Raw genomic sequence first — 103,407 nt, forward strand, 5'->3', positions numbered from 1 at the left:
GTGCTAAATGCATACCATTTGCTGCACCTGATGCAGCTGCATCAATTACATTAACTGGTTTATCATCATCATTTAAATCTAGATCTGCTAAGTTATCTTTAGGCGTTTCAGTTTCTGGCACAATCATTTTTGCCATTAAAAAACCACCAGGAGCAGCCATAAAGCTCGCTGCTATTAAATACTTAAGATCTACGCCAATAATAACGTAACCGGCCATTACAGAGCCTGCCACAGTGGCTAAGCCACCTACCATCACTGCAAACAATTCCGATTTAGTCATTGTTGCTATAAATGGCTTAACTATCAGCGGTGCTTCAGTTTGACCAACAAAAATATTTGCCGTTGCTGAAAGCGATTCTGTGCGAGAGGTTTTCAATAATTTTTGTAAACCGCCGCCTAAAATCCTAATTATCCAATCCATAATGCCAAGGTGATATAACACAGCAACAAGTGCTGAGAAAAACACGATAACAGGCAAAACTTGAATCGCAAAAATAAAACCTAATGTGTCTTGTGAGGCAAGTGGGCCAAACAAAAACCCAATACCGTCGTTTGCATAACCAATAACCGACGATACGGCTGCTGACATGCTCGTTAACACATTTTTTCCTGCTTCAAAAAACAGGACAAAACCGCCGATAACTACTTGCATCGCAAATGCTATACCAACGGTTCTTAAATTAATTGCCTTGCGATTAGTTGATGCCGCAAAGGCAATGCTTAGTAGCACACACATGCCTACTAAGCTCATAAATGTTGTCATACAAATGTTTCCCGTTGTTATTCTTGTAGTAAATATTTTATCTTACTTTTTATTATATCAATCGCAACGCGGTTCATACCGCCTCGAGTCACAACTAAATCTGCATTATGCTTAGAAGGCTCAATAAATTGATAAAACATCGGTCTAACAGTTGCTTGATATTGCTCAACAACAGATTGTAATGTTCTGCCTCGTTGCTCCATATCACGTTGCATACGACGCATTAAGCAAATATCTAAAGGCGTATCTATAAACACCTTAATATCAAATTCTTTATTAAGCGCTTTGTCACTCAATAATAAAATACCTTCAACAATGAGTATTTTAGCAGCAGGCACTCGGCGAGTTTTCTCGCTACGTGTATGCTGTGCATAATCATACGTTGGTACTTCAACTGAATTCCCACTACGAAGCTGTGTTAAATGCTCAAGCATTAACGCATGTTCAAATGCATCAGGATGGTCGTAATTCGTTTGCGTACGATGCGCCATCGGTAAATGCGACTGATCCTTGTAGTAAGCATCTTCTTCAATAATGGCGATAGCGCCTGGTTCAAGCTCATTAACCAATTCATTGTATATAGTTTGGCTAAAAAGAGATTTGCCCGACGCAGACGCGCCTGCAATAGCTATAATAGTAGTTCGTGTCACTAAAGTTCTCACCCACACAGAAGGATATATTGTTGGTAGATCACAATAGCAAAAAAGACACGATTAATCTCTTTTGCTTCGCTTAAGAATGCAAATTTATAATGTTTAGGTTTTATGAAACAGGACTTTTGTCCTGTACGGAAAAATCGATCAGCGGATAAAGTAACCACCTAGAATCAAAGTGAGGTCAAAATGGCAAGAGCAATTATCTTAATGGCAGATAGCCTAGGAATCGGTGCAGCACCAGATGCAGATAAATTCGGCGATCTTGGGGCTAATACATTCGCTCACTTACTAAAAGCATATTACGACGAAACAGGCGCTGCATTATCGCTTCCTAACCTATCAAAACTTGGGTTAGTGGATGCATGTGAAGCTGCCGGTGGAGAACCGTGTTTAATTTCAGACCGCCAAGCTTCTCAAGGAGCATGGGGTTACGCTAAAGAATTATCTAGCGGAAAAGACACGCCATCAGGTCATTGGGAAATGGCAGGAGTACCTGTGTTATTTGATTGGGGATATTTCCCAAAAACACAGCCAAGTTTCCCACAAGAATTTATAGACGAGTTTATAGCTCGTACTGGTATTCCTGGCATTTTAGGCAACTGCCATGCATCGGGAACAACCATTTTAGAACAGCTAGGTGAAGAGCACGTAAAAACAGGTAAACCAATCTGTTACACCTCAGCTGATAGCGTGTTTCAAATAGCCGCGCATGAAGAGTCATTCGGCCTAGAGAAGCTTTATCAAGTTTGCGAAATCGCACGGGCGCTACTTGATGAAATGAATATAGGACGAGTGATTGCGCGGCCATTTTTGGGTTCAAATAGCCAAGACTTTGCTCGAACGGGTAATCGTCGCGACTATTCAGTGCTTCCGCCAGCACCAACATTGCTAGATGTGTTAGCAAAAGACGGCGGCGAAGTAATTAGTATTGGTAAAATTTCAGATATTTACGCGCATCAGGGCATAACCCAAAAGCATAAAGCACCTGGGCTTATGAACTTGCTAGAAAAAACCAGCGAAGTAATGAAAAGCGCACCAGAACACAGCTTAATCTTTACTAACCTAGTTGATTTTGATGAAAAATTTGGTCATCGCCGTAACCCAGTAGGTTATGCAAAAGCATTAAAAGAATTTGATGACTATTTACCAACTATACTAAAACAGTTAAACGCAGATGATATATTAATGATCACTGCAGATCACGGTTGTGACCCAACCTTTCCAGGTTCTGAGCACACTCGCGAATACGTACCGGTTATTGCATATAAACCAGGTATGAGTAACACACCTCTAGGTGAACGCAACAGCTTTGCAGATATCGGTCAAACACTGGCACAGTGGTTTAACTTATCTGCGCTTGATTACGGCGACAGTTTTTTAAATGAGCTAACAACGCCAAATAAAAAGGAAAACAATTAATGAGTACTCCGCATATCAGTGCAAACGTTGGTGATTTCGCCGAAACAGTATTAATGCCAGGCGATCCGCTACGTGCGCAATATATTGCTGAAAACTTTTTAGATGATGCAGTACAAGTTACAGGTGTTCGTAACATGTACGGTTTCACTGGTACTTACAAAGGTAAGCCAGTAAGCATCATGGGTTCAGGCATGGGCATTCCATCAATGTCTATTTATGCACGTGAGCTAATTGTAAGCTTTGGCGTTAAAAATATTATACGTATTGGTACGTGTGGCGGTATTGGCACAGATATCAAAATCCGTGACGTAATTTTTGCACAAGGTGCAAGCACAGATTCAAACGTAAACCGTGCACGTGTTCGTGGCTACGATTTTGCTGCTATTGCTAACTTTGACTTACTTTTAAACGGTGTAAACGCCGCTAAAGAGCTAGGAATTGAAGCAAAAGTAGGTAACGTATTTACAACCGACACTTTCTACCAAGCAGACGACTCGTTCTATAAAGACTTAGACAAGTTAGGCATGCTAGCAGTAGATATGGAAACAGCAGGTTTATATGGCGTTGCAGCTGAATACGGCGCAAACGCAATGGCATTATTTACAGTAAGTGACCACGTAATCACCGGTGAAGCAACACCTGCTGATGAGCGTCAAAGCACGTTTAACGAAATGGTTAAAATTGCATTAGAGTCAATAGCTTAAATAATATATAACAGTTCCTTGGTAACGTATTCACTAAGTTTTGGAGACACGCCCAAAGTGAAGTGAGACTAACCTCCAAAGCCGCATTTTATGCGGCTTTTTTTATGCCTGAAGAAAATGGGTAGCAGCTTCTAATTACTTAATCACCCATCCTAAAAACTATGTTTTTAAACGCCTGCAAGCAGCGCGTCTACAGGTAAATTAAACTGCTGAGTGTAAGTTTTCCACGTAGGCGCTAAGCTTGCTCGCGCGAGAAGCGCAGCTTCTAATTACTTAATCACCCATCCTAAAAACTACGTTTTTAAAGGCCCGCAAGCAGCGCGTCTATAAGTGAGTTTTAACCACCGCGTTAAGTTTTCCACGTAGGCGCTAAGCTTGCTCGCGCGAGAAGCGCAGCTTCTAATTACTTAATCAACCATCTAAAAACTGCGTTTTTAAACGCCTGCAAGCAGCGCGTCTACAGGTAAATTAAACTGCTGAGTGTAAGTTTTCCACGTAGGCGCTAAGCTTGCTCGCGCGAGAAGCGTAGCTTCTAATTACTTAATTACACAACAAACTTTACCTTTAAAAACATAAAAAAGGGCCAAAGCCCTTTTTTATGGTGTTGCGCCTAATCATACAGGCTAAATTCTGAGTGCTTAAACAACTTCACCAGCCACTATCGTATTAAAGCTGTCGTTGTCATGCAGGCTTGCAAATGCGCTCTCGTGTAATAATTCATTACGTAAGTTTGGAGAGTATTCAAGTGCCATTTTAATATCGGCTAATGCATCAGCATGCTTATGTGTTAGTGCATAAGCACAGGCTCGTTGCCAATAGGCATAACCATAGTCACTATCTATATCAATAGCTTGATTACACAGCTCAATGGCTTGTGCTGTTTCATTAATTTCTAGTAGTGCATCGGCTTTATAAGCAATGGCTTCCACATCTTCAGGTTTGCGATTGAGTATTTCATCAAAAATTTCAATTTTATTTGCAAAATCACTTTCTAGGTTTGCGCGCATCCACAGCGAATGAACTTCGTTAGTCACCGATATGCGTTCTTGGTTGCTGAGTATTTCTTCTGAGCGAACGCGTAGTTTTTCTTCAAGAATTTTTAATCGGTCTTCATACTCGTCTGTAATTACACTCACACGCGTATTTACAATATCTTCTACTTTGTTTTTAACATCGCGCAACGAGTTCCAACCCACTAAAACTAAAATCGACGCCGTAGCGGTAATTATAAAAAACACATTATTAATGGTATCTGTAGTGTACGTTAATGCGCGATCGGCAGTATCAAGCTGCGCATGAGTAACCTGCTTAGTTACATCTTCACGAAGCTTTTGCTGATCTTGCCTAACTGCTTTTAGCTCATCTAATATGTAACGCTCCATTAGCGGCTTATACATAGGCTCTTTGAGTTGTTGAAGAGCTTGTTGCTCTTGTTGTGCTGTAGGTGAAGCTGGTTGCTTTTCAGCAGAGTTCACTATGCCTGAAAACAAAGTTAAACAAACAAAAAGTACAGATAGGTAATAACGCATTGGTACGCCTAATTAAATTAATTACTGTAATAACTTTAACATGCAGGGCTTAATGGCACTAGGGCGTGTTGTTCTTTGTGGATTAAAATTGACCTAATTTAGATAGGAGCAATAGTTGTGAGAATTTTTTAGCCTAGTGAGCTTAGCAATAATAGGGTTAAACCTGAGCATATTACCCATGCTCAGGTAATTTGAGTAAAAATAGGCAAAAAAAAACCAGCTCAAGGTGAGCTGGCAAAAACTGCTTAAAACAACAATATGTCGTAGGGATTCACAGGGGAACAACTTCATAATAACTGAATATTTATGAACAAATACTTAATTCAATTCAACTAGTTAAAAATATAAGAATACTCAAAGTATTCGGTTTATAAAGTAAAGGTGCATTGGGCTTAAGTAATGCACCTTTATCATTATAACTATCTAACTACAATTTCATGGTGAAGGGGGGTATTCCAATGTGCGCTTTAGTAAACTAAAGCCACTTTCAAACCCTTCACATACCATTACGCCGAAATTTTTCAATTCGATCACAGGTCTAGTAAAAAGATTAAGGTTAATTCACCGATTTTGAATTTTTATTTTGCGTAATACTTTATATGAGCACCATCTGACTTTTCACTATTATTTTAAACGCCACTTTAAGCTTATTGTTAAATACATCATTAACGTAAGGGCAATCAAAAATATAAATTGGAGCAATCGTTTTAAATAGTATGTTGAGGTTGGCGTAGCATAATTTATACGCCTATATTAAGGATACGTAAGCACTTAGGTAGGCACGCTGAGTAAAAAGTAAGCCTATTAAATAAATATAACCGTTACTTTTTAAAAAGTTATAAACACATAAGCAATAATACTGATTGATTAAGTATTTTACCTTTCTATTATAAGGATTTCACAATGAGCAAGCCAACAGCGGGTAAATGCCCTGTTATGCACGGTAGTAATTCAGTTGTTTCTAAAGTAAACACCGATTGGTGGCCAAACACACTCAACTTAGACATTCTTCATCAACACGATACTAAATCAAATCCATACGGCACTAATTTTAACTACGCAGAAGCATTTAAATCTCTAGATTTAGACGAAGTAAAAGCCGACTTAAAAACCTTTATGACCGACAGCCAAGATTGGTGGCCTGCCGATTGGGGCCATTACGGTGGTTTAATGATTCGTATGGCATGGCACTCAGCGGGTACGTACCGTTTATCTGATGGTCGTGGTGGCGCAAGTACCGGTAACCAACGTTTCTCGCCTTTAAATTCATGGCCAGATAACGCAAGCTTAGATAAAGCACGCAGACTTTTATGGCCACTTAAGAAAAAATACGGTAACAAACTCTCATGGGCCGATTTATTTATTCTTGCTGGTAATATGGCATACGAATCAATGGGTCTTAAAATTTATGGTTTTGCGGGCGGCCGTGAAGACATTTGGCATCCAGAAAAAGATATTTACTGGGGTGCAGAAAAAGAATGGTTAGCACCAAGTGATGAACGCTACGACAATGTAGAAAAACCAGACACCATGGAAAATCCATTAGCCGCAGTACAAATGGGCCTAATTTACGTTAACCCTGAAGGTGTTAATGGTATACCCGATCCACAAAAAACGGCAGATCACGTACGTGAAACATTTGCTCGCATGGCAATGGATGACGAAGAAACCGCAGCGCTAACAGTGGGCGGCCATACAGTAGGTAAAACTCACGGTAATGGTAAAGCAGAGCACTTAGGTCCAGAGCCAGAAGCAGCAGACGTACACGAGCAAGGTTTAGGTTGGAACAGCACCAAAGAAGGCGGCTTTGGTCGTCATACTGTAACTTCTGGCCTTGAAGGTGCATGGACCACACACCCAACTACATGGGATAACGGATACTGCCACTTACTTTTAAATTACGAATGGGAACTTACTAAAAGCCCAGCTGGCGCTCATCAGTGGGAGCCTGTAAATATTAAAGAAGAAGACAAACCAGTAGACGTAGAAGACCCATCAATTCGTTTAAACCCAATGATGACCGATGCCGATATGGCCATGAAAGTGGACCCTGCGTACCGTAAAATTATTGAGCGTTTTTATAACGACTTTGAATACTTCTCTGATGTATTTGCACGCGCATGGTTTAAGCTAACTCACCGCGATTTAGGTCCTAAAGCATGTTACTTAGGTAAAGATGTACCAAGCGAAGACCTAATTTGGCAAGATCCTATTCCAGCAGTTGATTACACATTATCAGACGATGAAATCACAAGCTTAAAAGCACAGCTACTTGATTGCGGTGTAAGCGCGAGTGATTTAATAAATACAGCGTGGGATAGTGCGCGTACGTATCGTGGTTCTGATAAACGCGGTGGCGCAAATGGCGCACGTATTCGTCTAGCACCACAAAAAGATTGGCATGGTAACGAACCTGCGCGTTTAGCAAGTGTACTTAGTGCCCTTGAAAAAGTACAAGCGGGTTTATCTAAGCTAGTAAGCATGGCTGATTTAATCGTATTAGGTGGCACAGCGGCTGTAGAGCAAGCTGCAAAACAAGCCGGTGTTAATGTAACAGTACCATTTGCACCAGGACGAGGGGACGCAACAGACGAAATGACTGATGCAGAATCGTTCGATCCGCTTGAGCCTGTTCATGATGGATTTAGAAACTACCTTAAAAATGACTTTAGCGTATCCTCAGAAGAGCTATTGTTAGAGCGCAGCCAATTAATGGGCTTAACAGCACCAGAAATGACTGCACTTATGGGCGGCATGCGTGTACTAGGCACAAACTACGCAGGCACTAAACATGGTGTATTTACTGATAATGTAGGCACGCTATCTACCGACTTTTTTGTAAACCTAACCGACATGGCTAACAACTGGAAGCCACTAGAGCCAGGTATATATAATATTGTTGAACGCAAAACAGGCACCATTAAATGGACTGCCACACGCGTAGATTTAGTGTTTGGTTCAAACTCTATTTTACGTGCCCTAAGTGAATTTTATGCACAAGACGATAATAAAGAACGTTTTGTACATGACTTTGTAAATGCATGGGTAAAAGTAATGAACGCAGACAGGTTCGATCTTAAATAATCTGTACGCTAAATAAAAACGGGGGAGTATTGAATACTCCCCCGTTTTTTATGCGTTTTAATTTCACGGCTAGATAAGCCCGCTTTTTTTAAAGCAATAAAACTTATAAAAGTGCAAAAAGCTTTTGTAGTTGTGGCATATATTCGCTCACAAGTTCAAGGTTGTTTTCGCTTACTAAAGATTCTGTAGACTCCTCAGCTGCGCTTGATGATTTACCAAACGAACTCATTAATGAGCTAGCGCCTTTATCTTTAGCACTTTTCATACTTTGAAAACCGCCCATTACTTTATTAGCAGTTTCTTGATTATCAGCAGAAAGGCCCGACTTAAGATTTTCGATATAAGCCATTGATACTTCAGAACCTACAGTTACTAGCTGCTCTGGCGTAAAACCGTAACGGTTTGTAACACTCGCAAAGCTTTTGTATAGGTCTTGTTCTTTAATCATGCTTAATGCACTGTTAGCTAAAGAGCTTTGTTCGCCAACACTTTGATCTGCAGAACCACCTAGCATACTTGCTAAATCTAAGTCTTTTAACGACTCTTGGCTGCTTGCCCAGCTAGTCACAGCTGGCAGTGCTTTCATATAGCTTTGAAGTTGACCTTTGTTAATATCCTCTGCAAGGCTTGAGAAACTCATCGCTAATAAGCTAAGTGATACAAGTATTTTTTTCATTGAGCATTTCCTAGTATTAAAGTAGTGCCAATTAGAAACTAATAAGCAACACTTGCCAATACAAAATAAAATATTGGCTGATTTATAGTACAATTTATGAGAATTTATTTAAGTTCTAAGAATTTAGTCGATTCACCACAAGCTAATGTACTGATGATATAATGTATTTTTGACAAATAGAGCTGAACACAATGTTAACAATTTCAAATACTGTCACTATCGATGAATGGGAACTAGAGCTCACAGCTATTCGTTCGCAAGGTGCCGGTGGTCAAAATGTTAATAAAGTAGCAAGTGCAATTCATTTACGTTTTGACATTAACCGCTCTAAATTACCTGACTTCTACAAAGAACGCTTACTTGCCTTAAATGATACAAGAATTACCAAAGACGGCGTTTTAATCATTAAAGCGCAAAGCCACCGTACCCAAGAGCTAAACAGGGAAGATGCCCTTAAGCGTTTAAAGGATTTAATTCTTAGTGCTACGGTAGTTAATAAGGCGCGTCGAGCCACCAAGCCCAGCCGTAATTCACAGCGAAAGCGCATGGACAAAAAAACCAAACATGGGCAAAACAAAGCGCTACGCGGCAGCATAAAGTTTTAGCTTTAAATGGTATTAATAAAGTAGAGAAGGGGCTTGATGTTTACATGCAGGCACTATTTTTACACCGTATTGCTTGTATAAAAATATAAGTGAGGGCTAGCCTCACTTATAATAACTATTAATATTTACTTAGCCATCTCTAAATCAGATTCTGCATCTGCCAACATTGCAAACTCTTCATCAGCGCTTTTAGCAACTAAGTGTTTTGAGCTGTAGCCAAAGTAATATACGGCGCCCACAATAAACAGCATCATAGTGTATAAAAATGCACGAGGGTCGAACGCATACACTCCGGTTAATGCTATAAGCGAAAGCACTAAAGCAATACTTGAAGTTACTACACCACCAGGGGTTTTATAAGGGCGAGGTAAGTCAGGTTGTTTAACGCGTAGTAAAATATGGCTCAGCGCCATTAATGCATACGATACCGTTGCACCTACTACAGCCATTGCAAGTATTAAATCACCCTCGCCACTAAGTGATACTAAAAAACCAAATACGGCAGGTACAATCAACGCACGTGCTGGCACTTTGCGATTAGTTGTAATCGACAACGAACGCGATAAATATCCGGCTCTAGATAAAGCAAACACTAAGCGACTATAACCATAAATAATAGAGAAAAACGAAGCAACTAAACCCGCAAGCCCGAATATATTTACTACAGTTGCTAAGCCCTCACTACCCGATGCATTTAATGCATCAACCAAAGGTACAGCACTTGCGCCCATTGCAGCAGCACCGCCAGCGCCAGGCACTAAAACAACAACTAAAAAAGCAGTAAATAACAAAAAGATCATTGCACCAATAATGCCTTTTGGCACATCTTTAGCGGGATCTTTTGCCTCTTCTGCAGCAAGCGGTACACCTTCCACCGCTAAAAATAACCACATGGCAAACGGTAATGCAGCCCAAACCCCGTACCAACCTAAAGGTAAAAACTCACTGGCTCCCACTGCATCGGTTACGGGGACGTCAAATAAGCGTGATGCATCAAAATTTGTAATTAAAACAAAAGCCGTTGCAATAATAGCTAATACTGCTAAACCACTTATTACCATCATTACTTTAAGTGCTTCTCCTACGCCTGCTAAATGAATTCCCACAAATAGTAAGTAAAATAATGCATATACCCATGGTCCATTAAACCCAGTGAGGGCTTCAACTGCAGAGCCTATAAAAATAACAATAGCAGCGGGTGCTAAGGCGTATTCAATTAATACCGCAAGCCCGGTTAAATAGCCTCCCGCAGGCCCCATAGCTTGGCGCGCAAAACTATAACCACCGCCTGCTGCAGGTATTGCAGCTGACATTTCAGCAAGCGACAATACCAGCGCTAAATACATAACTGCCATTAACACTGCAGCAATGGCAAAGCCACCCCAACCCGCTTCGGCAATACCAAAGTTCCAACCTGCAAAGTCACCCGATATTACATACGACACACCCAAACCTGCGAGTAATAACCACCCCGCAGTACCTCGTTTTAACTGTCTTTTAGCAAGGTACTCTGTATTATTAGTAGACATAACCCTTCTCCGTTGATGTTTAGTTTTTATTGTTTTATTTCATGTGTTTTTAATTAAAATTACTCAGCAATTAAAAAGTTAGTGGTTGAAACCTGATGCTCAATTACATCGTCTTGTGTACGGTCTTTTAAATTAACCCCAGTTAGTTTTAGTTTTTTAGCTTCACGTAATAAGTACAGCGCACGCCTAGCCGCTTCTGTATAAGGTAGGCCTGCTGGGCGAATATTCGATATGCAATTACGACATGCATCGTTAAGTCCTGTTTTAGGCTCCCATGTTAAATACAAGCCAAGGCTATCTGGCGAACTAAGTCCTGGGCGCTCTCCTATTAACACCATAACCACCTGCGCATTTAGCAACTCACCTATATCGTCGCCAATTGCTACTCGACCTTGTTCAACCAAAGTAATGGGGGCAATTTTAAATTGCTTGTCTGTTGTAAGGTGCGCTAATAGCTCTGTTATAAATGGGCATGCATTTTTTTGTACCGCCAACGAGGAGAGTCCATCAACCACTACAATCGCTAAATCGTATTTAGCCTGCGTAGTGTGCTTTTGTTTATTCATATAGCTGAGAAGTATTTGCCTACCATTTTCATCAAGCTTGCGGCCTAAATCGGGTCGCTGAAGGTAAGTAACCCTGTCAACGGCTTGGCTGTGTAAATGCAGGGGAGGGTCAACCTCTTTTAGAGCACTAATACTGCCTATTTGCTCAGTCATTTTGTTAATATCAAGCGGAAAACTCACCGCATCGCGTGCTTGTGCATGAGATAGCTGAAAAGCCAGCATTTCTGAGGTGGGTAAACTTATACCCGCACGCCCAAGCCCAATACGGGCGTCGGTAAAACGGCGTAAATCACTCCAAGGGTTATGCACTACATTACCGTTATTTTTATGCTCGTTTACTGAGTCATCTAAAGGAGTGCTCTGTTTTAAACGTGATTTCATGAGCCACCTCCAGTAATTGCACCCAGAGGTTTAGCAAAAGCGGGAGGCAAGGTATCTGAAAGTGTAATATCGGTAGTGCTTTGCATTATTTTCATTTTGCTTAGCCATGCTTCAAACTCGGGGGCAGGTCTAGAGCCAAGTACACGGCGAACATATAATGCATCATGAAAAGACGTAGTTTGGTAATTAAGCATAATATCGTCAGAGCCAGGTATTCCCATTACAAACGAGCAACCAGCAACACCTAATAGCGTAAGCAAGTTATCCATATCGTTTTGATCAGCCTCTGCATGATTGGTGTAACACACATCGCATCCCATCGGTATGCCTAGTAACTTAGCGCAAAAATGATCCTCAAGTCCTGCTCGGGTAATTTCTTTACCATCAAACAAATATTCAGGGCCAATAAACCCCACCACGGTATTAACCAGTAACGGGTTAAACTTACGAGCAACGGCATAAGCGCGAGCTTCGCACGTTTGCTGATCAAGCTCATGATGCGCATTTGCTGAAAGCGAACTGCCTTGCCCAGTTTCAAAATACATTACATTATTGCCAACAGTGCCACGCTTTAAACTCAAAGCGGCATCTTGCGCTTCAGCCAAGGTATTTAAATTAAAACCAAAACTTGAATTAGTAGCCTCTGTGCCACCAATCGACTGAAATACTAAATCAACTGGTGCGCCAGCTTCTATACATTCAATGGTGTTAGTAACATGGGTGAGCACGCAGCTTTGGGTCGGTATGGCGTACTTTTGAATAACATCATCCATTAACGTCATTAACTTAATGGCTTGGGCAACGTTATCGGTTGCAGGGTTTATACCTATTACTGCATCGCCATTACCGTATAGCAAACCATCAAGCATGCATGCAGCAATACCATTAATATCGTCAGTTGGGTGATTTGGTTGTAAACGTGTAGATAAATGCCCGGGGAGGCCAATAGTATTTCTAAAAGCACTCGTAACATGGCACTTTTTAGCAATTAATATGAGATCTTGATTGCGCATTATTTTGCTAACTGCAGCAGCCATTTCCGGCGTAATACCTTGCCTTATACTTGCAAGTACAGCAGGTGTTGCAAAGTCACTTAAAAGCCAATTACGAAAATCGCCTACGGTTAAATGTGCAATAGCCATAAAGGCATTCGCATCGTGCTCGTCAATAATTAAGCGTGTAATTTCGTCATCTTCGTAGGGAATAAGTACCTCATTTAAAAATGTTTTAAGAGGAATATCCGCCAATGTCATTTGTGCCACAGCACGTTCTTGTGCTGATTGTGCAATTACGCCCGCTAAGCGATCACCCGAACGCTGCGGTGTAGCTTTAGCCATTAACTGGGCTAAGTTCTTGAATTTATAAGTATGTGTACCTAAAGTGTAACTGTACGCTTGCCCCATGATTTACTCCACATAACTAATATGATCAACCTTGGTATAGGTTTAGCCGCATCTTTAGCTATAAATCAATATTGAATAGTTACAAGACAGCTTATTTTGTACCAAGTAACTATCGAATTTCGGCAAAAGATTATTTATTAATCCAATTCAATTGGTTACACACGCAAAGCGGTGTTAACTTAAGCATAATGAAAGTGTAACGAAAAAGAGCATCCCCGATATGGCGCAGCAAAGTAGCTTTAACGCACCACTAAAGAGCAAGGTGCAAACACACGATATAGACGAGCAAGCGCATAGCCTTACTCAATGGCAGCAAAAATACGATCAAATGAGCGACGGCAGCTTTTATGGTTGTATTGAAGAAACGGATTACGCCAATATTCATGTGTTTAAAGAATACACTGAGCGAGCGCTTCGTCAGCAATGTAACATAGCCCCTAATTCGGTTTGGCTTGGTATTCCTTGTCAGTCACAGCAAAGTAAAATTAATGGTTTAAGTGTGGCAAGTAATCAATTTATGTGCCGTACAAGTGATAACGACTTTGAGCTGATAACCCCTGAGCAATTTAATATTTATGGTTTGGTAATCGATTGGAACTCAATTGAATATATGGCGCAGCTACAAGGCGTAACATTGAAAAACCTCGTATCTGCACAATCAGCTCGCTTATCGGTGAGTAACTCATCTTTGCAAACGGCAAGGCAAATAATTAATAGCATGGTTGTAGGCAAGGGCTTTGGACTTAAAACCGAATCGCAACAAGATATGCTAAACATGTTGGCACTACACTTATTACAAGCAGACAATCCGCAGCAAAATATTGCGCCAAGTTATAAACATCGAAAAGCCGTAGTAGATAAAGTAAAAGATTACGTAGCCACAAATCCACAAAACCCAATAACCATAACTGAGCTGTGCGAGCTTGCTTTTGTAAGTAGGCGCACACTTCAATATAGCTTTGAGAGTATTTTAGGAATTAACCCTTTGCGGTTTTTACGTTTAACACGCTTAAATAATGTAAGGCGAGAGCTAAAAAAACCAAACCAAGATAAGCCCATTTCAGTAATAGCAGCCAATTGGGGATTTTGGCACGCGGGACAATTTGCTAAAGATTACACGCAACTATTTGGTGAAAACCCATCACAAACAGTTAAAAATAATAGTTTTAAAGGTTAAAAATGACACTTCTAACTTGAGTATAAGCACCTGTAGACGTGCAGCTTGCTGGCGTTTAAAAGCACCGCTTTTACATTTAGTCGGCTGCATTAGTAACAAGTAACTTAATCATCACCGAAAAGTGAAAGAGAAAACAAGGACCAGTGACTAACATTACTCGTGTTTTCTTTGTGTAGTGCACAGCGCATCGGTAAACTCGGTGGTGAAATACCATATAACTTAAACAAATGGACTTTGTCTGCTCATTTACTCCTCTTTTTCTTCTCTTTGTGCATTCATATTTTAAGGGCTGTTATTCACAAAGAGGTTTGGAGGCGCTGGGCTTTTAGAGGACAGCTTGGAAGTTAAAATAATAAAGAACTAAAAGTAAAAGCGAGGTATAAAACCTCGCTTACTATATTCAAAAGCCCTATTTGATCGGTGCTATTTAAGCCGCGATTAAATAGGACTCTTGTCCTGAATGCTTGTTGTTGCGTTTAAACGAGCCTTTGCCTTTTTTAGCTTTAACCACTTGTGGTTTAAATAATTTAGAGGTGACCATCGCCGCTAGTGCATTGTGGTTTATAACGCCTCGTCCTGTGTCTACCGCGCTGGTGTTTACGGTTTTTGCTTTAGATTTTTTAGTCATATATTTCCTATCAACTAATGGTTATTTTAAGTTAAATAATAAAGAGGCTTTTATATTGGCCTATTTAAAAGATGGCGATTGTAGACTTAATTTTCAACCGCGCAAGTATTTTTAACATCCATTTGGTAGTTTTTTAATAATAAAAAAGCATAAAAAAAGCGCAGTTAATAACTGCGCTTAATATTACTTAGTTTGCTTTACTTTTTTATAAGATAATTAAAAACTAAAGCTTACTTTTGCGTAGTACGTTCTGCCGTCAAAGCCGTATGGCAATGCGCGTACTGGATATTTAAATGCGCCATTAGTGATAAAATTAAGTACTTCGTCATCACCTAATTCATCTGGCGTTTCGTCAAATACGTTATCGGCACCTACCGAAAGCGCAAACATGTCATTTATTTGGTAGCTAACATTTAAATCAACTAACACAGCAGACTCAACCGTACTTGTTGGTTTAAATGAACCCGTAGGCGAAAGCTCACCTGGTAATGAAATATGGTCGTTACCAAAGTATTTTACGTCTGTTTCGCCAAAGTAGTTAAAGCGAATGGTTGATGTGTAGGCATCGCGTTCGTAGTCAAACGTAAGCGTTGCACGTTCGCTCGGTTGTCCGTCGGTAAAAAAGCTACGTTGTAAATCATCAAAAGCAACCGTTTCAGGAATACCGTCTTCTGCATTTACGCTGTCAATTTTAGTATCGTTTAGGTTACCTGCAAAGGTTACTCCTAAATTACCGCCTTCAACTTCAGTGCGGTACGATGCAATAATATCAACACCTTGCGTAGTAGAATCAACCGAGTTTGAGAAGTAGTTAGCTTGCACTGCACCAGTTGTTTGTAGCGCTGCAACCGCTTCAGAGCTAAACGATACGTCGTCAGCCGAAAGTAAGCTGCCAAGTGTAATACGGTCTTCAATTTCTACACGGTAAAAATCAACCGTTAACGAAAGCTCGCTTGTTACATCGTAAACAAAACCAGCACTGTAGTTTGTTGATGTTTCAAGCTCTAAGCTATCTACGCCTAACGCACTTGGGAAGGCTGTACCGGTGTTTGCCGTGAACGACTGCGTTAATGTGCCGTCTGAGCCTAAGTTAGTTGTAAAGGCTGTATAACCACTTTGTTGAAGTGATGGCGCTCTAAAACCAGTAGACAGTGCACCACGTACTGCAAAGTCATCTGAAAATTCATAACGTGTTGCTAATTTACCAATTAAATCATCCCCAGCATCTGAGAAATCTTCATAGCGTAGCGCACCACTTACGTTCCATGCGTCGGTGATCATAGTTTCTACGTCTACATAAACTGCGTAGCTGTTACGGTCGCTATCGTTAGCCGCTTCAGGGCGAAGGCCGTTATAAGCCTGAAAACCACACTGTGCAAATTGATCCGGATCGTTTACTGATGGGTACGAAGTATCCATATTTGCTAACCCACACGCGTATGATGCTTCATCGCCAGGCACTATTTCGTAGTTTTCTTTACGGTATTCGGCGCCTACTGTTACATATAAAGGCTCACTACGGCCAATATCTACAATACCGTTTACATCAAGGTTAACCGTTGTTTGATCGAATCTAAAACCGCCTGAGTAACCGCCAGTAGGGCCTGAGTTTGCTGCAATGTCGGCATCGCTTGCATCTGGGTTATTAAATAAATACTCAGCCGCGTAAGAAGCATTTAATGTATTGCGTGATGTAAAATCGTATTGGTTTTCACCATAAACGGCTGATACATCGTAAGTCCAGTCTGTGTTTATATCGCCTTTAAACCCAAGCGCGACTGAAATATCTTGTGCTTCGTTATATATGCGCGGTAAAAAACCATCGCTGTATACTTGGGTTACGTTTTTAGAGGCTTCGTTAAAGTTACGGTAAAAACCATTACCCAGCGCCGTGCGCTCAGAGTAGCCACCAAACGAGTAAAGCTCGCCGTCGCCCATTGGTAATGCCATGTTGTAAAATAACGACGTAAATTCACTTTCTGAGTTACCTTGGCCCCAGCGTACATCTTCACTTAGTGTACCTGGTTCAACATTAAGCGAACCACCCGTATCGCGCTCTGCACGGTTAGTGCCGTCGGCATCACGGTACTCAAGCGATAGGTTAATGAAGCCGCCTTCGTTACCTAATTCAAAACCACGGTTTAAACCTGCTGAAATAGTGTCGCCGTCACCTTCACTTGTGCCGCCGTATTGTACAAAACCCGTTGTAATACCGGTTGAGTTATTAAGAGATAAGTTAATAACACCTGCAATAGCATCAGAGCCATACTGCGCTGCAGCGCCGTCGCGTAATACTTCAACGCCTTTAAGCGCTGTTAGCGGAATGGCATTCATATCAGTACCCGCAGCGCCTGCGCCTACTGTACCGTTAAGGCCAAAAATTGATTGGTTATGACGACGTTTACCATTTACTAATACAAGGGTTTGATCTGGTTGTAAGCCACGAAGTGTGGCGGGTCTAAATAAATCAGAACCGTCAGATACTTGTGTACGCGAAAAGTTAAATGAAGGCGCTGTCGCTTGAAGGCTTTGGCCTAATTCGGTAAAACCACCTTTAGTTAAATCATCCGCGTCAATTAAGTCAATAGGAGAAGAAGACTCTGTAGAGGTGCGGTTAGATACACGCGATCCTAATACAGATATTTGCTCTATGTTTTTAGCAGCTTGCACTGGTGCTTCTTCAGCGTTAACAATGCTTGGTGCGCTAAACGTGAAAGCAACGGCTACAGCAAGTGTGTTTAAACGGTATGTTGACATAGTGACGACCCTGTTTTTTTGTATTCTTAATAATATGTGTGTGGTTATGATGCTCATAACCTGTTGCAAACATCCTAGCAACATATGCAAACAAAAAGAAATGAAAAAAACTAAATATTTGGTCTAAGTATGCAAATAAACTTCAAGATAAGAAAAAACCACATCAAATTGGTTAAAATACACGCGGCTAAAGGATTAAACGTCATAAAATAGAATATTTAACACTTTATTTACAATGTGATTTTGTTCGTTAGTTTACACTTTTAAAGGTAATAGGCAGCGAATGGTCGTACCTGTGCCTAATGTACTGTTAACTTCTATTTTTCCACCGTGATCGCTCACCATAGCGTATACAAGTGTCATACCCATACCGGTGCCTTTTCCGACTTCTTTTGTTGTGTAAAAAGGGTCAAACATATGCGCTATTGTGTCTTCACTCATTCCACAGCCATTATCTTTTATCTCAATACAGATATTTGTGTCTAGTTCAAAAATATTGACTTCAATAATGCAGCCTTTTTCTAAATCAAGCTCGCATGCTTGCCAAGCATTCATTAATAGATTTACAAAAATTTGATTAATTGACGATAAATTGCACCAAATGAGAGGTAGGGGTTCAAACCGCGTTTTTATTTCGCATAATTTAAGTTTGCTACTCAATAGCCTTAAAGCATTATTAGCACCCGTTGTTACATCGGTTAGTTGCTTATCTTGCGAGGAGGATGGGTGGGCAAAGTTTAATAAGTCATGCACAATTTGTTTTATTCGTTTGAGTCCTTCAACGCTGTCGTTAACTTGTCCCTGCAAATTGTTATAAAGCCACGCATACGGATACTGTAAATTGAGTATGTCTATTTCGTGTTTAAAACGACTCTCTTTAATTTCATTGTTTAAGTATTGCTCGTTAAGTTTTAGCAACGTGATAAGCAAAGGGGTAGAATTTTGTAAGCTTTCTATATTACTCATTGCATAGGCAAGCGGGGTATTTATTTCGTGGGCTACGCCTGCACAAAGCGTTCCTAAGGTTGCCATTTTTTCGGTTTGCACAAACAGCATTTGCTGGTGTTCTAAATCGGCTACTTTTTTTTGAAGTTCATTATTTATGGCAACTAAAACGGTGCTTTTATCTTTGAGTAATTGTTCTGCGGCCAAGCGCAGCTTTTGTTCGTTTAAAAAAGCACGTTCAAAATTACCATCTGATCCATTCATTCCTTTCATCCATATAGATAACTTTATACTTAACGTTTAGTCGTCTGTATGCAAATTTGCAACTTTAGTGCAGCCAAGTCCTAATTTTATGCATGAGTAATTATCCACTTATTGCTAATAACTCCATTATATAAATACCACTTAATATAAAAGGTAGTCACAAACACACCATAGAATATTTTTTAAGCTATTATTTAACCAGAAGTAATTTAAAGGCGACTCAATGACTCAAGTAACACCAAGCACACCAATAAATCAGGTTGATGTACTTTGCATTGATGATGATGAAATAGTACTACGTACGTTAACACGACTACTTGAAGTAAATGGCTTAACGGTTATTGTTTGCGATAATCCGCAAAACGCATTAACACTTTTTAAAAATCATGAGTTTGGTTTAATTATTAGCGATATGCGTATGCCGGTAATGAACGGTGCCGAGTTTTTAGAAAAAGCGCGTGCGCTGGCACCCGACACCCAACGCATTTTATTAACCGGTTACGCCGACATACAAACCACCTTAGCGGCTGTTAATCAGGGCCAAATAAATGGTTATATTCAAAAGCCTTGGCAAAACGATTTATTACTTCGTAGCATTAGAGATAGCCTAGAAAAATTTGCACTAAAAAAACAAAATCAAAAATTAGAGGCACAAGTTAAAGCGCAAAACCAAGAGTTGCTAGAGCTTAATAATTCGCTTGAACAACGGGTAGAAAAACGCACCTTACAAATCAAACAGGTTTTAAAAAAGCTTGAAGACGCCAACGAGCGCGAAAAACAAGAGCATAAATCGACCGTAGAGCTGCTATATAATTTTGTTAACGCAAACCCTTACCTAGATGGCAACAAAGCACAAAATATTGCTAATACCTGCACACAAATAGCACTTTACTTAAACTTGTCGCAAAAAAGCATTGATCTTGCCCCTATGGCTGGTTACTTGGCGCAAATAGGCTTGCTTGCTATGGATCCTGATCTTTATAAAAAACCAGTTAACCGCTTAAACGAGCAACAACGCAAAACCTTTTATACTCACCCAAGTACTGCACAATTAATGTTAATGCCAGCAATACATTTACATGACTTGTCGGATGCTATTTATTATCAGTTTGAGCGCTTTAACGGAAACGGAATGCCCAAAGGCCTTGCCGGAAACGACATACCAATAGGCGCTATGGTGCTAGGTTTAGCGCGCGACTATTGGGATGCGTTTGAGCAGAGCAATGCAAGTGATGAAAAGCAGCGCCACGATGACGCACTCGAAAGTGTAAAACTTTATAGCGGTTCGTTTTACCATCCTAAAATTGTACGTGCACTTGAAGCAAGCCATGCAAAACTACACGAACAAAAAAGTTCAGCAGGATCAGTGCTAATTTGTAACGCCCATGAACTCAAAGATCAAATGGTACTGGGCCATGCTTTACACAGCCATACGGGCATAATGTTGCTGCCCAAAGGTCATGTATTTGGCAGTAAATCGATAGAAAAACTCCAACAGCTAGAATCGAAAAAACCAACTCCGTTCAGAATAATGGTGAAAACTGCTAAATGATTGATCTAAACCGCAGTTTTTTTCGTTACAATGTGCATAAAATAGATTATTGAATTTGCTTGAAGGAGCACTCTGTGTCGCGATTTTCTGCGGTTACTGACAACCCCCATGATGGGCGTTTTAACCAAAAAACGGGAATACTGCTAACTAACCTAGGCAGCCCTGATGCACCAACAGCGGCTGCGCTTCGTACATATTTACGCGAATTTTTATCAGATCCACGCATTGTAGAAATACCACGCTTGGTATGGATGATAATTTTACATGGCATTATTTTACGCGTACGCCCTAAACGTTCGGCTAAATTATACGAGAGTATATGGACCGAAAACGGCTCACCACTGACCCACATTACTCGCCAGCAAAGTGTAAAGTTAAATACCTTATTAAAAGAGCAAGGTTATACCAATACTGAAGTCGTAATGGCAATGCGTTATGGCAACCCTTCAATAGAGGCAGGCCTTGAAGAGCTTCGTGATAAAGGCTTAACGCGTATAATTATTTTACCAATGTACCCGCAATATTCTAGCCCAACTACGGGTTCTACATTTGATGCTGTATCAAGCGTACTGCGTAAATGGCGCTGGGTGCCAGAACTACATTTTATAAATGGCTATCATAAAAACACCCGTTATATTGAGTCGCTTGCTAATAGTATTAGTGAGGATTTAGAAGCGAATGGTATGCCACAAAAAATTGTTTTTTCGTATCACGGTATGCCTAAATTGTTTTTAGATCGCGGCGATCCGTACCATTGCCTATGTTTACAAACCACGCGTTTAGTTGTCGAAAAACTAGGCCTTGATAAAGACAAAGTAATTAGTACTTTTCAAAGTCGATTTGGTAAAGCAGAGTGGTTAAAGCCTTATACCGACGCAACTCTTGCAGCCTTACCTGATGAAGGTATTACCGATGTAGCTATTATAAGTCCTGCTTTTAGCGCCGACTGCCTAGAAACACTTGAAGAGCTAGAAGGTGAAAACCGTGAAATATTCGAAAACGCAGGCGGCGAAAAATACCGTTACATAGCGGCACTAAACGACAGAGACGACCATATAGAAGCTGTGTTTGATGTTATAAAACCTATGTTGTAACCCAAGCTTACTAAAGCTAAATATATTACGCATTAAGCGGTGTTAAAATTAACACCGCTTTTTTGTTTTTAATGCTTTTAAAATATTTAGTTAATTAATTCACAAAGAGGTTAAGAGGCGCTGCGCTTTTAGAGTAAATGATACATATTGGCTGATCTGGTTTTTCTCAGTTATTACTGATTACCTTATCTTTGTGAAAGAAATTATTTATATTTTTAATAGTAATTAAAATAAATAAAAATGTACGTTTGAGGGGAGGTAATACCTAAGCTACAGCAATTAAACGCTATCGCTTAAAGTATAAATCAATCGCTTTTGTGAGGAGCTCGTCGAGTTGTTCTTCAAATTCTTCAATATTAATATCAAAGTGCTTTAAGTAAGCCCGAGCCTGAGCAAGTGATAAATTGCGGCTGTTAACGCTGTATTGTCGCTCGTCTATGGTTTTATCGTAACGTGGTAAAAATACAAACTGGCCATAAAAGGGGGATTTAATATGCTTGTTTGCAAAACGACAAAAATCTTCAATATGCTCAGCACCCTTAGGTCCAAGGCAACCTGGCTCAATGCGATACATTAAGCGAATTTTTTTGTCGTCATTTATTTGCATTTAAAGCCTTTATCTAAAAAACAGTACGCGTACTATTTTCCCATCTTTAATTTGATAACTCGAAATAAGTTCTGAGCGTTTATCAACTACGTTTTCGTCAGTTGAACAAGTTTCTGAAAGTTCGTGATCAATCACTATATCACCGTGCACTATGCGCTTAATTGGTGATGAGTGAATACACTTTAACTTTTTAAACATTAGCCCATAACGTTCTATTAGTTTTTCTTTACCTTTAAATAATAGCTCATTAGGGAAAATATAAAACTCAACATCTTCGGCATATACACGAAGAAACTCTTCAATGTTACGTGCGTTATATGCTTTAACTAGCTGCTCTACCACAGCAAGTGATTCGCGCGATTGTTTAGCTTTAGTTTGCTGCTTAACTGTAAGTGCTTCTTTTGCTTGAGTTACTGCTTTTTCAGCTTCGGCTACAGCCACTGCTTTTTCTATTTTATTTTTAGGCTTTTCAGCAGGTTTAATTTGCTCGTTACCTAATACTTTTGAATCGTCTGGTTTAGTCGCATCAATTGTTGGCTTTTTAAGCTCTGGCGCTTTGTATTCAAGCGTATTTACTTTGTCGTCAGTGTTGGTTTGAGTTACTGATTGCTCATTTTCAACTTTTGGCTTTTCAACGCTTGCTTGAGCTTCAACTTGCGGCTCTTTTTGCTCAGGCTCGCTTTGCTCTGCAGCATAAGTAATTAGCGCAACGGTAGTGACTAATGAGGCTAAAATAATAGATAACGGTTTCATAACTTTCCTAAAATGAACACTAAATACGTGTAATACCAATTACATTAAATAGGCGATCTATTATAGCGTTAAAAAATAGCGCAATAACAACGCGAAAATTGTGACATATAGCTGTTCTATATGAATAATTTTTAACGCAGTTAGTGAGTTATTCAATGCGATAGAATGATCATATTTTTGATAAAATTAGTATAAGGGTGCAACATAGCAAATTTTAACGTTATCGGGTAGTTAATACCACCACTGAAGCCTACCAGTACTGCTCTACCGTAATGTTGCCGGGGTTTTTACGGCGGTTACGCGTAAAGTTTTTATCGAGAAGTAGCGCGGTTGTGTCTTTTACCATTTGTGGATTTCCGCAAATCATAAATTGCGCGTTACTAGGCTCAGGGTTTAATTTTACATATTCAAACAAGCGGTTGCTCTCAATTGCGTTAGTAATTCGTCCACTTAAGCCTTGTAATGGCTCCTCTCTACTTACAACCGGAATATAGTTAAGTTGTGCTGGGTACACTCTTAATAGCTCGTTAATAAGTGCCTGATAGCTTAAGTCGTTATTAAAACGTACGCCATGCACTAAATTTATAGTTTTGTATTTTTTCCATACATCGGGCTGTTGTAATATCGATAAAAAAGGGCCTATGGCAGTGCCAGTCCCTAACATCCAAAGTTGATCACTTTGTGGTATTTCATCAAGGGTAAAAAAGCCGGTTGCGTGTTGTTCTATTAATACGGTGTCGCCAGGTTGTAAGGTAGCTAAACGAGGAGAGAGCAAACCGTCAATTACGTTAATAAGATAAAACTCGAGATCGGGGTTTTCAGGGGCATTCACATATGAATAAGCCCGAGCAATACGTTTGTCGCCATCCATTATTGAAAGCTTTGTAAATTGACCAGCTTTAAACGGCTCTACGTTTGCATTAACGGTTAAGCTAAAGAGTGTTTCGCTCCACCACGTGACATTTTTTACTGTTGCTTCAACCCAATTAGACATAGTTACCTCTTGGTTTAGCTATTAAAGTTTTAAATAATTCACTCCATCAACATTAGCATTAAGTGACAAAGACTTACAGGAGAATATGACTAGATTTAAAGCAGTGAGGTATGCAGAATTTACCAATAAAATAATGTGAATAATTAGCTCTGCGATAAGAGTCATTAATTGCATAAGAGAAAGCGATGCTGCAGTAACTAAGAAAAATTAAGTCAAAAAACAGTGTTTTTTATTTTATCACTTACTTTAAAAGCGCTGCGTCTTATATCACCATTAGTGAACTATTTACTTGAAAAACTATTGCACTAGGAGAAGCCAAAGAGGAGTAAATGAGAAGAGCCAAGCCAGAAAACGAGTATTTTATCACTGACTCTAAAAGCGTAGCGTCTCTTAACCTCTTAGTGAATTATTTATTTAAGCCTTTATTAATTTTATAGTTAAACTCAAATTCCACACATAAAAAACGGCGCTAAATTTAGCACCGTTTTTATAAGCAATAAGAAAAATTTTACGCTTTTTTCTCTTCACAACTTGCTAGGTATTCGTCAAACGTACCTTGGAAGTCGATTACTTTTTTATCTTTAATATCAATGATACGTGTAGCTAATGACGAAACAAACTCACGGTCATGGCTTACAAAAATAAGCGTACCTTGGAAATCTTTTAACGCGTTATTAAGCGCTTCAATGGCTTCCATATCCATGTGGTTAGTTGGTTCGTCCATAACAAGCACGTTAACGTCTTGCATCATTAACTTACCAAATAACAGGCGGTTTTTTTCACCACCAGAACAGTTACGCGCTTTTTTGTTTGAATCGTCAGCTGTAAACAACAAACGGCCTAACATGCCACGAACCATTAAATCGTTGTGCTTAGCTGTACGCCATTGCGACATCCAATCAAACAACGTTAAATCGTTATCAAAATCTTTAGTGCTGTCTTGCGGGCAGTAACCAAAGCTCGCATTTTCAGACCACTTAATTTCGCCTTCATTACTTTTAAGCTCGTCTACTAAACAGCGTAAAAATGTAGTTTTACCCACACCATTTTCGCCAATTACAGCAAGCTTAGCGCCTGCTTCAAGTAAAAAGTCGCCGCCGCTAAATAACGTTTCGCCATCAAAACCATGGCCAAGCTTATTAACTTCAAGCGCCTGACGATACATTTTTTTACCTTCGTCAAACGAAAGCGATGGGCTCATACGGCTTGAAGATTTAACTTCATCAAGCTTAATTTTATCCATTTTTTTAGCGCGCGAACTTGCTTGCTTAGCTTTTGAAGCGTTAGCACCAAAACGGTTAACAAAGTCTTGTAGCTCGTCAATTTCAGCGCTCTTTTTGGCGTTTTCAGCTAAAAGTTGCTCGCGTTGTAAGCCCGCAGCTTCTAAAAATTTCTCATAGTTACCAGGGTAAATACGCAGCTCACCGTAATCAATATCGGCCATGTGTGTACATACCGAGTTTAAAAAGTGACGGTCATGCGAAATAATAATCATCGTACATTTACGTTTGTTAAGCTCGTTAGCAAGCCATGTAATTGTATGAATATCCAAGTTATTGGTAGGCTCGTCAAGTAGCAAAATGTCAGGGTTTGCAAATAACGCTTGTGCTAAAAGCACACGTAGTTTCCAACCTGGAGCAACGTTTGCCATTAAACCGTAATGAAATTCTTTATCGATACCTGCTTCAAGCAAAATTTCTTCAGCGCGGCTTTCTGCCGTGTAACCGTCCATTTCAGCAAATACACTTTCAAGATCGGCAACTTTCATACCGTCTTCTTCGCTCATTTCTGGTAACGAGTAAATTCGTTCGCGTTCTTGCTTTACTTTCCAAAGCTCCACGTCGCCCATAATTACCGCGTCTACAACGCTGTATTGCTCAAAAGCAAACTGGTCTTGGCTTAGGTTACCTACTTTTAACCCTGGAGTAATAGATACATTACCCGCACTTGGAACAAGCGCACCGCTTAAAATTTTCATGAAAGTCGACTTGCCGCAGCCGTTAGCGCCAATTAAACCGTAACGGTTACCGTTACCAAATTTAGCTGAAATGTTTTCAAACAACGGCTCTGCGCCAAACTGCATCGTAATATTTGCGGTGGAGATCAAAAAAGGTAATCCTAGATTAGTACTGACAGGAGTACGCTGCAGCAAAACGCCACAAACAAGAACCAGACAATAGGGTAAATTAGCTGGCGAATTATACAGATCAGCCACAACGAATGAAAGATAAAAGGCAGCTAATTTATAACCAAGTAAAAATAACGGCAATTCTCGGTTTTAAGTCACTATTTTTAGCGTATGTAGTGTTGAATGTGCTTACAGCCACAATGTAAATAATTACTAATGCCAAGCAATATTAAAGAGGGGGCGCCAAATAGCTAAGTTATTAGCCATGCTTTAATGCACAGGTTGATAAATTGACTTTATAGCCACCTCATTTTTGGTAATTAACTGATTAACAGTCGCCACGTCATCGAGTGTTAGCGACTCCTTGCTTAGCATAAAATGCACATTGTTAACGTTAATCGGTGTAATAGTTTTTACCTGCGAAATTGAGGAGTGTTTTTTTACAAAGTACTGCGCAACCACGGAGTCTTCAATAACATAGTCGATTCGTTTTTTATCTAACATGCTAAATCGATTATTTGCTTGAGCAGTAAGCACGACCTGTTTTGAATATTTGGTTTTGAGTTGTTCAAGCTCATCACCAAAAAAGCTTCCTCGGTTAATACCTGCTGTAAAATCTTGACTAAAAAGTTCAGGTAAGCTTGTTACATCAGGCGAGTCTTTATGTTTATAAAGATGCATAACTTCTGCGCGATAAGGCAAACTAAAGTGCGCATATTGAGCACGTTGCTCTGAATAACTTGCCGCGTAGGTTATATCTACTCGACCATTTTTAAGCTCAGCTTGAACACGCGAAAAACTAGGGAAATAAGTCCATTTAATACAAAATTTTGAATCTTTAAAAATAGCCCTAACAGCATCCACTTCTGTGCCTAAAAATGTATCACCTTGTTTTACAAGGTAAGGCGGCCAATTAGTTTCGTTAGTGCCCATTACCAATGTTTTTGAACACGCAAGGGCATTAAAGTGAGTAAATAGCAGTGTAGTAAATGTTAAAAATAAAGTTTTCATTACACTCCTAGTATTTAAACAGCGCATTAAGTGCTGTTTTGTTTTTGTTTATGTGCTCATTAATTATTGCAAGCTCAGTAACCGACACCGTTTGTTTGCTAAACATTAAATAAATATCGTCTTTATTTACATACTCAATGTTGGTTACTAATTTTATATTTGAGCCCTTTTGGCCAAAATAAGCACCCACTAACTCGTCTTCAATAGCAAAATCAATACGTTGTTTGTTAAGCATTTCAAAGCGTTTACTGGTTGCACTGGTGTATTCAATTTGTTTTTTATGCGTTGTTTTATATTGCTCAAACTCCTCGCCGTAATAGCTTCCAAAGTTAGCGCCAACAATAAAGCCTTGTTTAAAAATGTCTTCGAGGTTTTTAACGCTATGCTGATTATTTTTGTTTTCGTATAAACGCATAACTTCAGTTCGGTAGTTATCACTAAAGTGCACATATTTAGCGCGCTCATTTGTATAACTTGCAGCCCACTCTAAATCAATACGGCCGTATTTAAGCTCAATAAAAGCCCGCTTAGAATTTGGTAGTAACTTAACCTCAAAACAAAAAGGGGAGTCAGCAAATATAATGTTAAGTGCATCAACCTCCAAGCCTTGCAGCTTACCGTTAATACCCATTACATAAGGCGGCCAAAAAGCATCGTGCGATGCCACGCTAAAGGTTCTTTCACAAGCAAATACATTAAATGGAGCCGTAAACAGCAAACATAAAAATATGGTAATTAATTTATTCATTACGCCTCATAGTTATTATTTTGCTCATTATTACAACAGTATAAACCAGCTTTTGTATTTTAGCGGCACGGGTTTGTGTGAATATGTAAAAACCATCCGTAATTATGAGAATGCCTAGTATGCAGGTGTTTATAGAAGGGCGCTTGTATTGCACTTTAAATTTTATACTGCGTATGTATCACTCAACATCAGTGCTTAACAACAATGGCGTATTAATTTAAAAATTTCTACTTATTAAGCCTATATTTAATGCGCTTGTTCCTGTAGATTAAACAAATAATGAATGCAGTATTAACAGTGCCTTAGCTGTTAAACGATTAGCCAAGGAGCGGTGAGTCTCGTGTCAAACACCACACTTACTTATTACAACCAAAATGCCAAAGCTTTCAGCGACTCAACACTTAACGTTGATATGTCGGCGCTTTATGCTGAGTTTTTACCGCACGTTGCACAGCACGGGAGTATTTTAGATGCCGGTTGTGGCAGCGCGCGCGATGCCGCATTTTTTAAAGCGCAGGGTTTCACTGTAAGTGCGTTTGATGCAAGCCCATATCTGGCAGAGTTGGCAAGCAGTTACTTACAACAACCTGTAGCGGTTAAAACATTCCAAGAGCTAAATTGTGTAAATCAATACGACGGGATTTGGTGCTGCGCTAGTTTATTACACGTTCCAAAAGCTGAGTTACCGCAGGTGTTTTTAAACCTACAAAATGCGCTTAAACCGAATGGCGTTTTGTATGTGTCGTTCAAATATGGCGATACAGAGCGTGTGCATAATGGTCGTGAATTTACCGATTTAAACGAAAATGCTTTAACGCATTTACTTAGCAATACGCAGTTAAAAGCTATTAAACAATGGCAAAGTGTTGACAAGCGACCAGAGCTCGAAAGCGAAGTATGGCTAAATGCGCTTATAAAAGTAGTGCACGTTTTATGATTGGAGCAATGCAGCAACAGCTCGACTTTATTGCATATATACAACGTATGTTGGTAGAAGGTGAATTCACAGCTACTTATAAATATGCATTGTTACATGCAATTGCTGATGTGTGTGTAGAGCATAAAAATAGTAATCCCGAAGCTCCAATGGAAATTGAAATCGACACTTTGGTTGATAAGTTTATTCAACTGTATTGGAATCATTCAGTGCCATATGCATTGGGCACAACAGATATAATAACCAATGCCGAAGATATGTTACTTAAGCAAAATAGCTTAGGCCAAGCAAAGTTCATTACCGAGATATTTAAGCTGCAAAATGCAGGTATTAAAAGTTATAACGCATTCAAAAATCATCAGCATTACAGCAAAGTAATAAGCTCATTACGGCGTACATTTATTGATGGGCCTCTTTGGCGCTTGCAGTTACTTTCGGGAAAAGAAGAGTGCTTTTTATATCCTCATACACTTTTAGGTAAAGGTAGAGAGCCAAAGCGAATTGTTTTAAATGTAGGTATTGCTCAGTGTTTTAGGCGTTTTTACGATTTAGTTGTGCATCTTAGTGTTACTGAATGGGTAGAAAAAGTACAAACAATAAAAGCGAATCAAACGTTATTGGGATCGCAAAGCCAGCTACAAGAGTTTTTGTTTGGTACTAATAGAACTGCTTTAAAAGTAGTTGCGCCGCTGCTTATTGATATTCAAAAAGGGCTTTGCTTTTATTGCCAAAAGCCAATGAATCTAAAAAACGAAAAAGAAACTAAAAAAACACCAGAGGTCGATCATTTTATTCCGTTTAAGCGTTATCCAAACGACTTAGCACATAACTTTGTTGCTGCGCATGCTGATTGTAATAACAATAAGCGAGACCACCTTGCAGCATTCGCTCACCGCGACCGCTGGCTAGAACAAAACCTCGATACGCATAAAGCCGAAATCGCCAATAAACTCCAACCTTACTTTTATTGTGATTCAGATAAGTCACTTGCAGTCAGTAATTGGGCATATCAGGTTGCGCAGGCTAACAGTGCAAAGTTATGGGTAAAGAAAGGTTATTTTGAAGAAGCGGCTAGTTTTAAATATCAGCAACCAAGTACAGGGCTGGATTTAGTGGCGGAAGAAAAGCCAAGGTATGACGTGTAATGAATAATTTGTAGTTCGTGCCGTAGGCGGGAGTTTATCTCGCGCTTTTGGGTTGTAGGCGCAGAGCTTGCTCGCGCGAAAAAGCGAAGCTTTTAAATTTCGGTGTAATTAATATGTAGGTGCGATTTTATATCGCGCTCATAAGTTGTTTTTTTGCTTGGGATTCAAGGGATTCAAAACCTCTATTCGAGGTTATATCGCGTTGGCGATGGCAACCAAAGGGCGGCTGCCGCCGACCGCCCTTTGGAATCCCACGGCGCACCCGAGGATCACACTTTATCTTCAACTTACGTGAATGATGTGAACGTAACCAGCGTAGATAGGCCATCCATGGCCAAACTACGCTTTGTACAGCATCCATGCTGTAAATTACTCATCATTAACTAAGTTTCAGGTGTGATCACGGGGAATTGACGTGTGCTGGTCGATTGGTGTTTATAAATGCAGGCGGGAGTTTACATCGCGCTTTTGGGTTGTAGGCGCAGAGCTTGCTCGCGCGAAAAGCGAAGCTTTTAAATTTCGGTGTAATTAATGTGTAGGTGCGATTTTATATCGCGCTCATAAATTGGTGTATGAGTTTAGGGATTTTAAAACCTCTATTCGAGGTTTTATCGCGTTGGCGATGGCAACCAAAGGGCGGCATTTGAGAGGTGTTTTGACATTGTACGAGGTAATTCGTCCATGAAGCTGGGTTCCTGTCAGCATCCATGCTTCCACTTCCTCGTGCTGCGAAGCTTCGCTTCGGTCACTCGTCACCCACGGCGCACCGAGGATCACACTGTGTCCTCAAGTTAAAAATTGATGTGAACGTAACCGCCGTGTATTCGCCATCCATGGCGAAGTCACGGCTTAACTTGCCACCCAGCAAGTGATTACTCAGCAATTTATAACTTTCGGGTGTGATCACGGGGAATTGGAGTGTGTTTGGTAGATTGGTCTTTATGGTTGTAGGCGAAGTTTTGCTCTTTTTGGAAACAAGGCATGTTTTGTTTTTGTCGGCAAAGAGCGATATAGCAGATGTTGATAAAAAATATTAACATGCTGGCGTGACCCCATTTACTTTGAGATACATTTTAGTAAACATGGTTTTTTTCATGAGGACTGGTGAAAGGTTTCAAGATGATTTCATGTTAATTTTCAATCTATTAACTGCTTAGACGAAATTAATCTCACACATTGATTTAAACTCTAAATAAACTTTTTCAAAAAAATTGTTACCTAAAAATTTAGTTCTCTGTTTTATAGAATTAATGACATCAGTAACTTTATTTTGATACTCGTTAATTTGCTGCTGTGCCTTGGGTCCAACATTGGATTGATATATCTCTTTTTTCTTATTCGTAATCATAAAATTGCACAACGATACGCAAATGTTCGATAGAAACTTATTTTCTAAATCATGGCCTCTTAGTAAATAGTTAATGTTGTGCTTATTAAAATTTTTATTATCTAGTTCTTCTATGAAATCATCGTAGCTCACATCAAAATGGTGATTTTTTTCAATATCCTCTAACAATAAAGTTATCTCTTTCTTGGTTTTAACTAGAAGGACGTCAAGTTTGATTACGTTAAGTTTACCTGAGTATATGGTTTCCAAAACGTTATTAATTTTTTCGAGATAGATCCTATATTTATCATGTTCACTTATTTTTCTAAGAAATAATATTTTTGTATACAACTCAAAGACAATTTCAGACCAAGACTTGGTATATTTTTCGATACAGAAGGAAAGCGTTAACGTTGAACAACATGCCATTTCACATATATGTTCTAGACCGTTAGTCGTATAATAATGGTTCTCAGCAGAGTGAACATACGTCTGAAAAACATAATCATTTTTATACAATTTTTCTTTAATACTACCTTGGGCACATCCAAATGCATAATCAAAATCACTATCAATACAGATTATCAAGTTTTTACCTGGAACTAAACTCCCGTCATTGAATGATTTTATTAGGCTCGATTTACCATTAGCTTCACTATCTAGAGAAGGTACTTTGTATAGTATTTTGATCTTTTTGTTTATAACTAATTCATTTTGAAGAATATTACTCCAAAGACGTTGATCATCATAGGACTCCACATAAGCAACGATGGTTTCTCGTTTGTCAGAACCGAACTTTGATGTCGCTGCCATGTACTCAGATGTTAATTTCATTTATTGAACCATCTCGAGTTCTTTTGTATTGCCTAACCAACCATTCATTATCAATGCAGGCGAATGGGTTGCAATGAAGTATTGAGCATTAGGTGCAATAGATACTAAATCTGAAATAAGTCGCTCTTGCCATTCAATATGTATAGCAATATCAGGTTCATCAAAAATAAACAGTTCTGTTTTTTCTTTATATAAGAATGTCACCAAAAATAAATAAATAAGAGTTTTTTCACCCCGAGATAGGTTATACCAATGAATCCGGGTTTTTGTTTTTTTGACACTAAGCTCTATACGTTCTGATTCGTCTTTTGTAATTATTTTACCCAACGGCTCGAAATATGAATTAAGGGCATTAAATAATTTTTTGAGGTCATGACGAGATTCTTCATGCCTATTTACAATGTTCATCATTTCTTTTTTAGTCATGTTACTTTTTAGACTAAAAATCTCTTCTGATAAAAGCTTATTTGTTTTCGCTTCGTATACTTGTAATTTATCTAAAACATAAATCAGCTTTTGATCTAGTTCAATTCCATAGTGATTCCAATATTGTCCATCAAAATCTATGTTTGAATTTTTCATATTGTGCATACACTTACGTTCGTCTTGGAATAAGAATGGTTCTACTTCAGTTGTTACCGTACCGCTATCGTTTTCAATAGATATAACACCCAGTTCTTTACTATCATAAAGGTTGTAACGCTGCTCTTCTATTTTCTTTTCATAAGCTAATTCTATGGCCCTCATTCCATCAAAACTAAATATATTATCTTCAGAGTATGAGCTGATATCTTCTGCAATTTGTATTGAATGAGGGGAGTGAGGCAAACAGGCTTTTGACTTATATGAGCCGTCAGTAAAGTTAACTGTACATGCCCAAAAACGGTGTTTAGAGGTTGAGTAATACCCTTGACTTAGTGTGTCAAAGAGTATGTTGAGAACAGTGCTTTTTCCGCTACCGTTGTAGCCCGTTAGAAAAGTAACCTGTTCATATAAATCTATAGAAACCTCTTTTCTGTTCCATAGATTGTAGATTGTAAAAGACTCAATTTTCTTCACTAGCTTCAACGCCTTGCTGTTAGTCGTTTTTAAAAATTCTACACTATTATATAGCTAATTAAACCATAAAATTAAACTGGTTTAATTTTAAGTTGTAAATGTAGGCCCATTGCTTTCGTTAAACACCAATTTTATTTTGGCTCAAGAAACTAATATTACGTTTTTGATCTGTAAAGAGGGCGGGGGTCAAGTATTGCACCGAGCATGATAAATAGCGACCACTACCCGCTCATGGCAATTACCAGCCAGCTATTAAAAATAGTATTGCTGTAAACCTATTAGTAAATTAAGCCCATTACGTTCAAACTATTAAATTTAAACCCATCACCCAACCGCCAATTTCCCAGCCTCATGCCACATTTCACTTGGCATGGGGCTGGTTAATTGCCACGTTATATTCATTGGCTGGCTGCCGTTGTGGCTTTGATATTTAACCTCGCCATAGTTTACGAACCCCATAGTTCGGCCGTTTTCGTCTTTACCTTGTTCGCGCACAAATAACAGGATGGTTTTGCCTGTTTTTTGGTGTTGTATGTAACTTAGGCCGCGTCCGTGTTCTGGGCGGGCGCTGTTTTGTGTTTGCCAATGGAACAGGGTAGGGCTGATTGCGTAATCATGATACAGAGTAGTGGGCGAGTAGGTTTTTTCGCACTTGTTGAGTGTTACAAATAATAGCTCTAGGTTTTGGTTTTTAAATTCTAGAACGCCTTCACGGGCGGTCGATTTTTTATCAAACGAGTGCGCCCCAAACGCGGCGAGTATTTGTTGGCGTGTGTAGCGGCTGTGCAATTTTATGGTGTGATTAGGCAGGCACGCTAAATCACTTTCTTGCTGGTGAATACGGTTTATTAATAGCGTAATTACTTGAGTAAGTTCGTGCTGTAGCTCTTTGTGTTTAAGCGCTTGTAAGCTTTGTTCAAGGGTTTTAAACCCTAAAATTGTGCCAGTGGTATCCCAAAAGTTGTAATGCGCCATAAGCGCGTACTGTTGATTTTGCGCTGTTGGCTTAAATCTAAAGTTGTTATTACATAAATCACGTAAAAAGCATAAATAACTGAGTGAGTCGCAGCCGAGTAATTGGGTGTTTATAGCGCGATAATACGCGGCGTAAATATCGGCTTGTTCTGCTGGTATTTCATCACCTTTTAACCAGTACCAGCCGCCGAGTTTTTTATCTTTTGGTTTGTAGATATCTTCAAGGGTGACTTGTGGGTTTATACGTAAAAAGTTACTTAGCGTTAGCGCGTCGTTAGTGTGTTGCGCATAGCTATTTATCAGCTGTTGTAAACGGCGTTTAGAGTTTATAGCTTGCTGAATATTTTTTAATATTGTTTGTTGTGTGCGTTTTTGTAGCTCTATACGGCAACCTAGCGGTAAATGCGGGAAGTTGTTTTCGATCTCGGTTTTTATTGGCTGATTACTTTTCCCAATGAGTGCGCGGAATTTACTGGCAAAGTCGTATTCTGGGCGGGCGTTGCCTACAAAGTCGAGCACGGTGCAGCACTGCTTTGATCCACCTAAAGAAAAGCTGTTATCGGGCAGGCGCAAACCACGGCCGAGTTGCTGTAAAAACAGCGTTAAGCTTTCAGTTGGACGTAAAAACAGTAAAGTATCGACCTCTGGAATATCGACGCCTTCGTTAAAAATATCAACCACGCAAAGTATTTGTATTTTTCCTTGGCGCAGTGCTTGCTGTTTGGTCGCGCGCTCATTTGTGTTTTTACTGGTCAGCACATCGGCGTTTATGCCTGCTAAGTTAAACTTTTTAGCCATAAATTCTGCGTGTTTTAGACTTACGCAAAACGCGAGTGCTTTAATAGCGTGAACATTGGTTACGATATCAGCAAGGCTGGATATAATTTTGTTAGCGCGGCTGTTCTCGCCTGTATAAAGGTTACTTAGCTCGCTTATATCGTAACGGCCACCACGCCATGTTATTTGGCTTAGGTCAGTGTCGTCATCTAGTCCAAAGTATTGAAACGGGCATAAGTGGCGTTGATTTATTGCCTCTGGTAAGCGAATTTCAGCGGCTATTACTCCGCAAAAATCATCGAGTATATTTGCGCCATCTTGTCGCTCTGGCGTGGCGGTTAAGCCAAGTAATATTGCGGGCGTAAAGTAACTTAAAATAGCGCGATAACTGGCCGCGCTTACGTGATGTACTTCGTCGATTACTATGTAGTCGTAGTAATCGTGGGTTAAATTGAGCGATTCAATTTGGCTGTTCAGCGTTTGGATTGATGCAAATAATTGGTTGTAGCGCTGTGGTTTGTAGTTACCTACCCACAGCTCACCAAAGTCGTTATTTTTAAGCACGCCGCGATAAGCGCTTTGCGCTTGTTTAAGTATTTCTTCTCGGTGGGCTACAAACAAAAAGTGTGTGTTTGGGTTTTTATCGTAAACAGTTTTAAAGTCGAACGCCGATATTATTGTTTTACCTGTGCCGGTTGCGGCAACTACTAAGTTTTTAAAACGATTATGTACGCTGCGTTCAGCACTTAGTTTTTCTAAAATAGCGAGCTGATGCGTTTTTGGTGTTATATCAAAATAAAACTGGCTGCTTGCTTGGCCAACACCGCGTTGCTCGTTAAGTGAATTAATGAGCTTTTCTTTACACTCAGCTTTGCCTGTAAATAGCTCGAAGTCTTTTGATTCCCAGTAGGTTTCAAACGTACTTTTGGTTTTAGCTATTATGTGCGGGATTTCTTGTGCGGTAATTTTTAAGTTCCACTCAAGGCCGCTGGTAAGCGCCGAATGCGATAAGTTAGACGAGCCAATATAGCCTGTATGAAAACCCGTATTGCGCATAAATAAGTATGATTTAGCGTGTAGACGTTCTTGCTGATTATTATAACTTAGCTTTACTTCGGTATTTGGTAGGTTTGCTAAAAACTCAACGGCTTTAGCATCCGTTGCGCCCATGTACGAAGTAGTAATTACTTTGAGTTTATTACCGCTTTTAGTAAACGCTTCAAGTTCATTTTTAAAAATGCGCAGCCCCGTCCATTTTATAAATGAGACTAGCCAGTAAATAGTGTCGGACGATTTAATCTCGCGCTTTAGCTCGGTTTCGAGTGATATACCTGCATTAGCACCGCTAAATAACTCACTTTGCGTAAGGCCTGTGAGTGGGAATATATCGCTTGAGTAATCTTTAAGGTTGGCCGCAATAGGGTTTTGGGTATTAAACAGCGCGGTAAGTATTCGGCCTTGGCTGTCGATAAGATTTTCGTTAATTAGCTCGTCATCGCGAATATGATCTTTAAGCCAAAGTACAAGGCTGTTAGCTAGGCTAATTTGTTCTTGTAGGCGCTCATTCGAGTTAGGAATGGCATCGATTGCATGCGTTACAAGTTTACTTAAAAAGCGTGAAAGCCATGTTGCGGCTTCGGCCGTTTCAAGCTGGCGCTCGCCCACATAAAATTGATCACGATTTAAGTTTTGCTCAATTACTTGCGTAATTAACTGCTCGTAAATACCAATTTGCTGCATTAAAACCACTCCCTGTTTGCGAGTGGTTAGTTTACTTAAATGCGGTACAGCTACAAGTATTAATCGACTAAGTTACTAGTAATTAAGTACAAACGTGTGAGTTAAGTATTAGCCAAGAGAGTAATCAAATGATGATGCTAAGAAATTATCCCCTTCAACTTCACCTGCAAACACATAATTAATGAGTAATTACTTCGCATGGATTCGAGGAAAGCGATGCTTGCACATGGATGTGCGTTCATCGCGTTTACGTTCAAATTAATTTAGTGTTTAAAGATAAGTGAAATTGAGGGGCGCCGAGAGATTCCAAAGAGAAGTCGGCGGTTACTTCTCTTTGGTTGCCATCGCCAACGCGATATAAGTAAATTATTTTAAAAGCTGCGCTTTTCGCGCGAGTAAGCTGAGCGCCTACAGTAAATTTTAAGGCCGCTGCTAAGAAAATTTCATTGTGAGTACCCTCGACATTTAATTAGTTTATTACAATTTTTTAATGTATAAATCATATTCTGCAATAAGGCCTTAATAGGAAAAAAAGGAATAAATATGGATATAGGGATTAAGAAGGAACAGCTGCTAGGCATAGCTACACAACAATTTGGTCATTTATATAACCGCTTTGGTGAGGGGATTTATAGCTCGCATGAAACGCTAAGAGAAGGTGATGTATATCTTTTAGGTTTGAATCCGGGTGGTGAGGGTCATACACTTTTGGGGGACTTTATGAGTAAAACTCTTACCCGGACAGATAACTCATATCTTGATGAGATCTGGGTTAATGGCCAGAGTAGTAAATATAAAAAAGGCTCGGCACCTCTTCAAAAGCGAATTCAAGGTTTACTTGAAGGACTTAATCAAAATGTAGCTGATGTATGTGCTAGCAACTTGATTTTTACAACATCAAAATCTTCGCAAGATAGCAATTTTAATTTTGGTTTCGCTGGTACTTTTTGGCCTTTTCATCAAGCAGTTATAGAGATAGTCAAACCGAAAGTTATTATAACGTTTGGTAATGCGAAGCATTTATCACCTTTTGGTTTTTTAAAGTCAATGTATTTAGATGAGTGTAATCTAGACTCTTTTCAAGCTATTCCAGCAGAGCATGGAACTTGGGAATGTTATGGTTTTAAAACCATGTTTAATGGTAGGGAAACTGCAATAATAGGTTTACCTCACTTGAGTTATTTCAATCCTAACAAAGAAGCTATTCTAGAGTGGATTAAGAAGTTTTCTGGATTGTAAATCATTAAATAATAAGCACTGTCGTTTTCAAGCGGTGCTTCTTCCTGAATAAACCCATAAAGCTTCGCTTTTCGCGCGAGCAAGTTGGGCGCCTACAGGTGTTTAGGTGAGCTTTGTAGCGTTGATTGGAATAATGAGCTAGTTACTAAAGAGAAAGCGCGATGTAAAATCGCACCTACAATGCTAAAGCTTAATAGGCGTACTTATCTCACAATCTTTGCATACTAAAGAGTAATTTTCTTTACGTTTGCTTGTTTTAGTATTGGTGCTTGAGCACTCAGGGCATGGTGATTTCATTGGTGTATTTGCACTGCAATTACCGCATTTCACAAAGTAACCATAGCGTCCAGAAAGAGGCTGTAAGTTAGTCGAGCTATAACATTGCTTACAAGATAATGTTATCTCTTTGATTAGATCAGTTTTAGGTTTTACTTGTTCAGTAATGGTTTGCTTAGTCGCTATTAAAGTATCAACGTAAACAGATTCTGATTCGCTTATCTTTGCAGATACATATGAAGGCTCTTGTAAGTTAGGTGATATGTTTTGCTCTAAAATAAACTGGCAAATTCTATCTAGTGTTTCTTCACTGAACCAAGGTCGAACGTTTGTTGTAAAAAGATGAAGCGCATTAGGTTTATATGCAGGAAGCTTCATTATTTCGAGTAATTTATCAGTTATAAATTCTGATTTAACTAATCGATCTTCAATTGCTTTTGGTGTGTTTTCTCGATTGATAATGGCGTTGCTCGATATGGCACAAATACTATGCCACTCTCTGCCACCAAAACCCTGTTGCAGTTTGCCAAATAATTTAGTGAGTAGGTTTGGTGCATTGTCGCGCATTAGGCTTTTTAATAGCTCTAGTTGTAATTCAACCTGTTTTATTGGCGATGGCATACCTTGCCAGTTGCCGCGATAACTGCGACTCCATTCTTGATGTTCATTAATCGTTACTTCGCCTGTAATGCTTTTAGATTCGATGAGAATAAAGCCATAGGTGTATGCGATTAGGTGGTCTATTTGTGCGGTTTCGCCATTGTGTTTAAATTTCACATCGTTAAACACAAATACCTGACTATGATTTTTAAAGGCGCGGCGTAAATAAAAAGCAACGTCGAGTTCTTGCTTTTGACCTGCTTGTATTTTAGCTGAGTTGCTGTTGATGAGGGTTTTATCTTTTAGAATCATGAGGCGTCCTTTCAATCATGTATTTGCTTAGAATATCATTGAAGTACCGAATAAGAATACTGCTTAAGTTCAAAACACGCGAGATAAACTCCCGCCTACAATTTAAAAGCTTCGCTTTTCGCGCGAGCAAGCTGAGCGCCTACAGGTGTTTAGCTTGGCTATTAAGCTCAAAATGTCATTAACTTCCCATAAGTAACTTATGTTTTACTTATGGTGTTGTGTTTTTATTTTACTTCCTATAAGTAAAGTAATGTTTACTTATAGGAAGTAAATATACGTTCAAACTTAAAAGTAAGTTATATTTGACTTTTGGGTGGGCTACCCTAAAATAAATTGTATAAGTAAACTATAGTTGACCTTTAATGAGTGAATTACCAGCAAAAAAAACACTTGGAAGAGTTGTTAAACGCACTGAAATGCCTGATCTATCAAAGCCGTTTTCGTCGGTGCGACTCGCTAAAGCGATTACTTCAAAGCGAACAGGCATGAAGCTTACATTGGTTGATGTATCGCAAGCACTTAATATTTCAAAGCCTACGCTGATAAAAATAGAAAAAGGTGATGTGAATGTGCAGTTTTTTAATGTACTCAAAGTGATGGAATACTTGGGGTTGTCGTTTAGCCTTGTCAGTGATGACGAGTCGCACCACAACAACAAGGATGAGGTGAGCGATGAGCAATGGTATTAAAAAAAATAGCTTAGATGTATTTATTGGGCATACGCAGAAGATAGGTGCGATAGCCCTTGATATAGGCTCTGAAAATGAAATTACATTTACCTATGAGCCTGAGTGGATTAATAAGGGTTTTGCTATTTCACCACACTTACCGCTCGATGGTGATTTTGACTCACGTGATGTGCGTAATTATTTACAAAACTTATTACCCGAGGGCAAAGGTCTTGATGAGATTATAAGTAGTACTACTATCTCTAAAAATAATACGTTTGGTTTGATTAAAGTCATTGGCGAGGAAACGTCAGGCGCTTTGTCGTTTAGAGCAAGTAACAGTACTTTAAAGCAAACATCTTTTCGTGAAGTGACTAATGATGAACTAAGCCAAAAACTTAAACGCTTTGTACAAGTTGGCGAGTCAATTACTCATTGGGATGGCCGAACTCGGCTCTCTGTTGCTGGCGTTCAAGACAAACTAAACCTACTCGAAATCGATAGTAAATTAGGATTTGGTGAAGGGGAGCTATGTTCTAATAAAATTTTTAAATTTGAAACAGGTACCGCGCCTTTCATTGCAGTAAATGAACTTTTTACCATGCTTTTGGCAAAAGAGTCGGGGCTCAATGTTCCCCATGTTGAGTTGCGCACTTATGCAGATGTAAGAGTATTTGTAATAGATCGCTTTGATAGGCGCGTTACACAAGATCAAAACCGTGTATTACGTCGTCATATTATTGATGGTTGCCAAGCCACTAATTTACCTCCTTCTTATAAATATGAGCGTCAGCATGGTGATGATGGGGATGGTATTTATATTCGAGATGGCGTTTCTTTTGCAAAACTATTTAATGTTAAAACAACGAATGTACAAGCGTATGAGGCTCAGCTTATTCGTTGGATGACATTTAATATTTTAGTACGTAATTACGATGCTCATGGCAAAAACATTAGTTTTTTTGTTGGTAAAAATGGTTTAGAGCTTACGCCGTTTTACGACTTGGTAAATATAGAGGCTATTATTGAGCAGGGAAGCATTGACCGTGATATGGGCTATTTACAGCCCAAAATATCAAGGTGTTATGCTATGTCAGTGGGTGAGCATAATTCGCAAAGTGCAGGCAATTTTACTAATGAGATTACAGCTTATATGTTAGCTGATTTTGCTGATGAATTTGCTATTTCACTACCACGGATGCAACTACTTATGAGTCAAACCGTTGATTCTGTATTAGCCGCAATTGATACGGCTAAAGTTTCTGCTGTTAAAAATAACTTGTCTACTGCTGAATTAGCACACATTGATTTGTGCATAAAAATAATTAATAAAGCTGCAAATAAGCTGAGTGAGCAAATAATACAACTACCAAATATGGATGCATTTATTTAAATATTAGAAAATAAATACATGCATTTTGAGTAAGTAATTCATATTTTGGTTGTCAGCATCAACGCGATATTTGCAAATTAAAATTAAAAGCGAGAGATAAATTCCGGCTTACAATTTAAAAGCTACGCTTTTTGCGCGAGCAAGCTTCGCGCCTACAGGTGTTGAGCTTGGCCTTATTTAAAAGCCAAAGCACGATATGAAATCGCACCTACGCTTTTGTTAAGAGTGGTGTTTACATTAATGTAGGTGAGGTTTTATACCTCGCTTATAAATGGATTGTTTTTACCATTGAAAAATGAATTATTGTTCTGTTTAACGCTTAAAAGTAATGAGGCAATTAACTCTTATATTCGCCTCATTGCATGAGGCAAATAAATAGCATAGACTGAAGCTAATTACCTTTAGGACTAAAGATTATGTGGATATGGCAACAGCAAAACTGGCCAAACTTTACGTGGGATGCTGCAGCGCTTGCTCCTTTACTAAGGGAGCTTTCATATAATCAAGGTTTATTAGTAGGGCGTATGGGCGTGCAAAGTGCTCAACAAAAGCAGCAAGCCCTTGATACCTTACTTGCAAATATTATTCACTCCAGTGCGATTGAGGGTGAAAAGCTTAATGCATTTTCGGTTCGCTCTTCTCTTGCTAAAAAGCTCAATATTAATGAGCAACCTTACCCAACAACAGTGCAAAGCGATAATCTTGCAGAGATTATGCTTGATGCAATAAATAACACAGACTCACCGCTTAATTTAGAGCGAGTGCTTAATTGGCATCGCTTATTGTTTGCAGGTGAGCAAAGCTTATTTACTAAAATTGAGGGCGGGCAATTGCGTGGTGATGAGCCAATGCAAGTGGTATCGGGGCGCTTAGATAAACCGGTATTACATTTTACGGCGCCTCCTAAAGAGCGAGTAAATAAAGAGCTTTCGCTATTTTTTAATTGGTTTAACAAAACGCAAAACGAACCTCAAATAGACCCTTTTATTCGGGCAGCTATTGCACATTTATGGTTTGTAACAATACATCCACTTGAGGATGGTAATGGGCGTATTACACGCCTTATAACCGACCTGGCATTAGCGCAAGAACATGCTGAGTCAATTCGGTTTTACGCTATGTCGGTGGCTATTTTAGAAGACAGAAAAAGCTACTACGAGGTGCTTGAAGCCACTCAACGTGGAGATCTTTGTATTACCCAATGGATTAATTGGTTTTTATGTACGCTTAATAATGCGATACACCATACGCTTAATAATATTGAGCAAACAATTTTTAAAACCAATTACTGGGCAAGTAAAGATCAAACAAAGTTAGGTGAGCAGCAAGTAAAAGTGCTTAATAAGTTACTTGATGGCCAATTTGAACAGGGTATTAGTGCGAGTCAGTATCAAAAAGTGGCTAAGGTTAGCCGTGCAACCGCAACACGCCATTTATCGGACTTGCAAACGCTTGGGTTTTTAACAAAAACCGCCGCAGGTGGGCGTAGTACACGTTACAAAATTGCCTAATGAGGCAATTACACATATTATTCGCCTCATTGTGTGAGGTGAATAGGTGTTGGAATTGTTGTAGGTGAGGTTTTATACCTCGCGGGTGTTTTTATAAGAACAAAGCGCGATGTAAAATCGCACCTACGGTTTTGTTCAGTGCAGTGGTTTAATTATTGTAGGTGAGGTTTTATCTATGAATCTTTGTTTAGCTCTGTAATCGCTTTAATACTAAATGCGTGCATAGTTGTGTAGTGTTGCTTTTTAATGATTGTTTTAACGATACTTTGGTCAATATTTAAGTAATCGTGAACAAGAGCATTTCGTAAGCCTATAATTTTACGCCATGACAGTAGTTCTGCCTCGCTCAAAAAGCCCAAATTAGTAAGTTCGCTAAATGTTTGATAGGCGTTGCTACTGGTACTACTTTTGTGCTGCTTTAGCCAATGCTTTGATAAACCAATACACACCTCGGTCATTAACTGTAGTAATCGCTCTGCAGCTCGGTAGTCTCTACTATTAAGTGAATCGATTTGACTGAGTTCGTCGAGTTCTTGCATATATTCGTCAATATGGCGTGTTACTTCACTTAAATAAAGTGTAATTCCGGTATCAGTCATGTTTACTCGCTATGGTTTCAAATTCGAACTGGCTATATATACGCTGCTGCTCTTTCATCGCTCTAACACTATTATTGCTTATAATTATTTTTCCATATTCAATAACGTTGAAAGCTAAATAACTTGGAATAATATTTATATCAACAATCGAAATAAGTTGTTCGTTAAGATTAAGTGCATTACTTATTTCAAGCTCAAGCTCTTTTGGCCTAAGGCGCTTATCGAACGATTCCAGATCAAAGTTTTTAAATGCTATGGCTAAGTCAATGTCACTATGAGGCTGAGCTGTCCCTTTTGCATGGGAGCCATATAGCCAAACTACATCAATGTCGGTGTTTTGATGTAAATACTCAATTATTTTTTGTATAACTTCATTTGCCACGAAAAAGTAACCATTGATAAAAACAGTAATAATAACCTATCAGTTTTATAGTGAACATTAAAACTGATATTTGTTTTATTTAATTTAAAAGCTTCGCTTTTCGCGCGAGCAAGCAGTGCGCCTACAGGTGTTTAGGCGGGCTTTGTAGCGTTGATTGGGAGTTATGATCCGTTACTAAAGAGCTAAGCGCGATGTAAAATCGCACCTACGGGTTTGTTGAGTGTGGTGTTTGAGTTGTTGTAGGTGAGGTTTTATACCTCGCATGGTGTTTTTATAAAGCCAAAGCGCGATGTAAATTCCAGCCTACAATTTAAAAGCTTCGGTTTCCTCTTATTCCAACCGCGTTACTTTCACTTTTATTTTTCCGGCATTAGCGCCATAAAAGCGGCTTAGGTCGTTTGCGAATGGGCAAAACTCGCCAGATTTATCCATTTTAATGTCGGCGCCGTTGGCTATTTCAAAAAGGTGGTCGTCGTTTTTATTTATAGCACCAATAAGTGAAAACCATTGTGCACGAGGAAATCGTCTAAATGGTTCAAGCACAGCCATGGGGATTTCTTTTACGCCAAGTTGTACGTTATCGCGGTTCCAGCCTAATGGCGTGCACTTTATGCCATCGTCAAACCAGTATTGATTTGGGTATGGGGTAAAGCGGTACGTAGCGCCTTGCTCTAGCATAAGGCCGGTTGCGTTGTATTGCTCACTAGCAAATACCATTACATCTTGGCTTTGGTTAATGCTCAGCACATTCATGTTTTGATTAGCCAGTTCTATATGTTGGCTTAAACCAATAAAGCTAAGTGTGGTGTTGTCGTTGTAGCTAATTTTGTAATGCAGTTTTTTTAGCGATTCTGGGCGGTAACTGGTTAGCTTATTAATGCGTTCGGCTACGCTGAAGTGCACTAAGGGCTCAAGGTTGCTGGCTTCGTCATCAATTAATACATAGCACTGCCTATCTACTAATTTAAAAAATGGGTTAAACCAAAAGTAATTTTGTTGGTGACTTAATGCGAGCGGATCGGGCGTTACGGTTACGTCATCTTGTGCTACTAAGTTGCTATCGGGGAGCAGGGTTTCGTAATCTATATCGTGGCTAGTGAGTAACGATATATTAAGCGGTTGTTCTATTAACCACTCAAGTGCGTAGCGCAAGCAAATATCGGCTAGGCCATCGCGGTAGTAACCGCCGCCAATGTCTGAATGCGCACCTGCAAACCATAGCTCGGTAATATTGCTTTGATGGTTCATGAGTGTGGGTTCAAAGGCGCGGCGTTTTTCATCAAGGGCTACGCAGTGCAGCGCGTGAGTAATGTTGTTGGCAATGGTGTGGTTTTCAAAAATAACGTGCTCTGCGCCGCGTGTAGCTTTACTTACTTTTGATAAGCCAATAGAGGCGACAGTATCAAACACACATACGTAAACATTATCAGCAATTAAAGGCTCTAGGATTTTGGCAAAACGCCTAGCGAGTGCACCGCCTCGGCTAAAACCCGTTAGCAGTATGGTATCACCTATTAGGTAGTGAGCTTTAAAGTCGCTTAATGCTTGATTTAAGATACTGGCTACGTCGTCGCCACGAGGTGCAAGGGTTTGGTTTAAAATGCGTTTAAGGCGGCTGCCTTTAGTACCAATACCTTGATAATAAAAACTGAGTTGGTTAGCAAAAGGAGTAATGGGGGAGTCTTCTAATTTACCGCCAAGCAGTAAATGCAATTTTAGAATGTTGGTAATATTAGAGTCTTCTTTAAAATGCTCTGAGCTAAATTGCTCTGCATCACGGGGCTCGTTTCCTGTGCCGTCAAAGTTAAAAATTAGCGTTTTACCCGTCATAACCCAATTTCCTTAGTTGTTTTAAATACTCTACACAGACAATGTTAAATATTAAAGACAATATTTGGGTTAGTAACAAATACGCCAACTAATTTGTTGGCGTATTAAAAGTGCGGGTTATAGGTTATTAAAAGTATAGTGATTTAGCTGCGTGCCCTCTGCGGGTTTTAATGCGGGGTTTAACTTAATTAATTGCTCGTAAACCTCAGCATAAAACGTTTTTAAACGTGCTGCGCGAGAAAGGTGATTCGGTTCAATTTTTTCAACAAGCTGCAGGGCTAAAGGAATCATTGGGCTTAACTCCCCTTTGGTGTAGCTTTGCTCAAGCGCTAGGTCGAGTATATCTACGCCTAATTTTTCTGAATCAGCGGGTATTTTATTATCAATTAGAAATTGTACTACCTCGACAGAAGACGATGCAGCTTGTACATAAACGTCGCGCCCATACGTATCGGTAATCGAAAAATCAAAACCAGCTTGTTTAAGCTTTTGCCATTGACTAAGAGGAAAACGACTTAATCTTGCTAAATCACTCGGTGGCTTAGGTTCAACTCGGCTTTGCCAGATCGCTATAAAGTCATGAGGCTCTAATAGTAGGAATGAAAAAAGTGTATCGGTTTCTGTTTGAGTTAATGGTGTACTAAGGCTGTACTCATAAGCTTTTTGGTAATCTTTTTTAGACAAATATTCGCTGAACGCGTTATGACTTCTATCGTTTGAAAGCTGATTACTTAGTATACTCCACCAGTAATTAACTAATACGGGGTCTTGTTCTTGTAAAACATATTCGAAGTTATTACCGTGCTCTTTTTTTACCTCTAGCACCGTATTATATGCTCGCATAGTAGAGTGTAATTGTTCAGTAGCGCTTAACTGCTGCTGTAATAGTTCACAGTTTTGTCTTTTATTATCTAGATCTTTCTTTTGTTGCTTCAAATCTACTAAAAAACGTGCAACATCAGAATTATCGGGCTCACTCACTTGGGGCAATGTGGCGTTGTCTATTTTACCAATAGGGTTAAAGTAAGCATATTGCTCAGGGTTTTCCTGGCCATTAATATAGGCGCCTTGCTGGTAAATAAAATCACTTACAAAAGAAACGCCTTTGCCATTTAGGTCGTCATTAGCATTGCCGCTATGAGCTTTATAGCCCTGCTCTGTGAGGTAGTCCAACATTTGAGTATGCTTTGCATCTAAAGGGGCTGGCGTTAAGTTACCACTTCTAGGCAGGTTTACTATTGCAACATCTAAACCAGTAAATAAGCCAGGCCGATTGGTTGGTGTTACGCCTAGTTGTTGTAGTGCTTTTACAAGCGGTAAATTAAACTGGCTTACGGCAATATCAGCCATGTTATATAAAACAGAATTTTCTTCGTACAGCGGCATAGCATCCAGTGCCGGCACCTGCTTCATAAGCGCAAAAATATACTCATTAGGAATGTTGTTTTTAATTGCAGTAGCTAACTCATTAACTGTAAATTGGTTAGTTGAAATTGCCTGCTCAAACTCTTTTGGCGTAAATTTATTTGCATTAAGCACAAACAATGTAGCCGGGGAAATAACCTCACTGCCTTCAAGTTTAATAAACGTTTTAGAGTAAGTGGTAAATGTATCTGTGTTGTTTAATAAAGCATAAAGGGTTTCTTTTTGTACATTTTCATCAAGGGGTACACTCAGAGTAAGTCCTGGAGGGCTATGCTTATTATCTCCAAGCTGTTGAATCATTTCTTTTACTTTATCATTGGTGAAGCCTTTAATTGCCTCAATGCCTTGCCAATTAGCTAATTCGTTTAACGAGCTAGTAATATTAAGCTGCTGTTTTTGCTCAGTAACTATGGCATCTCTTAAAAAGGCAATGTATTGACGCTTATTGATTTCTGATAGGTTTGCATACTTTAGAATCGTAGGGACCGACGTCCCTTTTTTAAGCTCACTCACAAAAAATGAAACAAGCGATTGGTTTAAATTATTTATTTTTATATGTTGTTGCTGTGATTGATCTCTGCAAAGGCGAATATCTTTTTTTAGATCTGTGACTATTCGTAGCGGGGTGCCTTCTGCAGGCTGCTTTTTATTAACTAAGTTAGGCTCAGTGGCATTTGGTGTAGCCACGTTGGGCTGCTCTACAGCGGCTGTGTTAGGCTGGGTTTTAAATAGATATACTGCCAAAGCCGCTATAATTATAAGTCCGAGAAGTAGCTTTTTCATAACCGCCAATCCTTTGATGTTATTAAAATATTCTCACATCGTACTACTTTAGGTACGCAAAGTGCAAAAAAGCTTTAAGAGATAATACTTATTAACTCTTAAAGCTTTTTTGTGGTTTTGTGAGCGTACTTAATTTTTTAGTGCAACTTCATTTTAGGGCGCACTACACGCAGCACTTTTTCGCTTATCCATAATGCAAAGGTTTTTGCGCTACCGTGTATGGCGCGTTGGTGCATACGGTATAAAGATATATACATAAAGCGGGCAATTTTACCTTCAATAAAAAAGGTATTGCTGGTTAGGTTGCCCATTAAGTTACCCACGGTGCTGTAGCTTGATAAGTTAACCAGCGAGCCATGGTCGCTGTATTTAAAGCCGCGTAGTGGTTGCTGCTTTAATGTTGCGATTAGATTTTTTTCGACGCACTGCGCCATTTGATGCGCCGATTGTGCGCGTGGCGGTACTTGCTTGCCATCCGCTTGGGTAAATGCGCAGCAATCGCCTAATACAAAAATGCTTTCGTCTACGGTGCTTTGTAAAAACTCGTTTACTTGAATTTGGTTGCTGCGCGTCAGCTCAAAAATACCTAAGTCTTTAATAAAATCAGGTGCTTTTACGCCTGCTGCCCACACCATAATATCGGCATCAATGTGTTCTTCGTCTTTGGTGATAAAGCCTTGTGCGGTGCCTTCTTTTACTTGTGTTTGCTCGCGCACGTTTACGCCAAGCTTTAATAGCTCGCGTTTGGCACTTACGGCAATACGCTCTGGTAATGCTGGTAAAATACGTGGTCCGGCTTCTATTAAATGAATATGCAAACGCTTAGACGACATATTTGTTAAGCCATACAGCTTTAATAGTTCAGACACATGATAAAGCTCAGCTGAGAGTTCAACACCGGTAGCACCGCCGCCTACAATGGCAATATTAAGTGATTGCTGTTGGTTGTCGTCTTGGTGAAGGCGTGTAAAGCTGTCGAGTAATGAATGCTGAAAGCGCTCTGCTTGTTGGTTTGAGTCTAAAAAGTAGCAGTGATCTTTTATACCTGGGGTATTAAAGTCGTTACTTACGCTGCCAATGGCAATTACTAGGTGGTCGTAGCGCACGGTGCGCTCGGGTAAAATTGTGTGGCCTAGCTCATCTAAAAGTGGTGCAAGGGTAACTGTTTTATTGCTTTGATCTATATTGCAAAAAGTACCAAGTTGAAAGTTATAGTGGTGTTTTGCAGCATGGGCTGAATACACAACGCCATCTAAATCGGGGTCAATAGAGCCTGTCGCTACTTCGTGCAGTAACGGCTTCCATATGTGGGTACGGTTTTTGTCTATTAGTAGAATTTCAGCTTGTTTTTTCTTTCCTAATTTATGACCTAATTGCGTTGCGAGTTCTAATCCGCCAGCACCACCGCCAATAACGACGATTTTAGGTGTAGTAATATTCATAACGTTGCCCTCAAAAATAATATACCCAAGTGATCTGTATTTTTATTAGTTTTTTAAGATGACTTGGGTATCAATAAATTATTTTGGCAACAAGCAGTTACTACTCATTTTATAGTGCTCTAGTTTGCGCTTAAATAAAGGTGATGTCAGCAATAAATAATGTTATTTGTTGTATACTGAGTTGCAAATATTTCATCTACACCGCATTTTTATAAGCATGACTATTGTTTAGCCATCAAAAGGACATTTATGACCACGCCACTAATTCAATCACTTGAGCAGCACTTTGGTTTTAGCCAATTTAGAACAGGGCAACAACAAACTATAGAGCAGCTTTTAAATGGTCAATCGTCGTTGGCTATATTTCCGACCGGTTCGGGTAAATCGTTGTGCTATCAATTAACTGCGTTGCATTTACCAAATTTAACGTTAGTGGTTTCGCCTTTACTAGCATTGATGAAAGATCAAATTAGCTTTTTAAATAGCAAAGGTATTTACGCGGCAAGCCTTGATTCGAGCCAAGATCAAATGCAAAGCAGCACCGTAATGAATGATGTGCGAAATGGTAAAATTAAAGTACTAATGGTGTCGGTTGAGCGCTTTAAAAACGAGCGTTTTAGAGAGTTTATAAGCCAGGTGGCGCTTTCGATGTTAGTGGTAGACGAAGCGCACTGTATATCTGAATGGGGCCATAACTTTAGACCCGACTACCTTAAACTACCGCGTTACCGCGAAGAGCTTAATATTCCTTTAGTATTGCTGCTTACGGCAACGGCGACTAAAAAAGTTAAACGCGATATGGCAGAGCGATTTGCTATATCGCCTGAGTGTATTGTGCAAACGGGCTTTTATCGCGCCAATTTAGATTTAAGTGTGTTGAGCGTTAAAACCGCCGATAAAAATACCGAGCTTACCAACATTGTGCGCGCGCAAAATGGCCCTGGTATTGTGTATGTAACGCTACAGCAAAGCGCCGAGCAAGTTGCTAATGTGCTAAGTGCACAAGGTGTGCACGCGGTGGCGTATCATGCGGGGCTTGAAGATACGCTACGCTGGCAAATTCAAGATGATTTTATGGCTGGTAAAATTAACGTAGTGGTGGCAACCATAGCCTTTGGTATGGGCGTTGATAAGTCGGATATTCGCTTTGTTATACATTACGATTTACCAAAATCGATAGAAAACTACAGCCAAGAAATTGGCCGAGCAGGGCGCGATGGCAATCCATCAAACTGCTACACGCTTGCTAACCTAGACGGCCTAAATACGGTAGAAAACTTTGTATATGGCGACACCCCAGAGCTTAGCGGTATTGAATACGTAATTAACGATATTCGCCAAAGCCACCAGCAATGGGAAATGCAAGAATACAGCTTATCGAGTGAAAGTAATATTAGGCAACTGGCACTTAAAACCTTACTTGTACAGCTTGAAATGCAAGGCGCTATAACGCCGCAATATGCTTACTACGCCGATTTTAAATATAAATTTTTGGTTGATAAAAATGAGCTACTAAGCCAATTTGACGAGCAACGCCAAGCGTTTTTAACGCAAATATTTAGCCATACCGATTTTAAAAAAATATGGGGCACGCTAAATTTTGACTCCCTTACGCAAGCTGCGCAGGTTGATCGCAAACGCGTAGTGGCAGCCCTTGATTACCTAGCCGAAAAAAACCTAATAACGCTCGAAACCAAACGTATTACCCAAGTATACAAAGTGCATAGCGAGGTTATAAATAACCCAGAACTTGCCCAGCAACTACACGACTACTTTAGTGATAAAGAACAAGCCGAAATTAAACGTATTGCTGCACTGGTACGCTTTTTTGAGCTACAAAGTTGCTTAAGCTATAACTTAGCGCGCTATTTTGACGATCAAAATGCACCACAGCAATGTGGGCATTGTAGTGTGTGTAGAGGCCATGCGGTTAAGCTTGAATACTCTATAGAGCCTGCCTATATTGAGGAGCAGCTTATTTATCAAAAGGTAGATGAGTTTTTAGCGCATATGGCAGACAAAGGTAATCATAATGTGGGTATTGAAACCCAATGCCGCTTTTTAGCGGGGATGAGTGTGCCATTATTTGCGCGTAATAAAGTGCGCCAATTGAGTGGTTTTGCACTGTGCGAGCAAATGCGTTACAGCGATATTAAAGCAAAACTACTAGCGCGTTAAATTAGTTACTGTATCCTAGTGGCTTATTCAAAAAAGTAAGCCACTATGCCTCATATTGTTATTCCCGTTGAAAATATTTCTACTACCCCAGAGCCTGTTACGTGTGCTAACTGCCAAGCCTGTTGTTGCCAATTAGAAGTGCGCATAGTAACCGACACCGGCGTGCCTTTTAACTACATTGAATACGATAAATGGGGCAGCGAAGTAATGAAACGCGCTGACGACGGTTGGTGCCAAGCACTCGACCGCAATACACTTATGTGCTCTATTTACGAAAACCGCCCATTAGTTTGCCGCGAGTTTGAAATGGCCTCAGACGAGTGTATTACCGAGCGCGATTTAGCGGGTATATAGTCCGCTATTATTAAAGTACATAAACAACAAAGGGGCTTAAAAGCCCCTTTGTTTATTACTTACTATAAAAATTAAACTTTAAAGTAGCTAATATACTTTTTAAGCGTGTTTGAAAGGTCAGCTAATGCAACAGCTTCTTGTGCGTTACTGTTAAGCGACATGCTGGTTTCTTTAGACATACTGGCAATTTCTTCAACGCCGGTACTAATTTGCGCCACGGTGGCTACTTGGTTTGATGTTGATTCAACAATTTCAAGCACGTTACTTAATGAGTCGTTAGCTTGTTGCTGTATTTGATGCAGTAACTCGTTTGCCTCATGGGTAAGCGTTAGGCCATTTTCTACTTGCGGTACTGTGGTTTCCATAGCTGTTACCGACGCTTGTGTGTTTTCTTGTACTTGCAAAATCATCTTTTCAATGTCGCCTGTTGCATCACCAGTACGCTGGGCAAGTTGCCTTACCTCGTCAGCAACAACAGCAAACCCTCGGCCTGTTTCGCCAGCTCTTGCAGCTTCTATTGCCGCATTTAGTGCAAGCAAGTTTGTTTGATCAGAAATACTGCGGATCACACTTAAAATATCGCCAATGTGTTTTACATGCTCTTGCAGCACGTTTACTTGGGTAACGGTGGCTTTTACGGTTACTGAAATTTGCTCAATTTCCGCCGCTACTTTTTGCACTGCAATACTACCTTGCTGCGATAATTGTGCGGTTATTTTTGAGTTATCTTCTGTTTGTTTAACAGAGCCTGCAACAGCATTAATACTGCGGCTCATTTCTTCTAAGCTGCTTACTGCCGAGTTTGTATAGGTTACTTGTGCGTCAGCGGCACTAAGTGCTTGCTGCGAGCCAGACGCTACGCTTGCAGAGTGAGTAGAAAGCTCTTCAGATGAGTTAATAATGCTATCTACAATGGTTTTTAATTTAGATTGCATAACCCCTACAGAAGCCATCATGCTATTTGGGCAACACGACTGCACATCACCTCTTAAATCGCCTTGGGCAATAAGGGCAATTACTTCGGCGGCTTCTTGTGGTTCGCCACCTACTGACTTTCTGATCAGTTGGCTAATAACATACGCAACGCTTGCACCTATTAAAATTGCAAGCGCGGTGAGCGAAATCATCCAAATTTCAAATGAACTGGCAATATCGAGAGTATCAATAGTAGTGGTTTGATTTGCTTGCTCTTGCAGGTTTATAAATTGGTTTATAACATTTAGCCACTGGGTAAACGCAGGGCGCGCATCGGTTAATAAAATGCGTTTAGCTTCGTTTAGGTTTCCTTCATTTTTAGCGTTTATTACACCTTGAATAAAAGGCTGAGTGCGCTGCTCTATTTGATTTATTTTATTAATTAAAGCGCGCTCTTCACTATTCATATCACCCATTAGCTTAGCCATAGCGCGGCTTGACGTTTGGTAAAATGCGTTTAGCTCTTGTATGTTATTTAACACGGTACTTAAACTGCTTTGCTCGGTAATTAGCACTACGTCGCGCACGGCTATTGCTCTGTCGTGTACGCTGCCTCTGAAGTTAATTGCGTAACGTTGCTTTACCGAATTTACGTCGGTCATGTGGGTAATATTATTATTAATAAGGCTAACGCGCGAAATTCCAATAATGGTTAAAATAATCATCATTGATAAAATTACGCCAAAGCCGGTCGTTAAACGCATGTTTATGGTCATGGTTAATCCCAAGGGTGAGTCAATACGCGCAAGAGCAGCTTGTATTATTAGTGAAAATACTTAAACAATAGCAGCATTATGCCTTATTAATTAAAGTTTTATTAGCAATAAGGTAGGTGATTGTTAATTTAGTTTACAAGCGTAACTTTGCCGGGGCATATTTTACAGGCATTAAAAAAGGGGCTAAATGCCCCTAGTGTTATATAAAATATTATATAAAGGTTTAGTCGTACTTTGCTTCTAGCTCATTAGCTGTATGAAACTTCTCATGACTTTGTAATTGCTCGTCGTATTTAACGAGGTTTTTAAAGTGCGCTAATTGACCTGAGTTTTTAACTATTTCAACAATAAACGACATCATAAAGTCAGCGCCCGTTAGGGTATCGCCCACTAAATAACGTTTACCTTCTAGGCGGTCGTTAAAGTAGCTAATTACTTTAGCTGTTTCAGCGTCGGCATAGCCTTCTAAAAACTGCGTTTTAGCGCCGTCTTTTAGTACAAACATTTTAAGTAAAAGCGGTAAAATTGCTGAGCTTTCTGCAAAGTGCAGCCATTGCTGGTAGTCAACATATTCAGCGGTATCTACTTTTGGAGCAAATTTGCCGTTACCGTATTTAGAAATAAGGTAGTCGGTAATAGCGCCTGATTCAGCAATAATTAAACCGCCATCTTCAATTACCGGTGACTTGCCAAGTTGATGAATATGCTTTAGTTCGTCAGGTGCTAGGAATGTGTCTTTATTACGCTGATAAGCCACAATTTCGTAGTCAACATCTAGCTCTTCTAAAAGCCAAATTATACGTTTAGAGCGGGATTTATTTAAATGGTGTAGTTTAATCATGTCAGTCCTTTTGTGGCTTGTAAGGGCTTTGCCTTACAAGCCGTATAAAATTAAAGTGGGTTATTAATTTTAACCACAGTTTTACCAAAGTTTTTACCGGATATCATATCGTTGAACGCGTCTACTGTATTTTCGATGCCTTCTACCATGTGCTCCCGGTATTGAATTTTTCCGTCTTGTAGCCATTTTTGCATGTCTTGTGCAAACTCGTCGTAACGGTCGCCGTAATCATCAAAAATGATAAAGCCTTGCATTTTAATACGCTTAGTAAGCAATTGACCCATTAGCATACCTAAACGGTCTGGGCCTTCTGGTAAGCTAGTTGCGTTATATTGCGATACTAAACCACACAATGGTACTCTCGCTGCTGTATTTAGTAATGGTAATACGGCGTCGAATACTTTACCGCCCACATTTTCGTAATAAACATCTATGCCGTTATCACACGCTTTTTCTAACTGCTCTGCAAAGTCATCAGCTTTGTGATCAATACAGGCATCAAACCCTAGTTTTTCAACGGCGTGTGCACATTTTTCGCTACCACCAGCAACACCGACTACTTTACAGCCTTTAATTTTAGCTATTTGACCAACCGTTGCACCTACTGGCCCTGTTGCTGCTGCAACAACTACGGTTTCGCCTTCTTTAGGCTGGCCAATATCAAGTAAACCCATGTAAGCAGTAAAGCCAGGCATACCCATAATACCTAATGCGTATGAAGGGTTTGCAGGCTCTTTACCTAACTGCATTAAGCCTTCGCCGTCGGTAATGGCGTAGTCTTGCCAACCTGTGTAGGCAAGTACCCACTCACCTTCGTTAAACTTATCGTTTTTAGACTCTTCTACTTGGCACACAGTTGCGCCAACCATTACATCGCCAATATTAACTGGATCTGCGTACGACTTAGCATCACTCATACGACCACGCATATACGGGTCTAATGATAGGTAAATAGTGCGTAGTAAAACTTCGCCATCTTTTAATGCAGGAAGTTCTACCGTTTTAAGTTCAAAGTTTTTTTCGTTCGGGGCGCCATTAGGGCGTGATGCTAAAGTAAGTTGACGACTAGTTGCAGACATAAAAATCTCCTCTTAAAGTGAATGTACTTAGCGAATGTTTATGCGTTAAATTAATATCTAACCTAAACAATAATGCGCGCTAAGCAGTGTAAATATATATTTTTACCTCAATACATTAGCTTTGGGCGAGGTACTGGTAATTCAAGCTTTGCAGAGTATTTATTCTAAATGGTTTATTTTAGCTTGCTAAAAATATGGCTATTGTAAAATACGCCGTTTTTATAAATAGCCTGTTTAAGTACAGCCTCTTGCTCAAAACCACTTTTAATAAGTGCTTTCATTGAGCCGGTATTACCAGCAAACACGGCACCAAAAATTCTGTTTAAGTGTGAGCTTGCAAACGCTTCATTGCATATAAGTTCAATAGCGCGAGTAATAATACCTTGCCCCCAATAGGCTTTATTAAGCCAATAACCAATTTCGCCACTGTGGCTGTATTCAAATTCGCCGGGAGTTACACCAATACAGCCCGCAAATTGCCCATTTACAACAATGGCCTTAGCCGTTGCATCAATTACGCCGTTTTTTGAGCCTTGGTTTATCCACCAGTTTGCATCGGCTTGCGTATACGGAAACGGAATTTTTGACGATAAATAACGCGTTACCTGTTCATCATTTAAGGTGTTAATAATAAAAGGCGCGTCTTGGGCTTTAAACTCTCTGAGGGTGATCATATTTTTTCATAAATTTTTAGTATGCACACTAACTTAACAATCATTTAAGAGTTAAACAATCAGAACCTAAATTAAACTCTTTACGGCTATTACTTTGTTTTAAAGTCCTCTAATATAAGCAAAATATTACACCTATTTTAGATGCCATTATGCACCCTCACATTAAAGCGCTTTATAACAGCGCCCTAAAACCAAGCCGTTTAATTATTGGTTTAATGAGCGGTACCTCGTTGGACGGGCTTGATGTTGCACTGTGTAAAGTAACGGGCGCGGGCTTAAATACTCACATTGAGGTTTTAAATTTTACCACCGTTGACTACAACGACGATTATAAAACTAAAATAAAGCAGGTATTTGCCAAAAGAGAGTGTGATTTAGAGCTTGTAACTTTACTGCACCCGTGGGTAGGTAAACTCCATGGCGATATGGTTAATCAGTGCTTAGCTAAGTGGAATATAAACCCAGCAAGTATTGATGTAATAGCAAGCCACGGGCAAACCATTTACCACTGCCCGCAGTCGCAGCATAACCACAAAAGCTTTACTAATGGCACCTTACAAATTGGCGATAGCGACCAAATAGCCGTTACTACGGGTATTACTACCATTGGTGATTTTAGGCAAAAACACATAGCCGCAGGAGGCGAGGGCGCACCGCTTGCTGTGTATGGCGATTATTTGTATTTTTCGAGCGCTGCTGAGAGTCGGGTTTTGCTAAATATGGGCGGCATAGCTAACTTAACGTTTTTACCCAAAAATGGTGATGCAAACGGTGTGTTTAGCTCCGACATTGGCCCCGGTAATACCATTATGGATGCCTACGTACAGCAACATTTTAAAGATATGCATTATGACGATGGCGCAAAAATAGCAAAAGCAGGCAAGGTAAATACACCATTATTAAATGCATTATGTAATAACGCATTTTTTAAACTCCCAATGCCTAAAACTACAGGGCCAGAGGTATTTAACTTAGCGTATTTAAACGCCGCACAGCAGCTTACAAATACACACCATTTAAGTCATGAAGATGTAATGGCCACCTTAAATACCTTTACTGCAACAGCTATAGCAAATGCATTAAACGAGTGTGCAGAGCGCGAACAAAATTGTGTGGTGTATGCAAGTGGTGGGGGTATTCATAATCCATTACTAATGGCGCAACTTACAGCGCTTTGCCCACGTATTAAGGCTTTTAAAAATACCGACGATTTAGGTATAAATCCCGATGCAAAAGAGGCTGTGTTATTTGCTATTTTAGCAAACGAATGCCTAGCAGGAGAGCAGCAACACCTAAGTAATACTGCACAAGGTATTGCGGGAGTTACTATGGGTAAAGTAAGTTTTGCAGACTAATAACTTGTCGCATCGCGTAATTTAAGTGCAGTCAGCACTAAAACAGCGATAAAAACGTAGAACCCATACTCGCAAAGTAGCTACGAACGCCTTGAGGCTTAGCATGTTCAGTTTTTATTTGCTCAGGAATATAGCCTTGCTCAAACGCTTTAATGTACACATCGAGTTGCTGGCTTTCTTTTAAGGTCGTATTTTTTCCGTGCAGCATCATTTGCACTATAAAACACTGGCTTTGTGTAATGTTACTTAAAGTTAGGTTTACAGTACCAGATTCAAGGTCTGCATTGCTCAGCGTTTTTTCAGTAAAATACTGCGCCCCACGCGCACTGGGCTGCGTTGCACTTAGTGAAATAACATCGCTCTCATTTGCGCCATCAGGCAACACACATTGCAGCGTGATGTTATGCGCAGCATTGGCTTTTAGCGATAGCTTTTCATATTCCATAGCGTGGCTCATCGCCGCAGACATAGAATCATCAAATGATTGCAGTGCAAATGTTAGTTGCACTAAGGGTGTACTCATCTTACTTAGTCTTCTTGATTATAAAAAATACAGTTCGAGTTTGAATTATCACCTGTTGAGGTTACAGAATTATGACTGATGTAAAAATAAGTATAAAAGGGTAGATGAGTTGAAGGGTATAATTGCAAAAATAAGATTGCTTTTATCTCATTGCTTGGTAATTAAAAACTAAGCAATATACATACGAGTACTAATTAATAACTATAAACAGAATGCTCCGCATTTTTACATATGTATTAATTGTTTTTTTAAATCATTGAAATCTTAGTTGAAGTAATGGATATACAGCTTAATTCGAAGTATGATTTAAATGATCATACAAGTAATATTAATATATAGATGGTTGTACAAAAAAATGTTATCTCATAAAAGGAGTTTGAATTGAGTTCTTCAATAATTTTAAATAATAGAAACGTTAAAAAAAAAATAAGTAAAGGCCATTTAAGAAAAATCTGGAGCAGCCAAAGCGTCTCAGATTTATTATTAGATGAAGTTGCAAGGGAACTAAATGATAGTCTTGTTATTGGGCAAATAAATAGTGAATTAAGGCTTTGTCATTTTTTGGCACAAGCTAGAAAGGAGGTCGGAGCGAAGTTTTCTTTAGAGGAAAATTTAAATTATAGGCCTGCAATATTAAAAGCTACTTTTTCTTATTATCGAAATAATCCAGCAGAAGCTGATAAACATGGCTATGATCCTGCAAATAATCAACGAGCAGATACAAGAGCAATAGCTAACAATGCTTATGCAAATAGAATAGGTAATGGTGATGCAGTATCTGGGGATGGCTGGAATTTTAGAGGGAGAGGCATAATACAACTGACTGGTAAAGCAAACTATACTTCAGTACAGGCATCACATAATTCATATTGGAATGAAACTAAAAACTTCATATCTTCACCTCAATTATTATCCACACCAAAGTACGCTGTTAGATCTGCATTAGCATTTTGGCGAATCAATGAATTGTATAAATTAGCTGATAAAGGCTCATCAAAGAATGTTACGGATTCGATTACAAAAAAGGTTAACAAATATACTAATAGTTACGACAGTCGTCATAAAATATTAGCTGAATTAGTTAGAAATAAGGTATTCAAAGATGTTTTTCAATAAATCAGTGTTTTTAGTTTTTACTTTATTATCAGGCTGTTCTATAGCTGAAAGTGCTGATACTTTTTCTTTAAGCGAAATGAGTGAAACACAATACTTGCTTGAAACAACAACGCAGCCAACTATTAAAGTTATTGCTGATATGCAAGGAGCTGACGAGCTAGAATTAGTAAGGGTTTATGATTTAACGTGTAATAGTGTTAACTACCAAGTGCCTGCCGTTAAGGGAGATATCGAAAACGCGGAATCTATTGCTGAACACATTGAGTATTTTATATTTAAAAACGTAGGCGATAATTTATCAGCGATTAAAACAATCGGATCTATTGAGGTTAAAAGGCGAAGTGACGGTATTGTAGTTAATGAGCACACCATCGACCCATCACTGGCCAATTTTAATAAAAACCTGTGTAATAGTATTAACCGCAGCGGCGATATGGATTACCCAATACAATTTGCTGATGCTGGTAATTAGTATTTATAAACTAACTTATATGTTATTTACTAGGTAACTATAAAGCCCCTGTATTAAACGTAACGTTTAATACAGGGGCTTTATAGTTTTAGGCTAACCGACTAAACACGCAAAGCGCATTAAAATGAATACTGCAGCCTTAATGAGATAGCATTACCCGATGTGATAGTGCCGCCCGCCTCAAAGTAATTGGCTTTAATGTAGTTGGCCATAAATTTTAAGTTTTTGTTTACGATGTAGTTAACGCCGAGGGCGTAGGTTTTTGCGTCTTGTTTTTCTTGCTTGAGCTTAAGTAAGCTATAGCGGCCTGTAATTCCCCAGCCTGGCTCTGAGCTTGCGCTTAGGTGACCATTAAAATAGCAAACATACAGCTGTAGAGTTAATCAAATAGGTCACACGTCACAGGGAAATAGTCGTTAATAAAATTGTAGTATTTAAATAAGTTTGATGAAAATAGTTGTTCAAAACATAAAAGGAATTAAAAATGAAAAACGTAAATCCATGGCTTATATCTGCTCTTATTTTAGCTTTATTAAATAATGTTTTTAGGATCTGGTTTGGCAACACTATGATTGGCTTTTTCATTGCACTAATACTTTCTTTAGCATGTATACCTTTAATAAAAGCAGTGCAGGGGAGAAGCAATATAAAAAGCCCTTGTGCTAAACATAAAAAAGCAGATATCTAACTAGTATCTGCTTTTTAATTTTAAAACCACTGCGTTAAATGCTGCGGTCTTTAATACTTACTTAAGCCTATTTAATTAAGTTTGAGGTTTAATTAAGTACTTTTCGCCTGTTGCTTGTTTAGAATAAGCGGCAATTGACTGTAAATGTAATACCTCAGCTAATGACACTTCGTGCGTGTAGTTGCTCGCAAATGTAGTGGTGATTTCATCAGCAACGCGTTTGCGCATTTTCATTACTGTATCTGTGCCTAATTTACCTAAAGCATTAAATAACAAGAACCCGTTTACAGCCCAAGCAAAGCCAAAGTTACGGTTTAATGTAATAGGCCCGCGGTCTAGTGCGCCATAAATGTACACTTGTTTGAATGTATCAGAGCCATAAATTGTGTGCTCTTTCATATCGCGCGCAGCTGCAACTTCCATACAGTTAAGAATGTCACTTGTTAGTTGGCCGCCACCTATTGGGTCGAACGCTATAGTTGCACCGGTTTCGATTATTGCAGTTGTTAGGTCAGCAAGAAAAGTGTCGCTGCTTGAGTTAACAATATATTTTGCACCCATATCGCGCAGTAATTTTTCTTGTTCTGGTTTACGAACAATATTAATTAAATCAACGCCATCAGCAATACAAATACGGTTTAGCATTTGGCCAAGGTTAGAAGCTGCAGCCGCGTGAATAATAGCTTTATGACCTTCAGCGCGCATGGTTTCTACCATTGCTAGTGCGGTAAGTGGGTTAACAAAAGATGATGCACCTTCTTTGGCGGTAGTCCCTTCTTTTAGCTCTAGGCAACTTTGTACGTTGGCACATATAAATTGACGATACGTACCGCCGCCAATTACTGCAACAGTTTTTCCCATTAATGCTTGTGCGGCTGGTGATGAGCCTGCTACTACGGTGCCTGCGCCTTCATTACCTACTTGTGTTGCTTTACCAACACGTGTTTTAAGTGATGGCATAAATTGAGCTGGAACATCAGCAGTAATTACTGGGTTTTCATCAGTACCCGATTGTTTTGCAGTAGACATATCAGCTGCGCTGAATAAAACGCCTAAGTCTGATGGGTTTAATGGTGCAGCTTCAATACGAATAACTACTTCATCGGCATTTGGCTTTGGCATCTCGATGTTTTTTAAGGCAAGTGTGAGTTTATTGTCTTCGCTGATAGTTGAAGTAAGTTGGATATTTTTATCTGTCATAATACTGTTCCTATAAATTGAGAATGGGTAGCGTATAGCGTAATTATTTGCTTTGAGCTGCCTGTATTTGTGCTGTTACCTTTTGCATAAACTCAGGCATATTTGCTTGGCGATCTGCCTCTATTTGCTGTGCAATAGTCGATTGACTCATTTTTACTTGCCATTCTTTCATACCTGGGATTTCGGCCAGTACATCCCAATTAAGCTCTTTTGGCGTGAATGCGTTAACCACTGTATTTACGTAGTAAACGTAAATATCTGCCATGCTAAATTGTTCGCCTGCTATCCACGGCGAAAAATGCGTTAATTCACAAAGGGCGTTTACACCGCGCGTTAATAGCTTGCGAATGTCGTCTTTTACGTGTTCAGGTGCGGGGGAGCCTGTAAATACATACGGAATTAAGCGTCTGCTTGGCAATTCAAAGTAAAGCTCACTTATTTTCATAATTTGGCGAACAAAAGCACGCTCGGCTGAATCATCAGGGTATAGCATGTTGCTTGGGTAGGTTTCTTCAAGGTAGTCGCAAATAACGCTCGATTCTGCAATATTTAGCCCATCAGCGGTGGTAATAGCCGGTACTTTTCCCATAGGGTTTATAGCTAAAAACTGCTCGTCGTTGTTGTATATAAGGTGCTCATTAAATGGCAGCTCTTTGTGTAAAAGTACATGCTTAACCAAGTTGTAATAGTTACTAGCTGCGAAGCCGTGCAAAGTAATCATAATGTAGCCTTTGGTTTTAAGCTTTAACTATTGGCGTTAAATAAATTAAAGCGTGTAGATAAGTTAAGATTATTATTACTTGTTTTAATTTGCTTATATATAGGGGAAAATGCGAATCACTTTTGCTTTTAAAGCAATAATAAGGCTTATTTAACCCAGAGGTAGCATGGATCAACTAAAAGCCATACGGTATTTTATCAAAGTGGTTGAAACGGGCAGTTTTACCAAAGCCGCAAAAGCTTTTGATGTGCCGCCTTCGTCGTTGTCGAGGCGAGTTGCTGATTTAGAAAAAAGCCTAGGTGCGACGCTTTTAAAGCGCTCGACCCGCATAGTTAAATTGACCGAAGTTGGGCAAATTTACTATAACGATGTTCAGCAAATATTAAATCAGCTAGAGCAAAGCCACGAAACTGTACGCAGTTATCAAACAACACCAATGGGGCGATTATGTATAAGCTCAATGGTAAGTTTTGGTGACAAAATATTACTGCCACTGCTAGATGAATTTAGCGCGCTATACCCCGAAATTATATTAGATGTTAGCTTAAGTGATGAGCTGTCGACACTCGGGCGTGACGACGTTGATATAGCCATTCGTGGAGGGTATGCACCTAACGAGCGCGTGCTAGCAATAAAACTAATGGATAATAGCTTTATACCTGTTGCATCGCCTGGCTATTTGCAAAAATACGGGACGCCTAAAAGTGCTATGAAATTACAGCAGCACCGTGGCCTTTATTTTAAAACGCCAGCGGGGCCAACGCCTTGGTTATGTAAAGTAGATGATCAATGGCACGACGTTTCTGGGCCTGCGGTCGCTATTTCAAATAACGGATCGTGGCTGGCTAAAAAAGCGTGTAATGGCGAGGGCATTTTAATGTCAACTCGATGGGCGCTCGACTCATACCTTGAGTCTGGCCAGTTGCAAGAGCTTAAGTTTGAGCATGAATTAGCTATAAGCCAAAATGCGACTATGGCGGTTTATTTGTTGTATCAAAAGCAGCGCTATTTAGTACCAAAGGTAAAAGCGGCGGTCGACTTTTTAGTAAAAAGAATTAAAGAAACAGATGGAAGTGTTAAGCGAATAGAATAGTGAATTGTCGCATGGCGCTGCGCTTATCCGACCTACGCTTATTCGATTTAGATTTATGCTTATTTAATTTATTAATGGGTTGTTTGTATAAATAATAGGTAAAAAACGTTTCCTTAAGCTAAAGCTTTTAATGCTGTGACCGATAAATTACTTAACAGGGTTTAGCGATTAAGGATAATCATGGTTAATAATGCACTTGGCAGCCAGTCTAATTTAAGCACTTTACTTGCCCAATCAGTTAATAACGCTAATCAAACCTCTGTGAGTCCTTCGCTACTAACCGGTAGCGACCTTCAAGCTATTAATGATTTACAAACTAACGCCCCCAAAATATCCGATGAATTATTAAGCCAGCTAAATAACGAAACTATTGACGAAGCACTAGCCAGTAATCAAAAAGTAGAGGACGTTTTAAAGCAGCAACTTACCTCGTTATTTACAATTTCAAGCACGCCGAGCACGCTTAACTATAAACTCTCCGATGAAGAACTCGCCCTGCGCACCGTAATAAGCTCTCAGCATGAGGGGTTATTAAAAAACGAAAATAGCACCCAATTAATTGAGCGATTAAATACGTCGGTTAAAAATATTCAGGGTGCTTATGCTAATACCAGCGATATTTTATCGAGTTTAGGTCAGCTTGGGCATGAGCAAAAAACGTTTTTAGCCTCAAGCCAGCAACGTGTTGAGCGTTCACTTAATCCATACATGGAAAGCCTTAATCGCACAAAATACGAGGATGACGATAACTACCTGTTTGAGCTCTCGGTAAAAACTAAAGAGGGTGATGTTATAAACATTACCTTTAACTCATCGCAAGGTTATGACGAAAAAACAGGTGAAGCGATAGATGGCTTTGGCATAAGTTACGAAGTTAATGGTAATTTATCTGAGGCTGAACATGGCGCTTTAACGCAGGTTATGGCGGGTGTTGGCGAAATGGCCGATGAATTTTTTAAAGTGAGCGAAAACTCATTTAACCCTCTTATAGTGCCAAATCAAACAGACATGAGCTTAGATTTTTTAGCGGACTTTAATAGTGAACAGTTAGCCGGTTTTAATGTGTCGTTTTCAACAACGCAAAATGATGCGCTTGATACAGGAGAGAACACGCTTGATTTAAGTTATTCCATTGATGAGGCATCAAACCAGCAAGCACTTGTGTTTAAAGCCGTAGGTGGGCAAAACGACATTGATTTTGCACTCGATATGTCAACCATTGGCGCTAAAGACACGCAGCAAATGCAGCAGTATTTAGCGTCGCTCGATCAAAGCCTAGAAGATAGCCGAGTAAACAGTACTGAAGATGATAAAGAGTCGGCATTTGGGCGCAAAGGCGACGAGGCAATGCAGCAAGGTTTTGCATTGTTTAAAGGCGCTTTTGCGAGTATGTCGTCGGCTGCTGAGCGTTATAGCAATTTGGAGTCACTTGCAGAACAGCACTTTAATGACGGGCGCGCCATGGTTGCCGACTTGGTTGATAACATGATTACAAACGATGCCCGTTACCAAGGGCTTGGTAATAAAGCCCCAAATACATTGGGTGCGAGTATTTCTAAGCTCGCTGATTTTGATGCCACTTTTTCATATGCGCTGGATAACGGCGACTATCAGCCTAAAAGTACTATTGAGCTAAGCCAAGTAACTGAACAAAGCCAATTAGGGGATCTTAGCGGTGTAACGCAAAGTAAAAATGTAAGCAGCCACTTTGATTATCAATACAGTCGCCCTGATTACTACAACAAAGAAGAGAGTTATAACGTAAACACCGCCGTTAAAAATAAAGAACTTGTGGGGCTCGATCAGTCTCACGAGGTTGATGTTGATACAAAAATGTTTGAGTTTAATCCGCAAACCAATCAATACGAGCTGCAAATGGCGATGCAAGAACAAACCGTTAGTAAAAGCAACATTCGCTTAATTGACGATATTTGGCTTGAAGAAAACGAAAACAGCTACAACATGAATAAAAAAGAGCGTGTTGAGAGTAACGAAAAGCAAGACGAGTTTAAAAAAACAAGCAGCCATTCTCATAATAAACTAGTTACCCTAATTGGTGATTTAGACAAGCTAGCTGAGAATAAAGACGTAAGGCGAGAATATTTAACTAACTTATCGCAAGTTAACTTTTTTATGGATAAAAAGTAACGGTTTTGAGTTGTTCACTCCACACTCAATATTGGGTATAGTCGTTTAATACCTAAATTAATACCTAAATTAAGAGCAACCTTATGTTTAAACAATTAATTTTACTGTGCGCTTTAAGCATGCCGCTTGTAAGCTATGCTACAGCGCCATTTTCGGGCGAGATAAGTACGCAAGCACTGCTAAGCGACTACGACAAGTTTAACGAGCAATACAAAGCGTATACACCAACAGCACAAGATATAGCCCTAATGCAAAAGCTAGAAGGCAAAGAGCTTATTGTATTATTTGGAACGTGGTGCCACGACAGTGAGCGCGAAGTGCCAAAGCTTATTAAGTTGCTAGATGAATCTAAAGTTACACTGGCCAGTATTGACTACGTGGCCGTAGGTTACAACAAGCAAGACGATGCAGGCATTGCTCAGGCTCACGACTTACAATACACGCCAACGTTTATTGTTAAACAAAATGGCAAAGAGTTGGTACGCGTAATTGAAAAGCCAACGGGTACGTTAGCGCAAGACTTAACGCAGGGTTTGTAAGGTCAGCTTGCTTGTATTTGGTTTACCGATTTAACTAATAGGTTTATGAGGTAGCTGCTGGACTCATATAACTAGTCTCCTGGTACTTTAATGTGTAAGGCCAAAATTTACCCCTACCCCTTTGGCTGAGCCAAAATAGGAATTCAGCTATGGTTTGTATATCAATTAAAACAAATAAAAAACGAATTAATCTACAAGCTCGTTGTGGCATTTCTTAATATGTCTAAAGATCTACGTAAAAATTTGATTGCTGCGATTCTTAGTCCATTAATTGCATTACCAGTCCTTGGTCTTTGTTATTTTTATGCGGGTATCGAAAACTATACTTCTGTGAGTTCATTAATTTCAGGTGTTGGTTTTGGTGTATCAATAGGGGTGGGAAGTTTATTTTATTTTTATCCTTTAATGTTCATTTACGGATTACCTATTAGCTTATTACTCCAAAAGTTAAATTTATTTAAATTACCGGTAGTTTTAATCTTAAGCATACTTCCAGTTTTTTTACTCAGTCTATTTAGTGAATTTAATCGTGAAACATTGGTTCTTCATTTATTAGTACTTTCAATGGGTTCAACTAGTTGGCTTATATATAATAAATTAAGGTAACACCACAATAAGCGATTAATGTTACACAACCGTTTTCTTACTCGGCTTACAGCTCAGATCAAACATTATTCACTAAACAGGCTTTTTTCGAATGCTTGCGCAGCATGTGAAGACGGTCTGTCTTTATAATGCAATTGATAAAGTGGCCGAGAGAGTTGCTCGTTATTTTTTTGGCTCAGGCGTGTTAATTTGCCTAGTTGCACTAAATCCTCAGTAACTACATTTGGCAATAAAGCGACCCCCATACCTTGAGCGACGGCCCTTGCTATGGCTTCGTTGCTGCCTAATTGCATACTTTGCTCTGCTTGTACGCCATGCTCTGCTAATAACTTAACCGACACCTCTAAAGTGCCAGAGCCTGGCTCGCGTAATAACCAAAATTGATTGTTTAACCATGCTTTTAAGTTTTTAGTGGGCTTAAAGTTACTAGGTATAACAACACTCATTAAATCGTTTTGCCAGTGCTTACTTATGATATGCGGCTCGGTGGGGGTGCCCTCAACCAGTGCTAAATCTATAGTGCATTCTAGCAATGCGTGCTCAATTTGCGCGGTATTGGCAACTTGTACTTCTACTTTTATATGCGGATACTGCGCGCAAAAATTAGCTAAATAGGGCGGTAGCCAATAACTGGCAATGGTTGTACTGGTGCCTATAACGAGTGTGCCGCGCTTAAGCCCTGTGCGTGATTTAATATCTTCAATGGCGGCTTTTTCAATGGCAAAAATGCTACGTGCATGATCATACAAGGCTTGGCCGCCCTCGCTTAAGGTAAGTTTTTTGCCTTTAGATGCACGCTCTATAAGTTGAATATTTAATTGGTGCTCAAGCTCTTTTAGCGCTTTAGATACAGCGGGTTGGCTTATAAAAAGCGCCTCGGCTGCGCCTGAAAAACTACCAAGCTTTGCTACCGTATAAAACACCCGAAGTGCATGCAAGTTCATTGTGTCTCTCAAATTACATAACTTTAAGTTATCGAATCATGATTTTAATGTATTGGAGTTATATTTTGCGCTTTCTTAAAATGAAGTCAACAGTTTAACGTTGTTCAATTGAGAGAATATTATGCTTAGCGCTATTAAAAATTTGGGTATTAATACTAAGCAATACGGCGATACGCGCTGGTGGTTAGGTATGCTGCTGGTGGTTGTTTTGGCGGGAGCATCTGTTGCATTAAGTAAGTTACCCATAATGCAAAGTGCGCAATTTAGCTCTTTAACTATTGGTATAGTGCTTGGCATTATTGTGGGTAACAGTGTGTTTTCGCGTATTGCTACGCAAACCGATATAGGTGTTGATTACGCTAAAAGTATATTGCTTAAAGCGGGGGTTGTGTTGTTTGGGTTTAGAATTACCTTTGCGCAAGTAGCGGGTGTAGGCTGGGAAGGCTTATTAATCGATGTTGTAATGCTGTTAGGCACATTTATTTTGGCAGTGCAGCTAGGTAAGCGCGTATTTAAGCTTGATGAACAAACAACCATATTAATTGGCGCAGGTAGCTCTATTTGTGGCGCAGCAGCTGTAATGGCAACCGAGCCTGTAATAAAGGCGCAGGCGCATAAAGTATCGGTAGCTGTAGCAACGGTGGTGGTGTTTGGCACGTTAAGCATGTTTGCCTACCCAATCATGTTTGATTACATGGGACTGAGTGAACACGCTTACGGTATTTTTGTAGGTTCAACCATTCATGAAGTAGCGCAAGTGGTTGCAGCGGGTACTGCGATAAGTGCCAATGCGGCCGACACCGCAGTAATAGAAAAAATGCTAAGAGTGATGATGCTTGCGCCATTTTTATTGGGTTTATCGTTTTGGCAAAGTAAAAAGCATGCAAAAACAAACAACAGCAAGCACAGCAGCGAGCAAAAAGCGGGTATTACAATCCCTTGGTTTGCAGTGCTATTTATAGTGGCAAGTGGCGTACATTCGTTATCGGTTATTCCTCAAGGGGCTACAAGCGCAGTTGTTTGGTTTGATAATATATTGCTCACCATTGCCATGGTCGCACTTGGGCTGCGTACACATGTTGGTGCTATTCGCCAAGCAGGTATTAAACCACTGTTACTGGCGCTGTGTTTATTTTTGTTTTTAACATTGGGTGGTTACGTTATTAATATAGGCATTGCTGAGCTGTTTTAAACGTTACTTGGTAAAAGTTGATTGGTGGCTTAAATAGGCCAATCAACTTCGTTTAAGGTATCCAGCTGCGTGCTGGTATTTTCATTGCCTTGCCATTTATTAGTGTAAACAGCGTGCGGGTCAAACTGTAACGTTTGTTTTTCAATATTAAAGTGCCTACCACCACGCGGATCTACGCCTACACCTGCTATATATTGCCAATTACCCCAATTAGCGGCTACATCGTAATCAATCAGTTGCTGTTCAAAATAAGCTGCGCCGTATCGCCAATCAAGGCCAAGCTCGTTTACTAAGCAGCTTGCTGCAATTTGCCTTGCTCTATTTGATATATAACCCGTAGCATTAAGCTCATTCATAATGGCATTGACTAATGGGTAGGGTGTTGAGCCATTACACCACGTAGCAAAGCGGTTTGGCATAAATGTAGTAAGGGGTTTTGTTTGCTTTTGGCCTTTAAAGCTAAACAGGCTTTTACCTGCCTTAAGTGCATGCCATTTAAAATACTCTCGCCATAGCAATTCAAATTTAATCCAGTAAGTAGACTCGTTTGTTATATAGCTTTGTTCGTACGCCTCAACTGCTTTATAAACTTGCCGCGCACTTACACAACCTAAAGCAAGCCAGGTACTAAATTTTGTGGTGTTATTAAAGCCATCAAGCTCGTTTCGAGTTATTTTATAAGTACTTGGTAGTAAACCTGAAAAGTATTGCTTTAAGTGTGTTTGCGCACTTTTAAACCCGCCATGCATTACACCATTATTTGCTATACGCTCTAAAGGTTTTTGAGCGCACAAGGTTATTGGCTGAGGGAGCAAACCGTTTGGTAATGTTGAAAGTGAAATGGGGCTAGTGGCGGCCTCTACCTCTTTACGAAACGGGGTAAAGTGTTTAGGTAATTCGCTTAAATCAAACGGTAGGTCACTTTGTTTAAAGAGCGTGTCTTGCTGCGCTCCTGTAAATTTAGTATTAGGGCAATGTGCTTTGAGTAAGTTTATTTGGCGTTGCTCGTACAGGCCAAATTGCTCGCTGTATACAACTTCATCAATATTTTGCTCATTAATACGCGCTTTCAAAAGCGATACAGGTTCGCCTTCAAGTACATGCAGTGTTTGCCCACGCTCAATAAGTGCTTGTTGGAGTTCATACAAGCTTTGCATTAAAAACTGCTGTTTATGCACGCCATACGGCTTTTGTTGATAGTTATTATTTTTAAACCAGTGCGGGTTTATAACAAATACAATATCGAGCGCGCATTGCTCAGTAGTAAGTTCGCTTAAAATAGGGTTGTCGTCTATTCGTAAATCGTTTTGTAGCCAATATAAAATGCGTTTGCTCATAGGTTTGCTCAGGTTTTTGTAATCATTAGCTTTACGAAGCAAAAGCGGGTAGGGATTAGTTTTGAGGTGTTTAAGAGGGTTTTAAAAAGAGGCGGCAAATAATACCGCCTCCTTAAATGTTAAATAGCCGATTTTTGTTTTGCTATCCAATCGTTTATTACGTCTTCTAATACTTCCATAGGCAGCGAGCCTTGGCCGATTACGGTGTCGTGAAAGCTGCGAATATCAAATTTAGCGCCTAGTTCTTTTTCGGCTTTTGCACGCAGTTCGCGTATTTTTATTTCGCCCATTTTGTACGAAAGCGCTTGGCCTGGCCATGAAATATAACGATCTATTTGATCCTCCACCGCACTTTGTGGCAAAGCAGTGTGATCTGCCAAGTAGTCAATAGCCTTTTGGCGGCTCCAACCAAAGGCATGAATACCGGTATCAACAACAAGCCTCACTGCACGCCACATTTCGTAGCCTAAACGACCAAAGTCGCTGTACGGGCTTTGATAAAAGCCGGCTTCTTTACCTAAGCGCTCTGTGTATAGTGCCCAACCTTCGCCAAATGCTGAGTGGCTAAGTGTGCGTCTAAATTCGGGTACATTTAACTCCATAGCAATAGCGTTTTGTAAATGATGCCCTGGTATTGCCTCATGTAAGCTAAGTGCTTCTAAATTATACAAAGGCTGTAGTTTAGGTGTTGAGGCTAAAAAATAAGTGCCGGGGGAACGGTTATCAGCAGGTGGCATATAAAACGCGCCGCGACTCGCTGAGCCTTTAATAGTAAAGGTATTACGCGGTAAATGATTAAAGTAGGTTGGTAATTTGCCATACATTTTTTGCGTAATAAAGGCTGTTTTTTCAAGCAGGTCTTGTGCGTCTGTTGCGTAAAATTGCTCATCGGTTGCTAAAAATTCTAAAAACTCAGCATAAGTGCCATCAAAACCTACTTTATCAATAATGTTTTGCATTTGCGTTTTTATACGCGCGACTTCTTTTAAGCCAAGCTCATGAATTTTCTTTGGTGTGGCATTGGTTGTGGTGTAGTAATTAACTGCATATTTGTAATACTCAAGCCCGCCTTTAACGCTTGCAATACCCGGCTGGGCTCTACAGTTAGGCATGTAATCGTTTTCAAAAAAGTCGTAAAAGTGCTGATAAGCAGGGACTACTTTTGAGCTGATTAAGGCCTTTGCTTTATTTTGGTATGTGGCTTTTTGCTCTGCTGTAAACGTGTTTGGTATACGTGTAAAGGGCTCGTAAAGGGCACTGTTTTCAGGTTGCTTAACAATATGCGCGCTAATGCTTTGGCTGTAATTTTCAAAGGTTTTGCAGTAATGAGTAAAGCCTGTTTTTATACCTTCTTTCATTAAATCAATATTTTGCTGATTAAATCGAGGGTAGTCGGCAAGGCTGATTAAAAATGCGTTGTAATCGTCGGGTGTTAAAAATGCCATGTTAGCCGGTGCTTCGGCAAAATAAGTATGCCAGCCACTTAAAAAATTAACCGGAAAATACTTATCTTGATAAAGGTAGCTTTGCTGCTCTGTTTCTCGCTCATATTTAAATAAGCGGTAGTTCATTAGCTGCTCGTTGTTGAGCGTTTTTGGGTCAATGCTGGCTAAGCTTTTTAGTACGCTGTTGTTATAAGCTTGGCGCTTTGCAATGGCTTGCTCGCTCCAATTTGGCAATGTACCGTTTGGCTTCCAGCCATCTGGATCGGTACGAAAAAATATTTTTTCAGCTTTGGCGTTTTGCCAGTGGTTATCAATAATGGTTTTTAAATCAGTGTTAGTGTCGGCTAAGCTTGGTAGCGATGCAACCGCTAAGCATATAGCTAGAATACTTTTTTTAAACATAGTCATCCGTTATTGGCGAGTTAGTTATTATTTATCGCGCTTTTTTATTTTAATTTGTGCTCAATATAGTACCAAGTTAACTTAATCAATGCGCTTACTTTTATAACTAGTACCTTTTGGTTTTACTTTTTGATTGAACAAATTTCACTGCGTAACTGGTAGGCGTACTAGTTTATTGTTTTATCAGCGTTTAGAATGACTAAAACTTATTATAAAAAATGATCGTCATGTTTAATAAAGTAATTACCTTAATTGATGAAGCAAACGACCAAGACCCTAATACTGAGCAGCACAATGGACAAAGCTTTCCAAAAGAAAGTTTATACGCCTTGCGCATGAGCGAAATGTTAACTCGTTTTAAACCAGATGCCGATGAACTCATGCAAATTGCAGTGCGTGCACAACATATTCAGCGTTGGAAGTCGCCACGTAGTGATTTTGAAATGAACAAACAGGGCTATCATCAGTGGCGCAGTGCACTTTATATATTTCATGCTAGCAGCGTGGTTGCGCTCATGAAGCAAGCTGGTTACGGTGAAGCTGAGCAAAACCGAGTGTACGATGCGGTCGCTAAAAAAAATATTAAACGTAACCCAGACAGCCAATTAGTAGAAGATGTAGCAAGCCTTGTATTTATTGAGCATTATATGCTTGGATTTGCCAATGCAAAACCAGATTACAATGAAGAAAAATGGATTGGGATTATTCGCCGTACATGGCAAAAAATGTCAGATGAAGCCCATGAGTTTGTACTTGCAGGTAATATTACATTGCCCGGGCCGCTTGTTGGGCTTATTCATAAAGCACTTGAGTAAAAGAAAATAAATAAAAAGGAATTTTAAATGTATTGTCCTCGTAGTAATACGCCACTTGAACCTTTACTTGTTGGCGGGATTACTGTTTTTACGTCAGCGCAAGGCGGCGTATTTTTTGATAACAGCCAAATTTTTAAGTTTAGCTCGCCACAGTTAAAGCATGGCCAGGTTTTACTTAAGTATTTGAGTAATTATACCGAAGGTGAGGGCGAAGTCTCATCGCGAGTAAATTGCCCTAAATGCCCAAGTATTGTGATGATGCGCCGGTATTTTTCGCCGCTTAAAGTGGTTGAAATAGACGAATGCCCAGGTTGTGCAGGCATATGGCTTGATAGCGGCGAGCTGGCAAAAATACACGAAAACCATTTAACCCCCCGAGAGCGTAAGCTGTTAGCCCACGAAATGGCGACCAATCATGGGTTTATAACTATTAAGCCGCCAAAATCAAAGTATTACCCCAAAGCGCCTAAAAATGTTCAAGACACGACAGTTGAACGGCTGGTGCAATTAGCATTACTTAATTTTCAGTAATAAAAAACGGCGTACTAAAAAGTACGCCGTTTTTTCGTAATAAATTAACTCTAACGAATTTATTTATTACGGTTTTCTTTTGCAAATGCACGTATTTTACGTTTTTGCGAAAGCGTTACTTTATTAGTACGCCCTGCAAATGGGTTATCACCTTCTCTAAATTCAATTTTGATTGGGGTGCCCATAATTTTCAGTGCTTTACGGTAGTAGTTCATCAGGTAGCGTTTGTAGCTATCTGGTAAATCGTGAACTTGGTTACCATGAATTACAATACGTGGCGGGTTATAACCACCGGCATGCGCATATTTAAGCTTAACACGACGACCACGAACAAGTGGCGGCTGGTGATCGGCCTGTGCCATGTCCATAATACGGCGAAGCATTGCGGTGCTAATACGCTTAGTTGCTGACTCGTACGCTTCATCAACCGATTCAAATAAATGACCAACACCTGTACCGTGAAGTGCAGATATAAAGTGTAAGCGTGCAAAGTCAATAAAGCCTAAACGGCGATCAAGCTCTGTTTTAATACGATCTTTAACGTAGTCGTCAAGGCCATCCCATTTATTAACGGCAATAACCAGCGAACGACCTGAGTTAAGCGCAAAACCTAATAAGCTTAAGTCTTGATCAGAAATACCATCGCGCGCATCCACAACAAGTAACACCACGTTACAATCTTCGATTGCTTGTAGTGTTTTAATTACTGAGAACTTTTCAACTACGTCACTTACTTTTTTACGCTTACGAACACCGGCTGTGTCAATTAACACATACTCTTTGTCGTTACGCGTCATTGGAATATAAATAGAATCGCGCGTTGTACCTGGCATATCATATACAATTACACGATCTTCACCCAATATACGGTTTGTAAGTGTTGACTTACCAACGTTAGGGCGACCAATAATAGCAAGCTTTACAGGTTTGTCTGCAAACGCTTGATGATCGGTATCATCACCTTCGCCTTCTTCGTAAAGGTCGATTAATTCTTCGTCATCACCTGTTACTTCTTCATCTTGAGCAGCTAGTTCAGCAATAAGCGGCTGAAGTGTTTGTTCAAGTAATAGGGTAATACCACGGCCATGTGCAGCTGCAATGTGATGTATTTCACCTAATGATAATTGGTAAAATTCAGCACAGTTTGAATCTGCATCAATGCCGTCGGTTTTATTGGCAACAACAAAGCACTTTTTCTCTTGTTTACGTAAGTGATTAGCAATGGCTTGGTCAGCTACGGTCATACCTACACGAGCATCTACTAAAAACAGAACAATGTCGGCTTCTTCAATGGCTAGCAGAGATTGATCTGCCATTTCGATTTCGATGCCTTCTTCTGAGCCATCAATACCGCCCGTGTCTACCACGATAAATTCATAGCCATCGTAACTAGCTTGGCCATATTTTCTATCTCGTGTTAAACCTGGAAAATCGGCTACGAGTGCATCACGAGTACGTGTTAAACGGTTAAATAATGTGGACTTGCCCACATTGGGTCGCCCAACTAGAGCGATCACGGGAAGCATAAACTACCTCTTTAAAAAACAACAAAAGGCTTCGCAGTGCGAAGCCTTACAAAAAACAATTAACTATTAGCAGGTTATACTAATAGCAGTCAGTTAGTTTGGTATTTTTACCATACTAACTTCACCATCACGGGTGTATAAAATTAGCTTATCGTCGGCAACAACTGGCTCAACAAAAAAGCCTGAGCTGTCAAAGTCTTCTCGAGATACTAGCTCGCCAGTTTCTTTATTTAGCCAATGTAGGTTACCTTCTTGGTCACCTAAAGCTAAGTGGCTACCTGCAACTGCAGGGCCCGTTAGGTACCAACCACGTAGAGCGGGTTGGCTCCAACGTTCAATACCTGAATTTTTATCTAATGCGTAAATAACACCATCGCTATCTACTAAATAAATTGTTTGTGCATCCATCGCAATTTCGCGGTAGCTGCTGTACTCACGTTTCCACACTACGTTGCCAGAGCGAATATCTACAGCAGCTAAGTTGCCGTTGTAAGCTATAGCGTAAGCGTATGGACCGCTAATAAGCGGTTGAGTGTCTACATCAACTAGGCGTTCAAATTCTGATGCGCCTTTAGCAACCGCAATTTCTGCGCTCCATGCTGAGTAACCACTGTCTGAAATTAAAACGCTTAGCTTGCCTGTTTCAAGGCCTACTAATACACCACCGTTAGCAACAGTTGGCGAGCTTTGTCCGCGTAATGTTAGTGGTGGAACTTCTTGTTCAAAACTCCAACGCTCTTCGCCCGTATCTGGGTGAAGGGCTAACAATTTACCAGAGCCTAAATTTACAAATATTAAGCCATCGCCTGCTGTCGGTTTAGACAGTGATTCGCCTGGTACATTTTTACGCCAAACTTCTTCACCGGTTTCGCGATCAAGAGCAATAATAAAGCCGTGTTCAGAACCTATATAAATTTTACCATAGGCTTGCAAAATACCACCTGATAATTTTGCATTACCATTGTCAGCCCATGGCCAAAACGATAAATCTTGGCGTACATCGGTTTCCCACTTGGTATCGCCGTTAGTAAGCGAAAGCGCTTCTACTTGGCCTTCGCGGCTAGCAACATATACAGTATCTTTGTAAACAGCTGGTGTTAAACGAGAAAAGTAATGCTCTACGCCATCACCTACAGATTCTTGCCAAACAACGTCAGTTTCAAATTGGTTTACAATTTCAGGAAGTACTAGTTCATCTTCATCATCACTTGATGAACAACCCATCAGTGTTGCCATACATAGGGCAAGGGCTGCTGTTGTAAATTTTTTCATGCCTAAAACCTTATGCCGCTGGGCTAGTTACTGCTAGGTCATCTAACTTAATTTGTAATAGTGGGTTACTTGTTAATCCACCCGCATCTATTGCTGCTTGGTATGCAGTACGTGCTTGATCTTTGTTACCTTGCTGTGTGTAAATGTCGCCTTTAAGCTCGGCAACGTTTGCATTGAATGCTTCAGGTAATGGTGCATTTAATGTAGTTAATGCATCGTCATAGTTAGTTTGTGCAATTTGAATTCGCGCTAAACGTGTAATCGCAATTGCTTTTAATTCTGTATTTTCAGTATTAGACACTATCCAGCTTAACTTTTCGCTTGCTACGTCTAATTTTTTTGCCTCTACAGCGTCTTTTGCAGCAACAAATGCAGCAAGTGTTGCGTAGTTTGTATCTTTATTTTCGCTAATAAACGCATCAGCTGAAGATAATACATCATCACTTTCAACAAGCGCTGTATATGAATCTGATGCTTTTTCAGCGGTAGTAATTTGATTTTGGTTATATGCTTTCCAGCCATATAAGCCACCAAGGCCAACAAGTATGCCTAGTGCAAGTGAAATGCCGTTTTCACGGAAAAAGCGTTTAATGGCTTCTGCTTGTTGTTCTTCTGTTGAATAAATATCCATTCTTACCTCTAATGTTCGCTTAGCCGTTAATAAGCTCAGCTAATAGCGCTTTAGCTTGTTCTAATTCTAATGTGACTTGTTCTTTACGCTCGCGCAAATACTTGATGGTCACAACGCCTTTTTCTAATTCATCTTCACCAATAATCACTGCAACAAGTGCATCGCTTTTATCAGCACGTTTTAATTGTTTTTTAAAGTTGCCGCCGCCCGCATGCACCATAACGCGTAAACCCGGTACGTCTTTACGTAGTTGCGCTGCAATTGCAGGAGCTTGAATGCTTGCTTTGTCGCCCATTGCTGCTAAATATACATCAGCATTACGACGAATGTCACCTACACACTCAAGCGCTTGTAGTAATAACACTAAGCGCTCTAGACCCATTGCAAAACCAACAGCTGGCGTTGCTTTGCCGCCAAGCTGTTCAACTAAGCCGTCGTAACGACCGCCAGCACATACTGTGCCTTGTGCGCCTAAGCTGTCGGTTACCCATTCAAATACGGTACGGTTGTAGTAGTCTAAACCACGTACTAACTTTTCATTAACCGTATATGAGACGCCAGCAGCGTCTAAACGTTCACATAAATTTTCAAAATGTTCTTTTGATTCAGCGTCTAAGTTTTCAGATAGTTTAGGCGCATCAGTTAAAATTGCTTGTACGTCTGGGTTTTTGCTATCAAGTACGCGTAATGGGTTTGAATACATACGACGTTTTGAATCTTCATCAAGCACATTAATGTGTTGCTCAAGGTAGGCTACTAACGCATCACGGTAATCTGCACGCGCTTCGTTAGATCCTAAAGAATTTAGCTCTAAACGAACGTGGTCAGCAATACCAAAGGCTTCCCATAGTTGCGCTGTTAATAAAATAACTTCTGCGTCTATGTCGGCTGTGGCAATACCAAATGTTTCTAACCCAAATTGGTGAAACTGACGGTAACGACCTTTTTGCGGACGCTCGTGACGAAACATTGGACCCATGTACCAAAGGCGTTGTTCTTGGTTATATAGTAAGCCATTTTGGTTGCCAGCACGTACGCATACTGCGGTGCCTTCTGGGCGAAGTGTTAATAAGTCGCCATTGCGATCGGCAAAGGTGTACATTTCTTTTTCTACTATATCGGTAACTTCACCAATAGAGCGTTTAAATAAGTCGGTTGATTCTACAATAGGAAAACGAATTTCTTGATAACCGAACGATGCTACTGTCTCGCGTAAAATGCTTTCTACTTTCTGCCAAACTTGTGTATCGCCCGGCAGACAATCGTTCATACCGCGAACTGCCTGAATTTGTTTTGCCACTGATAAATCCTAAATGCTGTTTATGTGTAATAAAAAATGCTTACACAACAAGAATGCTAAAAATTGACCCGCTATTATAGCGTTCTGGTCATAAAGGTAAACGCCAAACAGCGTGGTTTGGCGCTTTATACGGTATTTATTCGACTATTTTAATATCGATAGGTGTTTGCTGCTCTTTTTGAGCAATAAAGTCGCGCACGTAGCCTTCGAGCTGGTCAACAATGTTGTTGTTGTCAATACGCGCTTTTTGGCGCTCACCATTAATGTATAAACCTGAGCGACGGTTTGCACCGGCAAGGCCTATATCACTAACGAGTGCTTCACCTGGGCCGTTTACAACACAGCCAATTACCGAAACCGATACAGGCTCAATAATATCTTCAAGGCGCTCTTCTAGCTGGTTCATGGTGCTTACTACATCAAATTCTTGACGAGAACAGCTAGGGCAGGCAATAAAGTTAATACCGCGCGAACGTATGCGCAGCGATTTTAAAATATCAAAACCTACTTTAATTTCTTGAACAGGGTCAGCTGCAAGCGACACTCGCAGTGTATCGCCAATACCTTCGGCAAGTAGCATACCTAAACCTACGGCTGATTTAACCGAGCCAGATCGCATGCCGCCCGCTTCGGTAATACCTAAATGCAGTGGTTGGTCTATTTCTTTAGCGAGTAAGCGATAGGCGCCTACCGCTAAAAATACGTCTGATGCTTTTACCGATATTTTAAATTGGTCAAAATCAAGGCGGCGTAATATATCTACATGGCGCATTGCTGATTCTAATAAGGCTTCAGGTGTAGGCTCGCCGTATTTTTCTTGTAAGTCGCGCTCAAGTGAGCCGCCATTTACACCAATACGAATAGGAATGTTATGCTCGCGAGCCGAATCGACCACAGCTCTTATACGCTCTTCGCTACCTATATTACCTGGGTTTATGCGCAGACAATCTACGCCGTACTTTGCCACTTTTAAGGCTATACGGTAATCAAAGTGAATATCGGCTACTAGCGGAATAGTCACTTGTTCTTTAATACTTTTAAACGCTTCAGCTGCGTCCATAGTCGGTACTGATACACGCACTATGTCGGCACCTGCATCTTGTATTGCCTGAATTTGTGCAACGGTTGCATCAACATCCATGGTGTCGGTGTTGGTCATTGATTGCACCGCAATAGGGGCGCCGTCACCAATAGGGACGTTACCTACATTGATACGGGTGGATTTTCTGCGTTTAATTGGGGATTCTGAAAACATAGCGACTACTCTGCTAGTGGTAATGTAAATTTGGCTAAACGGTTTTTAGGAAATGCAGAAACATCTACAGGTTCGCCGTTTAAAGTAATGTCTACAGCGTCATGCTTACCAAGCACAACTGAAAAAGGAGGCGTTCCGCTTACGGTCATAATGTAGCCTGCTTTTTTAACGCCGAATGCTATTTTTTCGCCTTCGCCATCGTAAATTTCAACCCAACTTTCGCCGTTAAAGTTCATAACAATTGTACTGCTAGCATCTTCTTGGCTTTCGTTGTTAGATGTAATAGGAGCCGTTTCTGTAACAGCTTCTGAGCTTGTTGATGTTTCAAGCGTATCTTTTGATTCTAATAGTGATTCGTCGTTAATTTCGGCTTGTTGCTGTTGCTGTAAAATACTGGGTTGAGCTGCTTGTCGTTCACTCATTATTGAGTTGGCAACGTTTATTTTACTGGTTTGCTCTTCAATGGGGGTGGCGTTTTGCCAAAACCATAAAGCAGATGAGCCAATAACAATCGCTAAAATCAAATAACTAAAAAACATTAAACGGCTGTCGCTTGCTTCTTTTTCTGTTCGGCGCGAAAAGCTTTGCATATTAGCGGGCTTGGTCGGCTCTGGTGGAGCCGGCATCATTGCTAATATAGGTGCGCTATCGACTTTTAATTCACGGCAATAATTTTTTATATAGCCTTTAACAAAAGTGATAGGGCCTAGTAACGTAAATTCATCATTTTCAAGGCGTTTAATTTGAAGTTCAGACAGCTTTAACGGTGCAGCGATAGTTGCGATGCTAACGTTTGCTTGCTCTCTATGATTTTTTAGTATTTGGCCTACAGTTGGCTGTTCGCTCTGTGTTTGCGTATTTTCTTCATTCATAATGTGTATGAGTCTGGATCCACTAGTAAAAGTCTGTGCCCTGGTTTTAATGCTATATCAGGACTTAATTTATTCCATCGCATTAATTCATCAATTAATACATGCCGCTGGGTAGCTATATCGTAAAGGGAATCACCAGCTTTAATTTCGTAATAAATATTAGGATCGTTTAGGTATATTTTACTTCCATTCATTACCCGATCCGACTCTTTTAAACCATTCCATTGCAGGAGTTTTTGTAGTTTAACATTGTATCGCACCGAAATGCTAAATAGGTTTTCGCCAACAGCAATTACATGAAATGGCACGCGTAAAGGCGATACTTTAGGATTAAGCATTGGAAGCTCAGTTTTTTGCACTGCTTCGTAGCTTTTAAATTCAATATCAGCATTATTTTGATAGTTGCTGTTTTCAAAAACGGTTGTATTTTTAGTCGCTTCGTAGAATACCACGTCACTACTGTTTTTTTGATTCGTAACTGCAGGTGCAGAATTACTGTAGTTACTAGTTTGCTGCGAATTAAACTGGCCTGTTTTAGGTGCGCCAAACGAGATTATTGTTACCTCGTCATCGGCTTTAGCCGGTTGTTTTGTCGCTATAACTTCTTTTTGAGGTTCTAAAACGGGTTGCGCTTTTTCAGGCGCTGCTACTATAGAATCTGCAGAGTCGTGCTCAGTAGTAAGTGCAAGCATAACAGCCGATGTATCGGTAGGATTACTTGGCGCGACGACTTTAGGAGCTTCTTCTTTTTGGGTCGTTACTTGTTTTGCTATTACGGTTGCTTCGTCGGCTTGCGTAATGAGCGTATTTGGCAATGCTTGAGCTTGCTTTTCTCTTGCTATAACTGGATTTACATCTTGGTTATTTGCTGTTGCGAGCTTTTTATCTGTTTTTTGCTCGTTGTTTGTTACCAAGCTTGTTGACCCGTCCTCTGGCGAACGTTTCTTTCTAATAACTTTTATTTTTGGTTTTGAACTAACGTGCGCGCCGCTTGCGTCATTTTTTAGTTCTTTTAACTGCGCTTTACGGTATTTTTCTCGCAGTATTTCAAACTCATTAAAACGTGTTCTTTTCTCTTTTAACGCATAGGCTTCGTTGCTGGTAGAGTAAGTTTGCAAAATAGTGTTGGAAATTTTTTCAGCTTCTTCAATTCTGCCCATTCGGTTTTTTACAAGATAGTTAAGCATTAATGCGCGAGAAGATACTCGACCCGTACTTTCATAGCGTTTTAAAAGTTCACTGGCTTTGTACAAGTCACTTTTAGCGTAATACAGTGCGGCTAAGCTAATTAATGTAGATGTACGCTGAGAGCTGTGATTAAGTGCCTGTTGAAAGTAGCTTTCTGCATTTTCAAAATCATCAAATTCAATAGCACACAAGGCTAAATTTTCGTAGCTTTCGGCAACACGAATATAACTTGGTACTTCAATAGCTTTTAAAAATTGATCAGTTGCACGATCGTATTCATCAATACCACATAAAAACACACCGTAGTTATTGAGGGTGTTAGGATCGTCTGGCTTGATTTCAAGTGCTTTTTGGTAGGCTTTATCAGCTAGCGGATTTTCGCCCACTTGTTGGTAGTAATAAGCAAGAGAGTAATGTACTTCAGGTAAGTCAGGAGCAAATGCTGCTGCACGTTCTAAATTGTATTTGGCTTGAGAATTATTACCCGTTTTTAAATACTGTAGGGCTAAAGCAATTCGTGTTCGTGCTGCGCCAGTATTATTAACTTTATTTTCGACGACGGGTTTATTACTGCCGTTATAACTACTTTCGCTCACACAGCCACTTAGGGCAAGTGTTGATAGTGTTATAGCAAGTATAGATCGCATTACCTTATCTCTTTATTTTTAGTCCATGTCGCCTATCTTACCTAAAAGCTTTACTCTTGCATCATTTATTTAAAAATAAACAACTTAACAGCCTTATATGGCTTATTCATATAAGGCTGTTACAGATTATGCTTGGTGGATATTAACGGCAATCGCGTTATCGTCACGGATTTTCTTTTTAGCTAAGCGTTTAGTACGGTCAACTACGTCACCGACTAACTGACCGCAAGCTGCGTCAATATCATCGCCGCGAGTACGGCGCACAATACAGGTTACACCTGCAGCTTGTAGTACTTTTGAAAAGCGGTCGATACGGCTATTACTTGAGCGTGTGTACTCGTTACCCGGGAACGGGTTAAACGGAATAAGGTTTACCTTAGACGGTGTGCCTTTTAACGTTTGTACTAATGCATGCGCTTGGTCAGTGCTGTCGTTAATGCCATTAAGCATAACGTATTCAACAGTTACGTCTTTATTAGCTTTTGAACCGTCGATATAACGACGACATGCCGCTAAAAACTCTTCAATAGGGTACTTTTTATTAACAGGCACTAAAATATCACGCAGTGCGTTATCGGGTGCGTGAAGAGATATAGCCAGTGCTACGTCAATTTTTTCTTTTAGTAAATCAAGAGCTGGTACAACGCCTGAAGTACTTAATGTTACGCGGCGCTTAGATAAACCAAAGCCCCAATCGTCCATCATTAGTTCCATTGCTGGCACTACGTTTTTAAGATTAAGTAAAGGCTCGCCCATACCCATCATTACAACATTAGTCACTGGGCGCTTTTCGCTATGACCATCAAGGCCTATATCTTTAGCTACACGCCAAACTTGGCCAATAATTTCAGATACTTTTAAGTTACGGTTAAAGCCTTGTTGAGCAGTAGAACAAAAAGTACATTCAAGTGCACAACCCACTTGTGATGATACACATAACGTAGCGCGCTCTTTTTCAGGGATCCAAACGGCTTCTACTTCTTGGCCGCCTTCAAGAATAAGCGCGTACTTAATAGTGCCGTCGCTTGCTTGTTGGCGAACTGTTATTTCTGGCGCTACAATTTCGCACTCAGCTTTAAGCTTTTCTTTAAGCTTTTTATTTACGTTAGTCATTTCGTCGAAGTTATCTACGCCAAAATGATAAATCCATTTCATCACCTGGTCACTACGAAACGGCTTTTCACCGAACGATGCAAATAGCTCGCGCATTGCATCTCGGTTTAAATCTAATAAGTTAATCTTTTTTTGCTCGGTCATGAAACAACCTCAATCGGTGACGGTGGAGATAAAAATTTACGAGGACGAATTGTACACAATTCACTCACTTTAATCATTAAGTAAAATATCAAAAAATGCACTTATGGATACTTTGCGTAATGACTAAAAAAGGGCCCGAAAGCCCTTTTCATTTTGTTAACGAATTCGAATTAACGAGTACGTGAACAAAGCTCTTCGTCAGCGAAGAAGTACGCGATTTCGCGAGCAGCAGATTCAACAGCATCAGAACCGTGAACAGCGTTTTCGTCGATGCTATCAGCGTAGTCTGCACGTAAAGTGCCAGCTAGTGCTTCAGCAGGGTTAGTAGCACCCATGATTTCACGGTTTTTAAGAACAGCGTTTTCGCCTTCAAGAACTGTAACCATTACTGGACCAGATGTCATGAAAGATACTAAAGCGCCAAAGAAAGGACGTTCGCTATGTTCTGCGTAGAAACCTTCAGCTTTCTCTTGTGAAAGGTGAACCATTTTAGCTGCAACGATTTTAAGGCCAGCAGTTTCGAAACGGTTGTAGATAGCGCCAATGTGGTTTTTAGCAACTGCATCAGGTTTTACGATTGAGAAAGTACGCTCTAAAGCCATCTTTATGCTCCAATAATTTTAAGTAAAAGTGTGAATATTAACGGGCGCGAATTATACGCGTTTTAAGTGAAAAATCCTAATTTTATTAAAAACCAGTTTGATTGCTGTTTTATGATCTCGATCAAATTTAAATTATTAGCCATATTTATACTGCTGCGCTTGTGTTTATGTATTTTTCAATAACACCAATTTCACTGGATTAATGCTTAATTTTTCAATCAAATTGGTAAAACTCATGCAACTGGTTTAAACCCAGTTCGATGTATGGAGCGCACATGTTACCCGTTATTTCTTCAATGCCTTTTATTCCTGAATTATTATGCCCCGCAGGCAGTTTAAAAAACATGCGCTACGCGTTTGCTTATGGCGCAGATGCGGTTTATGCGGGGCAGCCTCGTTATAGTTTGCGTGTGCGTAATAATGAGTTTGACCTAGAGACCCTGCAAATAGGCATTAGTGAGGCGCATGCGCAAAATAAAAAGTTTTATGTGGTGTCTAATATTGCGCCGCATAACGCTAAAGTTAAATCGTATTTACGTGATATAGAGCCAGTTATTGCGATGCAGCCCGATGCGCTGATTATGTCGGACCCTGGTTTAATTATGCTTGTTCGTGAAAAATGGCCAGCCATGCCTATTCACTTATCGGTACAGGCGAATGCGGTAAATTACGCGAGTGTACAATTTTGGGCAAAGCAGGGGATCGAACGGGTTATTTTATCAAGAGAGTTGTCGCTCGAAGAAATAGCCGAAATACGCACACTCTGCCCAGACACCGAACTTGAAGTATTTGTACATGGCGCACTGTGTATGGCGTATTCGGGGCGTTGCTTGCTCTCTGGTTACATAAATAAGCGCGATCCAAATCAAGGCACGTGTACTAATGCATGTCGCTGGGATTACGATGTAAAACCTGGTGTTGAGAACGAAACTGGCGAAATGGTGCATAAAATTGACCCCAAACAGGTGATACCTACTCTGGGGGAAGGCGCGCCAAGCAACGATGTATTTATGCTAGAAGAACAAGGTCGCCCTGGTGAGTATATGCCTGCGTTCGAGGATGAACACGGCACGTATATTATGAATTCCAAAGATTTACGCGCTGTGCAATACGTAGAGCAGTTAACAAAAATGGGTGTACATAGTTTAAAAATAGAAGGGCGTACTAAGTCATTTTATTATGTGGCGCGCACTGCACAAGTTTATCGTAAAGCAATAGATGATGCCGCTGTGGGTAAACCATTTGATACTAGCTTATTTAAAACATTGGAAAACTTGGCGCATCGTGGTTATACCGAAGGCTTTTTAAAACGCCATGCCCACCAAGATTATCAAAACTATGAATACGGTCACTCTGTATCAACTAAGCAGCAATTTGTGGGTGAAGTACTTGGGCGCTGCGAAAATGGATTAGTTGAAATAGACGTTAAAAATAAATTTTGTACTGGTCAATCTTTAGAGCTTATGACACCACAAGGCAACATTACTTTTACGCTTGAATATATGGAAAACAAAAGAGGCAAAAGTATTAGCGATGCTAAAGGTTCTGGTCACATTGTAAAAATCCCGCTAGATAACGGCATTAACTTAGATCACGCTATTTTAATGCGTAATCTAGACGCGCACCAAGATACCCGTAATCCGTTCAAAAAGGTCAGTTAGGATCCACTCTAATAACTGCTCAAAGCTATTTTATTAAATAGAGTGACGCTGAGCAGTTATATCTTCATCTGCTTTTTTTTAGATACCATTTATGGAATTTATCTTATCATTAATGCTTATTTATAAAATTTTAAAAGCGAATATAATGGATATTCGTACTTAACACGTGTTGTTAAATCGCTCCTCACTGTTACCCCATTACTTTTTAAAGGAATCATTTTTGTATGTGGATAATTTTTGCATTACTCGCAACCGTTTTTTTTGGTGCTCGAGGAGTGTTTTATCAATGGACGTCGCAGAAAAAGATTAACCGTAACTTATTATTATTCGGTGTATTTTTTGTAGGGTTTGTTATTAGTGCGCTAGGTACTGTGGTATTTGAGCACACATGGCATGGCTGGGCAGACATTACGGTTGGGCTAGCGTTAGGTTTTGGCTCTTTTGCTGCTAATGGTTTGTTGCATAAGGGGTTTTCGGTTGGTAAAGCGTCTTTAATTAGTATTTTATCGGGATTAACGCCTTTGTTTGTCCTTTTATTTGCTTTTTTATTGTGGCAGGAGACCTTAACAACAATTCAATTAATTGGCTTTTTCATTATTTTTGGTGGCCTTTATATCATTCGTTATTCAAGCGATATTTCGTTGAACAACCTACAAGGTGCGCAATGGGGATTACTCGCTGCACTTGCCTTTGCATTTAATGATTTAATGGGTAAGCAATCAACACTTCTTGAGGCCGATACGTTTGCAACGCTAACGTCTATGTTTGGTTTTGGTAGTTTTCTTTTTGCTGTTAGTTGGTTAGTAAAGCGTAAAAAAATGCTAGCAGAGCAAGGCACTTCTCAAGGGTATTGGTCTGCGAGTAAAACTTTTTCGTGCGGATTACTGATTGGATTAACAAACGTGGCAGGTATGGTGGCAATAATATCGGCTTTTGCAATTGGTAATACAGGGCTCGTTTCGGCAATTTCAGGGATGAACATTTTAATTATTTTATTGTACTCACGCATCATCCTAAAAGAGTCTTTTACACGCCAAGAAGTGATAGGATTAGCAACAGCATTTTTAGGTGTAATTGTACTTAGGCTTAGTTTTTAAACGTTTAAAGCTTTCTTTTTAAAAGCATACATTGCTACTTTTCGTTGAAGTGTTGCAATGTATGCTCTATTAATAGTCGTACCCGATAAGGTACTTGTTTTCTGTCGCGATAAAGCATAGAAAATGGCTGCCCTTCACTTTGCCAGTCAGGAAGAATACGTTTAAGCTCCCCGGCTTCAATAAGAGGCAATGCTATATAATCAGGAATGTAGCTAATACCCACACCAGACTCAACGGCTTGTTTCATCATTTGAATTTCATCAACTTCTAACCGGACATGCGTGTTTGGATTAAAACTGTATTCTTCGCTCGTTTGCGGATTTTTTAACTGCCACGGAACTAACCCAAGGCAAGTAACTTTTGGGTGATCTTTTAATTGCCCAGGATGAGTGATGGATTGATAATCATAATTTGGGTGAGCACACAGCAGGTTATGAGTAAGCTTAAGTTCTCTAATAACCCAATTATCGATGGCTGGGTTTCTTACTCTAAACGCGATATCAATCCCTTCTTTTTCAATATCAATAAGATTATTTGAAAAGCGTAAATCTAATTGAATATCGGGATATTGCAGTAAAAATTCACAAAAAATAGCACTTAAAAAGTGTTTACCCATGTAAATGGGTGCAGAGATCCTAATTTTCCCTTTAGGTTGGTCTTTCTCATCACAAAGTGCTTGCTCAATACACTCTACTTCTTCAAATAACTTGCGGTAGCGGTCGTAATATAATTCGCCAGTATGCGTAAGTGTTACCCGATGAGCATCTCGATTTAGTAACGTTAATTGAAGGGCTTGCTCTAATAAACGTATTCTACGGCTTAAAGTTGATAGTGACATACCAAGGTTTATGGATGCTTTTTTAAAGCTACCTAGTTTTACTATGGTGCAAAAGTAACGTAAATCATCAAGAGAATAACTAGCTGCCATTAGAACTACTTTATTATTTAGGAGGTAGACAATATTAACAGCGGCACTTTAAAATTTCACTAGAGATTAAGGGGTAAGAACTGAAGTTAGGCAATAAAATTTTATATAACTTTGATTTCATAACTCTGCAATAAAGGCACTGGTAAACAACGTAACTCTATCTGTTCAGCTAAATAAATTAAAAGTAGTTTTAAGTCATATTTGCTAAAGCGATTGAAAATAGACTTAAAATAGTGATTTACATCGAGTGCTTTATATAAATTCGCTTAATTAAGTGAATTTATACGTCGTCTTTTTTGATGAATCCCTAAAGAATAATGAGAGGCTCTACACAAAAGTAGAGCCTCATTTTTATAATTTAGAAACGATAACTTGCACCTAAATAAACAGTACGGCCATTAACCGTCGTATTGTACAAACGATCATTGGAGTCTGAATACTGCTCTTCTCGTTCATTAGTCAAATTACTTGCTTCTATAGTGAGCTTTAGCTTTTCATTAACCTGATAAAATGCTGATGCATCTATGTATGTACTGGCATGAAAACCATTTTCGTCTTCATCGCCGTTACCGGCTTGTACCGATGCAATATAGTCACTTCTATAAGCTGCTGCAACGCGTGCGCCCCATGAATCAGAATCGTAATATACTGTAAAGTTACCCGAATGCTCTGACAGGCCAGGGAATGATTTATATTGATCAATACCTGAATTACCTACATTACGGTACAGTGCTTCACCATCAGCAAATGTATAATTAGCAATAACACCTAAGTTATTAAACGGGGCAGGTAAAAAGTCTAGGTCACGTTGAAAAGCGAGTTCCCAGCCACTAATATCACTTTCATCTAAGTTTTGAGGCTGAATAACAGTAAAAACAGTATTTGCTGTTTGCGGATTACCGCTTTCGTCTACGTCGCCTAAAAAGCTAAGAGGATATCCGGTTTGGCTGTATGGGATATCATATGTTTCGGTGATAATGAAGTTATCGATAGATTTATGAAAGTAACTTACGGCCGCATACCCAATGTTTTCAAAATAGTACTCGACTGAAAAGTCGAAGTTAACTGATTCGTAGGGTTTAAGGTTTGGGTTTCCTGAGCTGATACTAAGGCCATTGGTTGATGTGGCATCATTTTGAACAACGCCTGTTGGCACTAATGCACCGAGCGAAGGGCGGGTGAGATTTTCGCCATAGCTTGCACGAAGTACTAAACTGTTATTACTATCCCAAACTAAATTTATAGCAGGCAAAAGTCCTGAGTAGGTGTTTTCAACATCAACTACTTCTCCATTTATTAAACCTACGGCGTTGGTTTTAGTATCGTAATGGCGTACACCAGCATTACCCATTAAATAACCTGAGCCCAATTCCCATTCAGCTTCGTATTGCAAATAAGCCCCAAGGGTTTTTTCTTGTACGTTATCGGTAAAATCAGGATTATCTAAATTAGGATCGATATTCATACTTGCTAGGGTGCCTAGTACATCGACACTTACCCATTGCTGTTTATTGTGCGCGGTATTTGTAAATATCAGGCTTGGATCTACCGTGTCATCCAGTAAGCCATTTTCCCAATCGCTGCGGTTAACGTTATCAGATTTAGTTTCACCGTTTTCACTTTCAAACTTTTTATTAGATACACCGAACTTTATATTTGAAGTATTGTTAAGCGTGTAATTAAAATTTAATTTTATAGAGTCAAATGTATTGGTGATTTCTTCTTCAGATATATCAATTTCGTGATAGCGGAATAAACTACTGTCAGTAGGATCAAACCCGTATGTATTTTCCCCATAATAAGCATCCTTGCGATAATCAATAGTTTCATCGCCAAATGTCTCTAGGTAAACTTTAACACTGCCTGTATTGAACTTGGTTTGTGAACGCCCGACTAAGGCGGTCATATTTAAATCTTCTGTAATTTGCCAATCGCTATTTGATACAAACTGACTAATGTGGGTATCAGCATATTGGCTACGGCTTTCTGAATGAATAGCGGCGTCTTCGTATACCGAATAAATAGCATCGTTATTTTCGTTTATTTCAAGAGCTGTTAGCTTTGAGCATATTTGCTCGTTGTTATAAGCTGGTCCAGTACAACCAATAGCTGTTGAACTAGAACCTCTATTTTGTAAGTGGTATTCACTGCGGTCATTATTCAGTTCACCATATAGAGCGTCAAAACCGAATTCAAGGTTATTACTTGGGCGATACTGCAGGGCAAGTGTTGTCCCTAGGCGCTCCTGTTGGTTTTCAAATAACGAATAACGGCTACCACGTGAAAAGCTCACTTCTTCGTTGTTAATTTTGTCTTGTAACTCATCTGATAGCTCGGATATATCTGAGCCTGAAGCATTTTTTTTGCGCCAGCGATATGTATTGTAACCTTGCTCATTTACATCACGTTTGCTGTATGCAATTGAAAATAATGCGCCAAATTTATCATCCCAAGTATCTGAGATCAGAGCTGCAAAACGTGGACTAACATCATCAGTTTGTGAATTGTCACCAAGTTGACCTGATATTGCAGTATTAAACCCATCAAAATCAAATGGTTTTGCTGTATGAAGTCCAACAGTTCCACCTATACCACCTTCATCCATTTCGGCAGAGAAGGATTTTTTCACATCAACGCGCTGAAATAACTCAGAAGCAAATATGTTAAAATCAAAAGCGCGTGATCTGCTTACTGAGCCTCGGCTATCCATTGCCGAAGAAGACGTACCCAAAGCCTCCATCCCGTTAAGTTGTACTTGTGTAAAGTTCGGTCCTAAACCTCGTAATGAAATTTGTCGGCCTTCGCCACCTTCTCGGGTAATCGCAATGCCAGGAACTCGTTGTAGTGAGTCAGCTAAGTTTAGATCCGGAAAATCAGCAATATCTTCAGCGACAATAGAGTCTTGTGCGCCCACAGCATTTCGTTTTAAATCTTTTGCTTTTAACAAACTGTTGCGATAACCCTGTACAACTATTTCTTCTACTTCTGTTTGAGCAGATTGTTCTGCATACACATAATTAGACGCGCCTAATGAGCTCATTATAGCCGTTGCTAAAAGCGTACGAGATGGTTTGTTCAACATAATGCTTCCTTGGTTTTTAATTTAAAGTTGATTATTAATAAAAGGGTTTGTGCGCACTAAATGACCTTCGTCAAATTGCACCACATAGTTAAAGCGCGCCTGCTGTGGCGAGCTGGGTATAAAATCGGTCGAAATTACTTGTGCGCCGCTATTTTTCGCGGCATTAAATTGGATTGCTCGCTGAGAATTGGTTGCACTTAAGGTTGCATCTGCGCGGGTGCGCACCATGTAACCTTTAAGTACAAGTTGCTGAATTTTATAAAAGTCGCGTGTAGGGTTGTTTACAATCATAAAAGCAGCTTCGGGCTGGTTTTCATCATAATTGGCAAACATGCTTGCCCCTTTTAACGAAGGCCTATTTTGTTTATAAAGTGCCGATTGCTGTGTATTGCCATCAAATAAGAATATGAACTTACCAGCCAAGGCACGTGTACTTGGCCACCCAAACCTAACGACTGTTTGGTTTAAAGATAACGGTATTTTACGTAAGTTATCGGGCGTGAATAATGAGTTAGGTAACGATTTTTGAATTACTTCATCGAGTAAATAATAATCGTTCGGTGTAAATTTAAGTGGATTATTGCCCAGCACTACATCTGATCGCGTTTCTTTTACATTGAGCATTACAACAATAGGAAAGTGCTGCGGGTTTGCCTCTGACCATGTTTTGAGTGTATTCAAACATCCACTGAGCAATACACAATGGCTTTGCACATCAATATCGGGAATGTGCATTACTTTAAATCCAGGAGTAGCTAATTGCTTTTTTTCTAACTCATTAAATAAAGGAGTCGTTGCAAAAGTATTAGCCCAAGGTTTTATGTATAAATCACCATTAGGGTCTTTTAAAACGTCAATTTCTAAATGGCGAACACCGCTATTTAACTGTTTAATAATGGGAGAATGACCGTAATCAATACGGGCCATTAGTTTAGGATTTAGAGTATTTAATTTATTATTAACGCCTACGTTTAATGTTTTTTTATAGCTGTTATGTGAGCCAATCATTTGAAAGGTATTTAATGGCATAGCGTTAATGCTAGTTACATAATCTGCAAAAATAATAAAAATAAAAAGTGGCATACCACGTCTCAATTGTTGAGTTTGCTATCTAAGAGCGGGCATTCATAAATTAGGGGACACAAAAATATGCATTTAATAAAAGTTTCATAATTGAAAAGCATGTTTATAAAATTTTATGTCCCCTTTTATCCATTACCGCGCTCTAAATAATAAGTTGAGTGAAAACTGGATAAAGCCATCATGATTAGGGTCAAAGCACTATGGTTAGCACTATGGATTGGGTTATGTATTACATTTAAAGTGAGTGCTACCTCGTACTACGAGGTTAAAAGTGCAGTGAAGGTGGAGACGGTTAAAGTTGCATTTTTAGCTGATATTCATCTACATGATATTTTTGCTAATTTACATAATACAGACAATATAGAGTTACCAACGGATGTAGGGTCAAAGCAACCATTACTGGTGCGAAGTATGTATGCGCAGCTTCACTCAACGCGACTTTTCAATGAAAATTATTTTGTTTTTTTACATGTATTAGATGAGCTAGTAGAAAAAGAGATTAAGTTAGTCATCCTACCAGGCGATTTTACTGATGATGGCCAACCTATTAATGTTCGGGCACTAGCACGTATTTTAGACCATTATGAAAAAACATATGGGATGCGTTTTTTTGCGATTCCAGGCAATCATGACCCCGTAAAGCCATTTACAACTGAGGCAGGTAAAGCTGACTTCTTAACGGCTCAAGGTAAAGAGTTTGGCGTTTATAGTTATCAACATGAAAAGTGTATGACTAAGTCGTCTGTATGTGATGATGGTTTAAAAAACTGGGGTTACACTGAAATATTAAGCACACTCAGTAACTTTGGATTTAGCAAACATAAAAGTGACGTGCTATATGAAACACCTTATGAAAACCGAGAGTTTATATGGTGTGACCCTAATGATGTTAATCATTGTATAACGATGCCAGATGCGAGCTACTTAGTTGAGCCCATAAAAGGTGTTTGGTTAATGGCAATAGATGCCAATGTGTATGCACCACAATGGCAAAATTCGCCACTCACTTTTAAGGGTTCGTCTAGTGCCGGCTATAATGCTTTAATTGATGCAAAGCCTTTACTGTTAAAGTGGATAAAAACGGTTGTTAAAAGGTCAAAAGAGCAAAACAAAACACTGATCGCATTTAGCCACTTTCCAATGGGAGAGTTTTACGATAATGCGAATGATGAATTACATAAAGTGTTTAGTCGTGGCCATTTTTCCCTACCTAGAGTGCCTACACCCCGTACAACACAAATACTTGCAGATACAGGATTAACACTACATTTTGCAGGACATATGCATCTAAATGATACTGCGCTGGTAACAAGTAATCGAGACTCTCAGTTAGTTAATGTACAAGTGCCAAGTTTAGCTGCTTATAAAGCTGCATATAAGATTGCAGAGCTAAACTTAGTAAAGCACACCGCATTGGTAAGTACTCATACATTAGACGATGTTCCTGGTTTCAATGATTTATTTGGTTTATATGAAAAGGAATGGGTATATCGTGAAAAACATAATCTTAGTAATTTTGACCGTACTATTTTGAGCTCAGAAAGTTATGGTGATTTTACTAAACAGCATTTATTTGGACTTATTAGTCAGCGTTTTTTAAAACGCGATTGGCCAAAAAGTTTAGTGGCATGGCTAAACGATAATCACTATTTAGCAGATTGGTTTACAGATATGCAGTGTTTAAATAAAGTCTCGCCTAATTTGCTAATTCAACTTAAAGCTGTATCTACAAAAGAATGGCTTCGAGATTTTTATTTATTAAGAAATGGTGATGTAACTGCAGATATAACACCTCAAAAGCGTATTACTTATCAACAGCTAAATGAGTTTTTAGCTCAATCGACTTGTAAAACAGATACGCAAACACAGCAGGATTTGGCTTTGTTAATAAAAATAATGGCAAAATTTAGTAAGCATACCCAAGGTGAGAATTTTAGCGTTGATTTGAAAACGGGGGAGATTATCTAATACTGATAACTCAACCCCAAGTAATAAGTGCGACCACTTGTGGTTGAGTTATAGGCTCTTAGTGTTGAGTTACTGTATTGTCGCTCTTGTTCATTGCTGAGATTAAATGCGCTAAATTTAAGTTTCCAATGATTAGAAAAATAATAATTTAGGTTTGCATCCCAATAAACAGTCGGCATAAACCCTGTTTCGTTTTCATCGAGCAAAAGACTGCCTGCCCGAACTAAATATTTATCTCTAAAAATAGCGCCTAGTTTAAAATTGAACTTAGGGTGATCATAAAAGATCATACTTGAGGCGGTTATTTTAGATAAAAAAGGTAGGTTTTTTTTAAATAAAGCTGAGCCATTATTTGAGTCGTAATACGTGACTTTGCCTTTATTGTAAGTTGTTTGTAGGTTGATACCCCAGTCAGAATTATGTATTAAATAATTTAAACTTATTTCCGCTCCCCACTGATAAGCTGATTCTGCATTACTTAGCCAAAGGTTATTAATATCGGGGGTTGTAGACTCTGAAGTTTTTGATAAGGGGACTTGCGTTGTAACTATGTAATCATCCAAATCTTTATAAAAGAGTGATATATTAAACGTACTACGACTACTAAAATCTGCTTCTAAGGAAATATCGGTATTATAAGATAAGTAAGGTTTTAGACTTGAGTTAAATGTATATTTTGTATTATTTGGGGTATCGTTTGAACCATTAAAACTTAGTGAGTTCAGTAATGGTTTTGAATAGTTTTTAGAAAGTCCTACACGTAATCGCCATTTATCGTTTATAAAATATGATCCATTAAAAGTTGGAAGCCAAAGACTATATAAAATAGGAGAGTAAGGGGCTTGAGTGTGAGATGTTATGGATTCTGCTTGATAACGCAAACCTATATGAGCTTCCCATTGTGCCTGCTCTGTGCTTATTAAAGTATAAGCTCCTCTGCTATATTCTTGTATATGCTCAGCTTCAGTGGTAATTGATGAGCTATTGTTTTGTATATTAAATGGGTCGATGCCATAAAGTTTAAGTGCTTCATTGGTGTTTATTTTTAACCATTGTAGGCTTTTATGTGCATGTTGCGATGAAACATACGACGCAGGAAGGTCAGTTAATTGTTGTGGTGCGTTGGTTAATTCATTAAAAAAAATATCGTTTTGCTGTGCGTTATACATTTTATTTTCAAACAGAGTCCAATCAGCTCCAAATTGAAGGGTGATTAAACTATTAATGTCATATTGAAAATCTAATTTTGCGAAGGTGTACTCACTATTTGAATTGTATTGTTCTATATCACCATGATGCATTTGCCACATTGTAGGATTTTTTAAATTTTCACTGTAGTTAATATCTGCATAAAATGGAGTTTTACGATAATCAATCGTAACGTCACTTATGCCTTGGGTATAAATCTTATTGCTGTAAGGAATGTCATACTTTGATTGTTCTTTTCCTAATATGGCGCTTACTTTCCAATTTGTATTCACTTGTTGCGTAAGTGATAGCACACCTTGCTGATATGCCGTATTTATTTCTTGGGTTCTACTTTCGGTTGCGACTCGTGCATTTTCGTAACGTGCATACACTAGCTCATTATTTTCATTCGTTTGAATGTCTGTGATTGTTGTTAGCCCTTTAATTATAGGCGTAGACTGCTCCCCTCTAGGGTATAAATGATATTCATGCCTATCCCCTTTTAAAAACCCTGAGAGCATATCAAAATCAAAATGGGTGGTTTCATTTTTATACTCTACAGATAGATTTGCCCCAAATCGCTGCTGTGTAGCTTGCCATACCGAGTACCGATTACCACGAGGAACTATATAATCGCCTTGAGTCAAATGCAGTGCTTGTGATTGGGTTAAAGCCGATAGGTCAGCCCCATCTATTGCAATATTACGCCAGCGAAATGTATTAGCACCTTGCTCTAACGACTCTCTGGTTGTGTATGCAACGCTTGCAAGTACCCCCCAATTATTCCACGTGTTAGAAATTAAGCTTGAATAGCGTTTTGCGCCTGTACCCACATAGTCGTTGTAGCCAACTTCTGGGGTTATAATAAATTTAAACCCCTCATTATCTAAAGGGTTTATAGTTTGTAATGCCATTGTTCCAGATATTCCACCTGCAATTTTATCGGCGGAATATGCTTTAATTACATGGATTTGTTTAAAAAGTTCGGCAGGTAAAATATTGAAATCGAAAGAACGATCGCGCTGTTTTTGTACTCGACTATCCATAGGTGAATCATTATTTGCTAACACAGGCATACCGTTGAGTGTCACCAAACTAAAATCAGGATAGTTACCTCGTATTGAAACTTGGCGACCTTCGCCTGCTTCGCGAGTAATTGCTACGCCAGGAATATACTGTAAGGCCTCGGCTAAGTTAGTATTGGGAATATCGGTAATATCTTGTGCTGAAATTGCTTCACTAATCGTTTTATTATTGTGTTTTAAATTTCGTGAGCTAGCTAATGAATAGCGAATACCCTTTACTGTTATTTCTTCAAGTATTTCGTTATTGGTTGTTATTTTTTTTTGAAAAATAACAAAACCCTTGTCTTGAATTTTATATGTTAACTCGCTGCCTCTTAATAAAAAATCTAGTGCTTGAGCAAGTGTATGATCGCCCACTAAGGTGGACGTAGTTTTGTCGTTGATAAGTGAAGGGTTACTACTAAAAGAGACTGCATATGCATTTGCTACCTCTCTTAAACTATCACTGAGAGAACTCGCTGGTATATAAATAAAGGTATTTATATTTTTTGCCGCACTAGGCAACGTTGTTAAACAACTAGCACCGATAAAAAAGTACACTAAAATACTTTTATTTAATGTACGTACCTGTTTTAGCATAATCATTTAATCAAAGTAATACAGTCATATTTTTACTCATTTAAGGTAACGTTAAATGAAGTACGTTGTTCTTCTTATCTACTTTCCAGTTATAAGTTGATGCAATGAGCATAAGGCTTTGTTGTGGCGTTTCGAGATTAAATCGTCCGCTAATTAGTGTATTATTTAGTGTGTTATCCACTTTAATTACCATAGGGCTGTAACGCTGCAATTGTTTAATAACACTGGTTAGAGGTTCTTTTTCTGCATCAATCCAACCCATTCGCCAAGCAGGGAGTTGTGCTAACTGCTGGCTATAATCTACAGTTATATGGCCATTTTTTATAACAGCTTGTTGAGAGGGAGTTAATATCACTTTATCTAAAGCCGAGACTTCTACTTTGCCTTCGTACACAGTTACCACTACTTCATCTTTATTGCGCTCTACATCAAAAGAAGTACCCAGTACTTTAATGCTTGCTTGTCCTGAATTTATTATAAATGGCCGTGTTTTATCTTTGGCTACATCAAAAAAAACCTGTCCTTTTTTTAATTCGATTTGCCTTGAGTGTGGTAGCAAGTGCGCAGTTAACTCACTATCTGCATTTAAGTGCAAATATGAACCGTCATCTAATAACTGCGATACACGTTTACCTAAATGTGCTTCTAAAAGCTGAGGCAGGCTAGATTTAACTACGGTTTTTGCAATCGGTGTTGGTGTAAATGTCTGTTGAGATATAGCAAGCCAGTACACTGCAAAAGCAATAGCGCTAAAACTAGCTGCTAAGGCGAGCATAGGGAAAGTTCTAGAGCGTTTAGCATTAGGCGTAATTATTGGAGTCGGTAAACTATATTGTTTAGTGTAAATGTGTAAAGCCTGTTTAACAGCAGGATCGCCAAATACATTAGCTATTTTTTCAAATGCATTCTTATTTTCTGTGCATTTTAACCAAAGCGATAGTTCTTCACGGTCATGATCATTTAAATCATTAATCCGATCTACCCAATCTACTGCCTGTTCTAAGCGTTGTTCGTTCATTAAAAAACCTAACCTGCGTTGATTAAATATAAAGAGCGTAAAAGTGTAATAAAGGGGACATTTTTATTGATTTTTTTCAATGCTAAGCGTTATTTGTATCATTGCGCGCGTAATATGTTTTTTTACAGATTCTTGGCTCATATTTAACTGCAGACTAATTTCTTCGCGACTTAACCCGTCAATGCGTCGAAGCTTAAATACTTTTCTTCTTAAAGGTGGTAACTCTTGCAACGCACTTTTAACAAGCTCGAGCTTTTGCTCTGTAATAGACTGCGCTTCTGGATCGCTATTATCATTTGTAAAAAGCTCAATATCTTCTGCATTATTTGGTTGGCTTTTATTTTTTTGCCAATCACTATACATAACAGACTTTGCGACTTGATTTATGTACGCCTGAAAGTTTTCAATTTCTGACGTGTCATTTCTATTTAATGTTCTTAGCAGAGCTTCTTGCACAAGATCGTCTACGTCATCAGTATTATTGGTTCGACGACTAATGAATTTACGAATATGGGTGATAACGTTTTTTACATCGCTTTGCTCAGAAGAAATATTTAAATTCGATGGCAGGGGGCTTTTAAAAGTCTTCATTACTCAGTCTAGAATTTTATTTTAAATAGATACTAAGTGAATAATATGACCAATTGATTACAGCCAGGTTGATAGCGATTAAGTAAATTGAAGTGATGGTACGAAGAGTAAAGCATCATTTAGATCATCTTAACGCTTTAAATAGGGTTTAATTTTAGGCATAGAGTATTTGCGAAAATAACACTTTGAAAAAGGCTAAATTCTTGGAGGTACTATATTCACTTGTTTTCCTTATTTGAATGTTCTTTTGACGGGATTAGCATATAAGTAGAGGGCCTAAGCGCTTTTTGGCAGGTCAGCTAATTTTATATTAATTTAAATAAATAACTTAGGAAAGTTAAAATAATATCAAACTTAGTAAAAGTGCGGCTATTTCTATTGATTAAGATCAACAAAGCAACAGAGAAAAATAGGCATAATTCGCGGCTGTAATTTACACCCAAAAATAAAAATTTGTGTTACTAATTTGTGTTACGATTTATTGAAAAATAGCGGTTTTTTATTAAACTAGAACTGCACAAAAATTAGCCTTTATACACCTTTATTTTTACTTATCTTTTTGTTTTATAATAATTTTAATTGAAAGGGCTAGGAAATGGCTTTACTCATAAATAGTAAATGCATTAACTGTGATATGTGTGACCCAGAGTGCCCTAATGAGGCTATTTATATGGGCGCTAAAATATACCAAATAGATGCTAGTAAATGTACTGAGTGTGTAGGGCATTATGATAAACCTACTTGCGTAAGTGTTTGCCCTATTGACTGCATAAAGCCCGATCCGAATAAGCGTGAAACCTTGGACGAACTAGCAGAAAAATTTGTGCGGTTAACCTGAAAATAGCTGGTCAGGTATTTTGCTAAGCCGCTTTTAATTTAAGCTAAAAACACTACTCAAATTACTTATTTAGGTTGTAGCTAAGGTCCTCTGCCATCCATTTTTAGTTTCAATCAAATCTTATTACCTTCATTAATTATCAACTATATTGTGTTACCTTAAGGCTTTATAAACTCAAGTATTAATCTAAGTTTTAGATTGCATTCTATAGGAGTCTATTTTGGATATAGGTATTAACGCTATTCAGGCTGTATCTTCAAAACAAGCCATATTTATTAATGATGAGTGCCGAGTATTTGTAATTGGCGATCTTGATGGTGATTTACCGGCCTTAAAAAACGCACTTAATAACGTAAATTTTGACCCTGAAAGAGACACTTTGTTTTGCCTAGGCGATTTTGTTGATCGCGGGGATAAAACATATGACTTATTTACATACTTACAGGCCATTAGGGCATGTATGATATTAGGTAATCATGAGCATTTAATGTTGGAATCATTATTAAGTAATGATAAAGCGGCTTTTAAATTATGGACTGACAATGGTGGCAATTGGCATAAGTCGGTATCAAGTGAAAAGCTCAGTGTCATGTGCGATGAGTTACTAACTAAACCGCTTTCAATAGTACTAGAGTATCGTGGTTATACAATAGGGTTGTCTCATACATTTGCACAATCGTGGGATTGGGAAAATTACCCTGATGATAAATCGCTAATCGTGCAATCTTTATTGTGGGATCGCGAAGTAGTTAAACAAAATAAGGTAGTTAAAAGTCATGGAGTCGACTTTTCAATACATGGACATAACTCAACTAAAGCGCCTTTTTGGGTTGGCAATAGTTATCATATAGATACAAATTATTATGGTGGAAAGCCTACACTCTTAGAGCTTTCAGAGGTTATTGCTACGCTTGATTAACCAAGCGCTATTTAGCAATTGTTACTTCTTTCAAATATCATTCGGCAGTTTTGCTTTCTAAAGTATAAACTGCTGACTACCACATCTAGTTATCCTCTTTGTTTTTTCTATACACCCTATGATTTATGCAGCGTAATTATTTTATTAAGCTATTAAATTCAACAAAGCCTCTATTAGCTTGTTAATTAAGAGTGGTTTTGATGTGTGGGTTGGATTTTAAGTTTCATCCAATAGGTATTAATACAGTTATATGAGACGTTTATTTAGTTTTAATATTGATGATTAACAAACGGTTAAGTTTGGCTGTGTAGAATTGGGAACAATTTTGCCATTTCGTAAATAATTTACGTAAAAGGACTAACTTCTCGCTTTAGGTTTTATATAAGCAGATTTAAATGGAACAGCCTCTCACATGATAGTAGCAAGCATATACCCTTTCCCTTTTTCAACGTTTTGTAAGTCGTCACTTTATGTATCAATTTTTTCTGCTTTGGGTTCTATGTGTGCTTTTGCAGCGCAAGAAAACTCGCAGCACGCAAAGGATATGGAAGTAATAGAAGTACGTGGTATCCGTTCAAGTATGGCCGAAAACTTAGATGTAAAACGTATGTCTGGCTCAGTAGTTGATGCCATTACCGCGGAAGACATTGGAAAGTTCCCTGATAAAAACGTTGCAGACTCACTTCAGCGTGTACCCGGAGTGGTAATTGAGCGTGACGGCGGGGAAGGTTCATCTGTTAGTATTCGTGGTTTATCGTCAGAACTTACCTTTACACAGCTTAATGGTAATTTTATAGCATCTTCTCCGGGGGAGCCTTCGCGTTCGTTTGATTATGCTTTGTTACCGTCTTCAATGATTGAAAGCGTAGAGGTTTATAAATCGCCAGAGGCACGCTTAGATGAAGGTGGGGTTGGTGGCACTGTATTAATGCACAGCCGAAAACCTTTAAATATGGATGCAAACTCGGGTGTCTTTAATATCGAGAGTACTTACGCTGATGTTACAAAAGAGTACGAACCGCAGTTTACGGGTTTATATTCATGGAAAAACGACAACGAAAACTTTGGTGTATTAGTTGGCTATACCTATCAGGAACGGACAAACAGAACGCTTTCGGGCGGTACTAATGCTAATGTATGGCGCTATACTGGCACTGGGCAAGCAACAGATATACATGGTAATACAGTTGATAACAATAACGGTTGGGATACTATTAATGATGCAAACGGCAACAGTTACGATGGCGTTTGGTTTCCGCAAGTTGTTCGAGGTTCTGTTCTTAACGAAAAACGTGAGCGCGAAGGGATTCAATTTAGTTCACAGTGGCGACCAACAAATCGTTTAGAGCTTGGCTTTAATTATTTTGGTTTTACACTTGGGCAAGACAGAACAGAATCTGTGATTGATATACCAGAGTGGTCTTTAAATCCTGATTTTTTGACGGATGTAAATCTTGATGAGTCGGGCACTATTGTTACTGCTATGCAATACGATGCAATGGCAAGTGGTGTCGAAAATGATATGCAATTTCCGTGGATGCGTGGCAGCTACGTACGCGAGGAATCTACCTCCGATACCTTTGATTTTAATTTAACCTATGAAGGTGATAATTTTAAAGCGCGCTTTGTAATTGGTAATACACAATCAGAGGGCGGCCCAGAAGAAAGCTGGGAAGCGGCGTATAAAAGTTCTAACGCGGGCGAAAACGCAGCCACTATTCAAAACGCAGCTCAAACGGCTGGCTGGTCACTCAATCAAAATAATGTGTCACTTAATATCGACCCTAATACATTAGTTAATTTACAAAATGGAGTTGGAGGCGGTCGTGATGCGGGCTCTTCAAACTCAAGCTTTGTACGCAGTGAGCTAGAAGAAGATTACTACCAAGCTGATGTGGAATTTTATGTTGATTGGGGCTTTTTAAAAACAATTAAAACCGGTGCTAAATACCGCAATTCAACTCTTCACCGTGAAACCGGCAACACCTTCTTTTTAGATCCAAATTTTGATATTGCTGCAGGGGAAGCAAGTGAGCAAGGTATTACCCGTTTTGATAGCTACCAGTGGAATGGTGGAATGCCATTAGCTCAAAATGTATTTACTAGTGAGAATAATATTGCAGGTGGTTTTGATATAAACCAAATGCCAAGTATCGACTGGAATAAATACCGCGATATGGTCACTGCTAGTTATGTACCTTATACGCGCATTGAAGATAATTTTGTTTACGATATAGAAGAGAAAATATCGGCTTTTTATATACAAGGTGATTTTGAATTTAGTGAAGTCAGAGGTAATTTGGGTGTGCGTGTTGTGCAAACAAAAACACTTACTTCATCTACTGACTTATATACCTACCAATTAGATCACACAAATGATGAAACAGGTGAGCCAGTAACAGGTGACGCTCGTTTTGTAGAAGACTATCAATTAGTCATTCAGCAAAACAAAGACACTCAAGTTTTGCCAAGCTTTAATATAGCGTGGGATGCAACCGACGATTTAGTTATTCGTGGGGCAATAGCTAAAGTAATATCTCGTCCTGACTATAGTGATTTAGGTGCGCAGCAGCGTATTACATTTGTATCAGATGAATGGGCAGATGATAGAGCTGCATTTAATGAACAGCTAGGTTTTAGCGGCAGTGGCGGTAATAAAAACTTGAAGCCATTTGAATCAATTCAAGCCGATTTATCTATTGAGTATTATTACGGCGAAGGTTCTGCTGTTGGATTGGCGCTTTTTCATAAAAAAGTAGATAACTTTGTCGTGCCACTGGTGATCGACGTAGAGCAAAACTTTGCTGGTAAAAATAATATAGTGGATGCAGGGACTATTAATATAGCCCCTTACAGCACTGTAGGTAATGGCACCGATGCAGTATCAAAAGGCGCGGAAGTATTTATTCAGCATGCCTTTGATAGTGGTTTTGGCTTTTACGCAAATTACACTTATAACAAAACCAATAAAGCAGATGTAACAATTAATGGTGAAGAATTTGGTCAGTCGGCTTTAATAGGTAGTGCAAAGTATCAGTACAACACCTCTGTTTATTATGAAGGAGGTTATTTTAATGTACGTGCTTCTTATAATAAGCGCGGCGAAACAGTACTCGGTTTAAATAGCGGATTAAATATATACCAAGACCCTTACGAACAAATCGATGTAAATGCATCTGTAAATTTATACGACGGGCTTAGCCTTACCGCAGCGGTTATTAATTTAACTAAATCTGAATCAGTAACGCGTTTAGGAAATGACACCGATGCGCGATTACTCAATACTAGCTACTCAGGTCGTCGTTTTTACGCGGGCTTTAACTATAGCTTTTAGATAATTGACTTAATAGCTGGTCTGTAGACAGTATTTTTTGATAGCGCAGGCCATAACAAACACTTTAATAGGCGTTAAATGTTAATAAAGTGCTAGTTATGTTGTGTTTTTAATGCGTTTAGCTCAAATTCTCAGCGAACAGTGCTTTATTTAAAGTTTTGTCAATAAAACGCTTGCGTAAAAATCTGTTCTCCCTATAATGCGACCCCACTGAGACGGGAAACAGCAACGCATAGCGAGGCACGAACAACTCAGGGTGTTAAGTAAAACTTAGATTGAATCTTTTTAGAAAGTTTAAATTTAAGTGTTGACAAA

The 103,407-nt window shown here is 39.3% G+C and carries 83 protein-coding genes (1 of these 83 cut by a window edge); 32 read left to right on the top strand and 51 right to left on the bottom strand.

Annotation, left to right across the window (positions count from 1 at the left end; genetic code table 11):
- Both H5122_RS10660 and udk read right to left on the bottom strand, forming a co-directional pair.
- Nucleotides 1-763 carry the 5' portion of a NupC/NupG family nucleoside CNT transporter gene (locus H5122_RS10660; RefSeq protein WP_182681868.1) on the bottom strand. Its footprint begins 464 nt before the window's first position, so only the first 763 of its 1,227 coding nucleotides appear in the window; its start codon is at nucleotides 761-763; its stop codon lies beyond the left edge, outside the window.
- Between the two features lie 17 nt (nucleotides 764-780).
- On the bottom strand, nucleotides 781-1,413 hold the full coding sequence (gene udk / locus H5122_RS10665) for a uridine kinase (RefSeq protein ID WP_024596281.1): 633 nt from the start codon (nucleotides 1,411-1,413) through the stop codon (nucleotides 781-783).
- Between the two features lie 192 nt (nucleotides 1,414-1,605).
- On the opposite strand from udk, the gene H5122_RS10670 reads away from it, so the two are divergent.
- Nucleotides 1,606-2,838: a phosphopentomutase gene (locus H5122_RS10670; RefSeq protein ID WP_149592761.1), complete on the top strand. Its 1,233-nt coding sequence runs from the start codon at nucleotides 1,606-1,608 to the stop codon at nucleotides 2,836-2,838.
- Nucleotides 2,838-3,542 carry a purine-nucleoside phosphorylase gene (gene deoD / locus H5122_RS10675; protein WP_024596283.1) on the top strand — a complete coding sequence of 235 codons (705 nt, stop codon included), beginning with the start codon at nucleotides 2,838-2,840 and terminating at the stop codon, nucleotides 3,540-3,542. Before H5122_RS10670 ends, deoD begins: the two co-directional genes overlap by 1 nt.
- A 638-nt stretch (nucleotides 3,543-4,180) precedes the next feature.
- On the opposite strand, the gene H5122_RS10680 is transcribed toward deoD, so the two are convergent.
- On the bottom strand, nucleotides 4,181-5,071 hold the full coding sequence (locus H5122_RS10680) for a TPR end-of-group domain-containing protein (RefSeq protein ID WP_002959108.1): 891 nt from the start codon (nucleotides 5,069-5,071) through the stop codon (nucleotides 4,181-4,183).
- A 903-nt stretch (nucleotides 5,072-5,974) separates the two neighbouring features.
- Between H5122_RS10680 and katG the strand changes: the two genes are divergently transcribed.
- Nucleotides 5,975-8,155, top strand: coding sequence for a catalase/peroxidase HPI (gene katG / locus H5122_RS10685; RefSeq protein WP_182681867.1), 2,181 nt, complete (start codon nucleotides 5,975-5,977; stop codon nucleotides 8,153-8,155).
- 103 nt (nucleotides 8,156-8,258) lie between these two features.
- Here the strand turns inward: katG and H5122_RS10690 are convergent, their stop codons facing one another.
- Entirely contained in the window at nucleotides 8,259-8,831 is a 573-nt protein-coding gene (locus tag H5122_RS10690) for a short-chain dehydrogenase (protein ID WP_182681866.1), read from the bottom strand.
- 191 nt (nucleotides 8,832-9,022) lie between these two features.
- Here H5122_RS10690 and arfB point away from each other — a divergent pair, with 191 nt between their 5' ends.
- Complete coding sequence (gene arfB, locus H5122_RS10695; RefSeq protein WP_002959105.1) at nucleotides 9,023-9,436, top strand: alternative ribosome rescue aminoacyl-tRNA hydrolase ArfB; 414 nt, start codon at nucleotides 9,023-9,025, stop codon at nucleotides 9,434-9,436.
- Between the two features lie 125 nt (nucleotides 9,437-9,561).
- Here arfB and eat read toward each other — a convergent pair whose 3' ends face one another.
- From eat to H5122_RS10710, 3 genes are read right to left on the bottom strand one after another with little or no spacing between them, the layout of a single operon-like run.
- Nucleotides 9,562-10,965, bottom strand: coding sequence for an ethanolamine permease (eat, locus tag H5122_RS10700; RefSeq protein WP_182681865.1), 1,404 nt, complete (start codon nucleotides 10,963-10,965; stop codon nucleotides 9,562-9,564).
- A gap of 59 nt (nucleotides 10,966-11,024) precedes the next feature.
- Entirely contained in the window at nucleotides 11,025-11,912 is an 888-nt protein-coding gene (gene eutC / locus H5122_RS10705; protein WP_182681864.1) for an ethanolamine ammonia-lyase subunit EutC, read from the bottom strand.
- Nucleotides 11,909-13,315 carry an ethanolamine ammonia-lyase subunit EutB gene (locus tag H5122_RS10710; protein WP_002959099.1) on the bottom strand — a complete coding sequence of 469 codons (1,407 nt, stop codon included), beginning with the start codon at nucleotides 13,313-13,315 and terminating at the stop codon, nucleotides 11,909-11,911. Before H5122_RS10710 ends, eutC begins: the two co-directional genes overlap by 4 nt.
- Nucleotides 13,316-13,535: 220 nt before the next feature.
- Between H5122_RS10710 and H5122_RS10715 the strand changes: the two genes are divergently transcribed.
- Complete coding sequence (locus H5122_RS10715; RefSeq protein WP_182681863.1) at nucleotides 13,536-14,492, top strand: helix-turn-helix domain-containing protein; 957 nt, start codon at nucleotides 13,536-13,538, stop codon at nucleotides 14,490-14,492.
- A 427-nt stretch (nucleotides 14,493-14,919) separates the two neighbouring features.
- Here H5122_RS10715 and arfA read toward each other — a convergent pair whose 3' ends face one another.
- The 3 genes from arfA to H5122_RS10730 all read right to left on the bottom strand — a co-directional run bounded on the left by arfA (nucleotide 14,920) and on the right by H5122_RS10730 (nucleotide 19,086).
- Nucleotides 14,920-15,120 (bottom strand): ribosome alternative rescue factor ArfA, encoded by a 201-nt coding sequence (gene arfA / locus H5122_RS10720; RefSeq protein ID WP_138490164.1) that lies wholly within the window; start codon nucleotides 15,118-15,120, stop codon nucleotides 14,920-14,922.
- 216 nt (nucleotides 15,121-15,336) lie between these two features.
- Entirely contained in the window at nucleotides 15,337-17,877 is a 2,541-nt protein-coding gene (locus H5122_RS10725; RefSeq protein WP_182681862.1) for a TonB-dependent siderophore receptor, read from the bottom strand.
- Nucleotides 17,878-18,132: 255 nt separating this feature from the next.
- A complete protein-coding gene (locus H5122_RS10730) occupies nucleotides 18,133-19,086 on the bottom strand; it encodes a sensor histidine kinase (RefSeq protein WP_182681861.1) in 954 nt (317 codons plus the stop codon).
- A gap of 223 nt (nucleotides 19,087-19,309) precedes the next feature.
- On the opposite strand from H5122_RS10730, the gene H5122_RS10735 reads away from it, so the two are divergent.
- Both H5122_RS10735 and hemH read left to right on the top strand, forming a co-directional pair.
- Nucleotides 19,310-20,638, top strand: coding sequence for an HD domain-containing phosphohydrolase (locus H5122_RS10735; RefSeq protein WP_024597460.1), 1,329 nt, complete (start codon nucleotides 19,310-19,312; stop codon nucleotides 20,636-20,638).
- A 74-nt stretch (nucleotides 20,639-20,712) separates the two neighbouring features.
- Nucleotides 20,713-21,732 (top strand): ferrochelatase, encoded by a 1,020-nt coding sequence (gene hemH / locus H5122_RS10740; RefSeq protein ID WP_024597461.1) that lies wholly within the window; start codon nucleotides 20,713-20,715, stop codon nucleotides 21,730-21,732.
- Nucleotides 21,733-22,018: 286 nt separating this feature from the next.
- Here hemH and H5122_RS10745 read toward each other — a convergent pair whose 3' ends face one another.
- The 6 genes from H5122_RS10745 to H5122_RS10770 all read right to left on the bottom strand — a co-directional run bounded on the left by H5122_RS10745 (nucleotide 22,019) and on the right by H5122_RS10770 (nucleotide 27,973).
- Complete coding sequence (locus H5122_RS10745; protein ID WP_002962108.1) at nucleotides 22,019-22,339, bottom strand: hypothetical protein; 321 nt, start codon at nucleotides 22,337-22,339, stop codon at nucleotides 22,019-22,021.
- Between the two features lie 9 nt (nucleotides 22,340-22,348).
- Nucleotides 22,349-23,092: a nuclear transport factor 2 family protein gene (locus H5122_RS10750; RefSeq protein WP_149603425.1), complete on the bottom strand. Its 744-nt coding sequence runs from the start codon at nucleotides 23,090-23,092 to the stop codon at nucleotides 22,349-22,351.
- A 250-nt stretch (nucleotides 23,093-23,342) separates the two neighbouring features.
- Nucleotides 23,343-24,086 (bottom strand): ferredoxin--NADP reductase, encoded by a 744-nt coding sequence (locus H5122_RS10755; RefSeq protein ID WP_002962105.1) that lies wholly within the window; start codon nucleotides 24,084-24,086, stop codon nucleotides 23,343-23,345.
- A gap of 508 nt (nucleotides 24,087-24,594) precedes the next feature.
- Nucleotides 24,595-26,193 carry an ABC-F family ATPase gene (locus H5122_RS10760; RefSeq protein WP_076914907.1) on the bottom strand — a complete coding sequence of 533 codons (1,599 nt, stop codon included), beginning with the start codon at nucleotides 26,191-26,193 and terminating at the stop codon, nucleotides 24,595-24,597.
- Between the two features lie 291 nt (nucleotides 26,194-26,484).
- Complete coding sequence (locus tag H5122_RS10765) at nucleotides 26,485-27,225, bottom strand: ABC transporter substrate-binding protein (protein ID WP_182681860.1); 741 nt, start codon at nucleotides 27,223-27,225, stop codon at nucleotides 26,485-26,487.
- A gap of 7 nt (nucleotides 27,226-27,232) precedes the next feature.
- The gene (locus tag H5122_RS10770) at nucleotides 27,233-27,973 is read right to left on the bottom strand and encodes an ABC transporter substrate-binding protein (RefSeq protein ID WP_182681859.1); all 741 of its coding nucleotides are present in this window, start codon (nucleotides 27,971-27,973) and stop codon (nucleotides 27,233-27,235) included.
- Between the two features lie 340 nt (nucleotides 27,974-28,313).
- Here H5122_RS10770 and H5122_RS10775 point away from each other — a divergent pair, with 340 nt between their 5' ends.
- The gene (locus H5122_RS10775; RefSeq protein ID WP_182681858.1) at nucleotides 28,314-28,910 is read left to right on the top strand and encodes a bifunctional 2-polyprenyl-6-hydroxyphenol methylase/3-demethylubiquinol 3-O-methyltransferase UbiG; all 597 of its coding nucleotides are present in this window, start codon (nucleotides 28,314-28,316) and stop codon (nucleotides 28,908-28,910) included.
- Complete coding sequence (locus tag H5122_RS10780) at nucleotides 28,871-30,055, top strand: HNH endonuclease (RefSeq protein WP_259395769.1); 1,185 nt, start codon at nucleotides 28,871-28,873, stop codon at nucleotides 30,053-30,055. Before H5122_RS10775 ends, H5122_RS10780 begins: the two co-directional genes overlap by 40 nt.
- 1,153 nt (nucleotides 30,056-31,208) lie before the next feature.
- Here H5122_RS10780 and H5122_RS10785 read toward each other — a convergent pair.
- From H5122_RS10785 to H5122_RS10795, 3 genes are all read right to left on the bottom strand, one after another.
- A complete protein-coding gene (locus tag H5122_RS10785) occupies nucleotides 31,209-32,216 on the bottom strand; it encodes a DUF4435 domain-containing protein (protein ID WP_182681857.1) in 1,008 nt (335 codons plus the stop codon).
- Nucleotides 32,217-33,275: an AAA family ATPase gene (locus H5122_RS10790; RefSeq protein ID WP_182681856.1), complete on the bottom strand. Its 1,059-nt coding sequence runs from the start codon at nucleotides 33,273-33,275 to the stop codon at nucleotides 32,217-32,219.
- Nucleotides 33,276-33,599: 324 nt separating this feature from the next.
- A complete protein-coding gene (locus H5122_RS10795; protein ID WP_182681855.1) occupies nucleotides 33,600-36,767 on the bottom strand; it encodes a DUF3427 domain-containing protein in 3,168 nt (1,055 codons plus the stop codon).
- Nucleotides 36,768-37,310: 543 nt separating this feature from the next.
- Here H5122_RS10795 and H5122_RS10800 point away from each other — a divergent pair.
- A complete protein-coding gene (locus H5122_RS10800; protein WP_182672698.1) occupies nucleotides 37,311-38,006 on the top strand; it encodes a hypothetical protein in 696 nt (231 codons plus the stop codon).
- A gap of 183 nt (nucleotides 38,007-38,189) precedes the next feature.
- Here H5122_RS10800 and H5122_RS10805 read toward each other — a convergent pair whose 3' ends face one another.
- Complete coding sequence (locus H5122_RS10805; protein ID WP_182681854.1) at nucleotides 38,190-39,194, bottom strand: nuclease-related domain-containing protein; 1,005 nt, start codon at nucleotides 39,192-39,194, stop codon at nucleotides 38,190-38,192.
- A gap of 362 nt (nucleotides 39,195-39,556) precedes the next feature.
- On the opposite strand from H5122_RS10805, the gene H5122_RS10810 reads away from it, so the two are divergent.
- From H5122_RS10810 to H5122_RS10820, 3 genes are all read left to right on the top strand, one after another.
- Complete coding sequence (locus H5122_RS10810) at nucleotides 39,557-39,883, top strand: helix-turn-helix domain-containing protein (RefSeq protein ID WP_029753647.1); 327 nt, start codon at nucleotides 39,557-39,559, stop codon at nucleotides 39,881-39,883.
- On the top strand, nucleotides 39,867-41,255 hold the full coding sequence (locus tag H5122_RS10815; RefSeq protein WP_182681853.1) for a HipA domain-containing protein: 1,389 nt from the start codon (nucleotides 39,867-39,869) through the stop codon (nucleotides 41,253-41,255). The genes H5122_RS10810 and H5122_RS10815 overlap by 17 nt, the downstream gene beginning before the upstream one ends.
- 416 nt (nucleotides 41,256-41,671) lie before the next feature.
- Nucleotides 41,672-42,766, top strand: a complete 1,095-nt coding sequence (locus H5122_RS10820) for a Fic family protein (protein WP_182681852.1) — start codon at nucleotides 41,672-41,674, stop codon at nucleotides 42,764-42,766.
- Nucleotides 42,767-42,939: 173 nt separating this feature from the next.
- Here the strand turns inward: H5122_RS10820 and H5122_RS10825 are convergent, their stop codons facing one another.
- The 5 genes from H5122_RS10825 to H5122_RS10845 all read right to left on the bottom strand — a co-directional run bounded on the left by H5122_RS10825 (nucleotide 42,940) and on the right by H5122_RS10845 (nucleotide 49,227).
- Nucleotides 42,940-43,365, bottom strand: a complete 426-nt coding sequence (locus H5122_RS10825; RefSeq protein ID WP_002962076.1) for a type VII toxin-antitoxin system HepT family RNase toxin — start codon at nucleotides 43,363-43,365, stop codon at nucleotides 42,940-42,942.
- On the bottom strand, nucleotides 43,358-43,747 hold the full coding sequence (locus tag H5122_RS10830; RefSeq protein ID WP_002962075.1) for a type VII toxin-antitoxin system MntA family adenylyltransferase antitoxin: 390 nt from the start codon (nucleotides 43,745-43,747) through the stop codon (nucleotides 43,358-43,360). The genes H5122_RS10825 and H5122_RS10830 overlap by 8 nt, the downstream gene beginning before the upstream one ends.
- A 330-nt stretch (nucleotides 43,748-44,077) precedes the next feature.
- Nucleotides 44,078-45,577: a DUF2235 domain-containing protein gene (locus H5122_RS10835; protein ID WP_039488781.1), complete on the bottom strand. Its 1,500-nt coding sequence runs from the start codon at nucleotides 45,575-45,577 to the stop codon at nucleotides 44,078-44,080.
- Between the two features lie 117 nt (nucleotides 45,578-45,694).
- A complete protein-coding gene (locus tag H5122_RS10840; protein ID WP_182681851.1) occupies nucleotides 45,695-47,785 on the bottom strand; it encodes a cupric reductase in 2,091 nt (696 codons plus the stop codon).
- Nucleotides 47,786-47,922: 137 nt separating this feature from the next.
- Nucleotides 47,923-49,227 (bottom strand): NAD(P)/FAD-dependent oxidoreductase, encoded by a 1,305-nt coding sequence (locus tag H5122_RS10845; protein WP_002962796.1) that lies wholly within the window; start codon nucleotides 49,225-49,227, stop codon nucleotides 47,923-47,925.
- Between the two features lie 249 nt (nucleotides 49,228-49,476).
- On the opposite strand from H5122_RS10845, the gene H5122_RS10850 reads away from it, so the two are divergent.
- Together H5122_RS10850 and H5122_RS10855 are read left to right on the top strand one after the other, a co-directional pair.
- Nucleotides 49,477-51,405, top strand: a complete 1,929-nt coding sequence (locus H5122_RS10850; protein WP_182681850.1) for an ATP-dependent DNA helicase RecQ — start codon at nucleotides 49,477-49,479, stop codon at nucleotides 51,403-51,405.
- 45 nt (nucleotides 51,406-51,450) lie between these two features.
- The gene (locus H5122_RS10855; protein ID WP_002962790.1) at nucleotides 51,451-51,759 is read left to right on the top strand and encodes a YkgJ family cysteine cluster protein; all 309 of its coding nucleotides are present in this window, start codon (nucleotides 51,451-51,453) and stop codon (nucleotides 51,757-51,759) included.
- Nucleotides 51,760-51,830: 71 nt separating this feature from the next.
- Here the strand turns inward: H5122_RS10855 and H5122_RS10860 are convergent, their stop codons facing one another.
- From H5122_RS10860 to H5122_RS10875, 4 genes are all read right to left on the bottom strand, one after another.
- Nucleotides 51,831-53,450, bottom strand: coding sequence for a methyl-accepting chemotaxis protein (locus tag H5122_RS10860; RefSeq protein WP_182681849.1), 1,620 nt, complete (start codon nucleotides 53,448-53,450; stop codon nucleotides 51,831-51,833).
- 223 nt (nucleotides 53,451-53,673) lie between these two features.
- Nucleotides 53,674-54,291, bottom strand: a complete 618-nt coding sequence (locus H5122_RS10865; RefSeq protein WP_002962787.1) for a glutathione S-transferase family protein — start codon at nucleotides 54,289-54,291, stop codon at nucleotides 53,674-53,676.
- A gap of 50 nt (nucleotides 54,292-54,341) precedes the next feature.
- Nucleotides 54,342-55,370, bottom strand: coding sequence for an NADP-dependent oxidoreductase (locus H5122_RS10870; RefSeq protein WP_182681848.1), 1,029 nt, complete (start codon nucleotides 55,368-55,370; stop codon nucleotides 54,342-54,344).
- Between the two features lie 173 nt (nucleotides 55,371-55,543).
- The gene (locus H5122_RS10875) at nucleotides 55,544-56,044 is read right to left on the bottom strand and encodes a GNAT family N-acetyltransferase (RefSeq protein ID WP_182681847.1); all 501 of its coding nucleotides are present in this window, start codon (nucleotides 56,042-56,044) and stop codon (nucleotides 55,544-55,546) included.
- Nucleotides 56,045-56,193: 149 nt separating this feature from the next.
- Between H5122_RS10875 and H5122_RS10880 the strand changes: the two genes are divergently transcribed.
- On the top strand, nucleotides 56,194-57,399 hold the full coding sequence (locus H5122_RS10880) for an anhydro-N-acetylmuramic acid kinase (protein ID WP_182681846.1): 1,206 nt from the start codon (nucleotides 56,194-56,196) through the stop codon (nucleotides 57,397-57,399).
- A gap of 37 nt (nucleotides 57,400-57,436) precedes the next feature.
- Here H5122_RS10880 and H5122_RS10885 read toward each other — a convergent pair whose 3' ends face one another.
- Nucleotides 57,437-57,922 (bottom strand): hypothetical protein, encoded by a 486-nt coding sequence (locus tag H5122_RS10885; protein WP_182681845.1) that lies wholly within the window; start codon nucleotides 57,920-57,922, stop codon nucleotides 57,437-57,439.
- Between the two features lie 381 nt (nucleotides 57,923-58,303).
- On the opposite strand from H5122_RS10885, the gene H5122_RS10890 reads away from it, so the two are divergent.
- Both H5122_RS10890 and H5122_RS10895 read left to right on the top strand, forming a co-directional pair.
- Nucleotides 58,304-59,038 carry a hypothetical protein gene (locus H5122_RS10890; RefSeq protein WP_182674749.1) on the top strand — a complete coding sequence of 245 codons (735 nt, stop codon included), beginning with the start codon at nucleotides 58,304-58,306 and terminating at the stop codon, nucleotides 59,036-59,038.
- A complete protein-coding gene (locus tag H5122_RS10895) occupies nucleotides 59,025-59,510 on the top strand; it encodes a hypothetical protein (protein WP_182674747.1) in 486 nt (161 codons plus the stop codon). The genes H5122_RS10890 and H5122_RS10895 overlap by 14 nt, the downstream gene beginning before the upstream one ends.
- 119 nt (nucleotides 59,511-59,629) lie before the next feature.
- On the opposite strand, the gene H5122_RS10900 is transcribed toward H5122_RS10895, so the two are convergent.
- Nucleotides 59,630-59,881: a porin gene (locus H5122_RS10900; RefSeq protein ID WP_223231677.1), complete on the bottom strand. Its 252-nt coding sequence runs from the start codon at nucleotides 59,879-59,881 to the stop codon at nucleotides 59,630-59,632.
- Nucleotides 59,882-59,994: 113 nt separating this feature from the next.
- Between H5122_RS10900 and H5122_RS10905 the strand changes: the two genes are divergently transcribed.
- Nucleotides 59,995-60,198 (top strand): hypothetical protein, encoded by a 204-nt coding sequence (locus tag H5122_RS10905; protein WP_182681844.1) that lies wholly within the window; start codon nucleotides 59,995-59,997, stop codon nucleotides 60,196-60,198.
- A gap of 75 nt (nucleotides 60,199-60,273) precedes the next feature.
- Here H5122_RS10905 and H5122_RS10910 read toward each other — a convergent pair whose 3' ends face one another.
- The gene (locus H5122_RS10910; RefSeq protein WP_182681843.1) at nucleotides 60,274-61,398 is read right to left on the bottom strand and encodes a zinc-binding dehydrogenase; all 1,125 of its coding nucleotides are present in this window, start codon (nucleotides 61,396-61,398) and stop codon (nucleotides 60,274-60,276) included.
- A 43-nt stretch (nucleotides 61,399-61,441) separates the two neighbouring features.
- Complete coding sequence (locus tag H5122_RS10915; protein ID WP_182681842.1) at nucleotides 61,442-62,119, bottom strand: glutathione S-transferase family protein; 678 nt, start codon at nucleotides 62,117-62,119, stop codon at nucleotides 61,442-61,444.
- A 166-nt stretch (nucleotides 62,120-62,285) separates the two neighbouring features.
- On the opposite strand from H5122_RS10915, the gene H5122_RS10920 reads away from it, so the two are divergent.
- From H5122_RS10920 to H5122_RS10935, 4 genes are all read left to right on the top strand, one after another.
- Entirely contained in the window at nucleotides 62,286-63,212 is a 927-nt protein-coding gene (locus H5122_RS10920) for a LysR family transcriptional regulator (protein ID WP_182681841.1), read from the top strand.
- A gap of 180 nt (nucleotides 63,213-63,392) precedes the next feature.
- The gene (locus H5122_RS10925) at nucleotides 63,393-65,360 is read left to right on the top strand and encodes a hypothetical protein (RefSeq protein ID WP_182681840.1); all 1,968 of its coding nucleotides are present in this window, start codon (nucleotides 63,393-63,395) and stop codon (nucleotides 65,358-65,360) included.
- An 83-nt stretch (nucleotides 65,361-65,443) separates the two neighbouring features.
- Nucleotides 65,444-65,899: a thioredoxin family protein gene (locus H5122_RS10930; RefSeq protein ID WP_182681839.1), complete on the top strand. Its 456-nt coding sequence runs from the start codon at nucleotides 65,444-65,446 to the stop codon at nucleotides 65,897-65,899.
- A 219-nt stretch (nucleotides 65,900-66,118) separates the two neighbouring features.
- The gene (locus tag H5122_RS10935) at nucleotides 66,119-66,505 is read left to right on the top strand and encodes a hypothetical protein (protein WP_182681838.1); all 387 of its coding nucleotides are present in this window, start codon (nucleotides 66,119-66,121) and stop codon (nucleotides 66,503-66,505) included.
- A 65-nt stretch (nucleotides 66,506-66,570) separates the two neighbouring features.
- Here H5122_RS10935 and H5122_RS10940 read toward each other — a convergent pair whose 3' ends face one another.
- Nucleotides 66,571-67,449 carry a LysR family transcriptional regulator gene (locus tag H5122_RS10940; protein WP_182674735.1) on the bottom strand — a complete coding sequence of 293 codons (879 nt, stop codon included), beginning with the start codon at nucleotides 67,447-67,449 and terminating at the stop codon, nucleotides 66,571-66,573.
- Nucleotides 67,450-67,570: 121 nt separating this feature from the next.
- Here H5122_RS10940 and H5122_RS10945 point away from each other — a divergent pair, with 121 nt between their 5' ends.
- On the top strand, nucleotides 67,571-68,641 hold the full coding sequence (locus H5122_RS10945; protein ID WP_182681837.1) for a YeiH family protein: 1,071 nt from the start codon (nucleotides 67,571-67,573) through the stop codon (nucleotides 68,639-68,641).
- Nucleotides 68,642-68,670: 29 nt separating this feature from the next.
- On the opposite strand, the gene H5122_RS10950 is transcribed toward H5122_RS10945, so the two are convergent.
- Together H5122_RS10950 and H5122_RS10955 are read right to left on the bottom strand one after the other, a co-directional pair.
- Nucleotides 68,671-69,978 (bottom strand): DASH family cryptochrome, encoded by a 1,308-nt coding sequence (locus H5122_RS10950; RefSeq protein WP_182681836.1) that lies wholly within the window; start codon nucleotides 69,976-69,978, stop codon nucleotides 68,671-68,673.
- Between the two features lie 119 nt (nucleotides 69,979-70,097).
- A complete protein-coding gene (locus H5122_RS10955; RefSeq protein WP_182681835.1) occupies nucleotides 70,098-71,825 on the bottom strand; it encodes a DUF885 family protein in 1,728 nt (575 codons plus the stop codon).
- 227 nt (nucleotides 71,826-72,052) lie between these two features.
- Between H5122_RS10955 and H5122_RS10960 the strand changes: the two genes are divergently transcribed.
- Together H5122_RS10960 and H5122_RS10965 are read left to right on the top strand one after the other, a co-directional pair.
- The gene (locus H5122_RS10960) at nucleotides 72,053-72,640 is read left to right on the top strand and encodes a DUF4202 domain-containing protein (RefSeq protein ID WP_182681834.1); all 588 of its coding nucleotides are present in this window, start codon (nucleotides 72,053-72,055) and stop codon (nucleotides 72,638-72,640) included.
- A 27-nt stretch (nucleotides 72,641-72,667) separates the two neighbouring features.
- Entirely contained in the window at nucleotides 72,668-73,171 is a 504-nt protein-coding gene (locus H5122_RS10965) for a zf-TFIIB domain-containing protein (RefSeq protein WP_024595260.1), read from the top strand.
- Between the two features lie 59 nt (nucleotides 73,172-73,230).
- Here the strand turns inward: H5122_RS10965 and der are convergent, their stop codons facing one another.
- The 9 genes from der to ndk all read right to left on the bottom strand — a co-directional run bounded on the left by der (nucleotide 73,231) and on the right by ndk (nucleotide 83,721).
- Entirely contained in the window at nucleotides 73,231-74,697 is a 1,467-nt protein-coding gene (der, locus tag H5122_RS10970; RefSeq protein ID WP_024597862.1) for a ribosome biogenesis GTPase Der, read from the bottom strand.
- Nucleotides 74,698-74,790: 93 nt separating this feature from the next.
- Nucleotides 74,791-75,969 (bottom strand): outer membrane protein assembly factor BamB, encoded by a 1,179-nt coding sequence (gene bamB / locus H5122_RS10975; RefSeq protein WP_002961301.1) that lies wholly within the window; start codon nucleotides 75,967-75,969, stop codon nucleotides 74,791-74,793.
- A 10-nt stretch (nucleotides 75,970-75,979) separates the two neighbouring features.
- Nucleotides 75,980-76,600, bottom strand: a complete 621-nt coding sequence (locus H5122_RS10980) for a tetratricopeptide repeat protein (RefSeq protein WP_002961300.1) — start codon at nucleotides 76,598-76,600, stop codon at nucleotides 75,980-75,982.
- Nucleotides 76,601-76,619: 19 nt separating this feature from the next.
- On the bottom strand, nucleotides 76,620-77,900 hold the full coding sequence (gene hisS / locus H5122_RS10985) for a histidine--tRNA ligase (protein WP_182681833.1): 1,281 nt from the start codon (nucleotides 77,898-77,900) through the stop codon (nucleotides 76,620-76,622).
- Nucleotides 77,901-78,036: 136 nt separating this feature from the next.
- Entirely contained in the window at nucleotides 78,037-79,155 is a 1,119-nt protein-coding gene (gene ispG / locus H5122_RS10990; protein ID WP_002961295.1) for a flavodoxin-dependent (E)-4-hydroxy-3-methylbut-2-enyl-diphosphate synthase, read from the bottom strand.
- Nucleotides 79,156-79,160: 5 nt separating this feature from the next.
- Nucleotides 79,161-80,027, bottom strand: coding sequence for a RodZ domain-containing protein (locus H5122_RS10995; protein WP_182681832.1), 867 nt, complete (start codon nucleotides 80,025-80,027; stop codon nucleotides 79,161-79,163).
- A complete protein-coding gene (gene pilW / locus H5122_RS11000; RefSeq protein ID WP_182681831.1) occupies nucleotides 80,024-81,862 on the bottom strand; it encodes a type IV pilus biogenesis/stability protein PilW in 1,839 nt (612 codons plus the stop codon). Before pilW ends, H5122_RS10995 begins: the two co-directional genes overlap by 4 nt.
- Nucleotides 81,863-81,988: 126 nt before the next feature.
- Nucleotides 81,989-83,119 carry a bifunctional tRNA (adenosine(37)-C2)-methyltransferase TrmG/ribosomal RNA large subunit methyltransferase RlmN gene (locus H5122_RS11005; RefSeq protein WP_002961289.1) on the bottom strand — a complete coding sequence of 377 codons (1,131 nt, stop codon included), beginning with the start codon at nucleotides 83,117-83,119 and terminating at the stop codon, nucleotides 81,989-81,991.
- Nucleotides 83,120-83,289: 170 nt separating this feature from the next.
- On the bottom strand, nucleotides 83,290-83,721 hold the full coding sequence (gene ndk / locus H5122_RS11010; protein ID WP_002961288.1) for a nucleoside-diphosphate kinase: 432 nt from the start codon (nucleotides 83,719-83,721) through the stop codon (nucleotides 83,290-83,292).
- Nucleotides 83,722-83,996: 275 nt separating this feature from the next.
- Here ndk and yegQ point away from each other — a divergent pair, with 275 nt between their 5' ends.
- Both yegQ and H5122_RS11020 read left to right on the top strand, forming a co-directional pair.
- On the top strand, nucleotides 83,997-85,382 hold the full coding sequence (yegQ, locus tag H5122_RS11015) for a tRNA 5-hydroxyuridine modification protein YegQ (RefSeq protein ID WP_182674721.1): 1,386 nt from the start codon (nucleotides 83,997-83,999) through the stop codon (nucleotides 85,380-85,382).
- Between the two features lie 224 nt (nucleotides 85,383-85,606).
- Nucleotides 85,607-86,479, top strand: a complete 873-nt coding sequence (locus H5122_RS11020) for a DMT family transporter (RefSeq protein ID WP_182674719.1) — start codon at nucleotides 85,607-85,609, stop codon at nucleotides 86,477-86,479.
- 34 nt (nucleotides 86,480-86,513) lie between these two features.
- Here the strand turns inward: H5122_RS11020 and H5122_RS11025 are convergent, their stop codons facing one another.
- The 3 genes from H5122_RS11025 to H5122_RS11035 all read right to left on the bottom strand — a co-directional run bounded on the left by H5122_RS11025 (nucleotide 86,514) and on the right by H5122_RS11035 (nucleotide 91,572).
- Nucleotides 86,514-87,407, bottom strand: a complete 894-nt coding sequence (locus H5122_RS11025; RefSeq protein ID WP_182674717.1) for a LysR family transcriptional regulator — start codon at nucleotides 87,405-87,407, stop codon at nucleotides 86,514-86,516.
- 358 nt (nucleotides 87,408-87,765) lie between these two features.
- The gene (locus tag H5122_RS11030; protein WP_182681830.1) at nucleotides 87,766-90,489 is read right to left on the bottom strand and encodes a TonB-dependent receptor; all 2,724 of its coding nucleotides are present in this window, start codon (nucleotides 90,487-90,489) and stop codon (nucleotides 87,766-87,768) included.
- Nucleotides 90,490-90,510: 21 nt separating this feature from the next.
- A complete protein-coding gene (locus tag H5122_RS11035) occupies nucleotides 90,511-91,572 on the bottom strand; it encodes a Ca2+-dependent phosphoinositide-specific phospholipase C (protein ID WP_182674713.1) in 1,062 nt (353 codons plus the stop codon).
- A 180-nt stretch (nucleotides 91,573-91,752) separates the two neighbouring features.
- Between H5122_RS11035 and H5122_RS11040 the strand changes: the two genes are divergently transcribed.
- Nucleotides 91,753-93,540, top strand: coding sequence for a metallophosphoesterase (locus H5122_RS11040; protein WP_220487087.1), 1,788 nt, complete (start codon nucleotides 91,753-91,755; stop codon nucleotides 93,538-93,540).
- Here H5122_RS11040 and H5122_RS11045 read toward each other — a convergent pair.
- The 3 genes from H5122_RS11045 to H5122_RS11055 form a co-directional block, all read right to left on the bottom strand.
- Nucleotides 93,537-96,392 (bottom strand): TonB-dependent receptor, encoded by a 2,856-nt coding sequence (locus tag H5122_RS11045; protein WP_182674711.1) that lies wholly within the window; start codon nucleotides 96,390-96,392, stop codon nucleotides 93,537-93,539. The genes H5122_RS11040 and H5122_RS11045 overlap by 4 nt on opposite strands.
- A 40-nt stretch (nucleotides 96,393-96,432) precedes the next feature.
- A complete protein-coding gene (locus H5122_RS11050) occupies nucleotides 96,433-97,410 on the bottom strand; it encodes a FecR family protein (RefSeq protein ID WP_182674709.1) in 978 nt (325 codons plus the stop codon).
- A gap of 63 nt (nucleotides 97,411-97,473) precedes the next feature.
- Complete coding sequence (locus H5122_RS11055) at nucleotides 97,474-98,001, bottom strand: RNA polymerase sigma factor (RefSeq protein WP_182712995.1); 528 nt, start codon at nucleotides 97,999-98,001, stop codon at nucleotides 97,474-97,476.
- 595 nt (nucleotides 98,002-98,596) lie between these two features.
- On the opposite strand from H5122_RS11055, the gene H5122_RS11060 reads away from it, so the two are divergent.
- From H5122_RS11060 to H5122_RS11070, 3 genes are all read left to right on the top strand, one after another.
- Nucleotides 98,597-98,839, top strand: a complete 243-nt coding sequence (locus tag H5122_RS11060) for a YfhL family 4Fe-4S dicluster ferredoxin (protein ID WP_182673023.1) — start codon at nucleotides 98,597-98,599, stop codon at nucleotides 98,837-98,839.
- A gap of 220 nt (nucleotides 98,840-99,059) precedes the next feature.
- Entirely contained in the window at nucleotides 99,060-99,758 is a 699-nt protein-coding gene (locus H5122_RS11065) for a metallophosphoesterase (protein WP_182681829.1), read from the top strand.
- Between the two features lie 412 nt (nucleotides 99,759-100,170).
- Nucleotides 100,171-103,092, top strand: a complete 2,922-nt coding sequence (locus tag H5122_RS11070) for a TonB-dependent receptor (RefSeq protein ID WP_182681828.1) — start codon at nucleotides 100,171-100,173, stop codon at nucleotides 103,090-103,092.
- The last annotated feature ends 315 nt before the right edge of the window (nucleotides 103,093-103,407 follow it).

It is taken from the genome of Pseudoalteromonas sp. SG43-8, assembly GCF_014164245.1.
Lineage (GTDB): Bacteria > Pseudomonadota > Gammaproteobacteria > Enterobacterales > Alteromonadaceae > Pseudoalteromonas > Pseudoalteromonas distincta.

What these genes read in the sequence shown, in the direction of transcription:
- H5122_RS10670 (WP_149592761.1), top strand. Translation starts at nt 1,606, where the DNA reads ATGGCAAGAGCAATTATCTTAATGGCAGATAGCCTAGGAATCGGTGCA.
- deoD (WP_024596283.1), top strand. Translation starts at nt 2,838, where the DNA reads ATGAGTACTCCGCATATCAGTGCAAACGTTGGTGATTTCGCCGAAACA.
- H5122_RS10680 (WP_002959108.1), bottom strand. Translation starts at nt 5,071, where the DNA reads ATGCGTTATTACCTATCTGTACTTTTTGTTTGTTTAACTTTGTTTTCA.
- katG (WP_182681867.1), top strand. Translation starts at nt 5,975, where the DNA reads ATGAGCAAGCCAACAGCGGGTAAATGCCCTGTTATGCACGGTAGTAAT.
- H5122_RS10690 (WP_182681866.1), bottom strand. Translation starts at nt 8,831, where the DNA reads ATGAAAAAAATACTTGTATCACTTAGCTTATTAGCGATGAGTTTCTCA.
- arfB (WP_002959105.1), top strand. Translation starts at nt 9,023, where the DNA reads ATGTTAACAATTTCAAATACTGTCACTATCGATGAATGGGAACTAGAG.
- eat (WP_182681865.1), bottom strand. Translation starts at nt 10,965, where the DNA reads ATGTCTACTAATAATACAGAGTACCTTGCTAAAAGACAGTTAAAACGA.
- eutC (WP_182681864.1), bottom strand. Translation starts at nt 11,912, where the DNA reads ATGAAATCACGTTTAAAACAGAGCACTCCTTTAGATGACTCAGTAAAC.
- H5122_RS10710 (WP_002959099.1), bottom strand. Translation starts at nt 13,315, where the DNA reads ATGGGGCAAGCGTACAGTTACACTTTAGGTACACATACTTATAAATTC.
- H5122_RS10715 (WP_182681863.1), top strand. Translation starts at nt 13,536, where the DNA reads ATGGCGCAGCAAAGTAGCTTTAACGCACCACTAAAGAGCAAGGTGCAA.
- arfA (WP_138490164.1), bottom strand. Translation starts at nt 15,120, where the DNA reads ATGACTAAAAAATCTAAAGCAAAAACCGTAAACACCAGCGCGGTAGAC.
- H5122_RS10725 (WP_182681862.1), bottom strand. Translation starts at nt 17,877, where the DNA reads ATGTCAACATACCGTTTAAACACACTTGCTGTAGCCGTTGCTTTCACG.
- H5122_RS10730 (WP_182681861.1), bottom strand. Translation starts at nt 19,086, where the DNA reads ATGAATGGATCAGATGGTAATTTTGAACGTGCTTTTTTAAACGAACAA.
- H5122_RS10735 (WP_024597460.1), top strand. Translation starts at nt 19,310, where the DNA reads ATGACTCAAGTAACACCAAGCACACCAATAAATCAGGTTGATGTACTT.
- H5122_RS10745 (WP_002962108.1), bottom strand. Translation starts at nt 22,339, where the DNA reads ATGCAAATAAATGACGACAAAAAAATTCGCTTAATGTATCGCATTGAG.
- H5122_RS10750 (WP_149603425.1), bottom strand. Translation starts at nt 23,092, where the DNA reads ATGAAACCGTTATCTATTATTTTAGCCTCATTAGTCACTACCGTTGCG.
- H5122_RS10755 (WP_002962105.1), bottom strand. Translation starts at nt 24,086, where the DNA reads ATGTCTAATTGGGTTGAAGCAACAGTAAAAAATGTCACGTGGTGGAGC.
- H5122_RS10765 (WP_182681860.1), bottom strand. Translation starts at nt 27,225, where the DNA reads ATGAAAACTTTATTTTTAACATTTACTACACTGCTATTTACTCACTTT.
- H5122_RS10770 (WP_182681859.1), bottom strand. Translation starts at nt 27,973, where the DNA reads ATGAATAAATTAATTACCATATTTTTATGTTTGCTGTTTACGGCTCCA.
- H5122_RS10780 (WP_259395769.1), top strand. Translation starts at nt 28,871, where the DNA reads ATGGCTAAATGCGCTTATAAAAGTAGTGCACGTTTTATGATTGGAGCA.
- H5122_RS10785 (WP_182681857.1), bottom strand. Translation starts at nt 32,216, where the DNA reads ATGAAATTAACATCTGAGTACATGGCAGCGACATCAAAGTTCGGTTCT.
- H5122_RS10795 (WP_182681855.1), bottom strand. Translation starts at nt 36,767, where the DNA reads ATGCAGCAAATTGGTATTTACGAGCAGTTAATTACGCAAGTAATTGAG.
- H5122_RS10800 (WP_182672698.1), top strand. Translation starts at nt 37,311, where the DNA reads ATGGATATAGGGATTAAGAAGGAACAGCTGCTAGGCATAGCTACACAA.
- H5122_RS10805 (WP_182681854.1), bottom strand. Translation starts at nt 39,194, where the DNA reads ATGATTCTAAAAGATAAAACCCTCATCAACAGCAACTCAGCTAAAATA.
- H5122_RS10810 (WP_029753647.1), top strand. Translation starts at nt 39,557, where the DNA reads ATGAGTGAATTACCAGCAAAAAAAACACTTGGAAGAGTTGTTAAACGC.
- H5122_RS10815 (WP_182681853.1), top strand. Translation starts at nt 39,867, where the DNA reads ATGAGCAATGGTATTAAAAAAAATAGCTTAGATGTATTTATTGGGCAT.
- H5122_RS10820 (WP_182681852.1), top strand. Translation starts at nt 41,672, where the DNA reads ATGTGGATATGGCAACAGCAAAACTGGCCAAACTTTACGTGGGATGCT.
- H5122_RS10825 (WP_002962076.1), bottom strand. Translation starts at nt 43,365, where the DNA reads ATGACTGATACCGGAATTACACTTTATTTAAGTGAAGTAACACGCCAT.
- H5122_RS10835 (WP_039488781.1), bottom strand. Translation starts at nt 45,577, where the DNA reads ATGACGGGTAAAACGCTAATTTTTAACTTTGACGGCACAGGAAACGAG.
- H5122_RS10840 (WP_182681851.1), bottom strand. Translation starts at nt 47,785, where the DNA reads ATGAAAAAGCTACTTCTCGGACTTATAATTATAGCGGCTTTGGCAGTA.
- H5122_RS10845 (WP_002962796.1), bottom strand. Translation starts at nt 49,227, where the DNA reads ATGAATATTACTACACCTAAAATCGTCGTTATTGGCGGTGGTGCTGGC.
- H5122_RS10850 (WP_182681850.1), top strand. Translation starts at nt 49,477, where the DNA reads ATGACCACGCCACTAATTCAATCACTTGAGCAGCACTTTGGTTTTAGC.
- H5122_RS10855 (WP_002962790.1), top strand. Translation starts at nt 51,451, where the DNA reads ATGCCTCATATTGTTATTCCCGTTGAAAATATTTCTACTACCCCAGAG.
- H5122_RS10860 (WP_182681849.1), bottom strand. Translation starts at nt 53,450, where the DNA reads ATGACCATAAACATGCGTTTAACGACCGGCTTTGGCGTAATTTTATCA.
- H5122_RS10865 (WP_002962787.1), bottom strand. Translation starts at nt 54,291, where the DNA reads ATGATTAAACTACACCATTTAAATAAATCCCGCTCTAAACGTATAATT.
- H5122_RS10870 (WP_182681848.1), bottom strand. Translation starts at nt 55,370, where the DNA reads ATGTCTGCAACTAGTCGTCAACTTACTTTAGCATCACGCCCTAATGGC.
- H5122_RS10875 (WP_182681847.1), bottom strand. Translation starts at nt 56,044, where the DNA reads ATGATCACCCTCAGAGAGTTTAAAGCCCAAGACGCGCCTTTTATTATT.
- H5122_RS10880 (WP_182681846.1), top strand. Translation starts at nt 56,194, where the DNA reads ATGCACCCTCACATTAAAGCGCTTTATAACAGCGCCCTAAAACCAAGC.
- H5122_RS10885 (WP_182681845.1), bottom strand. Translation starts at nt 57,922, where the DNA reads ATGAGTACACCCTTAGTGCAACTAACATTTGCACTGCAATCATTTGAT.
- H5122_RS10895 (WP_182674747.1), top strand. Translation starts at nt 59,025, where the DNA reads ATGTTTTTCAATAAATCAGTGTTTTTAGTTTTTACTTTATTATCAGGC.
- H5122_RS10905 (WP_182681844.1), top strand. Translation starts at nt 59,995, where the DNA reads ATGAAAAACGTAAATCCATGGCTTATATCTGCTCTTATTTTAGCTTTA.
- H5122_RS10910 (WP_182681843.1), bottom strand. Translation starts at nt 61,398, where the DNA reads ATGACAGATAAAAATATCCAACTTACTTCAACTATCAGCGAAGACAAT.
- H5122_RS10915 (WP_182681842.1), bottom strand. Translation starts at nt 62,119, where the DNA reads ATGATTACTTTGCACGGCTTCGCAGCTAGTAACTATTACAACTTGGTT.
- H5122_RS10920 (WP_182681841.1), top strand. Translation starts at nt 62,286, where the DNA reads ATGGATCAACTAAAAGCCATACGGTATTTTATCAAAGTGGTTGAAACG.
- H5122_RS10925 (WP_182681840.1), top strand. Translation starts at nt 63,393, where the DNA reads ATGGTTAATAATGCACTTGGCAGCCAGTCTAATTTAAGCACTTTACTT.
- H5122_RS10930 (WP_182681839.1), top strand. Translation starts at nt 65,444, where the DNA reads ATGTTTAAACAATTAATTTTACTGTGCGCTTTAAGCATGCCGCTTGTA.
- H5122_RS10935 (WP_182681838.1), top strand. Translation starts at nt 66,119, where the DNA reads ATGTCTAAAGATCTACGTAAAAATTTGATTGCTGCGATTCTTAGTCCA.
- H5122_RS10940 (WP_182674735.1), bottom strand. Translation starts at nt 67,449, where the DNA reads ATGAACTTGCATGCACTTCGGGTGTTTTATACGGTAGCAAAGCTTGGT.
- H5122_RS10945 (WP_182681837.1), top strand. Translation starts at nt 67,571, where the DNA reads ATGCTTAGCGCTATTAAAAATTTGGGTATTAATACTAAGCAATACGGC.
- H5122_RS10950 (WP_182681836.1), bottom strand. Translation starts at nt 69,978, where the DNA reads ATGAGCAAACGCATTTTATATTGGCTACAAAACGATTTACGAATAGAC.
- H5122_RS10955 (WP_182681835.1), bottom strand. Translation starts at nt 71,825, where the DNA reads ATGTTTAAAAAAAGTATTCTAGCTATATGCTTAGCGGTTGCATCGCTA.
- H5122_RS10960 (WP_182681834.1), top strand. Translation starts at nt 72,053, where the DNA reads ATGTTTAATAAAGTAATTACCTTAATTGATGAAGCAAACGACCAAGAC.
- H5122_RS10965 (WP_024595260.1), top strand. Translation starts at nt 72,668, where the DNA reads ATGTATTGTCCTCGTAGTAATACGCCACTTGAACCTTTACTTGTTGGC.
- der (WP_024597862.1), bottom strand. Translation starts at nt 74,697, where the DNA reads ATGCTTCCCGTGATCGCTCTAGTTGGGCGACCCAATGTGGGCAAGTCC.
- bamB (WP_002961301.1), bottom strand. Translation starts at nt 75,969, where the DNA reads ATGAAAAAATTTACAACAGCAGCCCTTGCCCTATGTATGGCAACACTG.
- H5122_RS10980 (WP_002961300.1), bottom strand. Translation starts at nt 76,600, where the DNA reads ATGGATATTTATTCAACAGAAGAACAACAAGCAGAAGCCATTAAACGC.
- ispG (WP_002961295.1), bottom strand. Translation starts at nt 79,155, where the DNA reads ATGTTTTCAGAATCCCCAATTAAACGCAGAAAATCCACCCGTATCAAT.
- H5122_RS10995 (WP_182681832.1), bottom strand. Translation starts at nt 80,027, where the DNA reads ATGAATGAAGAAAATACGCAAACACAGAGCGAACAGCCAACTGTAGGC.
- pilW (WP_182681831.1), bottom strand. Translation starts at nt 81,862, where the DNA reads ATGCGATCTATACTTGCTATAACACTATCAACACTTGCCCTAAGTGGC.
- H5122_RS11005 (WP_002961289.1), bottom strand. Translation starts at nt 83,119, where the DNA reads ATGACCGAGCAAAAAAAGATTAACTTATTAGATTTAAACCGAGATGCA.
- ndk (WP_002961288.1), bottom strand. Translation starts at nt 83,721, where the DNA reads ATGGCTTTAGAGCGTACTTTCTCAATCGTAAAACCTGATGCAGTTGCT.
- yegQ (WP_182674721.1), top strand. Translation starts at nt 83,997, where the DNA reads ATGTTACCCGTTATTTCTTCAATGCCTTTTATTCCTGAATTATTATGC.
- H5122_RS11020 (WP_182674719.1), top strand. Translation starts at nt 85,607, where the DNA reads ATGTGGATAATTTTTGCATTACTCGCAACCGTTTTTTTTGGTGCTCGA.
- H5122_RS11025 (WP_182674717.1), bottom strand. Translation starts at nt 87,407, where the DNA reads ATGGCAGCTAGTTATTCTCTTGATGATTTACGTTACTTTTGCACCATA.
- H5122_RS11030 (WP_182681830.1), bottom strand. Translation starts at nt 90,489, where the DNA reads ATGTTGAACAAACCATCTCGTACGCTTTTAGCAACGGCTATAATGAGC.
- H5122_RS11035 (WP_182674713.1), bottom strand. Translation starts at nt 91,572, where the DNA reads ATGCCACTTTTTATTTTTATTATTTTTGCAGATTATGTAACTAGCATT.
- H5122_RS11040 (WP_220487087.1), top strand. Translation starts at nt 91,753, where the DNA reads ATGATTAGGGTCAAAGCACTATGGTTAGCACTATGGATTGGGTTATGT.
- H5122_RS11045 (WP_182674711.1), bottom strand. Translation starts at nt 96,392, where the DNA reads ATGCTAAAACAGGTACGTACATTAAATAAAAGTATTTTAGTGTACTTT.
- H5122_RS11050 (WP_182674709.1), bottom strand. Translation starts at nt 97,410, where the DNA reads ATGAACGAACAACGCTTAGAACAGGCAGTAGATTGGGTAGATCGGATT.
- H5122_RS11055 (WP_182712995.1), bottom strand. Translation starts at nt 98,001, where the DNA reads ATGAAGACTTTTAAAAGCCCCCTGCCATCGAATTTAAATATTTCTTCT.
- H5122_RS11060 (WP_182673023.1), top strand. Translation starts at nt 98,597, where the DNA reads ATGGCTTTACTCATAAATAGTAAATGCATTAACTGTGATATGTGTGAC.
- H5122_RS11070 (WP_182681828.1), top strand. Translation starts at nt 100,171, where the DNA reads ATGATAGTAGCAAGCATATACCCTTTCCCTTTTTCAACGTTTTGTAAG.